Origin of the sequence: Mariniflexile maritimum, from assembly GCF_009746565.1 — a bacterium.
Classification (GTDB): domain Bacteria; phylum Bacteroidota; class Bacteroidia; order Flavobacteriales; family Flavobacteriaceae; genus Mariniflexile; species Mariniflexile maritimum.
Map to the genome: position 1 here is coordinate 1 of NZ_WRPN01000007.1, position 115,343 is coordinate 115,343.

A 115,343-nucleotide genomic window follows, 5' to 3' on the forward strand; every position below is an offset into this window, starting at 1 on the left:
CCATGCGTAAAAAATTGAAAAATAAATACTAAATTTAACCACAAATGAATCGATTTTGAGCGCTTACTTAGCTATGCTCACTTTCATCCGCTGCAAGTGGTTCACTTTGCCCGCCCTATCCACCTTACCTTAAAAGCAGGTAACAGCATACTATTAAAACCTGGGTTTAAAGCCAAGGCAGGAAGTCACTTTTTGGCAACTATCGAGCCTATTAGTGCCACCTCAGAAGCACCAAACACCTATGCGCGTATAGTGGGCGATAAACGATATGAGCTAAGTAACCATTTAGGAAACGTACTAAGTGTGGTCACTGATCGAAAACTTGTTGCAGATCCACTTAATTTTACTAACTTTACTGCGGACGTTCTTACATATAGTGATTTTTATCCCTTCGGAAGCGTGCTCCCGAACCGACATGGTAGCTCAGATTCTTACAGATTCGGATTCCAAGGACAGGAAAAAGACGATGAGATTAAAGGAGAAGGAAATTCTTTGAACTATACCTTTAGAATGCATGACCCACGCGTGGGGAGGTTCTTTGCAAGAGACCCTTTAGAGAAAGCATATCCTTTTTATTCTCCATATCAGTTTAGTGGTAATAGACCTATAGATATGATTGAACTTGAAGGGCTAGAACCAACTTACACTAAAGATAAGGATGGAAATGCAATAGATAAAGACGGGGAAATACTAAAACAGGGAGACGAAAGAGAAGCTTCAAATTGGGACAATTTGTATCATGTTAGAACTGAAACCTATATTTTTCATTTAGGAAATGAAAATGCTCCTGAAGGGTTCTATACAGAATCAGGATATGAATATACTCAATTAGATACGGAAAATGGACAAGTATTGCCTCCGATGTCGTTTTGGGAAAAATTTCCAGCATATACTGAAGGAGCGCGGTCTTGGCATGGTAATGGAGTTGATTCCAAGGGTTATTTAACTGGAGAACCACCTTCTCCAGATATAACGTTAGCTTTTGGAATGTTTGGTGGCGGGAAAAGTAAACTCGCATCAGAAACTATCGTAATGATGGGCAACGCTAAAAAAACTGTAGCAGGTTGGACAATTTATCGAGGATTAAAAGAAGGAGAAGGGGGTAAATTTCTTTTATATATAGGCAAGGCAAAAAACGGCGTCCAAAATAGATATTCTTTAGGAAAACTTTCTGAATATTCTATACAAGCATTAAGTAAATTGCAAAAAATTCCCGATAATGGTACTGCTCTTGGAGTTGAACAATTAATAATGGAATTAAATGGATGGAAAGGAAAAGCTTCTAAAGTAGTAAAGCCTGTATTATCCAATAAAATAAATGCAACTATTAAGGATATATATAAGAGTCAAGGTAAATCATGGCTCGACGCAAATGTAGAGGATTGGGAAAAACTATTTAAGTTTCAATAAATATGAAAACAGAATTTTCAGGAAACATATATCGCATATCATTAGATTTTGATTTAGGTTTTGTATATGCTGAATTACTAGATTATACCGATGTTAGAGAATTTGATGGGATTTTGATACAAGTCTATAATTATATAGAAACAGGTAATGAAAAACAAATTGATATTGAAAAAATCAAATCTAATGAGATCCTTTTTGGACCTGTACCAATCAATAAGTATCCAAATAACAAAGGAAAGTTTGCTTGGAAATATATAGGGAAATCTAATAGTTATTCTAAAGAATTTCCTTGGTTTAAATCCTTTAGAGGCTTAATTAATAAAGATGATAACTGGAGCAATTTAAGCCCTTGGTTTAAAGCTAATATACACGGTATTGACTCTAATTCAATTGAATATAACTATGAGGACGTTCGAAGATTAGAAACGTTAATTTTAAATCACCCTGAAATGGTTAAAATCAAGGTAACGATGTTACTCTTAATTAATAAAGGTGAAATTGTGCGTGATTTTTATGATTTAACTAATATAGGAAATCGTAATATGTATATACAACTAATTAATACTTATTATGATAATAATAAAGTTGAAGAATTATTAAAGTACATTAACATACGGTTATAACCCCGTTGTTTCTCGCTCTGCGAAGTCAGTGACTTTAAAGCATAATAATTGTTCTAGTTTACGCTACCGCAAGTTTGCAACTTGTGGAGGTTACAGTAAAAACAAATTGAAAAAAATAAATACCTTTAACAAGTAAAACGTTCATTGAAAACTAGTCTTCAAAAGGCAAAAGATTCATATGCCTTCGGAAGCGTGCTCCCGAACCGCCATGGTAGCTCAGATTCTTACAGATTCGGATTCCAAGGCCAGGAAAAAGACGATGAGATTAAGGGCGAAGGGAATTCTTTGAATTACAAGTACAGGATGCACGACCCGAGAGTGGGACGGTTTTTTGCGGTTGACCCTTTGACAGCTAAGTATCCTTGGAACTCGCCTTATGCTTTTAGTGAAAATAGGGTTATTGATGGCATAGAGTTAGAAGGCTTAGAAGTTCAGCCATATCAATATTATTTATTTTATGAAGCTACTAAAGCAAAAATAAAGAAATGGATCGGTGATACCGATGCAGACTTTAAAAAAGGAATAAATGGTATGGTTAGTTCTGCGACGACAGATAAGCTTCATATAGCAATGGAACCAGATACTGAGAAACAACAGGAAATGGAAAATGAAAGGGTTCTAAATCAGATTAAAGCAACAAATTTAACTCTATTTACTTTTAATTCAGTTGCTTTAGTAGGTACTGAAACTATTGGTTCAATTCCTGGTTTAGATGTAGTTTTTGATCCGTATCATGCAGCCTTATATTCTGCTAAATATTCAGCCACAGGGGATATTGATGATGCGATTAGTGCCGGGGCTTATACTACTGCAATTGTTATTCCTTTAGCTAGTGGAGTTATAATTAAGTATGCATTAAAGGGCCCTGTAGAGAAGGCGATGTTTGAAGGAGGGGCTCATGGAAGAATTAAAAATTTAGTTGAAGGTGGTACTAATATAACTGAAAGAAATCATCTACCGTCGATAGATGCATTTAAACGAGCAGAATTAAACGTTGTTTCTGATTATTTAAAAAGTTCCCATCATATGCTGACGGGTGATCATAAGAACTTTATCACTACAGGAGCAAGTGATTTATCAAAAGCCTTTAGAGAAGCAGAAGCCACATTATTAAGAGAAGGTGATTTTATGGGAGCTTTTGACTTAAATGCAAACGCAATAAAAGCTCAATACGGAGATATATATAATAAAGCAATCGAACAGGCCAGAAAACATTATCAAGACAATGTTGTTCCTAAACTTAAGGAAGCAATAGATAATAAATAAAATTTAGTTAATATGATATATAAAACACATGAATCTTTGGGATATATTAATTTTAAGGATAGCCTAAATGATTTGCTTAATAAAATAGATGTTGAATATAAAAAAGGAAAAAAGGAATTCATGGGAACTTTTTATCCTACAATATATTTATTAAACGAGGATATTTTAATTGTATTTAAAGAAGATGGTAGTTTAATTGAATATATCGAAATTGGAAAAGGGAACTGTATTTTTAATGGTATTAATCTTTTTAAAACTAAATATTCGGAATTAGAAAAAAGAATATCTGAATTAGATAATAGTTTAGAATTTTCGGAAGGAGGATTTGATTCTCATAAATGTGGATTAGGCATATATAGAAGGTTCAGAAATGGCAAATATTCAATTTATCCTAAAAATCTTATATTTTTTAATAAAGACTATAAGAGTAAAAAGACACCTAGTACTGATGAAATCATTAATTTTTACTTAGGAAAAGCTAGAGGAAAATAGACCCTTGTAATTCCATATTATGTCCCTACTCCAAGTTTTTAATTTGTAGAGTTAAAAATTAACAATCAAAAGATAAAAGAAGCTATTTTATACATTGAGCAGCTTTTTGTTATTGCCAAAAAAAGGCATACATTTAATCTTCAAAAACGTTCATTGAAATTTATATTAACCTTGTCGAAATAACTAACCAATAGATTAGTCCCCCTTCGGAAGCGTGCTCCCCAACCGACATGGTAGCTCAGATTCTTACAGATATGGATTTAATGGTAAGGAGAAGGATGATGAAGTAAAAGGAGAAGGAAATAGTTATGATTTTGGAGCAAGATTAAATGATACGAGAGTTGGAAGATGGTTAACCTTGGATGGTAAACCTAAGTCAGACCAATCAAATTATGTTTTCACTAGAAATAACCCAATTATTTTTGTAGATCCTGATGGTCAAGACGATTGGTATTTCGACTTTACCACCAAAGCTACTTATGTAATTAGAAATGGGAAACCAAACCGTTATTTTATTACGGAATATATTTATACAGAGCCAAACGAAAAAGGCTTTTCGTTTGGACATCCCCAAAACAAACCATATAGCATAAATTCCAAAGCAATAAAGGAAGTGTTTACACAGAATATACCTCTATGGAACAAAGCTAGAAAAATGTACCCTATAGGTAGTGAACAAGAAAAAGAAATATATAATGCTTTCAAGAAAATAGATGAAAATGCCGTAGCAATGGTAGTTATGTCTCCGTTATTAGTATTAGGAGCTTTAGAAGCCCTTCCGTTTTTAGCAACTGAAGCAACTGTTTTAGCTGAAACAGGTGTTTTACAGACAACTTTAACAGAAGCTTTTGCTACCAATACCTTAAGGGTTGGGGCTATGAATGGAGGCACAGAGTTTGTAAGTCAATATGCGTCTAATGTGTTAATAAATAATGATTTTAGTTTAGGGAGTATTGATTATTTCGATGTTGGATTAAGTGCAGTTTCAAGTAAAATAGGCTCTCAACTAGGACAATCTTTTTTTGATTTTAAAGGAGGAGAGTTATCGATTAGTAGTCTAGAGAATGCTACTACAAATTTTATATTTAAGAAATCATCATCTAAATTAACGAGTAAATTCAACAATACAATAGGTAAGCCATTAGTTGATTTTTCTCCTTCAATGGGTACTTATCTTCAAGGGGCTGGGTTAACCGTTATAAAGACTACAACTAAATCCATTAACAAAAAGGTTAAAGAAGACCTAAACAGTAACAATGAAAAAAAACTTGAAAATGATAATTAATAAATTTTTTCATCAGAAATATAAAATTGTCATAATTGTTGTTGGTATTTTGGGTTTTATGCTTGTAAGAGGGAAGTATTTCAATAACAGAATAGAGAAAGAAGGGGTTTCTAGCATAGGATATGTTTATGATATTAATTGGGGAGGAAATACATCACCATTTTTATATTATACTTATTATGTTAATGATGAAAAACATAAGAATATAAAAAATTCAGAATCTTTTGAGAATCTAGACGATCGTTACGTGAAAAAATACTATCGTATCAAGTATTTAAAGGATAATCCAAAGAAAAGCATCATGTATTTAGATAAGAGAATAACAGACAGTTTATTAATAAATGAATTCATAGAATCCACTAAACGTTCAAGAAAAAAAGAAATAGAAACAGTGCGTAAAGAACAATTAGGGTTATAATTTGCCCCCGCTGTTCTCTCGTGTGCGCTACCGCTAACTTGCAGTTAGTGGCGGTAAGAGTAAGCAAAAAAAGAGAAAGCTTTTACAGAAATGTAAAGCCCCCCGCTAGCTCTAGTTTACCGTAATGGTAGTCACTAGTAAATACTAGTGACTACCAAGATTGATTGACAAAATTGAAAAATAATTCATAACATAGTTGAAGGCAAGTTAACTTCTTATTTCAAAAGTAAACCCTATAAAATCAAAATAAAGTCCTACTTTTATACTGTGTTTTTTGTTATTTTATCAGAAATAAAAATAAACACAAACGTTCTTACATATAAAGCCTTTGCAGGTGTTTTGAATACTATGCCTTCGGAAGCGTGCTCCCCAACCGACATGGTGGCTCAGATTCTTACAGATTCGGATTCCAAGGACAGGAAAAGGATGATGAGATTAAGGGGGAAGGTAACTCACTTAACTACAAGTACAGGATGCATGACCCTAGAGTGGGTAGGTTTTTTGCTGTCGACCCTTCAGCAAGAGAATTTGCATGGAATAGCTCATTTGCCTATAGTGAAAATAGAGTTATAGACAGAATTGAATTGGAAGGAATGGAAAGTTGGGATTATTTAGAACCAACTCCACATCAAAAAGAAGACACAAAAGTTCAGACTGCAACCAAAATAGCAAGCAATGTAGGAAAAAATATTTTAAATATGATTCCCTATGCCTTTAACATTGTAGAAGTTTTTGGAAGAGGAGGTCCAAGTAAAGTTATTAACTATCTTGAAAAGGATTTAGATAATCTATCGTATGGAATTGCAAGCGATATGATTAAAGCCAAACAAGAAGAAGGCATTTCTGAGTTTGGACAATATGCGATTGATAGAATTCAAAAACCTGAAGTTATTGAAGCCGCAGCTACCATAATTGTTACTGAGAAAATATCTAAATCAATTGTTGGAAATACGCCAAAACCGATTATTAGACAAAAACTTGCAACTGAGTTTTATAGAAAAGCGGGGTACATTGGAGAGAAAAGAGTAAATCACTTAAGTGGAATTAACTTTGAAATGCCTGTACAAACTGTAACTTTAAAAAAAGGAACTATCGTTCAACAATGGGTTGGTGAAAATGGTGTTGGAAGTTATTTCACTAATTTAGAAAATGGTTCAACACAAAATTTAGGGATTAGCTATAGCAATAGAGTTTTAAAACAATTTGAGTTGACTTCTGACGTAAAAGTTTTAAAAAGTACTGCGGCTGACCTAGGTGGAAATAAAGGTGGTGGATTACAATATTTTAGCCCTGAAATAAAAAACATTATAATGCCAATTGAGTAATGGACATATTAGAACTTATCGAATTAATACAAGACTTTTTAAATGAATTAGATGAATATGTAAAAAAATCTAATTATTACGATATTGAAAAAGAACCTTTGAGTAATTTTAAAAAGTCTTTGACTTTGTTGAAGATAGAAGTTATAAGTAACCCTGAAAGCATTAATATAAGAATTTTGAGGTCAATAAAGGATGTGTCCGGTTTAATTGTTAAGCAATTTGAAGAAACCGCTTTAGAAAGGAAAATTATTCAAATCACGAGTTTATTAAACAAAAGCATACCTGAATACAAGAATTTAGAGCCTTTAGGAATGACTTATGGTAAATATAATCCTATTTAAACTTTTATTCTTCGAATGCATGATTTTAAGAAAACTATAAAAAATAAGTTTAAAAGCTATTTTAGAAATGAAGTAGCTTTTTGATTTCGCATAAAAACCCATATATTTAACCAACCAAAACGTTCATTGAAATTTATACAAACCTTGTCGCAGCAACTAACCAATAGATTAGTCCCCCTTCGGAAGCGTGCTCCCGAACCGACATGGTAGCTCGGATTATTACAGATACGGCTTTAATGGTAAAGAGAAAGATGATGAAGTAAAAGGAGAAGGCGCGCAATATGATTACGGGTTTAGAATTTATGACCCTAGGTTAGGGAAGTTTTTGAGTACTGACCCTCTTTTTAAAGGCTATCCATATTATACACCTTATCAATTTGCTGGAAACACACCAATACAGGCAATGGATTTGGATGGTCTTGAAGAGTACTATTATTGGAATGATTTAAAGAAAGAATCTTCCAAAATTCAACTGGATTTAGTACCTATACCTTATAATCCTCCTGATGTTTCTGCTTTTGGATTTTATCGAACTAAAGAAGATGCTGAAAAATGGGGAAGACTTCCCTCTTTGAAGAATGAAAGAGAACAACACGTAGCTCAATTTAATAGAGCAGTTGAAGCCCATAACAATTATGTTCGAAATTCAAATCCTGTTTGGCTTTTAGGTACTCAATTTAACCCATTGGCAGGAACATATTCTTCCATTAAGAATTACTCAGAGGGTGAAAATTTTTGGGGTACAGTAGATTTAATTTTTGTAGCTCTTGAGGTGTCTCCTTTTTTAAAGGGAACAAAAGCGTTTAAATATAAAACATTAAATAGACTTCCATTAGAAAAGTTTGCCGAAAAAAGTGTTGAAGAATTTGGTCAAGTAGTTGAGAGAATATATAAATCAAGGAATAGACCTTCATTTAGAAACGGTGTAGTGGATAAAGTCTGGAATAAGGCTCAGGATGTCAACGGAAAAGTTTATGACCCATATACAGATGAATTAATTAGTTGGGATAAAACTCAAAAAAGAAGTTGGGATATGGGGCATAAGCCCGAACAGGAATGGCATAAACTTAGACAAGAGTATATAGATGGTGATATTACATGGGAGCAATTACTAGATGAGTATAATAATCCTGAAAGGTATCATCCGCAGACACAAAATTCAAATAGAAGCGGTAAATATGAAGGTTCCCCAAGACCTAATACAGAATAATGAGTTAACTTAAAATAGATAGAATGGAAATTTTCAAGGCAATAGCAAAAAAAGATAAAGAATTAGTAGCTGAATTTATTGAAATGAAGAATTGTAATATAAATAAAGTCAATGATTTTCACTCTAATTTATTAATGACTTCTATATTTGAGGGAGCTGGTGATATTTCTTTATATTTAATTGATAAAGGAATTAATTTATCTTATCAAAATCAGAATGGAGAAACAGTTCTACATTATTTAACCCATTATTATGATGAAAATGTATTACTAAAAGTTTTAGAAAAAGGAATTGACGTTAACATTAGTGATAAGTATGGCAATATTCCTCTGTGGTATGCAATCCATAATGATAAAGGTTTTGGAACTAGAAATGAAATGATTAAATTATTAGTGCATTATGGTTCTGATATAAATCACTTAAATAATGTGAATAAAAGTGTTATTCAAATGGCAAAAAACAGAGGTTATCCTAATGTGATTGAAATATTAGAGAAGACCACTTAAAAATCGCTTAATAAACTTCCCCCGCTACCGCTAGTTTCTAAAACTAGTGGCGGTAAGAATAAGCAAAAACAATAACAAGTTAAACCCGCTGTTCTCTAGTGTACGCTACCCCCCCGCTAGCGCTAGTTTGTAACTAGTTCCTTACCCCTACTGGTGCTAGTTTACCGTAATGTCTGTCGCTAGTATTTACTAGTGACTACCAAGATTGGTTGACAAAATGGAAAAATAATTCATAAAATAGTTGTAAGCAAGTTAATTTCTTATTTCAAAAGTAAACGCTATAAAATCAAAATAAAGTCCTACTTTTATACTGTGTTTTGGTTTAGAAATAAAAACGAACAAAAACCTAAAATATGGTAAGTTTTTGAGAAATTTAAAAACACAAACGTTCTTACACATAAAGCCTTTGTAGGTGTTTTGAATATTATGCCTTCGGAAGCGTGCTCCCGAACCGACATGGTGGCTCAGATTCTTACAGATATGGATTCCAAGGACAGGAAAAGGATGATGAGATTAAGGGTGAAGGTAACTCACTTAACTATAAGTACAGGATGCATAACCCTAGAGTGGGTAGGTTCTTTGCTGTTGACCCATTATTTAAAGAATATCCACACAATAGCTCTTATGCATTTAGTGAAAACAGAGTTATAGATGGAGTTGAATTAGAAGGTTTAGAATTTTCACCGTATTCTATAGGAAAGGCTGTTGCTAGCAATAGAAAAGCTTACGAGAAAGCTAATAATAATCCTGAAAAGCTAGCAGAGTTAAGGAGGACTGAAATGGCAGCTTTTACCCTTGTAACAGCTCCTGCATTGGTACTCAAGCCCATACAAATAGCTTTTTTAGGTTTAGCTATGGGAGACTTAAGTATGGGGATTAATAAATCTGAAGAAGCCAATAAGGCAGAAGAATTGGGTAATTTTCAAAGAGCTCAATCTTTGAGAAACGAAGTAGGAGAATTGTCTAATGGAGCTATCTTTGAACTTTTTGGAGCAGGTTTAGGATATACTTTAGGAAAAATTGCTAAATTAAAAAATATTACTAGAGTTAAATTAGATAATTCAAATGTAGTGAACAAAACTTTTGTTGAAGCAGGGTACTTTCCTCCTTACAAAGCAGATATTACTTTAGGTGTAATAAAAACACCTAACGAAATAGATAACCTTGTAAGATTATCGGGGTCTAATAATGTTGAAGGAGCTTGGTTAACAACTGCTAAAGAAGTAGAGGGACTAAGTGCTATACAATTAAAAGATAAATTTTCATTGAAATATGAACCTACTTTAATTACTCCTGTTTCAATTAAGCCAGGTTCTACTGTAAGAGTTGGAGAAGCTGCTGCTGTTGAAGGATTTGGGACTAGTGGAGGTGGTTTTCAAATAGAGGTTTTAGAAGGAGGGGTAAATTACGGAACCTCAAAAGTTATAAAATAATTAATATGAATAATAGTAAATTTCACAAGTATAATAATAATTTTTTTATAAATAATAAGTTACTGATAGAAGTTCCCGCTTTGATTAAAAATTTCTTAATTATTAATGATTTAATTATATTACTTATTGACTCCGACGAATTAAAAGATGATAAAAATATAATTTGTTATAATTTAAAAGGTAAACTGATATGGCAAATAGGAGAAGTTTCTAAATTACATGATAGAAATTATTTTACTTCTATTTATATCAATAAAAATAATGAACTTCAAGCCTATAATTTAAATGGGGTTGAAGTTACAATTAATATTAAAAATGGTTCAATTATTAAAAAAGAATTAATTAAATAGAAATCCAGCTCCACCGCTAGCGCTAGTTTGTAACTAGTGTCGTCAAAGATTTAGAGACAAAAGTTAAAAAAACCAAAAACTACTTTTAAAATTGAGCAGCTTTTATATCATCATATAAAAGTATATATTTAAAGTATAAATGTTCTTTGAAAACGGTCTTTCCAAGGCAAAAAGATGTAAATCCCTTCGGAAGCGTGCTCCCGAACCGCCATGGCTCTAGTGATAGCTATCGCTACGGCTTTCAGGGGCAGGAAAAGGATGATGAGATTAAGGGCGAAGGAAATTCTTTGAACTTTACTTTTAGAATGTATGACCCTAGGGTGGGTAGATTTTTTACACCTGACCCATTAACAGATAAATATCCTTGGTATACACCTTATAGTTTTGCTGGAAACAAGGTAATACAATACAAAGAGCTAGAAGGATTAGAAGAGTTGATTGCACAAATCGATGATGAATCTCGAATGCCTGCTATGTCAACTGTAAATGGTGAAAAAATAATGTTAAAATTATTTAAGTATGCTATTAAACAAGGACAGCAATATGCTAGTAATGCATCTTATCAGTTTGCTTTTTCAAAATTAAATGATGGATGGAAAATGGGAGATAATGGTACAAAATATAATGTCTTTACTTTAAGGAATTCTCATAATTTAAAAGTAGTAGAAGATATGATTGATGGAAAACCAGTTAAATATAATTTGGCTGTTGCAAATAAAGGGAATCAACATTTTTCTACATCTAATGTTCGTAATCACGTTGATGGGTTTAAAAGTAAAGGATGGGAAAAGACCTCTAAAATATTAGGGAAAGCAGATGGGATACTCAAGATTACAAGTTATGCTTCATTTATGACAGATGCAATGGACGGAGATGCAAATGGTCTCATGGACACTGCTCTCAGTTATGCAACTGGAAATCCTTTTGTTTCATTAGTTACTTCAGAGGCTCGAAAAATAACGATGAGTTCTATTAATGACACCAAAATGTATTTAGATAGAGTGTTGACTGAAGGAATGACTTCAAAAGGAATGCAGACTACTTCAACATATGTTTCTATGCAACAACAAGCGCAAAGAACAAGTTTCTTTGATGATTTTCAAGTATTAAGAGTTCCTACATCTATTGTTGCTTCATATTTAGCTGGAGACATAAAAGATTATTCCCAAATGAAAGATTTAATCTTTACTGCTATTGAAAATGGAGAGGAAGAAAATAGTGGGTTCTTGATGCAATTTACAGATGATAATGTGATTATTAGACATATATTTATAGATGATTCTAATTCTAAACCGGCAAATAGCAATGATTAATATATATGGCAAAAACGGCATATTTTTCTTTAGTTATTTCGATAATATTGTTTTTAACTTACTTAATTATTAAAATATTTGATTTAAAATTCAATGAGGATATATTGTTCTATTTATCAGCAGTCATTTTGTTTGTATCAATTGTTTTGTTTAGAAAATTAAATACGGAGGAAGTCATTTTTTTATCAAAAAAAGAAGGAAAATATGATGAAGTATTAAGAATTAAATATGACGAATTATTAATTAAAACAATTGATAAAAAGAATGATAATGAGAATGCCTACGACGATATTGATTTTAATAGAATAGATTCTCTTTTAGTTCATGATTCTAATAATAAGTATATTAGAAGATATTTCATTGTCTATGTGTCAAAAACTAAAAAGAGAAGTTATTGTAGTCAACCATTAAATATTGATATAAAGACTCTTGAAATTAAATTGTATTTGGAAAAAAATATAAATCTTTATATTGATACAATGAGTGGGAATTATTTTTTCGGTTTAGATTTTTTAAAACAATGAAATTGTATGATGATTAAAATTTTAATTTTATTAGTAAGTGTTTCCATTTCATGTAATAATGAAAAAAGCAGATCTAATGATTGTGAAATTAATTTTCAATCTGTTGGGATTAGAGATTTTAATTTGGGGGAACAATATAATCAATTATTGACAACGTTAAATAATTATTCTGAAACTCAGTTAGAAGGAGATTCCAGTTTAATCCTATTTGACGAGTATTCTACTGTTTGTAGCGAGAAGAAAAAGGTAAGCTATAAATTAATATTGAAAGATAAGGTATTGATTGGATATACGTTTATGGTAAAAATAGAAAATAGCAGAAAAGGATTAGAAGCCTTTAAATTACTTTTAAATGATGCCAAAAAAGATAATGATTTCATAAAAGAAGAAAAATATTCTCATATGAAAACTTCAAATAATTGTAAGCGCTTTATCAGAACCCATTCTATTGGTTCAGAAGAATATATTTTTGGAGGAATTCATCTCTTGTAAAAGCTTTTTTTGTGTTTGCTATAAAAAGATATATATTTAATCTGCTAAAACGTTCATTGAAATATAAGCTGAGTTTGTAGAAGTAACTAGCCAAAAGATTAATATGCCTTCGGAAGCGTGCTCCCGAACCGACATGGTAGCTCAGATTCTTACAGATACGGATTCCAAGGACAGGAAAAGGATGATGAGATTAAGGGGGAAGGTAACTCACTTAACTACAAGTACAGGATGCATGATCCGCGTGTTGGACGATTCTTAGCTGTAGATCCATTGAGTACTAACTATCCTTGGAATTCGTCTTATGCTTTTAGTGAAAACAGAGTTATAGACAGAGTTGAATTGGAAGGAATGGAAAGCGATTTAACAGCCGATAAGAAGAGAAATTTCTTTGACTACATGATATTGGATATTAAGATACAAATGAGCAGCTTTTTTGGTTTTGGTTTTTCAGATATTAAAGATTTAGAAGATTTAGCAGAATCCAATAGAGATGAAGAAGCTTTAATCAAGGCGCAAAATTATCGTGATAATAATTTAAAGAATTTAAAAAAGTCAACTAAAGCTCTTAACGGCCTCTCAACGATGTTAGGAACTAGTTTAGTTACTGGTTATACTTTACCTGTTTGGGGACCTGTTGTAGGGGGCGAACTTTTATTGTTTGCAGAATCTGGACCTGTTTGGTCTCAATATTTCACTAGTGCATATACATCAGGATTTACCTTAAATACTATAGAAAGTGGAGTATATATTGGTTTAGGAAATTTCACAGGTCAAATGATAGCAAATGATTTTAAGATAGATGAAAACATTGATTTTGCAGACCCAATTATTGCAGGTTCAACTGGAGGTTTTGGATCTTTGTTAGGAGAGTCCACAATCAAACTTAATTTTGATTCTGAGGGTATGCATTTTGGTTTTGAAAAGACAGAAGATATAATGAAAAATATTTTTTTTAATAGTTTAGGAGGTAAAGTTTCAGACGAAATCAATTTTATTTTCAAACCCTTAAAGGAATTTAGTCCAACTGTTGTAAATCCTATAGTTGATTTTGGTTTTGGTTCTGTAATTGAAGCGGGTGAAAATGTGTTAGGAAATGAAGCTGCTGATCTTTCAAATAGTTCTAAATCCAAAAATAAAACTACAAATGTTAAAAAATAATAGGGTTTATATTATAATTTCATTAATAATATTTTTACTTATTTTTCAATATTTTTTTAATAAGAGTATAAAAGATGATATTAATGAAAATAAAGTTGAAACAGTCGCAAAAGTCATAAAAGTAAAGATTGGTGGTAAAATTAAATGTTCAGTTGTATATAAGTTTAAATATTTAAATAAATTTTATGAACATTCCAAATCTGTAAGTTGTGATGATTATAAAAATTATGAAAACAAGTATTATCGTGTAATTTTTTCATCTAAAGATTTAGAGCGTAGTTTTCTTTTACTAGATGAAGAAATTAAGTATTCTTCAGTTCCAGATAATCTAAAGGAGATTTTTTAGTATTACAACGGCAATTTTTTAAGTCTGGTATTAAAGATTGGCGGTCATGTGTAAAAAATAAGTGAAAAAAGCATACATTTAAAGTGCAAAAGTTCTTTGAAAACAACCTTTTTAGGGCAAAAAGATTTGAATACCTTCGGAAGCGTGCTCCCGAACCGACATGGCAGCTCAGATTCTTACAGATATGGATTTAATGGTAAGGAGAAGGATGATGAAGTAAAAGGAGAAGGCGCGCAATATGATTACGGGTTTAGAATTTATGACCCTAAGTTAGGGAAGTTTTTGTCTCAAGACCCTTTGTTTGCAAGTTATCCATGGCTTACTCCGTATCAATTTGCTGGTAATAGTCCTATTTGGGCAATTGATCTAGATGGTCTTGAAAGTAGAATTGTTACTATTTGGAATGGAGGACAAAAAGTAATTAGGAAAGGAGAGTATGAAGTAGAACATGGTAATGGTTCTTGGCAACAACTAAAAACAAGTTATTATACTGCATTTGCTAATAATGAAGGTTGGAAAACAGGAAAACAATCGTATCATGGTTCTACTTCTGGATGGAATGGCCCTGCAAATGGTACGCTTACCATAGATGCTACAGGCAGTGCAGCAAAAATATCCTTTTTCAAGGCTGGTAAAATGGAAGCTTTTAAAGAATCTCTTTCCTCGGGTAAGCAAGCTGCGAAAGACCTGTTTATTAGTCCAACAGATTCTAGAGGAAAGGCTTTTAAAGAGACTTTTTGGACATTTACTGGTTCGGTAGCAACAGCTCCATTGTCAGGTGGGTTTGCAATAACAAAAATTAATAAGATAACACCTTTTGTCTTTGCCAAACAAAGTTTTCAAATGGGGTTAATAAAAACAGGGATTAGTGCTGGAAGTCAATATATTATTAATGATAATATAAATTTTGTCGGGGCACTTTCAGACGGTTATTTAACTACTGGAACAGGTTCATTTATTGGGTCTGCTTTTGAAATTAACTATGACTTTAAAAATGATAGTTTCAGCAGAAAGTTAATCTTTGGAAAAGGGGAGCATTCAAAATCGATGCAAGATTTTTCTATAGAATTTGGAACCTCATTGTTTTTTGGTTCAAGAAACGATTACTTCGGAAAACATATTAACGCTTCAGAAACCGAAGGATTGGCCAAAGGACTGGCAACAGGAATGTTAGAAGCTTCCGGGCAATTAGGTAATTATGGAACTCAAACTGGGATTAAAGAAAAGTAATGGAATAATGTATTTATGAAATTTTTTAAGCGCAATATTGTAAGTATAATATTAATAGTGTTTTTCCTTGCATTATCAATTAGAATGTTTTTAGGACACTCTGACAGAGTAAATTCTTTACAAGGAAAAGTTTTATTTACTATTTCAAAAATTACTTTTTTAGAACAAGGTAAAGGTGGTCCTTGGTATAATTATAGTTTTGTTTATCTTCGTAAAGTTTATAGCTCAAGAATTATATTGGGGGAATTGTCCAAAGAGTCTAAAGAGATACAAAAATCTTACATAGGTAAAAAATACTTTGTTAAGTTCAGTGTAGAAAAACCAAAGTATAGTGAATTGTATTTAGACAAGCCGGTACCAGAAGATTTTGTATATAAAGAAGGGCAAACGTGGGAAAAGCTACCCGCTCTCCCATAGAGTGCGCCATCGCTAAGTTTGCAACTTGTGGTTAAAGATTGGTACAGGAGTAAGAAAAACATAAAAGCTTTTACGGAAACGTAAAGGCTTTTTTATTGCCCTAAAGCGAAGCCTCATTCTTGGTAAAGAAATCCTTGAATTTTTTAGAGGTCAGCATCTTGTCAATCATTTTAAATATAATGGCGCTTTTATCGTTATTAAGTTCAGAAATCAATCGCAACTGTTGCTGTGCATGCTTATCTTCAAAAACAACCTCTTAGGTAAATGTCATAATACAACTCCACACTTTCAATTTAACTATAGTTTTAAAAATTTCAATTAGATTTGTTGCTTATAAATTATACATTTTAGGTAATAATTCATGAAAAAAACCACCTTATTACTCACCTTGTTTAAGCAATTTATCCGCGAAAGCGAAACAGGTAAGCGACTAAAAAAGAACGGTGAAAGAATAACAAAAGGCTCAATTGAAAATTACAAATCTACACTAAAATTACTGCAAAAGTTTAGCTTGAACACAGGTTTTGAATTACGTATTTGTGACGCTTCCAAACTAAATAAAAGGGAACTACTTTCTGAAAAAAACTATTGGAAAAAATTCTATAAAAATTTTACTGAATATTGCTATAAAAATAATCTATACGATAATTATGTGGGGCATAACATAAAGATTATCAGGACTTTTTTTCATTACTTAAAAGATGATAGAGACCTAAACACTGGAGATTTTCAAAGACTTTTTTATGTTCGTAAAGAAGAAATAGATATTTTAGTATTGTCGCCCGAGCAACTCAAGTTCTTAATACATGATAAAGATTTTGAAAGCAGCCTCACCCCTGCTTTAAAGCGTATTAAAGATGTTTTTGTATTTGGTTGTACTACTGGTTTGCGCTTTTCGGATATTTATAGACTAACTAATAAAAATTTTGAACAGCAAAACAAGGATTGGTATTTAAAAATTAAATCTCAAAAAACCAAAACCTATAGCTTTATTAAACTACCAAAATATGCTATTGATATTTATAAAAAAAATATATCAAAATCGTCCAAAGTATTTGTTTTTAAACCAATTACCTTATTCATTTTTAATCGAACTCTAAAACAAATAGGTGAAAAAGCGGGTTATACAAACCCCATTGAAATGACCCGTGAAAAACAAGGCGTAACCAAAATAGTAAACAAAAACCCAGGGATCAAACAACTTCGTTTTTGCGATAAAATGAGTTCCCATATGATGCGTAGAACAGCAATCACTACACTACTAATTTTAGGCATGCCAGAACATTTAGTGCGTAAGATAAGTGGTCATAGCTATACTAGTAATTCTTTTAATAGATATGTGCATTATGCCCAGGGGTATATAGATAAAGAAATAGATAAAGTGCATAAAAAATTAGAAATTTATTGATTTAAAATAAAGTGGGTAATTCGTTGAGTATAAAACAAAACAACAACATATGCCATTGTTTTACAGTATATTATGAAATTATGGGTATAAGCGTCATTGCTTTTTAGATTTTAAACACCAGATCGTATTTTGATCAATTAAATATGGGTTATTGGATTCGTATTTGAATTGTTCGGCAGTTTCAGAAGTTGGATTGAATTTACTAAGACCACCATCCCAGATGCATACCCTTATTGAGCGATAAAAGCTTCTAAAAGATAGACTGTTTTATTGAAACCTATTTTGGCTATATGCCGTCTTTTGATGGAAGTATTTTACGAGTTTAAATTGCATCAATATTGTATGATAATAAACTTCCCTTACGAAGAATTAAGTTTACAGCTTAGCAAAATTTATTATCCGAACTGAAAATTCATAGAGATTAAAGGCAATTGGAAAGAATTGGTATCAATAAAAATGTAACCGTTAAAATAGCAAAATGTTGTACCTATGTTGTACCTGACTTTTTTTAGAGGCTCATTTTAAACAAAAAAAGCCGAAGATTTCTCTCCGGCTTTTGTGCGGGCGGGGAGACTCGAACTCCCACACCTCGCGGCATCAGATCCTAAGTCTGACGTGTCTACCAATTCCACCACGCCCGCATTTCAATATTTTAACACTTTTTATTTCGCTATGTCCTAAGTCTGGCGTGTCTACCAATTCCACCACGCCCGCTAAAGGTGTGCAAATATAATCAAGATTTTTAAATTGCAAACTTATAACAGCTAAAAACATTCATTTTTTTATACTTTTAATTGCTGAAAACAAACATCCTTTTTCCGCTTATTTTAAAAAAAACATTCTAATGAAGAAGATTTCCCTAGCAATAACGGTCGCTTTAATTGTTTCAAATATTTTGAACGCTCAATTTAAAGAAGAACCGGCCATTTTAAAAACCAGCACCGATTCTATTTTTGGCACCTATACCATCCCAGAGCTAAAAAACAATCCGCCCATTGTTTTAATTGTAGCTGGTTCTGGGCCAACCGATAGAAATGGCAACAACCCCATGATGGTAAACAATTCCTTAAAAATGCTTGCTGAAGGTCTAGCGCAACAAGGTATCGCATCATTACGATTCGATAAACGCGGCATTGGCGAAAGCAAAAACGCAGGTGTTTCTGAAGGCGATTTAAGGTTTGAAGACTATATTAACGATGTAAAAGCATGGAGCAAATTAATTAAAGAAGATCAACGCTTTTCACAACTAATCATTTTAGGGCATAGCGAAGGTGCACTTATTGGCATGATGGCTTCACAAGAAAAAGAAGTTTCTAAATTTATTTCGGTTGCTGGCGCTGGTTTTCCGGCAGCCGACATATTACGAAAACAATTAAAGGAACAACCGCCATTTGTACTCGACATGTGCGCCCCCATTATTGAAAAACTCGAACAGGGCCAAACCGTGAACAATGCCCCCGAAATGCTTTATACCTTATTCCGCCCTAGCGTACAACCGTACTTAATTTCATGGTTTAAATACCATCCGCAAACAGAAATTGCGAAATTAAACATGCCTATTTTGATTGTTCAAGGCACCACCGATATTCAAATAGGTGTTGAAGATGCTGAAAAACTATCGGAATCAAACAAATTGGCAAAAAAAGTAATCATTGAAGGCATGAATCACATTCTTAAAGAAGCCGATGCCGATAGAACCAAAAACATTCAAACATACAGCAATTCCAAATTACCCTTAAAAGAAGGATTGATTTCAGAAATTGTAAGCTTCATCAACCAAAAATAACAGAAGCATAGCCTAACATCAAACTTAAAACATCTAAATTCCATACCTTTGAAATATTAAAAAAACGTCTTTATGAATAAAATCCAAGCTTACATCGAAACCCATAAAAACCGCTTTATAAACGAATTGATCGAATTGCTAAAAATTCCATCCATTAGTGCCGATTCCGCTTATAAAAATGATGTTTTAAAAACCGCCGATGCCGTTAAAATAAGCCTAGAAAAAGCAGGTTGCGACACCGTTGAAATTTGCCAAACCGCTGGTTACCCCATTGTATATGGCGAAAAAATAATAGCCGAAAACCTCCCAACCGTTTTAGTTTATGGGCATTACGATGTACAACCACCCGACCCCATCAATTTATGGGATTCGCCACCATTTGAACCCGTAATTAAAACCACCCCATTACACCCCGAAGGTGCCATTTTTGCGCGTGGTGCCTGCGATGATAAAGGCCAAATGTACATGCACGTAAAAGCCATGGAGTTTATGACGGCAACCAACCAACTGCCATGCAACGTAAAATTTATGATTGAAGGCGAAGAAGAAGTGGGCAGTGCCAATTTAGCGACATTTGTAAAAAACAATCAGGAAAAACTAAAAAACGATGTCATCCTTATATCCGATACGGGCATGATTGCCAAGGATGTGCCATCCATCACCACCGGTTTGCGCGGTTTAAGCTATGTAGAGGTGGAAGTTACAGGCCCCAATCGCGATTTGCACTCCGGACTTTACGGTGGCGCGGTGGCAAACCCCATTAACGTTTTAGCGAAAATGATTGCTTCGCTTCACGATGAAAACAACCACATCACCATTCCTGGGTTTTATGATAAGGTTGAAGCACTTTCAAAAGAAGAACGTGCAGACATGGCAAAAGCCCCTTTCAATTTAGAAAATTATAAAAAAGCCCTGGACATTGAAGCGGTTTATGGCGAAACGGGCTACACCACCAACGAACGTAATTCCATTAGGCCAACTTTGGATGTGAACGGCATTTGGGGCGGTTACACGGGCGAAGGTGCCAAAACCGTTATTGCCAGTAAAGCCTATGCCAAAATATCGATGCGCTTGGTTCCGCACCAAGATTGGGAGGAAATTACCCAACTATTCAAAACCCATTTTGAAAACAGCGCCCCAAAGGGCGTTACCGTAAAAGTGAAACCGCATCATGGTGGCCAAGGTTATGTTACTCCAATAGATAGCATCGGCTATCAAGCAGCTAGTAAGGCCTACCAAGATACTTTTGGCAAAACCCCGATACCGCAACGCAGTGGCGGCAGCATCCCCATTGTGGCGCTTTTCGAGCAAGAACTAAAAAGCAAGACCATTTTAATGGGCTTCGGGTTGGATAGCGATGCCATACACTCACCAAACGAGCATTTCGGCATTTTCAACTATTTAAAAGGCATCGAAACCATTCCACTGTTTTACAACTATTTTACCCAACTTTCAAAATAATTAGGGCGTTTCCGCTGCCCCCTTCGCCAGCCACTGCATGCGGTCGGGCTATACGCTATATCTTTTTTGCAAACCCTCCGTTTCACTCCGGGTTTGCAAAAAAGGATGCCGCTTCTATCCCTAACGCAGGTTCTTAACCCATTATGAAAAACCAACACAGCAACCACCTTCTTCAACTTACATTAGCGACCTTATTTGTTAGTACTTCTGGTGCTTTAGGAAAATATATCGATTTACCAATTCCGGTGGTTATATGGTGGCGGTGTTTTTTGGGAGGACTTTTTTTATATGTTTTTTGCAGATATAAAAAATTCGATTTAAAAATTCATTCCAAAAAAGACTTTTATTCCATTCTTTTAAGTGCACTTTTAATGGGCGCCCATTGGATAACCTATTTCTATGCCTTAAAACTATCAAATGTGGCCATTGGTATGTTATCGCTGTTTGCTTATCCCATTTTTACGGCACTTTTGGAGCCTTTTTTTATGAAGGTAAAATTCGATCCGTTTTACATCCCATTGGGTTTTATGGTTTTATTGGGTATTTACCTGCTTGCGCCCGAATTTAATCTGGAAAACACCCATGTACAAGGTGGGCTGTTTGGGCTGCTATCCGCCTTATGCTATACGTTGCGCAATCTTATTTCAAAAAAACTCATCAACCTTTACAATGGTACGCGCATTATGTTTTACCAGGTTGTTGCGCTAGTGTTTGTGCTGTCTCCAAGTTTACTTTTTATGGACAGCTCCAATATTGGCACACAATTTCCGTATGTTTTAACATTGGCGCTTATAACAACCGCACTTGGGCATACCATGCTAGTAAGTAGCCTAAAGCATTTTTCGGTTAGCACTGCAAGTATCATAAACAGTACACAGCCTGTTTTTGGGATTATCATGGCCTTTTTCTTTCTAAATGAAATCCCAACATTGCACACTTACATTGGCGGTTCGCTTATTCTGGCAACGGTTGTTATTGAAAGTGTGCGTACTAGAAATAAATAGTTTTACGCTATCTGGTTGTATGATTTGCAATTTCTGCCTATTATTACTCGTACTTTTTATCACAAATGGCTCCCAAATGGAACTTATCCAAAAGAACAACATCAGCCACAACCGTATTGAAAATCGTATCCCGTATGTTACCGGAAGTGTAAATAACATCGTTACCATTTTGGCACAATTGATAACTAGCTCGCTCCGTTTCATTTATAGGAATAGAACACGTTGTACAATCTTCATTGTTATCTTTTTCATTGTCCTCTTTTGAGCATGCAACTATTAAAAGCGATGCACTTAAGCAACATAAACTAATTTTAAAAGTTTTCATTGGTTACCATTTTAAGTTAAACATTATTCATTCATACATCTAATAAATTTCAAAATGTCATCACTCAAATTTTTTAAAAACTGTTTCGGTAAAAAAAAGTGCATGGGTTGTTAAAAAGCAGGAATGTTTTTTTTATAAATTTTTGTAACAAAATGGCAGCTTTAGCGTTCTAATAGGCAATCTGTCCTGTGCCCATTCAAAGGACCAATCAAAAAAAAAATCTCATGTTAAAAGAGTTTTTCATTATTTGTTCCGGTTCCGATACCGATATTTTAGAACAATGCTCTAAAGGCGAACAAAACAAATATGCGGGTATTGGCGCTACCGTATTTTTTACGGCATTAATGGCATTTATTGCGGCCAGTTTTGCGCTTTATACGGTTTTCGATAATTTATATACTTCTATATTTTTCGGACTTATTTGGGGTTTGCTTATCTTTAATTTAGACCGTTACATTGTATCGACCATTAAAAAAACAGGCCGGGTTTTAGATGAACTTATACAAGCATCGCCCCGAATTTTATTGGCAGTAATTATTGCCATCGTGATATCAAAACCATTAGAACTTAAAATTTTTGAAAAGGAAATAAACCAAGTATTGTTGGAACAGAAAAACGATTTAACACTGGCCAACAAAACCCAAATTGCAAAACAATTCAACCCAAACATTGAAAATTTAAACAAAAACATCACCGCTTATCAACAGGAAATAGCAACCAAGGAAGCTGAGGTAAATGCCCTTTACAACACCTATATCGCCGAAGCTGAAGGAACTGCCGGTACCAAATTATTGGGCAAAGGCCCTGTTTACAAAGAAAAACGCGATAAACATGATGCCCTTTTGGCCGAACTCCAACAACTTAAAGTGGATAACAAAGCAAAAATTGCGGCGATAGAATCTCAAATTACCAAACTAAAAGGCGATTACGAAACACAGGTTGTAAGCTCGCAACCCATCATCAATAATTTTGATGGTTTAATGGCGCGCATAAATGCTTTAGGCAAGTTACCTTGGTTGCCTTCGTTATTCATATTCCTGCTGTTTTTGGCAATTGAAACATCGCCCATATTGGCAAAATTATTATCGCCAAAAGGGGCTTACGACTTTAGGTTGGAAGACCAAGAAATGGCCATTCAAACAACCATCCTTCAAAACAAAAACCAAAGCGATGCGATGTTACGAACAGATTTTGCCCTTAACGACCGCATTTATCGCGATTTGGAAAATGAAGAGGAATTGTACACCTATAAACGCAAAAAAGCAAGGGAACTGTTGCAACTACAAGCAGAAGCCTTTTTTAAGCGCCAAAAAAACGTTTTGTAAATTATGCTGCCGATTCGGTTTTGAAATGGTTGTATAAATCTTCACAGCCCAAACCTATAATGGCCAAGTTTTTCTGCTTAGCGATGGCTTCCTTGTGCAGTTCGGATAGAGCAATAACCCCAAAACGGTCTATGCTTTCAACATCTTCAATGCTAATGGTTAAGGAGTTCACCTTTTCAAAAATGTTTTTGAACTCGCTTTTAAATAGCTCTAAATTGTTCTTGTTAAGCGCACCTTTAATTTTAAAAAAATTGTTGCAATGTGAAATTTTTAGTTCCATAATAAGTGATTTTTAAATGATTAAACAATAAATTTGGGCTATTAATTAATTGATAATAAAGTAAATATAAAAACCAAAGCTTTGTTTGTACAATTTAATCGACCAATAGAATTTAACTTTAGTTAAAAAAACCAATGGTGCTAATTTTATCGATGAGTAGCATCTATTAAACATGGGATTTCGTTATTTTTACCGCCATCTAAAAATGATTTATAGCTTATATATGAAAAAAATACTTGTATTATTTTGCCTCATTTCTGCCTTTAGTGGCTTTTCGCAAAACGAAGAACAGGACAAAAAAGACATTCAGGCGGTTTTAAAGGCCCAAAGAATAGCGTGGTCCAAACATGACATGGAAGGCTATATGGAAGGCTACTGGAAAAGCGACTCGCTTAAATTTTACGGAAAAAACGGCTTGACATTAGGTTGGGAAAACACCTTGGAACGTTATGAAAAAAGCTACCCTACCGACGAGCACACGGGTAAACTAAGCTACAAAATAAACGACATTACCAAAATAAGTGACGATGCCTATTATGTATTGGGCGAATACCACATAAAACGCGAACTGGGAAACGCCGATGGCATTTTTATGCTGGTGTTTAGAAAGATTAATGGCGAATGGAAAATCGTTGCAGATACGTCGTGTTAGTTCAATAGTTAGGGGCAAGCTAAAAGACAATCAATCAGAATATTGACAAATGAAAATTAAGACAATAAAAATTAAAAACTTCAGGAGCTATAAAGACGTAGTTGAAATCAAATTTGGGGACTTGACCACTTTTGTTGGAAAAAACGATATTGGTAAATCAACAGTTTTGGAAGCTCTTGACATTTTTTTTAATGACGGAAAAGGCGTTATCAAACTTGATAAAGAGGATGTTAACAAACAAGCTCTTTCCGAAGGTGACACTGAAACAATTATATCAGTTTGCTTTGAAGAATTACCATTAAGCATTGTTATTGACAGTACAAACCAAACAACCTTGCAGGACGAATATCTTTTAAACTCAAGCAATGAGCTCGAAATAGTAAAAAAATATTCAAATGGCGGTAAGGAGAAGGTATTTGTAAATGCTAATCACCCAATAGGAAATAATTGTAAAGACCTGTTATTAAAGAAAAATACTGAGCTTCAAAAAATTATAAGAGATAATACAATTCCTTGTAGCAATCAGACTATTAATGCTGTTATGAGAGCTGCTATTTGGCAACATTACGGTTCGGAACTTGAATTAGCCGACATTGAAATCGATGTTACTAAAGGAGATACAAAGTCAATTTGGGATAAATTACAAACATACTTGCCTATGTATTCTCTATTTCAATCCGACAGAAAAAACAGTGATGGAGATAGTGAAGTTCAAGACCCTTTAAAAGAAGCGGTAAAACAAATATTAAATGATGCATCTCTAAAAACCAAATTTGACGAAATCGCAACCGAAGTAAAAAACAAGTTGCAGGATGTGGCAACTCGTACTTTAGCAAAAATTCAGGAAATGAATCCTGAAATCGCAAGTAGTTTAAATCCTATAATTCCTGCAACTGACAGTTTGAAATGGGCTGATGTATTCAAAAGCGTTTCTATAACAGGTGATGAAGATATTCCCATTAATAAAAGAGGTAGTGGTGTTAAACGACTAATACTATTGAACTTTTTTAGAGCTGAGGCAGAAAGAAGAAGAACACAAGAAAATATTCCAAGTATTGTTTATGCAATTGAAGAGCCAGAGACTTCACAACATACTGAACATCAAAAAAAACTAATTAAGGCTTTTATAGACCTTTCGAATACGGCAAATACACAAGTAATAGTTACAACTCATAGTCCAGCATTAGTTAAAGAGTTAGAGTTTCAGCATTTAAGACTTGTAAAGTCAAGTCCTACGACAAAAACAATTGAAAATGTATTGCCAAATAGGTTACCCTATCCATCTTTGAATGAAGTCAATTTTTTAGCATTTTCGGAAATTACAGAAGAGTATCACAATGAACTTTATGGATATATTGAATTAGAAAGTGAGATGACTAATTATAGAAATGGTAAAACAACTATGCAGTATAATAAATTGAGAAAAGATGGTGTAACAATCGTTGTTGAAAATATCGTTTTGACTGATTATATACGACACCAAATTCATCATCCCGAAAACACAAACAATACTAGATATACAAATCAACAATTAAGTGACTCAATAGACTTAATGAGAGATTTTATAATGACATTAACACCATAAAAAGTCAGCCCCAAACAATGTATAAAAAATAGGAGAAATAATGATAAAATCAAGGCTTTTGACTCCTATCAAAGTTTGTGCTTAACCGAAAGTTTTGTGCTTCGAAACCGCCTACTTTCCATACACATAAACGTTGGTTTGAATTAGATATAGTGTGAACCCATCCTGAACTTGTTTTAGGATAAGGTTAACGCCCAAATACTATAACTTTTTAACGTATTTGGTGATGATAACGATTTGTTGGTTATCAACTTTGCCTTCTATATAGTCGGCGTTTTCGTGGTCCAAACGAATGTTTCTAACGGCAGTGCCTTGTTTGGCGACCATACTGGAGCCTTTTACCTTTAAATCCTTTACCAAAACCACCGCATCGCCCGCTTGTAAAATAACGCCATTAACATCGCGATGGATGATTTTGTTGGCTTCATCTTCATGCTCGCCCGTGGCTCTGGCAAGTGCTAAAGCAGCATCATCCAAATACATCATATCGAGCAAATCCTTTGGCCAACCTTCGTTTCTTAAGCGTTGCAACATTCTCCACGCCATAATTTGTACTGCCAAATGCTCGCTCCACATGCTATCGTTTAAACAGCGCCAATGGTTGGTGTCCATGTCAACGTTTCCTTCAATTTGGTCCAAACAGGTTTTGCAAACAAGTAGGCTATTGTCCACGTTTTCATTTAGTGATGGAGGCAAGGTATATTGTGATAATGGGTTGGTTGCCGAACAAAGTTCGCAGGTGTTGTTGCTTCTTTGTTGTAGTGTTTGCAATACGCTCATTGAGATTGTTGATTAACGAATAACGATTGTTGAATTCAGAATTTTACATTTATTCTGCAAACTTACCACTTTATTGTAGAGTATCCCGCATTTTTTTGGGCATTCCTTTTATAACCATTTCGTAGGAATGGTTTATAAGTTCTAATATGAATTTGGGCTGTAATTCGCCCGAACTTAGCTTAATCGTGTTCCAATGTGTTTTGCTCATGTGGTAACCGGGTTGGATGCTTTCGTATTCGGCACGCAGTTCTTCGGCGTAATCGGGGTCGCATTTTAAATTGATGGAAGGGTTGCCCGATTCCCATTCTTTTAAGGAAGTTAAGACAAATAGCTTTCCTAAAACTTTAAATACGAGCGTATCTTCATCAAAAGGAAAATCTTCGGTAACACCTTTTTTTTGGATGCAATAATTGCGAAGTTGTTCTATATCCATAAAAAAACACGTTCCATTTTAAAGTGTGAACGTGTTTAAATGTACTGAATTTTAATTTATTTTAAAAAGTACTTGTTTTTGAATCTTATTTTTTAATGAATTTGATGGTTTGTGCTTTACCATTTTCGGAAGTAATATTTAAAAAATAAAGTCCTTTTGCCAAAGTTGAAACATGTAATGAAGCTGAAGGAACGTTAATTTTTTCTTTCAAAACCTGTTGCCCTAGTTGGTTGATTACTTGTAGTTTATAAGTTCCGCCTTTAGGGTTTTCAATAGTCAACCTATTTAAAACCGGGTTTGGGTGAATTTGAAAACTGAACGTATTAAAATCATTTACACTTAAAGCAGTACAACTTACTTGTCCATAAGTTCTTCTATTGGTTTTGGTGCCATCGCCCAAATTTCCAGATTGATTGTCGCCCGTAGTCCATAAAGTACCATCGGTTTTTAAGGCTGCCGAAAAATTAGACCCAGCGGCAATGCCAACCCAATCGGTATCGGTACCAATAGCAATTGGAGAAAGTGACGGGATATTGGTTCCTGTGCCTAACTGCCCTAATGAATTATACCCCCAAGCATATAACGTGCCATTGGTTTTTAAGGCTTGTACATGCGAATACCTAATTTTTACATCGGCCCAATTGGTTTCGGTGCCAACCTGGGTAGGAACCAATTTATCGGTTTTAGTGCCGTTACCCAATTCCCCGTCGGTATTATCGCCCCAAGACCACAAAGTACCGTTGGTTTTTATGGCCAAATTGGAATAGTGCGAAACGGTTATAATTTTCCAATCGGTATCAACTCCTACTTGGGCAGGCACATTTCTTGAATTGTTTGTACCGTCGCCCAATGCTCCAGAAAAATTTCTTCCCCAACTCCATAAAGTACCATCGGTTTTTATGGCAATAGAATGGTCGTAAGCACCTGCATTCACTTCTTTCCAATCGGTATCGGTCCCTATTTGTATGGGCACTTTGGTTTGTGTTGTGGTGCCATTGCCCAATTGACCATAGTTGTTTTTTCCCCAGGCCCATAAGGTGCCATCGGTTTTTATGGCCAAAGTATGACTAACCCCAGCTGAAACCTTTAGCCAATTGGTGTCGGTTCCTATTTGAGTGGGCACAAACAGGCTATTGGTAGTGCCATCGCCTACTTGCCCATAAAAACTTCTGCCCCATGCCCACAAAGTACCATTGGTTTTTACGGCCAAATTGTATTCGTTACCTACCGATAGGTATGCCCAATCTAAAGCTGTACTTATTAGCACAGGCTCTGTTTTGTCTATATTGGAGCCATCGCCCAACATGCCCGCGCTGTTTTCGCCCCAACCCCATAAAGTGCCATCGGTTTTAAAGGCCAAGGCGTGGTTGCCACCTGTTTGAACCGATTGCCAACATTGGGCAACTATGCTTTCGGAAAAAACCATAAGCATTGCGTAAATTAAAATATTGTGGTGTAGTTGTGTTTTCATGAGTATTGTTTTTGTAGTTAGCTATAAAAAATCTCTTCTTTGCATTAGTTCATTACTTTTACCCACTGTATATCATCAGGAAGTTCGCTAATGTTACTTACTTCCATTTTAGAGGGCGTTACGTGTCCATTCTTATCTGTAAAGACCTCAGCAATGGTAAATTTGATGATGTTCCATCCTTTTTTGAGTTCTAAATTGGTGATGGTTACATCATTGTAATTTTCTTCATCGTTACCAGTATAGCGCTGTACGATACATTCCCCGTTCACCGATGCCGTTTCTTCCACATAAAACCATTGCAAATAATAGCCTTTTACACTGTTTTTTTGACCATAAGAATATAGCCATTGGGCCATTTCAGGTTGGCTAACCGCAAATAGGATGCCTTGTTCGGTTCCGTCTTTAGCTGTAACCTCAGGATCTGGAATTCCTGCAATCAAAGCTTCTCCATTTTGGTATTCTAGCTCGCCACCAAAACATTCAAAAGTGGTGGCGACCGTTTTAAACTTGATTTGCCAACCTTTTGGCGCATTGGCTTTCGCTTTTTCGGCCTGCTCTTTAAGGGTTGTTAAATAATCTGCATCAAGGGGTAGGTTAAAATTTCCTTCGTGATCTATTTTTCCGATGTCTATTTTTTCCATTGAAACCATATCGTACGACGACAGGACACCCTCGCCCATAGTATAATTTGAAATGGTGCCGGTAATGGCCTCTTGCGCTTGTAATGATATACTCCATAAGATGCATACCATGCATAATATAATGTTGTTTTTTACTTTCATTTTGATTGCTTATTAACTGTTAAACTTGATACCTGCAGGGTTAAGGTTTCCTTTTAATTTTTTTTGCTTTGGAAGGCATACATTGAATTATGATATTGGTTAAGCCTATTGGGTATAACTTCAAACCACGCTATACCCAATGCTTAAAGATTGCTTTGGGGGCTAGTTAACCAATTCAAATTGAATCCAAACGGCGACTTTTTCACCTGGGTTGCCAATCCGGATGGGGCCTTCAAGCACTAATGGACTTATATCTTTTTGAATATTGGCCAATGGTATATTTCCGGTTCCAAAATTGTGGAATTTCACATTTCTTGCGATGGTGGTATCGAAAAATGGTGTGGTTTCATTTAGTGGCCTTGCACCCGATAGCACTTCTAAAACTTCTTTGATGTTTACAGAAATGGGCGTGTTGTTTGCTAATACCTTATCTTTCCCTTCCGTATATTCTTTCAACCACGTATATATTTTAAATTTTGCGTTGGGGTCCATAAACTCTTCATAAGAAATATCAAAAACCAGTGCATTGTTAATGGAGCGATTCCTGTTTATTGCTTCATTGCCCTCCCTAATATGAAGCTGGTTTTGCATATCTCCAGAGATAAGGATGTTTGGCGCATTTGGCACTTGCACAGGGCCATCTTTTCTTGCCGGAAACACAAGAATATCTCTTGAACTGAATTTTTTTGCTTTTCCTTTAGCTGTATAATCTATGTATTGTTGAATGGCATAATCGTCTGGATTGCTGCCGCCTCCATCTCTGCCATTAATGTTTTGGATATCTGTAAGCGTTACTTTTAATTTGAAGTTTTGTTTAGGAATGCACGTTGTTACAATTTGTTTTAATTTATTATCCAAACCAACGCGTTCATTTTTTAAATTTTTAAGTTCATACCCAATAGGAAGCGCTAGTTTATGATCAAACGGCCTATCTTTTAGGAAAGAGATAATATCTGGAACGCCGTTTTTTATTGAATTTTCTATAGACTTGATAGCGCCCAAACTGCTGCCTCCATAATAAAATGCTTCAATTTCTATGTCCGATCTCGATTTTAAGGCATTATAGGCCGCTTTAACTTCCGCAGACCCAACAATTCCAGATACTTTTGCTTGGATATTAATACCGAGTTGGTCTAATTTTTTATCAGATTTGAAAATAATAACCCCTTTTCTGCCATAATTGACCTTAGATAAATAAATATATTCCTCGGTAGAAACGTTGGGGTCAACAAAAACTTTCGCAGGATCCATACCATCAACTTCGATACTGAACATGTTTTGTGAAAACTCAATCATGTAATAGTTTGATTCTTTTTCTGTTCCGTAGTTTAGGCCCACGGAGCCAGAAAACATGCCCATCCCGGAACTGTACTTACCGGTAAGTTTAAAACTCATCTCTTCCAAAGAATGTACCTCATGATAATAAAAGGTCATTTGCGCTGGTACAGGGCTGCCATTTTGATTGATAAAGTTGTTTTCGGCAGTGGTTATCTGTGATTTTTTACTTGGGTTCATAACCTGAAAAACGGGATTTGCGATTCTTAAATCGGTGCTCAAGGTTATGGGATTTCTGTCCTTTATTTCTTCAATTGTGTTGGAGCCGTCAATAAACGACATGGCTTTCATCATGATGCCCGGTTTTAACCAATCGGGTTTCGCGTTCATGGAAAACGCTTTAAAATCCAAAGCCTTAACTTCTACTGTTATGAGCTCTTTAGAACAAATACTGTTGGATGTGTTTGTTACACTGCCTTTTTGAACCGTTGTTTTATTGGTTTCAACGAAATTATTATTAACCAATGTCAACTCCCTGGCACCTTCTTTGGAATTTTCGGTTCCAGATTTTAATTGCGTAAAATATTTTTTTACAATATTGGAGTTTATTTGAGGGATGGGTTTTTGATTTATTTTCGACAAATCAACCTTTTTCTCTTTTTGAACCGACATTGTTTTGGGGGTCCTAATTTGGGCTGTTGCATTTAATGCTACTATGCAAAGTGAAATGCCCAATGCGCGTTTAATTACTTTTTTCATGATTATTACGTTTTTAGATGTTTTTAAACCAGTTTATATATTTATCTCCCAAAAAAGGCACTGCACGCTCTTTCCCGTTAATGGCATGCACTAAGCCCATGATCCATATATAAAGCAGCACGAAAATGCCCAGGATGTTTATAATCCACCCCAATATGGGTATCATGCCAATGGCCCCTAGGGCCAACCCAGTAAGTGCCAAACCCAAAGATTGTTTGATGTGGTAGGATGCAAAAGCATCTTTTTTGTTATTGTTCATCACAAAGGCGATGATAAGCCCAATAATAGTGATTTAGGCTATAATGGCTATGTTTTTGCCCTCGCTAACTGTTACGGTTTTGTTTTCGGTTGTTTCCATTTTTTTCGTGTTATATTTTTATAAATTCTACTCTTCTGTTGTTGGCCCTTCCTTTTTCGGTGGCATTATCATCAATGGGTTCGGTTTCGCCTTTGCCCATAAACTGTAACCTGTCTTCAAGTATGCCAAATTCATTTACAAGAATTTGCTTTACCATGCTTGCCCTGTTTTCTGAAAGGGTTTGGTTATAGGTATCATCGCCTTTATTATCGGTATGCCCAACTATTTGAAGGCTGATGTCATCATTATCGCGAAGCATATTGGCAACGTCCAGTAGTATGCCATAAGATTCCTTTTTAACGGTGGCTGCGGCAGTATCGAAATAAATGCCCGTAGTGCTGAATTTTCCGTTTTTAAGAAGTAGGGAGCGCAAATCTTCGGTGGCCTCGGCAATTTTAAAGTTGGTAATGCCTACAAAATGGCCTTGTTCCGGTAATACATCTACGGCTTCTATGATAAAATACTTGCCAATGTTTGCTTGTATTAAATTGGGGGAATCCACCATTTTTTCTTCGTTTACCCACATTCTTAATCTTTTTTTATTGACGGCAATAGAAATATGAACGGTGTTGTTTAAATATTCGGGCATATTCCTATCAATTTTACTACCAATCCTTACTTCTAACTCGCCGCCAAAATTTGAGACATTCCTTATATTAAAACCATTTCTGGTTAAACCTATTTCTACCTCGGCTAAAGTGCCACCGGCACCACCAGCGTATGCCTTTTTTGAAATGAACAGAAGTTTTACTTTACTACCCGACTGCGATTGTTTGTAGCCATTATTGGTTAAATCAAATTCAATGGTGTAGTTTTCGGGAAGGGTACTTTTCATGGTAGGCAAATACCCAGAACGCCTGATAAGGGAAAGCCATTTACCCTCAGAATTACTGGTGGTTACCACTTCGCCAGAGCCACCTGTTTCCCAATTTGCGGGAAAATCGCCTATGGCATCGGCAGCAAAATCGTCGTAAAACAAAAGGTTGTTTCCGGGAATAAAGGTGAAGTTGCTGTACACGCCAAAACCGCTTTCGGTAGTTTCTTCTTGAAAAACTTCATTGTTCTCAACCATGTCTTCGTCCTGGTTGTTGTCTTGTTTTGCTGATTTGCTTTTCTTCTTTTTACCTATATTACCATCTAAAATGGTATCCATGGTTTTTTCGGTTTCCCGGTTTACTTTTTCTTCCGTTTTTCTAATCACAGCTTCCTTGGCCGCATCTTCAGCACGTTGTCCTAGTTTTTTTAGAAATTGGGCTTCTGCCCGGTGCACATTTCCTATAAGTATTAATAGAAAAATGACGCTCATACTTATTTTTTTCATGGGTTCTTATTTTTATTCATTTATCTTTAGTGGGTTTTTAAATTGTAATGTTAACATTTCATTAAAAAACTTTTTTTAAGCATACCAAAAGCTCGAACTTAGTACGGCACATGGAAAAAACAGACATCAATCATCTTATACACAACAACCAAAAAGCGGTTAGCGAACTCTATAATGCCAATAGGGCTGCCTTTTTGAATTTTGGTAAGCAGTACGGATTGGACTATGATGACCTGTGCGATATTTATCAAGAAGCCTTTATTGCCCTACGGAACCACGCCTTAAACGGTAAATTAGAAACCGTAAACAGCTCGTTGAAGACCTATCTTTTTGGAATTGGAAAATTCATGATTTTTGATGTGCTGAAACAAGCGAAGAAAACCACCGAGTTTAACCCTTCGGCATTGGGTATCCACGACAGTATTGAACCGGTTTATGCCCACCACGAAGAAGAAACCTTAAGCCATGAACAAAGCTTATTGCGAACCTATTTTAAGAAATTAGGAAAAAAGTGTCAAGACATGTTAACCTTATTCTATTACAGAGGACTAAGTATAGACGACATTGTGGAGCATACCGATTATTCCGATGGAAGCGTGGTTAGAAGCCAGAAATCCAGATGCTTAAAAACCTTAAAAGACATGATTAAATCATAGCCCTATGACAAAGCAAGAAGATTTAATTGAAAAATACATACAGAACAAACTTTCTCCCGAAGAAACCTTGTTGGTTGACGACCTTTTGCAAAACGACCCTAATTTTAAAAGGGAACTCACGTTTCATACCAATTTAAAACAGGTTCTTAAGAAAGAAGATGACGCTAATTTCAGGCACTTAATTTCAAAACTGGAACGGGAGGCAAAACATAAAAACACGCTACCCAAACGTAGGTACGCAACCTGGTTGGCCGCTGCCAGTATTGCGCTGTTAGTAGGTTTAAGCTATTTTTTCAGCATGAACCAGAAAGCTTCTACAAGCGAACTTTTTGCCAGTTATTTTGAGCCCTACCGCAATGTGATACAGCCTTTGGAACGGGGAAATGGCAATCAAGATGAAAAATCGCTGGCGTTTTATGCCTATGAAAAAGGCGACTATGAAAAAGCCATTCAGCTGTTTACCAATTTATTTACGGCCACCAAAGAGCCTTATTATCTGTTCTATAAGGCCAATGCGTTGCTAAAATTGGAAAAAGCCAATGAAGCGGTACCACTATTGCTGGAACATTTAAAGACCAAGGATACCCTAACGGAAAAATCGACTTGGTACTTGGCCCTTGCTTATTTAAAACTTAACGATGCGGCTAATGCCAAAATGACCTTGAAAAAGGTTATTTCAGAAGGAAATTATAAAACTTCGGAAGCTAAAAAACTATTGAAGGCCTTGGAATGACAACAAACTGGTGTCGCTTATGTTTTTAAAGTCTTGCGTTTTTTTTAAATAACTTTCTATAAAACAGCAAAATAAGCAACAGGCCACCAAGTATTAAAACAGCCCACAAAAGATAATTGGTCGTGTTTAATGGCAGCGTATTGCCCGTAATTACAATACCCGACCAATAATATGGATGTCTTAAAAGCGCATCTTCATTGGCGTTTAAATAACTAAGTTTTGCTTGCCGTAAGGCTTCTTTTTTACTGAGGCCATCACTTAGGTTTTTATAAAAATAGGTCATTATTTCCGAAGTGCTTTGGTCGTTAATTTTCCATAAAGTGGTTACAATGGATGGTACGCCCGCATAATGGAACGCCCGAGCCAAACTTAACATGCCCTCGCCCTTTTGCAGTTTTCCAAATCCTGTTTGGCAAGCGCTTAAGGTTACCAAATCGGCATTTATTTGGTAATTATACAAATCCTTTGCGTATAGTAAGTTGGATGCGTTCTCCGTATCTTCAAACGCTAAATAGGAATAATCTGGAAACTCATCGTTTGCCGATGCGTGGGTTGCAAAATGTATCAAATTATAGGCACTTAAATCCTTTTTGAAATTGACGATACTTGCCTGTTCATCATAAATGCTGCTTTCAAAATAAGCCGAAATATTTTGTGCCTCTTGCCCATTATACACCAAAGGAGCCATATCAAACCGCTCTGGAGTTGTTTTTCCTCTTAAAACCGATTTATTAAAATGGGGCGCAAAAACCATCAACTTATTGCTGCTTTTTACGCTTGTTTCATTTTGTTCCTGCAATAAAGTGGCAGAACTTGCATAACTTATGCTGTATTTTGAAAGCAAATACGACCGTTCGTCATCGGCATTTGTTTGTAGCACATCAAAAGGCAGGTAATTTAAAACATCGTCGGCAAGTATGACCAAATCAGATATTTTCTTGTTTTTTAGTGCCGGCTCGATAATGGCTTTATAAATGAAATGGCTGTTTTTACCATAAACGGTTCTGTTTTCTAAATTAGGTTTTGAAAGTTGCCTATAAAAATCGGAAATGGTTTTTTTAAGGTTTTCATTAAAACTAAACCTATAAAAAGCATCATTATTTTTGGTTATTGCTGTTAAATAGAGATGGTTTTCAGTAACCAAATAACTAAAAACCGCCTGTTGGGGATGTATTGTTTTTTTTAATTCGGAAACAGGAATAACATCCGATTTATATTTCAGCCCATAGTATTTGGGGTAATCCTGTTCTATCTTGGCTATAAAATCGTAGTATTTTTTTTTGGTTATGAATAATGAATCGACCAATGCCGATTTCTCGGTTGTGCTGGCATTAAAAATAGCTTCATCCAACCGCGAAATTTTGGCCCTAAAAATTTGTTCCTCACTAATGATGGATGCTGGGATATTGCCATATTTGGTAGCTTCGGCATTTCTGTGTGCTTCCAACAATGCGATACTTTTACTTTTTTCCATAAAATAAAAAGCATCCTCTATGTACTTGCCTTCCTTACTAAGTTGGTATAACTTATACGAAATATCGACCATTTTTTGAATGGTAGGATAGGTTTCGTTCACCAAAAATTCCTTGTCCAGCTTGCTTTCAAATTCGGGCCTTAAAACATCCAAGGTTTTTATAATGGCTTTGGATGTGGTATGCGCGGTTTTTAAATATGCGATGTTATTAGTTATGGTAAATGCATCAACCAAAGCATCCTGTTTTTCTTTTAAAATAGTGATTAAAACCGTTTTTGAAACTGCCTTTCCAGGATGCGGGTTCGCGTTCGTATCCAAATTATCAAAGGTCTTTTCCAATTGAATGAGCGCCCATTGGTACTGCTTTAAACCTTCGGCTATTTTTTGTTGCTTCATCAATGCTTTACCCAATTTGGCATGGGCTAGGGCCACATCTTGATGCTTCTGGTATGCGCGGTACCTGCTTATTTTCGATAAACCTTCGCGATAGTAGGCCAGCGCTTTGGTGTCATTTTTAAGTCCGGAATAGGCATCACCATAAATTAAATCGACCTCTCTTGAAAAAGGGTTTTCTTCAGGAAACATGCGAACACTTTCATTTAAAGTAGCAATGGCGATTTGAAATTGTTCTTGTTGAATATGGTTTTTGGCTAAAAGGATATAGGTTGATAGTATCCTGTTCTTAAAAATTGGGTCGTTTTTTTTAGGTTTATAAAAGGTTAAAGCTTCGGTTAACAACACATTTGATGCTTTAAAATCTTTTTTATCCTCATATACTTGTGACAGCAATTTTTTGGAATTCATTAGTGACGATTCCCAATCATCCAAACTATCTTTATAGGTTGTAATTAAAGCACTGTTCTTCTTTAGATGGTATTCTGCCAATTCATATTTGCCCGTGTGCTTATAAATAACCCCTAAAAAACTATATAAACTGGATAATGTTGCTAAATCGTTCTTGGTTTTTTTATGTTCTGGAATGGCTTGAAGTTTGGTAAACAGCTTTTGGAAATATTTTTTTGAGGTTGCATAATCTTTAATTTTATAGTGGTAATTGCCTTTATCGAAAAGTAAATAGTCTTTATAATAATTGCTATTTGGTAAGGCTTCAAAACGCTTATCGAATGTTAAAAGGCTGTCCTCCAGCCTCAGGTTTTTTTGGTAATTTTTCAAGTCGTAATAATACCCATTTGCATTCATTAAGTAGATGTATCCATTAAGAACGTATTCCAATTCATTTTGCTGTTTCGCTAAATGGATGGTTTTTTCATAGTAAAAATAGGCACTGTCTTTATTGGTAAAATGATAATGAAAAGCCTTACTGTATGCCTGTTGCAACTCATTGGATTGTGCCTTTGCACCTTGGAAACAAGCGAAAATGTAGCATAGAGAGATAGCAAAAATACGCATAAAAAAAGCCCTCCGTTTTGGTGGAGAGCTTAAATATACTGATTTATAGCAAACTATAATCCAACAACGGGGGTTGGAATGGTAATTTCGCCCACTACATCTGTTTTTAGCGTGGTGTACATGGTGCCTTCCCCTTTAAAATCCGATGTTAATTGTAGTGCATTTTGATTTAAAGGATCTTCAACGTGTTGGAATTTGGCATCAACCAACTGGTTTTTCATGTTTTTTATGATCACATTTGAAACGCTTAATTCTTTCCCCAATACAATGAAGGTTTTTGAGGATAATTTTCGTTTCGGGTTGCAATTGCTCTCTTTGCTATCAAAACAAGGTTGAGGCGGGGGCAGTGGGCCTCCGGGGCCTAATACCGGTTTTTTTGAAATTAAATAAGCGTTGAAGCGCACTAATTTTTCAATTTGAACCTGAATAGTCTCGATGCGTTCCAGAACTTTTTTATTGCCATTTTCCAATTCGGCAACAAGTTTTGTTTTTTCCAGTTTTAATCGTTTAATTTCGGCCTCTGCCCCAGAATAATAGAGTTCAATGCCATTGAGATAATCATAGTTTTGCGTTACCATTTTTTTGGTTGCCATGGCCGCTAGCGCATCCTGAGACGTTACGTCTTGTTGTGAAATTGGCTCTTGGTTGCTACACGATAGCATCATAAAAGCACTTAAAAACAGTGTGGATAACATCATTTTTTTCATTGTTTTATTGAATTGGTTAATACTCATTTATCATTAGTGTTATTTTAAGACGCAATGTTAACATCGGTATAAAAAAATGACCTAACTATTTTATGGAATTAAAGGATTTGGGAACATTTAAACTAATTCAGCATAAATAAATCGGAAGCTATTCCGTCGCTTAAAAATTTTCCTTTTTGGGTTACAAACACTGTATCGTCATCAAGATACAATAAATTTTCATTAATATGTTTTTCAGCTTGTTGTAACAGATATTTTTTGTAATGCTTGCCAAAATCGTTTGTAACTTTTTCCAAGGAAACGCCCCAAATGGTTCGTAAGCCCGTCATCACGTATTCGTTGTATTTATCGGTAACGGTCAATGTTTCGGTTTCAATTGGAAGAATATCTTGCTGTAAAGATTTGATGTATTTTGAATTGTTTCGCACATTCCAACCGCGTTCATTGCCATTAAAGGAGTGTGCCGAGGGGCCAATGCCCACATACGGTTTCCCCTGCCAGTATGCCGAGTTGTTTTTGCTGAAAAAATGGGGTTTCCCAAAATTTGACAGTTCATAATGCACAAAACCTGAAGCTTCCAGTGTTTCAATTAACATATAAAATTGTTCTTGGGCTGCTTCGTCATCCACATTTTTAATAAGGCCTTTTTTTATAAAGGTATCTAACGCCGTTTTAGGCTCAACCGTTAAGGCATAACTTGAAATGTGCGGTATATGGAAACTTAACGCGGTTTCTATGTTTTTTAGCCAGTTATCATTGGTTAAACCCGGGATTCCGTAGATTAAATCGACCGAAATATTATCGAAATGTTTGGTTGCTTCTTTTAAACAATTTTTTGCTTCTTCGGCATTGTGCACGCGGTTCATCAATTTTAAATCGGCTTCAAAAAAAGATTGTATGCCAATGGATAAGCGGTTTATCGGACTTTTAGATAGCTGGATTATGGTGTTTTTAGATAAATCATCGGGGTTTGCTTCTAAGGTAATTTCAGGATTTTCTGTAACCTCATAGTTTTCATAAACAGTATCAATCAATAATCGTAATTCGGCAATCGTCAATAATGAAGGGGTGCCACCACCAAAATATATGGTTTCAACGGTTTGGTTTTTAAGCTCGTTTTTGCGCAGTTTCAATTCTTTAACCAACGCATTAACCAGGTCGCTTTTTTTCTTGATAGACGTTGAAAAGTGAAAATCGCAATAATGGCACGCTTGCTTACAAAATGGAATATGGATGTAGATTCCTGCCATTATTTCTTAACCCTATTTTCATTTTGCTTCACAAAAGCATCCCAACCCGTATAACTTTTACCAACTTCAACCTTTCCTTCATTATAAAAATGGCAAACGGCTGCAGCCAAACCATCGGTAGCATCGAGGTTTTTTGGTAGTGTTTTTAAATTCAAAAGGTTTTGAAGCATTTTGGCAACCTGTTCTTTGCTGGCATTTCCATTTCCGGTAATGGCCATTTTTATCTTTTTGGGCGAATATTCGGTGATGGGTATTTCCCTGCTCAAGCCCGCAGCCATTGCAACACCTTGGGCACGACCCAACTTTAGCATACTTTGTACGTTTTTACCAAAAAAAGGGGCTTCAATAGCTATTTCATCGGGGTGATGGGTGTCGATGAGTTCGATGGTGCGTTCGAAAATGAGCTTCAACTTTAAATAATGGTCGTCGTATTTTTTTAAATCCAGCTCGTTAAGTTGTAAAAAGGTCATGGTTTTTCCAACCACTTTAATAAGTCCGAAACCCATAATCGTAGTTCCGGGGTCAATACCTAAAATGATTTTTTCTTTACTCATTGATGCGCTCTATATATAATTTCAGAATATTGACTTAATTTGCACACACAGTTTATGATAGACACGGTACCATACAAAACTAAACAATTCTTTTTTGTGCTTATAAAAATAAGTATTGTAGTGGCTGCTTTTTATTTTATCTATCAAAAACTTGCACAGAATAGCGATTTAAAGTTTTCTGTTTTTACTGAATTATTAGTCAAAAACACTCTTTTTTCGCTAAAAAACGGGATTATTTTAGCCTTTTTAAGCTTTTTTAATTGGTTTTTTGAAATTGTAAAATGGCAGCAATTAGTTACCCCAATACAAAACATAAGCTTTAAAAATGCGCTTGAACAAACATTGGGGGCATTAACGGCCTCCTTATTTACGCCCAATAGAATTGGCGAATATGGTGCCAAAGCCATGTATTTTACCAAAGATTATAGAAAACGTATTTTGCTCATAACCCTAATTGGTAATTTAATACAAATGGGCGTAACGGTACTTTTTGGCTGTGTTGGAATCTACTTTTTTATGAAGGAATTTCAGGTGGTTTTAAACGTTTCAAACATGCTTAAAATTTTAATTATTGGACTGATTGTCATTGCAATAATTGTGTTTTTCATTCGTAAAACGAAATGGTCTATCAAAGGTTTTTCATTTGAAAAAATTAGCACGTTCATTAAAAACTATCCAATGAACATAATGGTTTATGGCCTTGTTTTATCACTTCTTCGCTACTTCATTTTTTCATTTCAGTTTTACTATTTATTAACGCTTTTTGGTATAGAAATCTCGTATTTACAGGCTATGATGCTAATTACTTCTATGTATTTATTGGCTTCCATTATCCCTTCCATCTTTGCTTTTGACGTGGTTGTAAAAGGCAGTGTTGCGGTATATTTATTTGGTTTTATGGGCGTAAATGCCGTAACTGTTTTATGCATTGTTACGCTTATGTGGGTGTTTAATTTTGTAATTCCTAGTGTTTTTGGAAGCTATTTTGTTTTGAAGTTTAATTTACCCGAAACCAACTCATGATTACAACAAGCATCGTAATTACCTTAATGTATCTGCTTTTAATTGGAAGTTTTGCTTTTGGTTTTGAAAGGGTAAAAACGTTTAAACTTGAAAAAACACCTTCAAAAACACGGTTTTCGGTTATTGTCCCTTTTCGGAATGAAGCTGGAAATTTACCGGCTTTACTAACATCGATTCATGCTTTAAACTACCCCAAAGATTTGTTTGAAATTATTTTTGTGGATGATGATTCGGATGATGATTCGGTTGGATTAATCGAAAAATCTACAACCGAAAGTCATGTTTACTTCAAAGTTGTTTTGAATGAACGGAAAACTAATTCACCGAAAAAGGATGCCATAACAACAGCCATTAAACACGCAACAAACGACTGGATTATTACCACCGATGCCGATTGTGTTTTACCAAACCATTGGCTTGAAGGTTTTGATGAATTCATTCAAAAAAACAACACTCATTGCATCGTCGCACCTGTAACTTACATTGAGGCAAACCGCTTTTTAAATCGGTTTCAGTTGCTGGATTTTTTAAGTTTACAAGGCGCTACCATGGGCGGTTTTGGTATAAAAAAACCGTTTTTGTGCAATGGCGCCAACTTTGGGTATAAAAAATCACTTTTTATAGAAGTGAACGGGTTTGATGGCAACGCCCAAACCGCTAGTGGCGATGATGTATTTCTGCTTGAAAAGGCCGTTAAAAAACACCCAAAACACGTGCATTATTTAAAATGCGAACACAGTATCGTGCTAACAAAAGCGCAACCAACATGGGCACAACTTATAAACCAGCGTAAACGTTGGGCATCAAAAACAAGTGCTTATGATAATTGTTTTGGTAAATGTGCGGGCCTTGTGGTACTACTTGAAAATGCCCTTGTTTTGGCATTGGTTTTACTTTTGGTATTGGGTGCTTTAAATTTGAGAACCCTCATTTTTTCACTCTTTATAAAATGCAGTATCGATTTCCTTTTAATCTATAAATCGGCCGTATTTTTCAATCAAAAAAGCGTTTTAAGGCATTATCTATTGGGTTTTATGGTCTATCCCGTTTTTAGTGTTTACGTTGCTTGTTGGTCGTTATTTTCAAGCTACCAGTGGAAAGGCCGAAGGTTTAAAAAGTAGCATTAATTGGCGTGTACAATAATGGGCAGTTCAAATTCGGTTTTTACCTGTTGCCCGCGTTTTATGGCAGGATATACTTTGGGCAACGAATCTAAACTTGAATGGATTAAGGCTTTAATATTGGGTATTTCACGGGTAACCAAACTATCAACTTCGATATTTAAAAGCGATAACGTACCTGTTTCAGATACTTGAAATTTTAAGTTTATGGTATCGGTTACATCATGGGTTACCGTAATGGGTACTTTTTGAAGATATTCTAAAATATGGGTTGTTAAAACCTGATTGAAACAGGCCGTTTTTTCAGATTTCAGCTCCAATGCATCGCATGTTGAAAAAGAGGGATATACATCAACCTCATTCCAGTTAAAGGTTTGCAGTTCTTCATTTAAAATAGCATCGGAAGATGTTTTTTTTACATTGAAGTACTCGCAGGACGTAAGCGTTAAAACGATTATAAAAACACAAATTTGCTTCATCATGTAAAACTAAACCCGAAAAGTACGCTTTTTTTGGTTTTTATTTTCAGCGCGCTTTCATTTTTTCAATCCATTTGTGAATAAAATTCTTTTTAAAAAGAAGAAACCCTATGGGTCTCTCACCTCCATAGGGTTATGTAAATTGCTATTATCAACAAAAAAATTGAGGGATTACTAATTTTTTGAAGTGTTGACACTACAAAGATAAACAATACTAAATTATCGGAACTGCGGGAAACCCGTAATTGGATTTAAAATTTTTTGGAAACACTAAGTATAATGGGCAAAAGCGGCGATTTAAAAAAATTAAAAAAATTTAAAAACCCAATTTCTTTTAAGAATTTACTTGCATACTATACAAATCCCTTGCTTTTTGCGGCGTTCAATAAAGTTTCATCCTGTCCGTCTTGCACATCAAAAATATCCCTTAATTGCTTTTTGCGTTTTTCAACCCCGCTTAACGACATGTTTAAATGGGCTGCAAGGTTTTTTGTTTTTACGCCTTGCGATAATAAATGAAGGATCTTTCTGTTTTTATCATCAATGATAATATCGCTTTTGCTGGCCTTTTTTAAGTAACTGTTTACGGTACCACTGTAAAATGGCGGGTTGTTCAATATGGCTTGAAACGCACTTGCCAATTCACTAGAGGTTAAATCGCTTTTTATTAAAAACCCTTCTGGTTTAATGGTTTTTATGATATTAAATATCCTAAAGGATTCATTGAACATGGTTAAAATGATGATTTTTGCCAATGGTAGCACGGTACGCGCGTAAGCGGCTAAATCTTCGCCGGAGGTCATGAGCCCATCGGCCGAGGGCGGTAAGCTTATATCGACAAATAATACGTTGTAAGGCGTTTTTTTTTCAACCGATTTATCCATTAAATGTATGGCTTCATCGCAATTGTTTGCTACATCAATTTCTAAAACCTGATGTTCCTTTTTTGTGAAGCGCAGGGTGTTTTGATAGCCTTCGATAATCATAGGGTGATCATCAATCATTAAGATTTTAATGTGTTGGGTCATTGGTTGGGTTGTTAGGTTATTGGTATTTCTATGGATACGGTTGTACCCTTGTTTTTTATGGAATTTATATGAATAGCGCCGTTTATTTCGTTAATTCGTGAGTGCATGTTTTTTAATCCAATACCCGATTTTGCCTTTGTTACCTCGAAACCTGCACCATCGTCGATGATGGTAAGGACAATGGTTGACCCAATTAGTTTAAAATCGATGGTTACTTGTGTTGCATGGGCGTGCTTGTATATGTTGTGTAGGGTTTCTTGAATAATCCTGTAAATATGTATTTTCTTTTTGTTGGAAACTTCGTCCCAATTTATCTCGTTTGTTTGCTCTAGTTTGTAGGCAAGTTTATAAACATCGGTTTGGGTAACTACCAATGTTTTGATAATGTCGATAAAGCCTGCGCCCGAAACAAAATCGGTATTCAACTCGTGCGACACTTTTCTAATATCGTCCTCAATGGTTTTTAGTTCGCTAATATATTGGCTTCTTGTTTGTATGGCTTCCATGGTATTGTTCATGTTTAGGCTGTCCAAACTTAAACGGGCACCAAATAATCGGCCCAAAACGCCATCGTGCAGTTCTTGCGATACGCGTTTTTTCTCTAAGGTTCGGGCTTCTTCAATTTTCTCATTCTGCGAAAGCATCAAATTATAGATTTCTTCATTGGTTTCCTGTTGGGCCTGGATAAATTGTAATTCCTTATTTTTATTGCGCTGTGTAATAACCAAATATAAAAGAAAAGAAGCAATAATTAAAACCACCGAAAGGATGAAAAGCCACGAGCGTTCTTTGGCAAACTGGATATTCTCTTTTTGAATTTGGTTGGTTTCAAAACGTATTCTCGCGAATTTGTTTCGTATGTTGCGCTCGTTTTTTTGCAAACTATCGTTCAACTTTATATAGTCGTTTAAAAAGTTGATGGCAATATCGCCTTCTTCAACTTTTGAAAGGATAAAGAGCGACTTCAGTAAATCGTCGTTATGGTATTTTTCCGAAATATTTTTAGCGGTATAGGCGTAGTACTTTGCTAATTCTTTTTTACCATTTTCGTTGAAATATTCAGCTAAATGCTGATTGATGATGATGGAATTGTAACCTCTGTAATTTATGCTGTCGCTTATTCGCAATGCCTCAAAGTAAAGCTCTGGCAGCTTATCTGGCTGTTTTGTTACAAACAAGGTGTGGGCATAATTATCCAACACCAATGCATAGATACTTCGGTATTTTTTTATGAATTTTTTATCCAGTAAAATTTTATTGTAGTATTCAATGGCCAAATCGTATTTTTTTGCGCTTTTATAAACGTTGGCTATGTTATTGTTTGAAATATTGATGCTCTCAATGTTATCGCCTTTTAACCTTTCTTTAAGCTCTAGTGCTTTTTTATGGTATGAAATAGATGCTTCAAAGTTATCCAGTTCTTTAAAAATAATGCCCAAATTGTTATATACAAACGATTTTCTTTCAATTATATCGTTGGTTTCCTTTAAATCGGACAACAATGCTAACGACTCGAAGCAATTCACCTCACTTCCAACAAAATCCTTTTCATTTTTTTGCATTACGGCAATACCGTACAGCGTTAAGGCCAATTCATATTTAGCATTTATAAGCTTAAATATTTTTTCGGCATTATGGTAATAATAAAAAGCGCTATCGGTTAATGGTGTCGATTTCCTGTAATATTCGGCAATGGTATATTGGGTATTGGCAACGTATGAGGAATCTAGCTGTTTCATGTTCGCCAAGGTTTGCTTTAACGAGTCGATTTTTTTTAAATCGCTGTTTTTTTGACCAAACGCGTGGTTTAAAAACATAAAAACCAGTATAAAAACTAATTTTAATTTCAACGAGAAGGAGTATTACGGATTCCTTCAAAAGTATTTATAATTTCTTAATAAAAAAAGCTCTTTACCAACATGGTAGAGAGCTTTTATATTATCTAACAAATAATTGTTTTCTATTGGTCAATGTCACCGCCTATATAAACCGTGGTTTGTGTTTCTGGAGACGCTAATACGTCGTCTTCATTCAAGTCTTGTTTTGTGCAAGATGTTAATGCGGTAAAAAATAGTGCTACAATTAAGGTAATTTTTAGGGCTTTCATAATATTTGATTTTAAGGTTAATTATTTTTTCTTCAAAATGTTAATAAACTAATTTGTAAGACTTAAATTGAAAGTCTTGGTTTTGAGGGAAAAAAATGGATAATTAACTTTAAAATCGAACGCAACGAAGCACACAGATTTTATTACTTTTTTTGTTTTGAGGGAATATGACCTTGAGGTCAAAAAAAATGGATTAGATTCTTAAACAGCAGAGGGAAAATGCGCTTTTTAAGGATAGCAAATATAGAATAAAGCAGATTAGCTAAAGAAATATAATCGATAAAGCGCTTATTTTAATCGATAAAGTGTATTTTTATCGATTATTGAACCACTTTATACTATAAAGTGGATTTGCTTTTTATCAAACTGGTTTTTACAATTTTGGTCTTCACATCTTCTTCAACCGGTTTATTTTGAAGTCTATTGATAAGCATTTGGGCGGCCTGGGCGCCAATTTCCTTGGCGTGTTGCCTAATGGTTGTTAATTGGGGAATGGTATGGTAGGAATCGGACTTGCTGGCAAAACCAATTACCGATATATCCTTTGGCACTTTAAGCCCTAGCTTTATTGCGGTATTTATGGCTATGATACCCGAGGAACTATCGGCAGCAATAACGCCATCAATGTTCTTGTTCTTCTTAAAAAACGACATGATTTTTTTTTGCTGATCGTCTTTCTTCTTGATTTTCAAAACCATGGGCTGGTTGCCATTGTTTTCCAGAATGGCTTTGGTATAGCCGCGTTCCCTTAATTTACCAACGCTCAACCCATCGATGCTGGTTATAAATACAATGTTTTTCCGTTTTTCTTGCAACAAACTTTTAGTAGCATTGTACGTGGCATCATAATCATCTACAATCACTTTATCGCATAAAACATCATGCGCCACCCTATCAAACATCACAATAGGAAGCCCTTGGCTAATGGTTCTTTTAAAATGCTCTATTTCCTTTTTTTCTTGGGTTTCTTCAGCAACCGACAAAATAAACCCGTCCACACTGCCATTTGCCAACAACCTAAGCCCTTCCTTTTCTTGTTCCAACGACTCGTTGGAGATGCAGGTAATAATGTTATAGCCATATTTCACGGCTTCCCTTTCAATACCAAAAAGTACCTTTGCCAAAAAATGGTTTAAAATATCAGGGATAATAACACCAATGGTCTTGGTTTTGTTTTGCTTTAAGCTTAATGCCACCTTGTTGGGTTTATACTGGTATAATGCGGCCAGTTCCTTAACACGTTTAATGGTTTCCTCCCCTATTTCCTCGCTGTTGTTAAGCGCTTTAGAAACCGTGGAAATAGAAACATTCAACTCTTTTGCCAATTGTTTTAAGGTAACCATATAGTAAGGTGTATGAATAAAATTTAATGCAATTTACAAAATTACACGTATCAAATTAAGGATAAAAAATTTAGCGAAAAAAATAATTGCTTTTAACCACATACAGAACTGTTAATAAGTACCAAATTAAAATTAAGAATGGTATTTTTGCGGTTAAATATTTGCTATGGATTTTAAAAAAGTAAAACTGGTGGTAACCGATATGGATGGCACCTTGCTAAACCCAAATAACGAAGTAAGCTCGCGTTTTTTAAATCAATTTTCCGAATTAAAAAAACGGAATATCCATTTTGTGGCAGCCAGTGGGCGCCAATACCAAAGTATTGTCGATAAATTGGAGCTTATACAAGAGGATATTTCCATTATTGCTGAAAATGGCGGCATTTTGAAGTTTGATAATAATACCGATGTTTTGTTGAAGCTGTCTTCCGAAAATATTGCAAAAGCCATTGGTGCCTTGCGTAGCATTGATGCTGTTTTTATTGTTTTATGTGGGCGAAAATCGGCCTATATTGAAACCACAAACCCTGATTTTATCGCAAAATTTGAAAAATATTATTCAAAATATACCATTGTTGAAGATTTAACCACGGTTACAAACGACGACTTCTTGAAAATTGCGGTGTATCATTTTGAATGTTCAGAAAAACACATACTGCCGCATATTACAGAATTGAAAACCGATATGCAAGTTATTGTTTCAGGGCAAAATTGGTTGGATATTTCACATCGTGATGCCAATAAGGGCTATGCTTTAAACATCCTCCAAGAAAAATTGGGAATAACCAAGGAAGAAACCATGGTTTTTGGCGATTACAACAACGATTTGCAAATGTTAGTACTGGCCGATTTTAGCTATGCCATGGCCAATGCACACGCCGAAGTGAAAAAAATAGCCCGATTTGAAACCAAAAGCAATGCAGATGAAGGTGTAGAGTTTGTACTGGACCAACTTTTAAACGGCATTGCCTAACCTTACTAATCTATTTTAATGGTTCTAATAATGGCTTCAAGCTCTAGCATGTAATCGCGTTTTTCTACCGAGGGCGCAAAAGCAAAACCTTCGGCAATAACCCAACGCTTGTTTATTTTATCTTCAATGGCGTAATTGATAAAAGGCCCGCCCATAAAATCTTCCTTCAAATCCCAAATGCCTTTCGTTTCAATGGTTGGCTTGTTGTTTATAATGGTTTCAAACACAAACGGCGAATAAGCCATTTCGGTTGTCATGTACGAGGCTATTTTTTCGCCATTTGCCTTAATTTCCCCGTCTTGCCTACCCCGAATGTAAGCTTTTCCAATAGAGTCCCTTAATCGTATTATTTGGCTTGCCAAACTATCGTTTCGGGTAATGGCAGAATAAGGCACCGTGAACAACATTAAATTGGTGGTTCCGGTGGTGATATCCTTTCGTATCCAATAAAAATGATCGCTTTCTTTTGCAATTCGGTAAGCCGATGGAAATTGAATGGTGAGGCCTAATTTTTTTTCAATGGATTTATAGTTATGGGGCGATTTGCTCATTTGGCGCAATCTTTCGGCTATCTCCTCATTTCTAATGGTAGCCGTTATTTTTGAGGCATTATCGTTTAAAATACCTATAATCTCTTGTTTTGATTTTCCGGAAACCACAATCACTTTTTGGGGCTGTGCATATACGTTATTGGCTATTTCCATGCCTGCTTCCTTATTGGTTTCTATCATTAAAACGGTTCTGTTTTTGGTGGCGAACCCGGAAAATACCGATGGCGGAATTTGGTTGATGGTAAACATGGGCTCATCTTGGGGCAAGCCGTAAATGGGCGATGCCAATACGTTTCTAATGGCATCTCCTACGCTTCCGGCCCATAGTTCATTATTTATCACAACTGAAACGCTGTTAATGTTGCCCGAAGAATCTAAAAGGATTTTTTGATTGGAGGGTTTGTCTTTACAAGAAGCCATTACAAGTAATGCTACAAGCGCCAAAAGATGTGTTTTCATCTGTTTAAAAGTATTAGTTTTTACTGGTATCATGCCATACCCTATAACAGTAAAGCTTTAAAACTTTAAAGTTAAGATATTTCAGCAATTAAAATTAAATTTAAGGGAATTAACCTTTAGAAATTTTAAGTTTCATTCCCGTTCTTAATTTAGTACCACTAATATCGTTCCAATCTTTAATATTTTGGACAGAAACTCCAGGAAATTTTTGTGAGATGCTCCAAAGCGAGTCGCCACTGCGCACCACATATAGGATGGTGTTACTGGAAATGATGCTTTTTGTTGAAGACGCCACTTTGTTTCTAGCGGCAATTTGTGCATTTTTAGGATAGATGGTTAAGCGTTGCCCAATTTTAATATTATTGCTTCGCAACCCGTTCCACTTTTTAATATCGCTAACGCGAACACTGTATTTTCTTGCCACACTTCCTAAAAAATCGCCCGATCTTACTTTGTAGGTTATTTTACTATCGGGTTCAAAAAACTGTGGCAATGGTTTTTCGCGCTTGTCAAATTCTTCTTGGGCAAACGCATAAATCTGGCTTTCGTTGGTTATAAAATCGCCAATAACGGGCCTGGGCAACCTAAGGGTATAGTTTTTATCCTTTACAAAAGGAATGATATCCAATTTGTATGAAGGGTTTAAAAATTGAAGTTCTTCCATAGCAACACCTGTAAATTCTGAAACCTGATCGAGCGTAATCATCTGCTTAACATGAATGGTATCGGTTTCAAAATAGGCTACTTCTGGTTTTGGTTTTTTAAAACCGTGTTCTTCAGCATATTCAAAAATATACATGGTCGCTAAAAAGGCGGGCAAATAACCGGCTGTTTCGCGTGGTAAATGCCCCCTGATATTCCAATAGTTTTGATAACCTCCCGAGCGGCGTATGGCCTTTGTAACGTTACCGGGGCCTGAATTATAGGCTGCCAAGGCCAAATCCCAATCGCCGAAAATTTCGTAAAGTTTCGATAAATACTTTGCGGCCGCCTCGGTAGATTTTATGGGGTCGCTGCGTTCATCGACATAACTGGATACATCAAGACCGTACATTTTACCGGTACCATACATAAATTGCCATAAGCCCGTTGCGCCAACGCGCGATTTGGCCCTAGGCTTTAAAGCCGATTCCACAATGGCCAGATATTTTATTTCCAGTGGCAGATCGTGGTTGTCCAGTTCACGTTCAAAAAGCGGAAAATAAAAAGCGCTCAAATTGATAAGCCTTTGCATGGTTTCACGCCTGTTTTTCAAATACGATTTGATAACGCTTTCTAAACCAGGGTTATACTCTACGTTAAAAGGTGTTTTTGAACTTAGTTCTGCTAACCGCGATTTTAATACTTCGGTTGAAAGCTCCGGATATTCAATCTCATCAAATTTAATATCGGCTATGGCATTATAAACGGTGTCGTATAGTGAGTTACTATATAATTCTTCAAGCCATTGTTGGTCTAAATCGGCTGCATAAAAGTTGTCCTCTACTTTTTCTATTAACAGGCTATCCTTTGGGGTTTGAAATTGCTTAGAAGCAGGTTTTTTTAAACTAATTGCGGGTGCTACACCTTGTGTTTGGGAATAACATAACCCGAGGTTGAAAAGTAATATTGTAATAAAAAATCGAAAAGCCATAAAATCAATTCATTTGGTTATTGAACGATGTAACGGCTAAAATCGTATTTTTTGATTTAAAATAAAAACTAAAGTGCGTTAAAATGACTTTTTTAACGCACTTTGTGGCTTTTAATCGATAGAAACAAACGTTTTATCTTGCATTTATTCCATAATTGCAGCAATGCCGGGTAGCACAATACCTTCCAGACTTTCTAGCATGGCACCTCCACCTGTACTTACATAACTTACTTTATCCTCAAAACCAAATTGCTTTACGGCCGCAACCGAGTCGCCACCACCAACCAGTGAAAAAGCGCCATTTTTTGTAGCTTCGGCTATGGAGTTGCCCAATGCGATGGTTCCTTTTGCAAAACTTTCCATTTCAAAAACGCCCAACGGGCCATTCCAAAGAATGGTTTTACATTGCATCACCACATCGTGGAACATTTTTAATGACTTTGGTCCCGCATCAACACCTTCCCAACCATCGGGAATGTTATTAATAGCAACTACTTGCGTATTGGCATCGTTGCTAAACGCATCGGCAGCAATAACATCAACGGGAATGTGCACTTGAACATTTTTTGCTTTTGCTTTTCTCAATATTTCTAGGGCGAGTTCCTGTTTATCGTCCTCACAGATAGAATTTCCTATTTTTCCACCTTGGGCTTTGATAAATGTGAAAGACATACCGCCGCCTATAATTAAATGATCTACGGCATCTAAAATATTTTCAATAATGGTAATTTTTGAAGACACTTTTGCCCCACCAAGTACTGCCAACACGGGTTTTTCGCCATCTTTAAGTACTTTATTGATGCTTTCAATTTCCTGTGCCAATAAGAAACCAAAGCATTTGCTATTTGGGAAAAACTGTGCTACAATCGTGGTTGAAGCATGTGCACGGTGCGCGGTACCAAAAGCATCGTTTACATATATATCGCCTAGTGTTGCCAATTTTTGTGAAAATGCTTCATCACCCGCTTCTTCTTCTTTATAAAAACGCAGGTTTTCAAGCAATAAAACTTCACCGGGTTTTAGGTTTGCGGCAGCTTCTTCGGCCTTTTCGCCAATACAATCGGCAACAAATTTAACTTCAACACCTAAAACATCTTCTACTTTTTTTAAGATATGGCGCAATGAAAATTGGTCTTGAAAACCTTTTGGGCGCCCCAAGTGCGACATTAAGATACAGCTTCCGCCATCTTCTAAAATTTTGATGATGGTTGGTTTAGCCGATACGATTCGGGTATCGTCGGTTACTTCAAAGTTTTCGTTTAAAGGCACGTTGAAGTCCACACGGATTAATGCTTTTTTGTTTTTGAAATTAAAATCGTTAAGAGTTTTCATTATATACAGATATTATTTTTAAGTATTTGATTTACAAAAGTAAGTAATTAAAAATAGCTGCAAAACCTGTTTTTGCACGAAAACGATATAGCTTGAAGTTTTTTTTAACAACCATCCCTTTTGGCTTAAAACGACGCTTGCAAACAGGCGCGTTAGGGATTGCAGTGGAAATCCTTTTTAAAAAATAAAATGGGCAGTTATTAGGTTTAAAACCGAAAATGGGCAAATGGGCAGCAAGCACAGGGCAGCAAAGGCGCTTTTTAAAAAGATTGCAACGTAAAGCCCGACCTGGTTCCTGAACTTGTTTCAGGATAAAGGTAACGCCCAAATATAGGCTATTTTGTGTTTTAACATCTGCCAAAAATTGTGTAGGTTTGTTCAATGCTATTTTCTGATATTTTAGGACAGGAACACCTTAAAAACCATTTAACTCAAAGTGTTGATAATGGTAGGATTCCGCATGCGCAATTGTTTGTGGGGCCAGAAGGTAGCGGCACCTTGCCCACGGCCATAGCATACGCGCAGTATATTTTGTGCCAAAACCAAAACGGGGAAAACCGTACTGGAAATGAGGCTTGTAACCTAAAATTCAACAGTTTTTCACATCCCGATTTGCATTTTGCGTTTCCTGTAACCACGAGCGATAAGGCTAAAAGCCACCCCGTCTCTAGCAATTATTTGGAGGAATGGCGCCAACTTTTAAAAGAACAACCTTACGGCAATTTGTTTGATTGGTACAAGTTTCTTGGGGTTGATAACAAACAGGGCCAAATTGGAGTTGATGAGGCCCAGGAAATTGTAAAAGCCTTATCGTTAAAAGCTTACGAGGGCGGATATAAAGTAATGCTTATTTGGATGGCCGAAAAGATGAACACCGCCTGCGCCAACAAACTGTTGAAACTTATTGAAGAGCCGCCCAATAAAACGGTTTTTATATTGGTTGCTGAAGATGAGGAACAGATTATTGGCACCATTCGCTCGCGTTGCCAGGTGTTGACCTTTCCACCTTTGGCAGAAAACGTTATTAAGGAGGCATTGATTAAAAATTACAGCTTAGAGACCTTGGTGGCTACAAAAATAGCGCACCAAGCCAATGGTAACTACAATAAAGCTTGCGATTTGGTGTACCACGATTCTGAAGATATGCAATTTGAGGAATGGTTTATTTTCTGGATTCGGAGTGCCTTTAAAGCGAAGGGAAACAAAGCGGCGATACACGATTTAATTTCATGGAGCGATGATATATCCAAAACTGGGCGCGAAACCCAAAAGCAGTTTTTGCAGTTTTGCCTTGACTTTTTTAGGCAAGCCCTAATGCTTAACTACAACGCTAGCCCATTGGTGTATTTAGAGCCAAAAACAGATACATTTAAACTTGAAAAATTCGCCCCTTTTGTGCATGGCAACAACATTTTAGAAATAAACGACGCGCTTCAAGATGCCATTTACCATATTGAGCGCAACGGAAACTCTAAAATTATCCTTACCGATTTGTCTATTAGGTTAACGCGGTTGTTGCATAAAAAATAAGCCCACTTAAAGGCATAAAAAAACCTAAAATTAATCGTTTTAGGTTTTTTTATTTCAATTAGATAATTGCTCTATTTTTTATATTCCTTGTTTAAAGCTTCTAAAATAGTTTTTGTTAAATCGTTTTCCTCGGTGCCGTACATTACGGTTGCAGCAGCATCACTGGTGCCCAAAATAAAGGTGTAACCATTTTTTTTGCCGTAATCCTTCACGTATTTTTTTACCTTGCTAATAACAGAATCAACTTCGGTTTGGAATTCTTGTTGCAATTGTTGTTGTTCCATTTGCATTTTTTGTTGCAACATTTGCTGCTTTTGTTGCAAACCACCCATCAACTCCTGCGCTTTTGCTTGCGACGATTTTTGGGCCGTTAACTGGGTTTCTTGTACTTCAAATTGAAAAGATTTACCAATGCTATCGGCTTTTTTTCTAAAAGCTTCATCCTTTGCTTGGAATTTGGTCTCAATGTCCTTTTTCTCTTGATAATCGTTTATAACGGTGCCGTTATCTACAAATCCAATTTTTGCTTGTTTTTGGCATGCAGTAAATGCCAACATCACTACTGCAACATAAAAAATATTTTTCATCTGTTTTATTTTAATAACTCGAACAAAAGTAGTAAAGTAAACCTTAATTTAAAGTAGAATTCCGTTCGATTTTAATAGATAGTCAAAATCTATTGCAAACAACATAATTGATAGTTCATATTTATAAAAAACCACTTCATTAAAACGCTTATAATCCCTTTTAACAAAACAATGGTGTAATTGCTTATTTAATGGCTCAAAAACGCCTTAAAAGCCTTAAAATTGAATTTTAATGGTTTTTTAGAATGAAAATGAGTGAAGAAGCCTCATTGGATACCAAGGCTTTTAAATTTGAAACCAACGCAATATAAAAAGCCCTAAAAAAATGCATGGTACCCGATTTGTACTTTTCTGAAAGCAAGCTCACATAAAACGCATCAAAAAACATGGGCTTGGTTTTTATAACAATCATTGAAACTTTTGAAAATAAGTTAGAAATAGATGTTTTATTAAAATGCCATAAATGCCTAGGCACATCATAAGCAGCCCAAAACTGTCTGTAATGTTTTGCGTCAAAACTACCGTGGTTGGGTACTGCAATTATTAAAGTACCGTCTTTTTTTAATGCTTTTTTAAAAATTTGTATTTGTTGTTCCAAATTGGGCAAATGTTCCAAAACATGCCAAAGCGTGATAACATCAAAACTTTCTGGTTGAAATTTAGAAAGGGCTTCCGTATCAAAAACACGATTGCCCGTTTTATAGTTTGCAATCGTTCTAGCTTGCGCGTTGGGTTCAATACCAAAAATTTGCCATTGGTTATCTTGGGCTATTTTTAAAAAATCGCCTGTACCACAGCCTATATCTAACAGTTTTTTTTCTGAAGAGCCACAGGCGTTTATTAATTTTAGTTTTTGCGCTAATGAAAATTTTTTTACCAAATGGTAAACTTTTTCAAAAAGATTTCTTTTAGAATCGGTATGCGAAATATAATCGTCGCTTTTGTAATACTCGGGCAATTTTTCTGGCGAAGGTTGCGGGAAGGTTTCAAGAAAACCGAATGCTTTGTTTTGAATCAATTCGAAAACCTCCCCTGAAACGGAATGATCTTTTACTTTTAAACGGATATTATTTTCGGTTTTATTTGCCACTACTATTTTATTTACCGCGAATTCGCAAATTTATTTTCTGTAAGTCTGTTCTTTTATGCGCTTCGACAGACTCTGCGTTACTTGAGGACTTCATTTGCACCTTGATATTTGTACTGCTTTTAGTTGAAATTTTGACGTTCCACGTGGAACGTTTTTTAAAAACAACTTTAAAATATTTCTGTTTTTAACATGCTCAGCGCCCCATATACACTAACAAAACTGAAATATCGTTTGGCGATACGCCGCTAATTCGGGATGCTTGTGATACGGTAACCGGTTGTACTTTTTCAAGTTTTTGGCGCGCTTCAATACTCATGGATTTGATTTGTGAATAATCGAAATTGGCTGGTATTTTCACATATTCCAAACGGCTCAATTTATCGGCATTGTTCTTTTCTTTTGAAATATAACCTGAATATTTTATTTGGATTTCGGCTTGCTCAATAATTTCCGTGTCTAAATTATTTGCTTTAATATAGCCATCTACCTCATCAATTTTACGCATGTCATCAATGGTAATATTTGGTCGTGAAAAGATTTTAAACATCTTATCGGATTGTCGAATTAACGACGATTCCTTAACTTCTAAAATAGGATTTACATCTTCTGGCTTCACACTTGTTTCAGCGAAAAATTGAACAAATTTTTCTGCTGCTTCATGTTTTTCCTCCATTCTACGCAAGCGCTTTTCACTTGCCAAACCCAGCTCAAAACCTTTAGGCGTTAAACGTAAATCGGCATTATCTTGACGCAGCAAGGTTCTATATTCGGCCCTAGAAGTAAACATGCGATAGGGTTCTTCGGTACCTTTCGTAATCAAGTCATCAATTAAAACGCCTATATACGCCTCATCCCTTTTTAAAACAAATGGTTCCTTTTCTTGAACTTTTAAACTTGCGTTAATACCCGCCATCAACCCTTGCGATGCCGCTTCTTCATAACCCGTTGTACCGTTAATTTGTCCAGCAAAAAACAGCCCGACAACCAACTTGGTTTCTAAGGTATGTTTTAATTGTGTTGGTGGAAAATAATCGTATTCAATAGCATAACCAGGCCTAAAAAATTTCACGTTTTCAAAACCTACAACAGAACGCAAAGCTTTAAATTGAACATCTTCTGGCAAAGAAGTTGAAAAACCATTTACATATACTTCACAGGTATTCCAGCCTTCAGGTTCTATAAATAATTGGTGCCTATCTTTATCTGCAAAGCGATTGATTTTATCTTCTATGGAAGGACAATAACGAGGCCCTAAACTTTTAATGCGACCGTTAAACATGGGCGATCTATCAAAACCTTCACGTAGCAAATCGTGAACCAACTCGCTGGTATAGGTCATGTGGCAAGAACGCTGATGTTGCAATGGTTTGGTAATATCTAAATAAGAGAATTTCTCAGGGTTTTCATCACCGGGTTGTTCAATCATTTTTGAATAATCCAACGAACGGCCATCAACGCGTGGTGGAGTGCCGGTTTTCATTCTTCCCGATTCAAAACCTAAACTCACAAGCTGCTCCGTAATTCCTGTGGCAGCCTTTTCGCCTGCTCTACCGCCGCCAAAATTTTTATTTCCTATATGGATTAGGCCATTTAAAAAAGTACCGTTGGTTAGCACCACGGTTTTACCTTTTATCTCAACACCTAATGAGGTTTTTACGCCTACTACTTTATGCTTATCCATTAACAACCCAGACACCATTTCTTGGTAAAAGTCCAGATTTGGGGTACGTTCCAGCATCAAGCGCCAGTCTTCTGCAAAACGCATTCGGTCACTTTGCACCCTGGGGCTCCACATGGCAGGCCCTTTCGATTTATTAAGCATTTTAAACTGGATGGCCGATGTATCGGAAACAATACCGCTGTAACCACCAAGCGCATCTATTTCGCGCACAATCTGCCCTTTCGCAATACCTCCCATGGCTGGATTACAGGACATTTGAGCAATATTTTGCAGATTCATGGTAACAAGCAATGTTTTACTGCCCATATTGGCAGCAGCAGCAGCAGCTTCACTTCCTGCGTGACCAGCACCAACCACAATTACATCATACACTTCATTAAACATAGGCTAATTTTTTATTGTTCCACGTGGAACAATGGCTATTTTAAAATTTGAGTTTGCAAATATACGGCGATTTACCAAAAATCAAGCAAGTTGTTTTATATAGTGATTTTCTTTTTGTCGCATTAACAACGATTCGCTTTCAGATTTATCCTTGTATCCACAGAAATGCAGAACACCATGAACCATAACCCGATGCAATTCCTCTTGCAGAGACACATTGAAATCTTTAGCATTATCTGCTACTCTTTCAACAGATATAAAAATATCGCCTTGTATAATTTTTCCGATAGAATTATCAAAACTAATAATGTCCGTTAATGTATCATGGTTTAGATATTCAACATTCAATTTTAATAAAAAAGCATCATCACAAAAAATATAATTGATTTCATCGAGAATACAGCCTTCTTCTGAAATAACATTAATAATCCAGTTGTTTAAACGGGATTCATCGGGAAGTGAAAAATTGGTTTCGTAGTTGAAATTAATCATTGTTCTGTTTAAAATACGTTTGCACTTTGGTTTTGTAAATGGGCTGCAAAGGTAATGTTTGTTTGTTCAAGATTTCGGTGGTGTTGAAATATTGTTTTGCGTTAGGGATTTGGCTCGTTGAAGCATTGTTGAAATCATTAGTATTACTTTTAGATTCGCGTTTGCTGTCCTGACCCTGTTGAAAGCTGGCGTTTTCCAGTTTGAGCAATTGATGTTTTAAATCCAACATTTTTTGTAATGTTTGGTCTGTGAAGCCTTTGTTTAGTAAATCCAACTCTATTTGTTCCATTTTTTTTACCAGAGCATCACCCGTTGCGCTCTTGCCTTCTTTAGCGAGTTTGTCTTGCAAGGCATTGCGAAGCTCTTGTTGTTGTTGGTAAATTTGATATAATAATCCATTCAAATCTTCTTTAGTGCCTTGGTTGTTAGCATTGTTTTGATTGCCATTTTTATTGCCGTTTCCATTCTTTTCGCCTTCACCTTTCTCACCTTCCTTTTTGCCCTCTCCATCTTTAGGTTTCCCGTTATCACCTTTCTTTATGCCTTCTTCCATCATCTTGTTCAATTCTTCTTGGCTCATAATAATGTCTGGCAATTGCATGTCGCCGCTACCACCTTTACCTTTAGACATGCTAAGGTTTTCTTGCATGTTATCTAACACGTCGCTTAGGAAATTTGCCAAATTATTCGCTGCAGTTATTGTAAATTGTTGGTTTGAAATGCCCTGATATAATTGGTTTTCGGAAAAATTAGATAAGGCTTTATCTATATTATAATAAACCTCGGTGATTTGTCTATTGACTTCCTCAGATAATTTTGGTTGGCGTAGCGACAAGGCAAATAAGCTATCGTCCACATGCTCAAAATGCTCGCGTAAACTGTTTTGTTTTTTTAAAAACGAGGCAAACTTATTGTGGCTTTCTTCAACTGAGCCAAATTGTTTCATGAGTGCTTCCTGCTCGAATGAAAAAAGCAATAAATTATCGAGAATTTGCCGCAACATTTCAACATCTTCTTGCATTTGCTGACCACCGCCTTCTTGCATAGCGCGTTGCATTTGTTCGCTTAACGACTTCATTTTGCTGGCCGCTTTCTTTTGACTATTTTGGGCATTCTTTTGTAGTTGTTGCTTTTGTTGCGCATCCTGTGATTGCTCATTGTTTTTCAAAGCTTCGGTTGCTTTTTGTTGTTCTTTTTGAATATCGTTTTCCTCTAGCTTATCTTGTGGCACGCCAATAGGTTTTTTTAAGGCTGCACCTTCTTTCTTCAACGCATCTAACTGTTTTTTGAACTCTTCAAAAGCCATGTTTAACTCTTCTTGCTGATTCTTAGTGTTCTTTTCCTCCGATTGATTGGATAATTTTTCCTGCTCGTTGGCAAGTTTAGATAAATCGTCTTTAAGCTTATCTAGCTTTTTTTCAACATAAAAACGCTTTGTTAATTCTAACAACTGCTCCAAACTGCGTTTTTTGTTTTTGTTTTGTTTTGCTAACTCGTCAAGTCGTTGGGTAAGCTCCTCTTTGTTTATTTTATTTTGCAGTTTTTGTAATTCGTCCAATAATTTTTCGTCTTGTTTTAGCTTTTCCTCATTTTGTTTTAAGCGCTCTTTCAAACCTTCCTTTAGCGGATCTTCTAGTATTTCCTTTTCAAAATTCTCCAAATTATCTTTTAGCTTTTTGTTGAAATTCTTCATCAATTCATCTTGCTGCTCCTGACGTTTTAAGAACGATTCCAATTTCTTTTTATCATTAAAATTAAGCTGCGATTTTTCCTTTTGCGTTTTAGAAAGTTCTTCCAGTTGTTTATCCTGTTCATCAAACTTTTTAATGGAATTATTCAAATCTTTAATCGATTCGCTTTGTGAATTTAATTGCTTCGTCACCTCTTCCTCTTTGGTGCGTTTTCTATAACTAAAAACATCACTACGCACCGATTTATACTTATTAACTTCATCATTATCAATAACTTGAAAATATAATTCATACGAAACGCCTGCTTCAACCGTTAAATTATTAGGAAATGCGCTGATAAAATCGGCCACATTTGCATTTGAAATGGGCAACTGCTCTACTTTCTTATTGGCTTCATTATCAGTAGGATAATATACCAACTGCAACTTGCTAAATCCATAATCATCGCTTATTTGGCCATGGAAATACAGTGTTTGCAAATCGAGACTGTCCATTTTCATCTTGACATCGATAGTGGGAAATTCATCTTTCACAACACCAATGGTAAATGCTAGATTTTCATAATTTTTAAGCTGTTTGTTACTGGTGCTCAATCCGTAATTAAAATGATGATACACGCGCTTGGAAGCAGAAAAAACATTAGGTGCACCCGTATCAAAATTTACAGTATCCTTTGAAAACAAGGACACTTGGTTGGTTGCCTTGGTTTTAAGTTTCCAAGTTACTAGAGTGCCTTCGGGAACAACGGCGTTTCCGGTACTTTTAAGGATTTCATCGTTTTTCTTGGTGTAATTCGGATAATCCAAAACCATTTCAAAACCTAATAAAGAAGGCACTTCTATAACCTGCATGGTATAGGGTTTGGACCTTACTTTATTGGATATGAGCTGAAATTGGATGTTTGCTTTGGGTTTAGAAAAAACATATTCAAAAGAACCAATACCCGTTTGTTTTAAAAAATAAGTGTCGCCGTCGTACTTAATCTGCGCATTTTCAGGCACTACGTTGCCTGCGGTTTTTACTTGCAGAACAAAATCCTGGTTTTCAATGGCGTTTAAAGTTTCATTCACCACAAAAAATTGAAAAGGCGCAGGGGGTTCGTATGCCGTATTATAATGCGTTACACGCTGAAAACTTGCGCTAAACCAATTCATTTTACCAAAAAGAAATACTACTAACAATATTAAAACTGGAATGGCGGCATATTTTAAATACTGAAGATTTTTTTTGAAATTGATTGCCAAGGTGAAAGGAATGGGGCGTAGTTCGATCGATTTTTGCTCGATACTGGCCAGCAACAATTCCGATTGGTTGGTGTTTTTATGCAGTTGCAGTACGTTCAACAACTTATCGTTCACTTCCGGAAAATGGTATCCAATTAACCTTGAAGCAGTTTCATAATCAATGCCCTTTTTAAATTTGAACAATTTCGCCAAAGGCATAACAATAAACTTGATAAGCAAGCCAACTTCAACAGCAATAAACAGCCAAAACAACAGCGTTCTTGCAGTGGTATTTAGCCATAAAAGATGCTCAACAAACAAGGTAAATAAAAAATACAGCAAGCCAATGGCGAAAAACAAGATAGTGCCTTTAAGCAATTCATTAACATAATAACGTTTAATGAAGGCTTCAAGCTTTATTTGTATGTTTTTGTAATTGCTTAACATGTATTGTATTTAATCTACTAAACTACAATTTTATTTTTTACAGCGTTTATAATTATGTGTTAATTGTATCTTTGCAACAAATTTACAAAACATGGCAAACAATGTGCGCGTGCGATTTGCACCTAGCCCAACGGGGCCGCTTCATATAGGTGGTGTCCGTACGGCTTTATTCAATTATTTATTCGCTAAAAAACACAACGGTACTTTCATTTTAAGAATTGAGGACACCGACCAAAACCGCTATGTAGAAGGCGCAGAACAATACATTATTGATGCTTTAAATTGGTGTGGTATCCCTTTTGATGGAGGTATAGACAAAAATGAAAAGTTGGGCCCATACCGCCAAAGTGAACGTAAACATTTGTACAAAAAATATGCCGATATGTTAATTGAAAACGGCAACGCTTATTATGCCTTTGATACGGCCGAAGCATTGGATGCCCATCGTGCCGACCATGAAGCCAAAGGAAAAACCTTTATTTACAACTGGCACAACCGTTTAAAATTAAGCAATTCCTTATCGCTTAGCGCGGAAGAAGTGCAAGCAAAGTTGGAAGCTGGCGATGATTATGTGATTCGGTTTAAGAGTCCGCAAGACGAAACTTTGCATTTAACCGACATCATTCGAGGCGATATCAAGATAGACACCAATATTTTAGATGATAAAGTATTGTTTAAAAGCGATGGCATGCCAACTTACCATTTGGCGAATATTGTTGATGATCATTTAATGGAAATCTCGCACGTTATCCGTGGTGAAGAATGGTTGCCATCATTAGCATTGCACTACCAATTGTATGATGCTTTTGGTTGGGAAAAACCACAGTTTGCCCATTTGCCGCTTATTTTGAAACCTACCGGAAAAGGGAAATTAAGCAAACGCGATGGCGATAAACTAGGCTTCCCAGTATTTCCCCTAAAATGGACCGACCCAGTAACACAAGAAGTTTCAAGAGGCTATAAAGAAGATGGCTATTTTCCGGAAGCGATGCTGAATTTTTTGGCCTTTTTAGGTTGGAACCCAGGCACGGAACAGGAAATTTTCAATTTAGAAGAATTAATAGATGCCTTTGAATTGGAACGTGTTAATAAATCGGGGGCACGTTTCGACCCCGAGAAAATTAAGTGGTTCAACCACCACTACATGCAAGAGCAAAACGATGATGCATTGGCAGAATTGTTTAAAAGTCAATATTCCGAATTGGCTGAAATTGATGTAAATTATATAGCACTTATTGTTGGTTTAATTAAAGAACGCGCCACCTTTGTTTCCGATTTTTGGGAGTTAAGCTCCTATTTTTTTGAAGCCCCTAAAACCTACGATGAGAAAGCTTCAAAAAAAGCCTTTAAAGAAAATACAGCTTCGTTAATGACCGATTTAAAAAACATCCTTGTCCATATAGATGAGTTCACGGTTGAAGCACTTCAAAAAGACATTAAAAGTTGGATAACAGATAAGAATATTGGCTTTGGAAACGTGATGATGCCCTTACGTTTGGCGTTGGTGGGCGCTTTGCAAGGCCCCGATGTATTCGATATTATGTTTATGATTGGGAAAGCGGAAACAGTAAAACGGATTGAAACGTTGGTTTTAAGTTTATAAAATTAGCATCTTAATAAATCTTTCTAAACATAAATTCTTCATTCGTATCCACATTAAAACGAAATAACAGCTCCCAAAACCAGCATATTTTGGTTGCCTTTAAAACGCGCGCTTCCACCCGAGGTATCTAAATTTTGGGTTTCGAGTTTGTTCAATATATTGGTAAACCCATAAATGTATTGTGCTTTCAGTTTAAAATTTCTAACACCCAATGATGCGCCCACGGCCCCATTCAAATTAAATTGGGAAATATTTGAAATGTCCTTGGCCGTTAAGTTGGTGTAATTGTTAATGTAATACGTTTCATTACTGGCATCTTTTAGCTCTAGCTTGCTGTTGTATTGCAGCATGGGCCCAAGATCGATGGTAACATAATCGGGAATCACTTTAATGTGCCCCAAAAAAGCCACTTGTGCAGCAAACAATTTATAGTCAATAAAGGTGTTGTTGGTACTTACAAGCGTTGGTCTTGCGGCAATGCCAATAGAACTTTCGGAAAGTTGCATGCCAAAACTGATGTTGTACCAACGGTGCGGAATATCAACGGTTGCTGTTAATGCGCCTAAAAAGCCATCGCCTTGTTTCGTGGTGAAATTATTGGTAGAAATATCTAGTTTGGTAATAGCTCCGGTAATGCTTATTCCGTTGGTAATATGGTAATTCCCCTTTTGGGAAAAACCTTTTGTAAGGCAACAAAGCATTATAGCTACAAATAGGGTGAGTTGTGGTTTTTTCATTGTATATTTAGGGGTTCAATATACAACTATAACTTCAATTTAGTTATATATATTTTTTAACCATTATAAAATACCTATTATGAACCTTTATCTTTTCCCATTTATCCTATTAGGATTGATCATTTTGTTTTCGTCCTTTTTTACCGTAAAGCAACAAACTGCCGCTGTAATTGAGCGCTTTGGCAAGTTTTTAAGCATCCGTCATTCCGGTTTGCAATTAAAGATTCCCATTATTGATAAAGTTGCAGGTCGTTTAAGCCTAAAAATAACACAACTAGATGTAATTGTAGAGACCAAGACCAAAGACGATGTGTTTGTTAAGTTAAAAGTGTCCGTTCAGTATAAGGTTATTAAAGATAAGGTAGAAGACGCGTTTTACAAACTAGATTATCCGCACGAACAAATTACAAGTTATGTATTTGACGTAGTACGTGCCGAAGTACCAAAAATGATTTTAGATGATGTTTTCTTGAAAAAAGACGATATTGCCATTGCGGTAAAATCGGAATTAAACGATGCCATGATGGAATACGGTTACGACATCATTAAAACCCTGGTAACCGATATTGACCCAGATGCGCAAGTAAAAGAAGCCATGAACCGCATTAATGCTGCCGATAGAGAAAAAACCGCTGCCCAATACGAAGGGGATGCGGCCCGTATCTTAATAGTTGAAAAAGCAAAAGCCGAAGCCGAAAGCAAGCGTTTGCAAGGGCAAGGTATTGCCGACCAACGTCGCGAGATTGCCCGCGGTTTGGAAGAATCTGTTCAAGTATTAAACAAAGTGGGCATCAATTCACAAGAAGCATCGGCTTTAATTGTGGTAACCCAACATTATGATACCCTACAATCCGTTGGCCAGCACTCAAATAGTAATTTAATCTTACTACCTAATACGCCCCAAGCAGGCAGTAATATGCTAAACGATATGCTTGCCAGTTTCTCGGCCAGTAATCAAATTGGTGAAGCTATGAAAGAAGCCAAAGAGAAAAAGAAAAAAGAATAGGTTTTAAAAGACTCCTTTCAACTGTCGTTCAAGACATCTTAAAATGAAACAATCTGTTAATCTTTAGTATTCGATTAACAGATTGCTTTTTTTAATAACTTCATATTGCATTTTTTTGAGAGTTTTTATTTGCACTCTTGCCTATAGCTTTTGAGCATATCTTCTAGGGTTTCCAAATAATTTTCTAACGCTATCGTATCAACTCTTGTATTGTCCCCACTTGGTATTGTATTTGGGGTTTCATCTAAAAATTGATACAACTCAGGATACTTAGTTTTTATTTCTAAGGTAATATTTAATATTTCTTTAAGTAATTTATGTATTGTATCCATCATAACTTTATTGTTAAATCACTTTTAAATTACTAAAATAAAACAAGTTATAAACTGAATTTTGGTTTTTTATATATTATTTAACTTGAAAACGGATGCCGTTCTTCCCAATTCTGTTTTGGGTTCATTAAATTAAAAATCTGTTTTAACATAGCGTTCATAAAGCCATTGGTATGTTTTATATAAACCTGCATCTTTATAGCCTGGGCACCAACCGAACTTTTTATTTCCATGGCGGTCCGGGCATAAACGATGCTTGAAAATCTGTTCTCAATTCCGTATTTTGCCATATCATAAAGCATGTTCAAATACAATTGATGGCTATGTTGATGTTCAGAATCGTAACCTAAAAAATAGGTTTCAAGACGCTTGTTGTTCAGCAATAAAGTATAAAATCCAACCAGTTTATCATCCAAATAATAACCAAAAACCTTAAAGTTATCGTGCAGGCTTTCCTTTAAACAAGCAAAATGGTTTTCGGGAAGAAAAAAAGAGTTAAACTTGGCATGGTTACATACGTTTAAGTATAACCCGTGAAGCACTTGCGAATGTTCCCTTATGGCTTCCAAAGTTAATTCCTTGGCTTCAATGTTTCCCAATTTTGTTCTGGCGCGCTTGTAGCGCAATTTATATTTCTTTTGTAACGCCGAAAAATAATCATGTATGGACAACCATTCTGGTTTTACGGGCATGATCATATTGGGTTGAACCATGACTTTGTGAAGCTTATTTTTAGTGAAAAAACCACGTTCTAAATGTATGGCATCATCTTCAAAAAAATCTTTAAACATAATGGCCCTTATGGTTTTCCCCTGTTTCTTCTTGATCTCAATTTTTAATACTTCAACAGCTTCAAAAACCAATTTCAAATAACGTTCGGCCGGTATGTGCTCCTTTTGAAAAAACAATCCGTGTTGTCCGGTATGCATCAAATTACCAACTACCAAGATATTTCCTTTTAATACTTTTGAAACCGCCTCTTTGATAAACTCTTTAAAACAAGAGACTTTCGTGTTTCTGAACATATTCTTTAAATAGAGCTGAACACGTTGCAAAATGGCAATACCCACCAATGTTGCTCCATTAAAAATACCAACATAAAAAAGCTGGATGTTATTGGGTGCGGCATGTTCCAAACACCTTAAATAATTTTTTTGGAGGAACATATCGTGTGCCACAAGAGCATCCCAAGTTTTAGGAAGCGCTTCAACGGTATGGTAAATTTGATATGAATTCAATGTAGAAATAAAAAAGACCGAAGTTAAAACACTTCAGTCTTCATTTTAGTTAAAAGTTTACAAAATATTATTTCCAAGCACAAATAATGGCGCCCATGATGCCTAAGGTAAAAATCCAATACCCGGCATTAATGAAGATGTATTTGGCGCTTTTACGTTCAAACAAAGCGTTGATGCCTATTATGGGCAAAGCCATAAAAATACCGGCCATAACGCCGTGCAAAGCACCGTGCTTTAGGGTTCGATAGGCTTCGGAATAATCGAGCATAAAAGCTTCGTAAGAAGGCAGTGCTTTTGAGGCATCGCCACCTACCAAACTCAATGCGCCCATTTGATGGATAACCAATGCAGGCATTGCAAATGCCAACATAAACGCTAACAAAAGTGAGACTATAAAAATTTTAGCCATGTTTCCGCCTTTTAATTGGGACTCGGTTAAGCCCGCAGCATGCATCCAAGCAGTACCAAAAACTTTGGGGTGGTACCAAATAAAGCCTATGGCCAGAGCCAAAACTGCCGCAACCAAAACGGCATAGATATTTAAAAAATCCATAAAAACGTTAGTTAATGTTAGTGATTAAAAGTAATTAAAAAAATAATACGATGGTACTAAAAAGTAATTTCTTGAGCTTCCTTAACCAATATTAAGTTACTGTCCTCTAAAGCATTATTTATAAATTCCTCAATGTCGGTATTCCTCTGTAAACCGTTCTTAAGCAAAACCCCCAACGAAATAATGGTGGCAATGCGGGTTCCCACTTTTTTGGCAGCGGTGTTAAACAGGGGTTGCAATTCATCAAAACTAACTTCGTTTGCCAATTGTTGAATTTCTTCTTTAGCCTTTAATTGCTTAGCTTCCGGAAGGTTGGTGTATTTTTTTCCTAATTGCTGAATCACATCAATGGCTTTTCGTTGTGGTTGCGATGTGTTGTTATTTTGCTGAACAGGCTTGGTTTCCGGTTGCTTTTCTTGTTCTTGTTTCGCCCACGTATCGCGCAGGCCAACGGTTTTATTGAATACCAATTTTTCTGCGGAAGCATCGCTATCTACATTAAAATAGCCCAAACGTTGAAACTGGAACCTATCGCCCACTTTCGCACTTTTTAAACTTGGTTCTACAAAAGCCTCCAAAATCTTTAAGGATTCTGGGTTTAAAAATTCCATAAAATCCTTGTCTTGGTGGCTATCGGGTGCTTCGTCCATAAACAAGCGGTCGTATTCCCTAACTTCCGCTTTAATGGCGTGTTTTATAGACACCCAATGCAAGGTGCCTTTTACTTTTTTGGAAGTATCTTCCGAATAGGTACAATGAATTTCGGTTATGTTTCCATCAGAATCTTTTACAACACTTTCACCCTTAATGATGTAGGCGTTTTTTAAACGCACCTCGTTTCCTAAACTTAAACGGAAATACTTGCTGTTGGCTTCTTCCTTAAAATCGTCTTTTTCAATATATAACTCGCGTGAAAATGGCACTTTTCTAAAACCGGCACTGTCATCTTCTTGGTTGTTTTCAGCATCCAACCACTCCTCTTTTCCTTCGGGATAATTAGTAATTACCAGTTTAACAGGGTCTAAAACCGCCATAACGCGGGGTGCGGTTTTGTTTAAATCCTCTCGGATACAGAATTCTAACAGCGACACATCAATGATATTATCGCGTTTGGCAACCCCTACGGTTTCAACAAACTTTCTAATAGCATTTGGAGTGTAACCCCTGCGGCGCAACCCAGAAATGGTAGGCATTCGTGGGTCGTCCCATCCGCGCACAATGCCATCTTCCACCAATTTAAGCAACTTACGTTTACTCATAATGGTATAACTTAGGTTTAAGCGCGCAAATTCGCGTTGTTTTGGCCTTATTAAGTTTGGATCTGTAATCTGGTCTAAAAACCAATCGTAAAGCTCTCTGTGGGGCTTAAATTCCAGCGAACACAACGAATGTGAAATCTGTTCGATATAATCGCTTTCACCATGTGTCCAGTCGTACATGGGGTAGATGCACCAATCGTTGCCCGTTCTGTGGTGGTGTTTTTTTAAAATGCGGTACATAATAGGGTCGCGCATCAACATATTGGGGTGCTGCATGCTTATTTTAGCACGTAAAATGTGTGAACCTTCGTGAAATTCGCCCGCTTTCATGCGTTGAAACAGGTCTAAATTTTCGGCAACCGTTCTGTTTCTGTAAGGGCCATCAATTCCTGGTTGCGTTGGCGTGCCTTTTTGTTCAGCCATCGCTTCACTGGTTTGCGAATCGACATAGGCTTTTCCTTCCTTAATAAATTGAACAGCCCAATCGTACAATTGCTGAAAATAGTCTGATGAAAATAATTCCTTATCCCATTTGTAACCTAACCAAGCTACATCTTCCTTAATAGCATCTACATATTCCTGCTCTTCCTTGGCAGGATTGGTATCATCAAAACGCAGGTTTACGGGCGCGTTGTATTTTTCGCCAAAACCGAAACTAATGCCAATAGCCTTGGTGTGCCCAATATGCAAATAGCCATTAGGCTCGGGCGGAAACCGGAAACGAAGTTTGCTCTGCGGCATGCCGTTGGCCAAATCTTCTTCTATAATTTGCTCTAAAAAATTGAGTGATTTTCTTTCTTCAGACATAAAATGTATTGCAATGGGTAATTAAACAAAAAATATTGGGCAAAATTAGGTAATTTTACCGACTTAAAACCGCATCTCATGGGAATTATAAAAGTTGAAAACATTCGTCTATTTTCGCATCATGGCTGCCTAAAGGAAGAGACCAAAATAGGTAGTGAGTATCGTGTAGATTTGAAAGTTGAAGCGAATTTACAGACCTCGGCAAAAACAGATAAACTTACTGATACTGTGGATTATGTTCTTTTGAACCGAATTGTAAAAGAAGAAATGGACATACCCTCGCAACTTTTGGAAACGGTTGCAAAACGCATTTTAAACCGTATTTTTAAAGAAGACCAATTGGTAAAAAAAGCAACCGTTTGGGTACGGAAACTAAACCCGCCCATTGGTGGCGATGTGGCCTGTGTTGCAATAAAAATGACCGAAAAACGTAAAAAATAAATTTAAGTTAGAAAACGTATTATTTTTTTTATATTTGCACTCTCAATAAATGTATTGAGATTCCTTTTTTAAAGGAATTTATGGTGTCGTGGCCGAGTGGCTAGGCTCAGCTCTGCAAAAGCTGCTACAGCGGTTCGAATCCGCTCGACACCTCTTAAACCTTCAACTGTTTGTTGAGGGTTTTTTTTATGGTAAATTTTTAAGAAAAATTAATTAAAGGATAGCACTGCTTGTTGAAGGTTTTTATCGTGAATTAATTAAACCCTGAATTCGATTAATAAATTGATAAATGACCCCGTTACCTATCCTGCAAGGTTTTAAAAACCTTGTAGGTATGTTTTTGGTTGCATCAAGTATTTATACCGATACTTCACAAAACATAGTGTTATTTCATTAAGAATACGGGATTTGCCTAAAGACTTCCAATTACTGCTAGATATATATAGAAATTGTTATATTAAATAGGGCTTATCTTTTCCAGTTTTTCTTTTATGAGTTCCTTTTCCTTTGGAAAAAAACCTTGAATTAAAAGCAACACGCCAAAACCTAGGATAACCAAGGCGATTATTTTTTTGGTTTTAAATATAATACGTGGTGTTAAGCGGCTCTTCAGTTTTTTGGCTAGGAGCATTTTAATTAAATCGACTAAAAAGTAAACAATGAGTATGGTGCTTAAAAATACAAAAACCCCGTCTTTTGAACTGGTAATGGAATTGGCTATAACAATAAACGCTACCCAGCCCAATAAAACGCCTATATTGATGAAATTGAGCAGAAATCCTTTTAAAAATAGTTTTCCGTAGCCTCGTTTAATTTCAATTTTATGATATTCCCTAACAATTGTTCGAAACGACTTCGATGCCTTGATAAATGAAATAAACCCGTATGTAACCAACAATACCCCTCCGAAGATTAAAAAACTAGGGTCGTCCTTTATGGTTTCCAAAAGTTTATTGGTACTAAAAAAAGCCACCAGAATGAAAAAAATATCGGCCAACATCACACCGCAATCAAAAATCAAGGCACTTTTAAAGCCTTTTGTAGCGCTGGTTTCAAGAAGCACAAAAAAAACCGGCCCAATAGTGAACGCTAATATAATTCCAAAGGGAACGGCGGCTAAAATATCATCAAACATAAACTATTTTAAGGTTTACTACAAAGTAAAGAAAAAAAGGCGTGTTAAACCATAACACGCCTTTTAAACTGCAATAAAACTAAACTACTTGAATGAAAATTTTTCTATCTACAATTTAAAATTGGCTTCTAGGGCCGTTACCGAACTACCGCCAACAAATACTTTAAAATCGCCGGGTTCTACAATAAATTTGCCTTCATTATTAAAAAAGCCAAGTTCATCTTGAGTAAGGTTGAAGCTAACTTTAACTTCTTGATTGGGCTCTAAAGCAACCATTTCAAAGCCTTTTAACTCTTTAACGGGTCTGGTAACGCTTGCAACCATATCGCGAATGTAAAGCTGCACCACTTCCTTACCGGCTACTTTCCCAGTGTTTTTTAGGGTTACTGATACTTTAAAAGTTTGGTTCGCTACCTTTTCAACAGACAAATTGGTATAAGAAAACGTGGTATAGCTTAACCCGTGCCCAAAAGCGTACAAAGAGGTATTGCTCTCATCCATATAATGCGCCCAAAACACTTCATTTGGTGCGGGCATAACGGGACGCCCCGTATTTTTATGGTTGTAATAAATGGGTATTTGCCCTACGCTTCTTGGAAAGGTCATGGGCAATTTTCCGCTGGGGTTATAATCGCCATATAAAACCTGAGCAATAGCGTTACCGCTTTGCGTGCCCAATTGCCATGCTTCAACAATAGCCGGTATATGGGCATCGGCCCATGGAATGGTTAATGGCCGTCCATTGTTCAAAACCAATACAATATTTTGGTTAACATTATAAACGGCTTCCAAAAGTGCTTGTTGTACCCCGGGCAAGCCTAAATCTGTTCTGCTACGTGCTTCGCCACTGTGAAAACCGTGTTCACCTAAAACCATTACCACCACATCGGCCGTTTTAGCGACTTGAACAGCCTCGGAAAAACCGCTTTTGTCGGTAGTATTAATAACAAGTTCTAAAGGAAAAGTTGATTTGCCCAATGTTAAATCGGCGCCTTTTGCAAACGATACTGTGTTCCCTGTATAGTTCTGCATACCTTCCAGTACCGAAATAGCTGTATCATCCTCTGCTGCCAATCGCCAGCTTCCTAACGGACTCGTTTTATCGGAAGCTAAAGCACCAATTAAAGCTATTTTCTGTCCTTGTTTTTTTAGTGGTAAAATCGATTTTTCGTTTTTAAGGAGTACAATCGATTTTTTTGCCATATCTAAAACAGCCTCATGAATTTCTTGACTTCCAGTAACCTGTTTTTCAACGTCATTGTTGCAATATCTGTAAGGGTCATCAAACAAACCAAGTTCAAATTTCACTCTTAAAATGCGTTTTACGGCATCGTCGATAACCGCTTCCTTAACACGGCCTTCTTTAACTAAATTTGCCAACTCATCGATATAGGCATAAGATTCCATATCCATATCGGAGCCTGCGTTTGCAGCTAGTTCGGCAGCGTGCTTTTTGTTGATTGCATGCCCATGTGCCATCATTTCTTTTATAGAACCCCAATCGGAAACCACAAACCCATCAAATTGCCATTTGTCTTTAAGAATCTGGCGTTGCAAAAATGCGTTCCCGGTTGCAGGAATACCGTTTAATTCGTTAAAAGAATTCATAAACGTTCTAACGCCTGCATCGGTTGCTGCTTTAAATGGTGGAAAAATGACATTGTACAACGTGGAAGTACCCACATCGACCGTATTATAATCTTTCCCAGATTCGGCAAAACCGTAACCTGCCCAGTGTTTAGCACAGGCAACAATGGTTTCGGGAGCGGTTAAATCGTCGCCTTGAAACCCTTTCACTCTGGCATGGGCAATTTTACTTCCTAAAAACGAATCTTCACCGGCACCTTCCATAACGCGCCCCCAGCGGGCATCCCTGGAAATATCGACCATAGGCGCAAATGTCCAGTTAATACCGGCAGCCGAAGCTTCTTTGGCAGCAACTTGCGCCGATCGTTTTATGGCTTCTAAATCCCAACTCGCAGCTTCGGCCAATGGGATTGGACTTAGCGTTTTAAAGCCATGGATGACATCAAAACCAATAATTAGCGGAATACCCAAGCGGGTTTCTTCAACAGCAATTTTTTGTACTGCACGCACCTCATCAACCCCACGAACATTAAGCATGGAACCTACATATCCCTTTTTTAGGTGCTCGTATTTTTTGGCAGCATCACCCGTTGATGGCGTTGGCCCCGTAACATCCCAAAAACCATTGTATTGGTTCATTTGGCCAATTTTTTCTTCCAAAGTCATTTTTGAAAGTAAGGCTGAAACCTTTTTTTCTATTAATGGGTTTGGTGTGTTGGCATTAACTGCATTGTTTTTATTTTGTGCGCTACATGGTGCGAGAATTAGCATCATCAAAATACTAAACACATTGAATACATTGTTCATTTTCATAATTATTGATATACTTTAACATAATCTACTTCCATAACCGACTCGGTAAAATTTGGGTCGATGGTGAACCAACTTCCCCCCATGGCTACATTTAAAATGATGAATTGTGGTTTGTTAAAAGGCCAAGTACTACTATTTTTAACGGCTGGTTTATAGCTATATTTAACGACATCATCTATTAAAAATTTAAGTTCGTTTTCAGTCCACTCTAAAGAATAGATATGAAACGCAGAAGCATAATCGGTTATGGTTGTTTCACCTACTTTTGTATTGGCGCAACCGCCAGAGCATGATGGCGTATGGGTTGCACTGGATATTTTTGTTGGGTTATAGCCCCAATGTTCCATGATATCAATTTCGCCACAAGCAGGCCACCCTGCGGTATCGATGTTTGCTCCCAGCATCCAAATAGCAGGCCAAGTACCAGCACCAGTGGGTAATTTTGCTCTTACATCTATTCTGCCATAGGTAAAATCGAACTTTCCTTTGGTTAATAACCTTGCCGATGTATATTCAGCACCCTGATAACTTTCTTTTTTAGCGGTAATTTTCAAAACGCCATTTTCAACCTTAACATTATTGGTTCTGTTGGTGTAATATTGTTTTTCGCCATTGCCCCAACCACAATTATCTGGACAGCCGTTTCCTATGTTGTAACCCCATTTTGTTGCATCGGGAACACCATCGGTATTAAATTCATCCGACCATATTAATTGAGGGCCCTTTGGTGCCACATATACCTTTATTTTTTTAAAATCACTTATGGCATTGCCGGTGCTGGAATATGCAAAAACGGTTATAACATAGTCGTTTAAACCTTCGTTGGTACAGGTATAATTGAACGTACCGGTTGTATTTTTAACTTCTGCTTCACTACCAATTTTAAAACCATACGTTACCGCATTTATGGCCGTAGCGTTACAGGTAATTTTTCCAGAGCCATCGCCATTAAGATTACTACTATTTGCACCCAAAACATCAATTTGCAAGGTTAAACTTTTAGGGATGCTATTTTGCGGTTCGTCCTTAGGGGGGTCATCGCTACCTCCTGAACAGGATAGTAGCATTATAAAACCTATTTGAATGATATAAAGCATTGTTCTAGTCATTTGTTATATATTTAATTTCTCCATGATCGCAAGGGCTGTTCTAAATATGTATAGCACCAGCCCTCGTTACATGGGTTTTTTTATCTTTATTCAGGTATTAACCTAAACCACCAATCGAATTGGTTATTCCCATCTGTGGTACTTATTATCATTTCGTCGGCAGAACGACTAACAATTTTGTAGCTATGATTTCCGCCAATATAGTAGCCTATAAAACCGATGCCCGTTAAACTTAAGGTTTCCTTACCGGCTGGAGCTGTTAAAGCCCATTGTGCCGTATAAGAGCTAAATGGATACTGTTCCACATCGGCGCCATTTGTAGTGCCACCAGAACCTCCCAATTCATTGATAAGCTGTTCGCGACCAAACACAAATCCATCGGGACCAACATTATGAGTAAAGGTACCATCAATATTAAAAGTATAACGGTCGTCATACATGCCTGAATTTGCTTTATCGCCAGGCGCAGCTCCATAATATTCAAATTCTGGACCGCCTATGGAACCCAATCCAAAGTGCTTATTAATGTTTGAAGCTATTTTCCAGGTTCTGGAACTATTTGCTGTAAGCATGGTTAACAAATCGGCTGGAGGCGCATAAAGTGCCTGAACTTCAACCTCTATGGTTTTACTTGAAGACATGCCACCAGTGCCAAAAGCAACCACGGTAACTGCATATTTGTTAGTGCCCAAGGTTGTAAAAGTGTGCGTGGCACTTCCAGATTTTTGCAGCTTTGTTTGCCCTTGGATTACAAACTGATATGCCGTAGCATGATCTGCCTTTGCCGATAACTTGATTTCGCCGCTTCCTAAACCCGGAGCAGGCGACTCGACACCATCATCTAAATAAGTAACGCTTATTTCTATATTTGAAGGCGCTACAAGTTCTCCAATCGCTATATCATCATTTTGACAACTTGTAAATGCCAACGCTGTTAATAAAAGTAACCCTGATATATATTTTATTTTTTTCATCGTTCTAAATTTTAATTATGAAAGTAAAAGTTATCGATATAAACCTTGGCTCCGGAAGATTCAAAAATTAATTGTGTAATTGCTGAAACATCGGTGGTATAATTAGCTAAAGGAATATCTACACTCACCCAAGTACCCTTAGTAACACTAGAAACGTACTTAATATCTTCTTTTGAAGGGCTGCCGTCTGGAAACGTGGTATTAACCAACTTTAAACCAAGTGTGGTTGCATCGGGGGTAAAATAATCGAAATGCACATATCTAAACCCTGATAAATTGGTTGGGCTTCCATAATTGGTTACAATGCCGGTATAATTTAAAGATTCATACAACCAAACATTATTTCCGCCAATATTGGTAGTGGTTAACGTAGTAGTTTGGCCCCAATTTGGATTTAGCTCACTTATGGCAACATTGGTATAAGCATCGCTAAAAATCGATACAACACTACTGGCACTAAAAGTAGGCGTTGGTGCTGCAACGGTAGGCACAGTACCATCGCCATTGGTATAAAAATAAAGATTATCGATATATACTTTAGCAGATGAAGACTCAAAAATAATTTGGGTAATACCTGAAATATCGGTTGCAAACTTTGATAACGGAATATCTACACTTACCCAAGTTCCTAAAGCGACACTTGAAACATACTCGATATCCTCTTTTTGGGGGTCGCCATCAGGATACGATGTGTTAACCAATTTTAAACCCAGTGTGGTTGCATCGGGGGTAAAATAATCGAAATGCACAAAGGTTTTCCCTGTTAAATTAGTAGCATTACCATAATTGGTTACAAGCCCGGTGTAATTCAAATTTTCATATAACCAGGTACTATTGCCTTGGATGTTTACCGTAGATAAGGTGGTCGATTGCCCCCAGTTTGGGTTTACTTCACTTAAAGCGATATTCGTGTAACTATTACTGAATATTGAGATAACATTGGCTTGTGGCGCCGTTGGAACAGGTGCGCTTACAATAGGCACGGTTGGAATGGCAGAAGGTTTATAAAAATAGATATTATCAAGAAATACCGTACCAGAGCCGTTTGCAGCCTCGAACTTAAATTGGAAAATATCGGCCATAGATAAGCCTTGAGATGTAAAATCGCTTAAAGGAATATCAAAGCTCACCCATTGGTCTGCTATTAAATTTTTAGTAACCGATTTTTCGCCGGTAGCTGCACTAATTGGAAAAATTTTAAGAGCCGCTAAATCGGCAGTCCACGCATCAATATGCAAATACACCATAGATGACGCATCAACGGATGTTCCAAAATCAATACCTTGATAGTTCAATTTACCGTATTGGATGATGTTATTACCACTTACCACAATTTGAGCATAAGTAGTAGCTTGACCCCAATTAGGGTAATAATTAACTCCCGAAACATTGGTATAGGCATCGCTGTAAATGGCTATTACCTCGGCAGCATCGCGTCGTGGGGGCGTAGTAGGATTGGTTATGGGCTGTAAGATGGCCGTTACCAAAAATTCCTTTATGTATTCGGTGGTTTGGATAGCACCACCTTTGGCCACAATGCGTATGGTGTAAGTACCGGCCTCTTGGTAGGTATAGCTTACGGTTTCACCTATATTACCAAGTACGGGTTCGGGTTTACCGGCTTCACCAAAATACACTTCGTAAAACATGGCAAAATCGGCTTTCACATTTACATTTACCTGTTTGGTTAAAGCGGCATCATTTTCAATGGTTACCACCAAATTTTGTGGAGCTTTAAACGATACAACAATGTCTTTTGAAACCTCGGTTTTTAATCCTGTAATACCAACCGCTTCAATTTTAACCGAATAGCTTCCTTCTGCATAGTTATGCTTCGCACTGGCACCTTGCTTCACTTGAATTGGCTCTGAGCCATCACCAAGGGTTACATTATATGAAACCGCTGCATCTGCATTGGGCGTAATGGTTACCAATCCTGTGTTGTCCTGAGTAATTTGAAAAAGAGCTGAGACATTTGATGGAGCCGCAACATTATCGACAAAACTCAAATCATTATCATCTTCTGTACAATTGATAAAGAAGAATAAAACGATGCCTAAACTAATTATATACTTTAATGTTTTCATATCTTATTTTTTAGTTTTCGTATCCTGGATTTTGTGCCCAAGTACCTCCTGATAATTCAATTTCTTGAATAGGAATGGGAAAAAGTTCATGTTTACCTGCTTGAAAACCAGGAATGGTTCCTGCTGCTCTGCCGGTTCTAACCAAATCGAAAAAACGGTGGCCCTCGCCTACCAATTCTACCCGTCGCTCTTTATAAATGGCGTTGGTTAGGTTGCTTCCTGTGGCTGCTACATTGCTTAAAGTGGCCCTATTACGCACGCGATTCAAATAGTTTTGGGCCCTTGTGTCGCTAATGCCACCACGGTTTAACGCTTCGGCAGCCATTAATAATACATCGGCAAAACGAATAACCCTAAAGTTGTTTGGGTTTGTAAGTGCTGCATCCGGACGGTTGGCATCGCCCAAACGTGCAATATATTTACGGTTGAAATAGCCTGTTTGCTCGTATCCAGCCGTTTCATCGTAACTGGCCGTTGGGTTATCGATAACCCATTGTTTGATATCCAAAATGGAATATCCCAATCGGATATCGCCCGGTTCAAAAGCATCTACCATATTTTGGGTTGGCACGTTAAAACTGTAACCAAAATCGAAAACAGGCCCCACATAACCGCGTACCCCATTAAAACCAACCGCGTAATTGCCCTCTAAACACTGAAAACAATCGTAGGAACCGCCATCAACATCCGAATATTGCACTTCAAAAACCGATTCGATGTTATTTTCATATTCGTTCTCCCACATTAAAGGCGCAATGGCTGTTGGCATCAAATCATAAGGACCCTTTGCAATTAAGTCTTCTAGAACAGTAGCCGATTCTGAAAACTTATCTTGATACAAATAGGCTTTGCCCAATAAGGCTTGTGCTGCACCTTTGGTAATGCGTCCTGTTTGGCTTTGCGTATAAGGAAGGTTATCGATGGCAAATTTTAAATCGTCTTCAATCTGTGCATAAATTTGCGCTTTGGGAGTTCGTTCCAAACCAAATTGATCGCCATATAAAATACGTTTATCAACAACCAAAGGCACATCGCCAAACCATTTAACCAGTTCAAAATAATAAAACGCCCTTAAAAAACGGGTTTGCGCAATAACACTTGTTTTGTTTGGAAAGTCGGTTTTGTCCTTAAATTCCATGATGTAATTGGTACGGTTTACGCCCGTGTACATCCAGGTCCAAATATTTCGCAATTGGGCATTTGTGGAGGTATGGATCATATCGTCAATTTCTTGGATACCTGGGGTATCGGTAGCGCTTTCGCCACCTGCAAGGGTATTATCGGAAGCGATTTCGGCAACCTGAAATTGTTGTGCGGTGGCCTGTAAATAATCATAGGCCGCTATTAATGCCTTTTGATAATCTTCTTCGGTATTGAAAAAATCCTCAGAGTTTTCATCTTGTGAAGCCACATCAATAAAGCTGTCTGAGCATGAGAACATGGCTAGAAAAGCGATTGAAACTAGGATATATGTTAATTTTAAATTTTTCATAGTAAGTAATTAAAGTTTTAAGTTAACTCCTAATAAATAAGTTTTAGCACTTGGATAAAACCCTTGGTCTATACCACCACCAAGCGGTGCACCACTGGAGGCCGTTGGATCGAAACCTTTGTATTTAGTTAATGTTAAAAGGTTGTTTCCAGATATATAAACGCGCAGCTTACTTATTCTGGAATTATCGGATACCTTAAAGGTATAACCTAGCTGCACATTTTGCAAACGCACGAAGGAGCCATCTTCAACATAAAAATCGGAAAAAAGGCCATTGGGCGTTGCCCCGTTGGAAACCCTAGGGAAGCTGTTGCTGGTGCCTTCACCCGTCCAACGTGCCAAATAGGAATTGGTTCTGTTGGTAAGTTGCTGGCCACGTTCGTAATTGCGAACAATATCGTTACCTATTGAAGAAAACGCATAGGCGCTAAAATCGAAGTTTTTGTAATCCAACGATATATTTAGACCCATGGTGGCATCGGGTAGCGGTTTACCAATGTTGCCTCTATCGGCATCGGTAATAGCACCGTCTTTATTGCGATCGACATATTTAATATCTCCGGGTTCGGGTATGATATCGCCCACAGCCGAATCGTTAATTTCTGCTTGCGTTTGGAAAATCCCGTTGGTTTTATAGCCATAAAAATAACCCATGGGGAAACCTGCCTGCATTCTGGAAGGGGCCGGTTGGCTAATACCGAAACCGCCACCGGTTAAAAAGCCTGTGTTGGTATCGACAAATAACACTTCATTTTTAATGTAGGTTACATTGTATTTAACACTAAATTTAAAATTTTCGCTAAAATTATCAGCATAACCAATAGCAAACTCAATACCAGTGTTTTCTACGGTACCGCCGTTAACAACGGGTGCGCCACCAGTACCAAGTAAGCCCGATACTTCCGGTATTACCAATAAATCTTCCGTTCTTCTTTTAAAATAATCGGTGGTAACATCAATTTTGTTATCCCAGAAGCGCATATCCAGACCAATATCGAAGGTTTTTTGTTTTTCCCATCTAATTTCTGGGTTGGCAATACCGCCGCTTGCAGTACCAATATATTCAATATCATTAAAAATATAAGTGCCTTCACCGTTTAACAAGGAAACATAACGGTAATCTGGAATGCGGTCGTTACCTAAAATACCATAAGACGCTCTCACTTTTAAAAGATTAATGAATGCATTGTTTTTAAGAAAATCTTCATCGGAAGCTACCCAGCCAATAGATCCGGAAGGAAAAATACCAAACCTGTTTTTAGGGCCGAATTTTGTAGAACCATCACGACGTACAACCGCTGAAAAAAGATATTTCCCCTTAAAATCGTATTGCAACCTAGCAAAATAGGACAACAACCTAGAATCGAAGGTTGCGTTTCTTCCCGTAAACCTATTGATGTTCTCAATATCGGAGGCTTGTTCCAAATTGGCATTTGCATAACTGTTGTCAATTATATCAAACCCTGTTGCACCGGTAAATTCGCCCGTTGTTTTAAATACCGAAGTCCCTAAAAGCACATTGATATTATGGATGTCGTTTATTTTATTTTCGTACTTAACAAATGCATCAAAGGTATAATCCTTATAATAGTTCAATCCTTCAAACACGCTGCTTCTATCCACATTGCTGTTTTTTCCGCTTCCAAAGTAAGCTATTGGATTAAAGGATTTTGAATCAACTTCAGAATAGTTAAACTGAATGTTGGATTGTGCCGTGAAATGATCGAGAAAATTATACGATAAACCGGCGTTTCCGCTTAGTTTCATCACTTTGCCCCTATCATAGGTATCGTCAATCTGCGCCAAGGGGTTTATAACTTCGCCACCCAAACCTTCTGCCAAGGTATAATTGCCGTTTTCATCATAAACTGTAAAGGTTGGCGCCATATTGATGGCATTGAAAAGTACCGAGGAATTCGAGTTTTCTGGAAGATTTCTTTTTGAAGTTCTCATTAAAGTTATTCCAGAAGTGAGTTTAAAATTCTCAAGAAAATCCAAATTATAACTCGCGTTATTGGTAAAACGGGTAAAATTTGATTTGCTGCCGCCCACAATACCATCTTGGGTTAAAAACGACCCGCTATATGAATAGGATGATTTTTTTCCACCGCCACGAAATGAAATATCATGGTTGGTAATGGGTGCATTTTCAAACACCAAATCTTGCCAATCGGTGCCAAGGCCTAAGTTAGCCAAATTTGCAAATGGTGGTGTGTTGCCACCTGCGGCAAAAGCTTCGTTTACTATTGCTGCATACTCGGTAGCATTTAAAACAGGTATTTTTCGTGTGGTTTGCTGAAACCCATAATACGTGTTATACTCTACGGTTATTGGCATTTCCTTACGGCCTGTTTTTGTTTTTATCAGAATAACGCCATTTGCAGCACGTACCCCATAAATACCAGCGGTGGCATCTTTAAGGATATTGATGCTTTCAATATCGCTTGGGTTTACAACGCTTAAGTCTTCAATAACGTTGCCATCGACCAAAATAAGCGGCCGGCTATCGCCATTTGTAGAAACCCCGCGGATGCTAATGGTAGAACCCCCACCCGGTGTGCCCGATTGCGAGGTAATATTAACCCCAGCAACCTGACCTTGAAGCGCTTGTTCAATACGGGTTGGTTTTAAAGCCTCGATATTTTCGCTAGAAACCACGCTTACCGCACCTGTAATTTCTTTTTTGGTTTGGGTACCATAACCAATAACCACCACTTCGTCGAGTTTTGCCAAATCCTCGGTTAGTAGAACGGTTAATTTAGCATTATTGGTAATAACCACTTGTTTGGTTACATAACCTATATAGCTAAAGGTTAAGGTACTACCAGTAGCTATATTGGTAATGGTAAAATTACCGTCAAAATCGGTAACGGCGCCTTTAGTTGTATTTTTAACAACCACGTTAACACCCGGAATAGGAAAGCCTGAGGTGTCTTGAACATTTCCGCTTACATTAATATTCTGTGCGCCAGAATAAGTTATGAAAAGCAATGTTAGAATTTTAAAGAGATAATGCCTCATAAGAATTTAGTTTTTTTAGTTTTCATAAAGTTAATGAGTTTAATTGAGGTATTATTATTTCAAACCGCAACAAATGATATACATCACAATAAAACAGGTTGTTTATTGTTAATACTTCAAAAAACAAAGCAAATAAGAGTATTTATGAAGCAAAAAAAGGTTAGTGAATAAATTGGTAAACCTTAAAATGTTGTGGTGTTGTATAGGTAAAAATGGCTGATGTTGTATTAATTAAATCTCTAAAATATAGTCGATTAGAACGGACTCGTGCGGTAAATCCATTTTTTTACGCAAACGATATCGTTTTACCTCGACACTTCTAGAAGATATGTTCAACAAGGGCGCTATTTCTTTTGAAGTTAAATTTAAGCGTAAATAGGCGCACAGTTTTAAGTCGTTTGAGGTTAACGTGGGATGTAATGTTTTTATTTTTTTTAGGAAATCTTTGTCGGCGTTATTGAATGCTTCTTCAAAAGCGTGCCAATCATCGGTATTGTTCAAATTTTTATCAATTATCTTGATAACATTCTTTAAATTTTTGGGGTCGTTGGCTTTTTGTAGTTCGCCTTTAATCGTGTTTAAAAATTCATTTTTCTTAATGAGGCTCATGGTAGAAATGCCCAATTCCCTATTTTTATTTTCAATATCCTGGATTAATTTTTCGTTGTTGTGGCGTGTTTCAAGTTCTTTATTTTCCAGTTCTTTCAATTCGAGTTCCCTTTGGGTTTTATGTAGTAATTTTTCGCGTTGCTTTTTATAATAACGCTTATAAAATGTGTGCATAGCAAAAGAAAATAATACCAATAAAATGAAATATACCCCAAACATGAGCTTGGTTAAATACCATGGTGGCTGGATTTGAAAACGATACGACTCTGTATTTTCTGAAAGTTCGTTTCCTAATCTGGATCGCACGTAAAAGGTATAATCGCCATAGGGTAAATTTTCAAACAGCACAGTGGACTTTGTGGACCAGTTGCTCCATGCATTGTAGATACCTTCTAATTTATATTGAAATTCGGCTTTTAAAAACTTATCAAATTCAGGTACACTGAAACTGAATTCCAAATTATTTTCATTATTCCTTAAAATTCCTTTTGATGAAATTTCCAAATTTTTGGTTTTGAACCCATTTTTATAATTTCCGTTGGTAATTTGGTTTAAATTTACTTTGTGCGATTTGTACTTTAATCTATCCAAATCTATAATAATATAGCCTAATGTATTGCCATACAAATACTTACTGTTTTGTAAATACGAAATGTTTTCATAACCTGAAACATCATTTCTAAGCGAACTGGGTAATGAAATTTTATTTATTTTATAGCTATTGCTTAATTTAAAAGGGGTTATATAACTTATGCCCTGCAATGAAAAGGACCAAAGGGTATTGGTTTCTTCATTAAAAACCAATTTGCCCGAAGTATATTGTTCCTTTAAAAATAGGTTGCTTAATACAGAGTCTCTTACAAATTTGTTTTTGGTTTCATCAAATTTAAAAATGCCATCTTTATGGGTATAGACCACATGGCCATGATACTTTATTAAACTGGTTTTAAGGCCTTTGCTTACAGAACTGTCTATTGATACTGAAATAGCTTTAGTATAGTGGGCATCGAGCTTAATCTTAAATACACCTTTATATTCATGGCTTACAAAAATGGTGGTATCATTAAGCATTTCAAAATAACGACTGGAAACATCAAACCCTTCAATTTTATTTCTAAACACCCATTGACCTTGTTTATTTTCAAGAATGTTTAAACTGCCATAATTACCTTGCAGCAATATATTATTATTATGGGGAATGGGTTTAATGTGCCAAGTGCCTTGCGCATCGGCAATTAATTTTGCCTGAGTATCGGTAACTATGAAGGTGCCTGAGTTATGCCCACAAAATAATACGTTGTTAATGCTGGTTAAACACCAAACAGCGCCTTGGGTTCCTGGTATTAACGTAAATTGCTCGTCAACGTTTTTCTTTTTGTAAAATAAGCCTTGGTTTGTGCCTATATACAAATAATCATTAAATAAGATGGAGGTATTTACAGAACCTAGTTTACCTTTTTCATCATTATAAATACTGAAGGGCGATGTTATGTTGATGCAATTGATACCGTTTTCCAAACCCAGCCAAACATTGTTATCAACATCTTCAAAAACCGAAAGTACCGTATTGTTACTTAAACCGTTGTTTTGATTGATGTGCGAAATAATGGTACCATGAGCGCTGATATGAAAAATTCCATTTGAAATAGTGCCCAAAATAAAACTGTGGTCCTTGAGCTTTAGGCTGCTATAAATACGATCGTTGAACAATAGGGCATTGGCGGCAATGTTCCATGGGGCAAGAGTATTATCCTTAAAAATATAAAACCCTTTGTCTTCAGTTTGGAAGAGTATATTCCCTTGATGGTTCACTATATTAACCAGTAAATTTTCCTTTAAAATAGGATGATCGCTTACAAGTTTGGCAGTACCATTTACAATTTCGAACACACCTTCTTTAATTTTTTGAAAATAAACACCTTCATTAATTTTAAATACTCTATAAAAATTTGTCTCGGAATTAATAATGGAACACGTATTATCTGCTTTGTTATAAAGATAAATGCGTTTAAGCGACTGGAACAGTATAAAACCATCTACATTAACGATGTTCCAGATTTCTTCATCTTCCAAAAAAGCAATTTTAAGTTTTGATGATAGCGAAGTATAATTTAATATCCCTAGGTTGTTCTTTTTCCAAAAGCCAAATTCGCGATAGCAACCGGTATAAACTAAGTTGTCTATAACGTTAACCGACCTAATAATGGTTTTGTTTGGTGAATTGTACAGCAACCATTTGGCACCATTAAATTCCAATAAACCTTTATTATTGGCAACATAGACATACTTGTCTTTTGATTGGGAAATGCTCCAGTTTTGGTTTTCAGCACCGTATTCATTAGGGGTATATACCTGAATGGGCGGATGCTCTTGAGCATTCAAAATGAGGCAATAAAAAATAAGGAATACGATTATTGGTTGTTTTCGTAACATTCTATCAAAAAATAGATTTGTAATGTTACTAAAGTAATAAAAAATAAAGGATTATAGGATTGTTGTATAGGTAATTGTATTGGTACGAAAAAGTAAAAACAAAAAAAAAAGCAACACCTAAGTATTGCTTAATTAAAGTATAATGATGATGATATTTTTTTTTAATCCATTTTTTTTATTCTACCACCCAATGCGGTATTTTCATTTATCGTTTCCGGATGGCCATAGATATACACATCACCTCCAGCCCTAATTTTAGCATCTACCAATTTTGAAGCTTTTACATGCGCTTCGCCCGCTGCATTTATGGATACCTCGGTAGTGGTAGTTTCAAGTTCTTCCCCTTGATAAAGTCCGCCAGTTAACAACGCGATTTTTTGCGATTTTGAAACGCCCTTGGTTTTTATACTTCCGCCAGATACCGCTTTAGCATTGGTGTAAGATACTTGTAAGGGTATTTGAATGCTTGCGCCTTCTTGTACTTTTAAATTGATTTCAAATTGTTTGATAACATCTGTACTGTATATTTTAGCGCCTTCATTCGCATCAATAACATCTAACGATTTGTAATACAATGTTACTTTGGTATCACTGCCATTGAAAATTTTTCCAATGTTCATCTTAATTTTAAGGATGCCATTTTTATTGTTAATTACCACATCTTGGGTGTTCTTTCCGGTAATAATGGCTTTGTTTTCATCCGATCTTACCAACTCAACTTCAATTAAATCGTAAACTTTAAGTTCCTTAAAATCGCCTATTGTTTTTTCGTGCGAATTTTGGGCAAAACCTAAAGATGCCATTAACACAGTTAAGACTAAAATTGTTTTTTTCATGGTTTGAATTGTTTTTGAATTACAACGTTGGTAATCAATAATTATTCCTTTTTAAAGGCATTTTATAAAAAAATTAGCGTTTCCTTTTTACAAGGATATGCGACTATTCTTGGTTTGAATATAATAAGATTGTTTCGTTCTAAACTTCTTTAAAAGTGTTTCCTATTCGTTTTTACCAATTAAATTGAAATCGAGGTGTTTTTTAACCAAGTCGGCGTTTTTAACCTTCACGATCACTTCATCGCCCAATTGATACATGATTTTAGAATTTCTACCCACCATGGCATACAAATCTTGGTCGAAGGCATAATGGTCGTCCTTCATATCGCGAACACTTACCATACCTTCGCATTTATTGGAAATAATTTCAACATATATGCCCCAATCGGTTACGCCCGAAATAACACCTACAAAGTTCTCGTCTTTATGATCTTGCATAAATTTAATCTGCATGTACTTGATGGAGTCGCGCTCTGCCTTGGTTGCTAAATTTTCCATGTTACTGGAATGTTGGCATTTTTCTTCGTAAATGGCTTCGTTAACCGATTTTCCGCCTTCTAAATAATGCTGCAATAAACGATGCGCCATCACATCGGGATACCTTCGTATGGGCGAGGTAAAATGACTGTAATAAGCGAACGCCAACCCATAATGACCTATGTTTTGGGTAGAATATTCGGCTTTGCTCATGCTTCTTATAGTCAAGGTATCCACCAAATTTTGCTCTTTGGTACCATTCACTTCTTTAAGTAAATAGTTAAGGGAAGCCGAAGTTGATTTTCGGTCTTTAAAATTTAATTTATAGCCAAATTTTGATACTATACTTTGCAAATTGGCTAGTTTACTATCATCGGGTTCATCATGGATACGATACACAAAAGTTCGTTTTGGGTCTTTTTTTCCAATAAATTCCGATACTTTTCGGTTTGCCAATAACATGAATTCCTCAATTAATTTATTGGCATCTTTACTGGTTTTAAAAAACACGCCTATGGGGTTTGCATGTTCATCCAAATCGAACTTAACTTCTACTTTATCAAAAGAAATAGCCCCTGAAGCCATACGCTTTGCGCGCATTTTTTTGGCGAGCGCATCCATTTTTAAAATGGCCTGTGCGATTTCTGGGGTGGTTTGATATTCGGTTCCTGTTAAAGAAACGTTTTTTGGAATTGTAGTTTTTATTGATGGGATTTCTGCTTTCGCTGAAATGTTGCTTTCAATAATTGCTTGTGCTTCTTCATAAGAAAAACGGGCATCGCTGTATGTTACGGTTCTGCCAAACCATTCGTTTTTAATCTCGCATTTATCGTTCATTTGAAAAACGGCCGAAAAGGTTAATTTTTCTTCATATGGCCGCAATGAACAGGCGTTATTTGACAGTACTTCCGGAAGCATCGGTACGACCCTGTCAACTAAATAAATGGAGGTGGCACGTTCATAAGCTTCATCATCTAAAACGGTTCCTTCCTGCACGTAATGCGAAACATCGGCAATATGCACGCCAATTTCATACAACCCATTGCTTAAAATTTTGAACGATAAGGCATCATCAAAATCTTTTGCATCTTTTGGGTCGATGGTAAAGGTTAAATCGTGTCGCATATCGCGGCGTTTTGCAATTTCTTCCTTGGTTATGGACGTATCAATTTTATTGGCAAACTCTTCAACTTCATGTGGAAATTCGTAGGGCAAGCCATATTCGGCTAAAATAGAATGTATCTCGGTATTGTGTTCGCCTGGTTTTCCTAAAACCTGGAGCACTTTTCCGTAGGGAGAATCGGCTTTCTCTGGCCAATCTTCAAGTTTAACCAATACTTTATCGCCATTTTGTGCGTTGTTAATTTTATCTATGGGTACAAAAATATCTTTGTACATTTTGTTGCTATCGGCAACTACAAAGGCAAAATTCTTTTTCTCGTGTATTTGAATGGTGCCAACATACTCGCTTTTTTCGCGCTTTAAAACTTGGGTAATTTCGCCTTCTAATTTACCACGATGGCGACGTTTGTAAACATAGAATTCCACTTCATCACCATCTAATGCTTTGTTTATGTTGTTTGATGCAATAAATACGTCATCTTCAAAATCGTCTGTAATGATATATCCTGAGCCTTTGCCCGATAAATCTAGAATACCGGTATGGTATTCGGTGTTCATAACTATTTTAAACTTGCCGCGTTCAACTTCTTCAATCTCTTTTTTACCAAGTAAATCGTGAAGTTTTTTTATAATTTGGTTACGGCTGCTGGCATCGTTAACGCCTATTTTTGCAGCAATTTGTTTGTAGTTATACGTTTGGTTTCTATCTTTTTTTAAAATACTTAGAATGGTATTTGTAAGGTTGGAAATGCCTGTTTTTTTGGACTTTCCTTTTTTCTTTCTTGTCATGTATAGTTTGTAATCATTTCATTTCCTAAGATACTGGAAATCTATTTATTTATTGCTTAATATTTGGAGAAGATTTCTTTTAAGCCGTTACAAAGTTACACTTTAAATATTTAATCATGTTTTGTTAAGGTTAAATTTAACGAAATGAACTTATCCACAGTTTAAATTATAATACTATTTTATTTTAAAAATTTAAAAAAAATTAATGGTGGTTATAATAGGTTGTTAATAGCGGTATAACTTTTTTAAGTTTTATTTTGATGACATTAAATTTACAGTTTATTAATAATCAATTAACAGCTTTTTTTGTTTTAATAGCTTCATTTTTAAGCTTTTTTAAATTTCTATGAACAGTTGTTAACAACCCTGTTTTAACCGGTTTTGCTTATAAGTTTTTTAAAAATGCGTGTTTATATACCGCTTAAATTAGGTTATAACATTAAAAAAAAAAGTAGGTTAAATTTTTGGTTGTTTGGTGAGAGTTTTTGATTGGAATTTTTTTTGGATTTACACTATTTTATTTTTAAAAAATTATGAACAGTTATTAACAACATATTAATTTTTTTTCTGGTTGCTATCAACAATTTTTTAGCCATTTCTATAAAATAAATTCCCAATAGTTTTGGTTGTGAATAACCTGCGTTGATTTGGGATGATAGTTTTTTGTAAACGATTTTGTGAAATTCACTTTTTGGTTGGGATTGTACTTAATTTCAAAGGCATCAATATCTTGATTTTTAATTTCGATGTAATCAATTTCCGCCTGCTGTGTATTTCTCCAAAAATAAGTATCTGCTAAATTGGATTGATACATTAATTTCTTTTTTCGTTCGCTAATAATAAAATTTTCCCATAAAGAGCCCACATCGTCCCTAAGCTCGATAGGTTTAAAGTTTTTTATAATCCGGTTTCGTAAACCTAAATCCCAAAAATATATTTTTCTCCCTTTTTTAAGCTCGTTGTCCTGGTTTTTGCTAAACGCATGAAGGCTGAAGATGATGAAATTTTTTTCGAGGATATCAATGTATTTTTCTACCGTTAAACGATTGATTCCTAAGTCGTTTCCTAAAGACAACGTATTGATTTCGCTTCCAATCCTAAAGGCAAGCATTTTTACCAATCGTTGAAGTGTTGCCGATTTTTTGATGCCCTCTAGGTTTAAAATGTCCTTGTATAGAAATCCATCTACCAAATCATTCAATATTTTTTCTTCTTTTCCCAGATTTACCACCGCTTCTGGGTAGTAACCATAAACCAATCGATGGGGCATGAGCCTTGATTCTTCTATAAAATTGGTATGTGCGACCATTTCATAAAAAGTAAGTGGAAACAATTGCAACTCTTCTTTTCTGCCAACCATCGATTCCTTGGTTTTATCGGCCAACTCAAAAGCACTACTTCCAGAAGCTATCATCTGGATACCAGGAAAATTATCTACCATGCGTTTAATTAGTAATCCAATATTGTGTATCATTTGTGCTTCATCAATAACCAATATATTATGCGTACCAACAATGGCTTTTAATCGGTCTGAAGTTATGTTTTCTAGCAATAACTGCGTATCAGGTTCATCGCCGTTTAGCCATAAACAATCCGTATCTTTAATAGTATTTTTTATTAAAGAGGTTTTGCCAACTTGTCTTGCACCAAAAACAAGTATGGCCTTTCCTTTAAATAAAAGCGTATTCAATTCGTTTTGTAACTGTCTTTTTATCATTATTCAATAAGTAGTTTATACAAAAATACAATAAAATGATATTAAAACATTAAAAAATTATAATAATATGATATTGTAATATCAAAAAATTATAATAATATGTTATTTAAAGATTTTTATAAGAAGATGAAAACTAAATTGTCTTTATTTTTTTGAATGAACAGGTATCTTAATTTTTAGTAACTTTACGGTTTAAAAAAATTTAAAAAAATGAAAATTTCTATAGGAAACGACCATGCTGGCACCGATTATAAGTTCGCCATCCTAAAACATTTGGAAGCCAAGGGCCATACGGTTATTAACCACGGCACCAATACCAATGAAAGCGTAGATTATGCCGATTTTGTACATCCGGTTGCCGAAGATGTTGCATCCAAAAAATCCAATTTTGGTATTTTACTCTGCGGAAGCGCCAATGGCGTAGCGATAACGGCGAACAAGCACCAAAAAATACGCGCCGGTTTAGCCTGGAACAAAGAAATTGTACATTTAATTCGTAGCCATAACAACGCCAATATTTTATGTATTCCTGCCCGTTTTACGGCGTTGCAACAAGTGATTGAAATGGTTGATGCGTTTTTAGATACGCCTTTTGAAGGTGGTCGCCACCAAACACGTATCGATAAAATTCCAGTTTCTTGCTAAATGGCACATTCACATTCGCATAGCCATTCTCATTCCCATAACGATTTAAAAGGGCGCAATCTTTTAATATCCATATTCTTAAATATACTCATCACGGCATCGCAAGTGGTGGGTGGTTTGGTTTCCGGAAGTTTGGCCTTGTTAAGCGATGCGTTGCACAACTTTAGCGATGTATTGTCGCTAGTGGTAAGCTATATTGCCAACAAACTCACAAAAAAGGAAGCATCGTTACACCGAACCTTTGGTTATAAAAGGGCCGAAATTTTAGCGGCTTTTGTAAATGCCGCTACCTTAATAATTGTTGCCATTTTATTGATTATCGAAGCCGGAAAACGGTTTCAAAATCCGGAGGAAATAAAATCGGGCCTTGTTATTTGGCTATCCATTTTAGGTATTGTAGCCAACGGATTGAGCGTGCTATTGCTTAAAAAAGATGCGACCAACAATATAAACATGCGCAGTGCCTATTTGCATTTGTTAACCGATATGATGGCGAGCGTCGCGGTGCTTATTGGCGGTTTGCTCATGAAGTTTTACCAACTGTTTTGGGTGGACAGTTTACTCACTTTTTTAATTGCGGTCTATTTAATTTGGATGGGTTACGATTTGTTAAAAACCTCTACCAAAATGCTGATGCTGTTCACACCGGCGCATATTAATTTAGAGGAAGTGGTGCTTACCATAAACCAACTGCCTAAAGTAAAAAAATTGCACCATGTGCATATTTGGAATTTAAGCGATAACGAACTGCACCTTGAAGCCCATTTAGATTTGAATGATGATGTATCGATCACGGAATTTGATGCCATTTTACAAAAAATTGAAGCAGTTTTGCACGAAAAATACGATATTAACCATGTTACCATCCAACCAGAATACAATAAAAACGATCCCAAAGAAGTGATTGTCCAGGATTAATAGGAACGTCATTGCGAGCTTTTTCATCAAGAAAAAAAAAGCAAAGCAATCCCATGAATTTAAGTTAAATATAAAAAGATTACTTCGTCGTACCTCTTCGTAATGACGTATAAAAGTTAACATTTAAAGCCCTTATGTTAAAAATTGAAGTAAAAACATTTTCAGAATTAACCCTTCAAGAGCTGTACAGCATTTTACAATTGCGAAGCGAAGTTTTTGTTGTTGAACAAAACTGCGTCTATCAAGATATTGATGGGAAAGATGAAAAAGCGTTGCATGTTCTAGGGATAAAAAACAACAACATTATAGCTTACACCCGACTTTTTAAACCCGGCGATTATTTTGAATACGCCAGCATAGGTCGTGTTGTTGTGGCGAAAAACGAGCGTAATTTTAAATATGGTTACGATATAATGAAGGTTTCCATGGAAGCGATTAAAACCCGTTTTAAAGCACACACCATTAAAATTTCCGCACAGGCCTACTTAAAAACATTTTATAATAATTGTGGGTTTAAGGAAATTGGCGAGGCATATTTAGAAGATGGTATTCCGCATATTGCGATGTTGTACCTTAATTCAAAATTGCCGGTAAAGTAAACTTATAGTTAAAATCAATATCGGTTAAATAAGTTTTTTCACCGTTTCAAAGTAAAATGTCCTTTTAGGGTTTCGCCCGTGGTTAGGGTAATGAGGTACCAATAATCATTGTTCTCTAAAAGCTTTCCGTTAAAACTACCATTCCAACCCGGTGAGTTTGCCGGTAATTGTTTTAAAAGCTTTCCGTAGCGGTTAAAAATTGCAATGGTTTTTATGGAGTTGTTAAAATCTTCAACCTTCCAAACATCGTGTTTGCCATCATTGTTTGGTGTAAAATATTTTGGGATGTAATAGGCTTCAGGAGTTATTAAAACACTAAAATTACTTTCATTGGTGGCACAAACGGAGGTGTTGTATATGTAAATGGTTTGTGATGTTGTTATCACATCATTAGCAAATAAAGGTGTGCCCTTGCCACCCGTTTGTGTATAATAGTTGCCAAAAGTAAGTACGGGCAAGGTGTAATAGCTATTTGTAATAACGTTTTGGAGCGTATCTATATTTACAAAATAAGTACATTGGTCTTGCAAGGTTACATAATTTGAAAAACCTGTTGGCATCCAGCTTGTTGGCGTGTTTGTAGTATTATCAACCACCACACAGTTTAAGTTAACATTGTTGCTAAAATTGAAGACAGCGTTATTGTTATTGCCGTTTTTAACATTCAATTTACATAATTGGTTATTGCTACAATCTAAAGTAGTTAGTTTTTGGTTTTGTGAAAGGCCTAGTTCCGTAAGCGCATTAAAACTACAGTCTAGGTTTACCAACATGCTATTGGAAGCAGTATCCAAAAATGAGAGTAAATTGTTTTCGCAAGTAAGAAAAACAAGTTCTGCGTTTTTTGAAATATCAAGATTTGTAAGTAGGTTATTGCCAGCTTGAAATCGGTTTAGTTTTGTGTTTTTTGTAATGTTTATGGTTGATAACCAATTGTTTTCACAAACCAGCACATTCAAGTTGATGTTTTTTGAAACATCTAAAACCGTTAATTGGTTGGTATCACAAACCAGCGAAATTAACTTGGTATTTTGTGCGACATCAAGGGTTGTAATTTGGTTGTTAGCGCACCAAAAAATATTCAAATCGATTAAATTTGAAACATGTATGGCGGGCAATTGGTTGTTGCTGCAAAACAATTGGGTAAGCTTGGTGTTTTGCGAAACGTTTAAGTTTGAAAGTAAGTTATCTGCGCAATTTAAAACGGTTAAATTGGCAAAGGCCTCAATACCCGTTAAATTGGAAATGGACTTCCCCGAAACATTCAAATTGGTAACGTTAATTAAATTTGCAGTGGGCACCAAGCCATTTATAGGTGCAACATCAAGCCCTAAATCAATTAAGGCTTGTTCAAAATTGGGGTCGGGAATGGCTGTGTTTTGGGCATAACCCGCTTGGGTAAGCAGTAGCAAACATACGGTTAATATGTATGCTTTATTTACCCACATAGGTAATTACAATTTCTACACGTCTATCAAATTTTGGGTCGCCGCCAAGCGGAAATTTTCGGCGTAACCCTAAATGGCGCATGCGTTTTTTGTCAACACCTTTTTTGGCAAAATAGTTATAGATAAATTCGGCGCGCGCCTCAGAAAGATTGCGCAGTTTGGTTTTTCTATCCACCGCATCCCTACTGTTTTGGGTACAGCACACGTGGCCTTGTATAGTGAAATAAATATCTTTGCGTTGCACCAAAACATCGGCAATGGATTCCAGTGTTTTTTTCGATTCGGGCATTATTTGGCTATAACCGGTTTTAAACAAAATGTTTTCAAAAACTATTTTATCGCCTACTTTAAGCTCGCCTTTTAAAATTTCCGGAATGTCTTTCTTTAATGGTATTTCAACTGTTTTTTCTTCCTTAACTTCTTCAATTTTTGGTGGTTTTGGCTTAACTATAATTTCTACCTTTCGGTTTAAGCCTCTTATTTTTACGATGTTCTTTTCCTCAACAATCCTTAATAAAATTTTACCTTTTCCATCTACATTGCTTATTAATTCTTCGCTAATTTCATTGTTGGAAAATATGGTTTTTATGGCATTGGCGCGTTGTTTAGAAAGGATTAGGTTGTATGAATCAGCGCCCACATCATCGCAAAAGCCAAAAATGGAAATGGATTCAATATCAATATCCGCAAGGTTTGAAATAAATAGCAATAACCTACTTTCTTCGGTTGAAGGAATATCGTATTTATCGGTATCAAAATACACCTCGTGCGTTAGTGCCGTTTGCGAAAAAACACGGGTTGCACAAAGCGTAATCAATAATAAAACGAATCGTTTTTTCATAGTAGGACAATAGAATGGCACATAAATATACTATTTTAAATGAATTACTATAAAAACAGTGCACTATTTAAGTTTAACGACACTTACAATAGGTTGAAAAACCGTTTTTTTACCTTAAATACCCCAAATATGTTGATGGATTGCCAAGTATTTCGGTGGCCTTTTTTATTTTGGCATCGTGTATCTTATAATACTCGTACAAACCTTCGCGATATGCATAACGCTTTACGATTTCCTCGGTTAAAAGTTCCATCAGGTACGTTTTGTTTTGGTCGATATTATTGATTTTTGATGTTTTCAAATTTGAGAGCAATGTGGAAAAATCGGTTTTGATGGCAGCATCCAAGGCTTCCTTTTTTGCCGTTTCAAGAGCCTTGTTCAATGCTTTTTCGGTATCGGTTTCAAACGAAAACGTAGAGCTTTTCAAATAAGTTTTAAAGTTTGCGAAATCGGCGTCGGTTAGTTGAAGGTTGTTTACGTCTTTTACCTCGTGGCCGTAATAATAGGAGGTGGCGAAATTAAAAATGAAATCATTATCAACAATGGCGTTAATGATGGCCGAATTTTTTGCCGCATTAAAACTCACGTCGGGCAGTACGCCCCCGCCATCAAACACTTTTCGGCCGTTTTTGGTCTTAAACGCGTTGTAATTTTCTTGGGCAACCCGTACCGCTTCACCTTTTTCATTTCTATGCCAATAATCCAGTGCTTGTATGCATCGGCCAGAAGGGGTATAATATCTTGAGATAGTAATTTTTACCTGGGTGCCATAAATAAGTTCTTTAGGGCGTTGTACCAAACCTTTGCCAAAACTTCTGGAGCCTACAATAACGGCACGGTCTAAATCTTGTAACGCCCCCGAAACAATTTCACTTGCCGAGGCGCTGCCTTCATCAATTAAAACCACCAACGGAATTTCGGTATCTATGGGTTCGTTTTGCGTAAAATACGTTTTGTTATATTTTTTTACCTTCGATTTTGTGGTAACTACCAATTGGCCTTTTGGCACAAATAAATTTACAATATTAATGGCTTCGTTAAGTAGGCCACCGGGGTTTCCGCGCACATCCAAAATAATACGTTCTGCACCTTGGGCCTTTAAATCGCGCAGGGCATAATTGGTTTCGGCCGAAGCCTTATTGTTAAAGCGGCTTAGCACAATATAACCGGTTTTTGCGTTTACCATTGAAAAGTGGGGCACTGCCTTTATTTCTACTTCTGTGCGCTTAATAGTGGCCGTTTGTGTTTTTCCTTGGCGTTTGTAGGTTACTTCAACCGATGAATCGGTTGCGCCCTTAAGCAATTCACCGGCATCCTCTTTGTAGGTTTCAATAAGTGTATTGCCTACTTTTATAATCTCGTCGCCTGCCTTTAAACCTGCTTTATCGGCTGGATAGTTTTTGTAGGGTTCAACAATAATTAATTTATCCTTTAAGGTTTTTACTTTGGCCCCAATGCCCGTATAATCGCCGGTATTGTTTATGCGTGCCGCTTCAACATCCTGTTCGTTCATAAAATTGGTGTAGGGATCCAAATCGGCCAACATGCTTTTTATGGCGGTATCCATTAAATGGCCTGGGTTGGTTTCATCGACATAATTCATGTTGAGCTCTTTAAAAAGCGTGGTAAATATTTCTATTTGTTTGGCTATTTCAAAAAAATCGTCCTTAAAGGCCGTTGTGGATAAAAACAAGCCACAGGCCATGATAGGGATAAGGATTTTCTTCTTTAGGAGGTGTTTCATTTTTAATTATTTTTTGTTTCAGAAATGCTATTTGAGAATTTCCCAAAAAGCAGTTTCATTCGGGTTTCAACGTAGGGAAATGTAGGTTTGTCTTTGCCCATGTACAAAATCATAAACGCATAAGATGTGCTTATGTTGTTAAAATACAAGGTTTTATTTAGTCGGTAAGCTTCCCGCATCAAGCGTTTTATACGGTTTCTGTCAACTGCATTTTTAAAATGCCGTTTGCTTACCGATACGCCTGTTTTTGCCATTACGCCATCTTCAAACGGGGTTGAAAGGTACATTAACCGGAAAGGAAATACCGAAACCGATTGCCCATTTTCAAACAAGGCATCAATAAGTTTTTTGCTTTTAAGCTTTTCTTTTTTTGAATAGGTTGCGGGCATAGGGCAGATTAATAAATACAAAAGTACGCATAACTATTAAAACCACGTACTATTGGCTTCACATGATAAAAGTCATGTTAAAGTTCCAATATCCGAAGTAATTTAACATCTTCAAAATTTTTTTAAGATGAAAGATATGAATGTTAACACGATAAAAACGAAAAAGGACAGGTATAACTATATCCATCATTTATTAAACGACATTAAGGCGCTTGATATGATGATTGAAAAAGGCATGTTTGAAGCTGGCCCGTTGCGTATAGGCGCAGAACAGGAATTTTGTTTGGTGAACGCTCGTTTTTTACCTGAAAGTAAATCGACGGCATTTTTGAATGCAGTTGCCGATAGCCATTTTTCGGCTAAAATGGGAAATTACAACATTGCCTTAAACCTGGAAAGTACCGAGCTTCAAAACGATTGTTTTTCAAGTTTATATAACCGGTTGGAACTTTTTTTGGAAAAAGCAAAAAAAGCGGCTTCCACAAACGATGAAAAAATAGTGTTAACAGGTATTTTGCCCTCCCTTTCAATATCCGATGTCAATGCGCAAAACATCACCCATAGCGAGCATTATTCGGTTTTAAACGATGCCATTAAAAACGACCGCCCCCAACGCTGCAATATTCATTTAAAAGGTGTTGATGAGCTTAATTTAACGCACGATTCGGCCATGTTGGAAGGCTGCAACACCAGTTTTAAAATGCACTTGCAGTTAGGCATTACCGATTTTGTTGATAATTACAATTGGGCACAGGCCATTGCGGGCCCTATGTTAAGTGCCTGCACCAACTCGCCGCTATTGTTAGGAAAAGAACTGTGGAGCGAAACCCGTATAGCCCTATTCACCCAGAGCATTGACACACGCGAAAATTCGTATTTATTAAATGAAAACCAATCGCGGGTTAGTTTTGGGAACCATTGGCAAACAGGTTCTGTATCGGATATTTTTAAGGATAACATTACCAGATTTAGAAGTTTTACAACCACCAATTTTGCAACCAATAGCTTGGAGGAAGTAAATAATGGCAAAACACCTAAATTACTGGCATTGAAGCTTCACAACAGCACCATTTACCCATGGAACCGCGTTTGTTATGGGGAAGTGAATGGAAAGCCTAATTTACGCATTGAAAATAGGTACATTCCTTCAGGCCCCACAACCACCGATGAAATTGCTAATATGATGTTTTGGGTAGGCGTGATGTTAGGAAAACCTAAAAAATATAAAAACATCCATAAAATGTGCGATTTTAAAGATGTTAAAACCAATTTTTTTAATGCTGCACGTTACGGAATGGCAACCCAATTTTACTGGAATGGCACCTATGTATCCAGTCACGAGTTGCTTTTAAACGAATTTTTGCCCATGGCATACAAAGGCCTTTACAGCGTAGGCATAACCCCAAAAGATGCCGAATATTATCTAAAGGTAATAAAGGATAGGGTAAACGGTACCAATGGCTCGGAATGGCTTATACGCAACTTTAGGCAGCTTCAAAACAAGTATAAACCTTTTGAGGCCATGCAAGTATTAACCGCTAATTTATACGAAAAACAAGAAAAAGGCTATCCCGTTTCAACTTGGGGCATGTTGCATGATGGTGATGAATCGCCCTTTAAAAAACAACGTATCGTAAAGCACGTAATGAGTTCAGATATTTTTTCGGTAAGCAAAAAGGATAGTATTGAATTGGTGCTAAATATTATGAAATGGAAACACATCCACCACATGCCCGTTATCAATAAAGATAGGGAATTACTGGGCTTAATAAGCTGGACGGATGTTAAGGCATATTTAGAAACATCCAAAAAACAAAAGGCAAGCGTTCAAAAAATAATGAAAACCAATATCATAACCATTAATGAATACGCTACACTTGAAGAAGCTAAAAAAATAATGGATAAAAACGGTATTGGCAGTTTAGCGGTAGTAAACCAAAATAAGTTGGTTGGACTTATTACCTATAACGATTTGTAAGCAACTCGTGTTCAGGATCTGCTTTTGTATAATTTGGCAAACGTAATAGCTTTTTATGCCTCAAATACCGAAGTGTTTGTATATTAGCAATTAGGTAACAACCTTTAAAATGAAACTGCTAAAATTCAAAATATTTCTTTTGGCCTTTGCATTGAGCCATATAACAAATGCTCAAAAAGTAACCTACAATTACATTGCAGATTCAACAAATTTAGAGACTAAAAAAGTGATGGAACTTTTCGAGGTCTATTTGGCATCGAAACCAGAAAACCAACAAAAAAGTCCATTTTGGAATTTACAAGAACAAAAGGAGCACAAGAAATACGACTTTTTGGAAAGTGAGTTCCAGCCCTCTTTGTATATGGGTTTTCCTGTGCACGTTTTGGGCATAAAATCAAAAAATGGTGTTTATCAGATAAAAGCGCAATTTGGTGCTTGTAACGAAAATGGAAAACCCTATGTTTTAGCAGTATGCAATTATTTTGCAAAAAAAGAAAACGGGAGCTACAAACTTTACAATGCCTTGACTTTCAACAAAAAAAAGTGGTTGCGTACAAACGTTGGTTTTATCGATTTCTATTATCCGAAATACCACAAATTCAACAATGGAGAAGCCGAGAAACTAAACAATTTCATTAAAAATATTTGTAACGATTTTGGCGTAACACCAAAACCAATTGAATATTATTTAGCCGATGATTATGATGAAATTCAGTCTCTCAAAGGATTTGATTATTATATAGGAATGGGTGGAGAAACTAAACCTTCGGGAAAAGCTTCGGGCGACAAAGTTTATTGTGGCGGATTGGGAGAATATTATCCCCATGAAGTCTTCCACGCAGAAATTGATGACCATTATCCAAATAAGCACTATTGGGTTTCAGAAGGGATGGCAACTTTTTTGGGAGGTAGCCGAGGAAAAGATCTTCATTGGCATTTAAAAAGAACCTACGAACATCTGCAAAAACATCCAGAAATCAATCTGAACGATTTGCTCGATTTGGTTAATTTAGATGAATATACAAGTTATCATTATGCCTTGGGTGGTTTAATTGCCAAACAGATTTATGAAAAAGGAGATTGGGCTATGATAAAGAAATTTATGAATAGCGGAAAATTGGATATTGATTATTATAACGCAATTGAAAAATACCTTGGAATAAAAAGAGGCAATTTAAACCAATATTTAAGGGAGCAACTTAAAACCGAGGTGCAGAAATAACAATGGTCTATACCATAAAAAAATTTAGATTTGGCGCTTAAACCCACAACAAATCTAATATTAAACGTAATTATAGCCCATTTTTAATTTTGTTTATAACATCGGTATATTCAGCATCCGAGAGCATGACTTTTTGAGGGTTCATTTCAAACACGCCACCAAAACCATAACCATCTTTATATTTTGGAACGATATGCATGTGTAAATGCGAAATGGTATCGGCATAAGCGCCATAATTAATTTTAGTTGGGTTATAGGCGTTTGCAATGGCCTTGGCTACACGGGCTACATCTTTCATAAAAGCGTTGCGTTGTGTATCGCTCAATTCATGAAATTCTACAGCATGGTCTTTGTAAACCACATTGCAACGGCCTAAATGCGACTGTTCTTTAAACAAAAAAACCTGGGAAACTTCCAAATCACAAATTTTAATCATTAAACGGTGCAAAGTTTCGTTGTTTTGGCAGTATAAACATTCTGAAGCGGGTGATGGCATAATGGTTTTTTTTAAGAATTGATTTTAAAATTACGATGTTACGAAATTATCATTTTTTTTTCAAGCAAGCGGTTCGTTATCAAAATAAACAGATTACTTTCCCCAAAAAAAGGTAACAAGCGTTGCTTTGCAATAACGGTTTTCGGTTACTTTTTGTTATTTTCTTTATGGATGTCTGCCATCAAATTTTTTGGGTCTATTTCAACACTTTTTATTGGTTTTTTTGTTTGAAAAGTATAAGTAGGGTAGGCCCAGGCCCAATCTTTTAAAAGGGTGGCCGTTGTTGGTTTTTCGCCCCGCATCATTTGTAAAGGAATATAAAAATCTTGTACCGAGCCATCGGTATATGTTACCGTAACATCAATAGGCATGGGCATTAAGCCAATACGTTCTAAAGTTACTGTGTTACTTTCAATTACTTTTACGCCATAGTCGATGGTATTGGTGGTTTGTGCAAAATCGGTTAAATACCAATCCAGTTCTAAGCCAGAAATTTTTTCGGCGGTACGGATTATGTCGTTGGGCGTTGGGTGTTTAAAGGCAAAATCCTTAAAATATTGTTGTATGGTTTGCTTTAAGTATTCTGCGCCCATTATATATTCTAATTGCGCCAAAAACACGGCCCCTTTTGAGTAAGAAGCAATGCCATAGGCCCTATTGAAGTTATACCTATCGCTGTGCGTTGTTAAGGGTTGTTCAATTCCTGATTTTGCAAGATAAATGTAAGCGTCGTAGGCCTCGGCCGAAGGGTTTGCTTTGCCTTCATTAAAAACACTGTTAATTGCGGCATTTTCAATGTATGTTGCAAAACCTTCATCCATCCACGGGTGTTTCGATTCGTTAGTGGCCAACAAAAACTGAAACCAAGTATGGGCCATTTCGTGGGCAATGACACCTTTAAGCCCATCAAAAGAGCCTTCACCTAAAATAAGGGTACACATACCATATTCCATACCGCCATCGCCACCTTGTATAATAGAATATTGGTTGTAAGGGTAGTTGCCTATTGCTTTACTAAAATAGTGCATAAGCTCAACCGATTTTGGCTGCAGTTGTTTCCAATTGGTTTTTTGCTCTTTGGTCAAGGAGTTTTTATAGAAAAAATGCAGCATCGGGCCATCGGGCACTTGCATGGTATCGTGTATATAATCGGGGTCGGCAGCCCAGGTAAAATCGTGCACGTTTGGTGCTACAAAATGCCATGTTAGCTTATCGGTTTTTGGGCGTTTTACTTTTTCGGTTTCATAGCCATGGCCAATTTGGTTAGGGTTTTGCAAATAGCCTGTACCACCAATAACGTAGTTTTTGTCGATGGTGATTTTCACATCAAAATTTCCCCAAACCCCATGAAATTCGCGACCAATGTATGGGTCGGCGTGCCAACCTTCAAAATCATACTCAGCCATTTTTGGGTACCATTGTGCCATCGATAGTGCCACACCTTCCTTATTATTCCTTCCCGAACGACGTATTTGTAGAGGCACTTGTGCGTTAAAATCCATATCAAAGGTTACAGTTTCACCGGGTTGAATGGGTTTTGCCAAATCCACCTCCAAAACGGTCCCAACGGTTTCATAGTGTAATGCTGTACCGTTTTGGGTCAACGAAATTACTTTTATAAAGCCAATTTCATCAGGCTGTAATTTACTAATACGGTCTTTTACGCGGCGGTCTGGATCGGCAATGGTACGCGATCGCACATCCATTTCGCTTCCGGGTTGAAACGCATTAAAGTACAAGTGATAGTAAACGCGTTTTAAAACATCGGGTGAATTATTGGTATAGGCCAAGGTTTGTTTTCCTTTATATTGGTATGTATTCACATCCATATCAATAGTCATTTTATAATCTACATGTTGTTGCCAATAACAGGTATTTGAAGTGCTTTGTGGCGATGTAGCGGTATTGGTTTGCGCGCTAGTGTACCCAATTGCTAAAAAGCAGAACATGGAAGCAAGGTAACATTTCATGGTATTATTTTTTTGAAGGTTCTTTAATGGGGATGTTTTAAATAAGGAGTTTATTGAAAACGGTTTTTAAATTAATGAAAATAGATTCTGAAATTTCTTCAGAATCTATTTTCGGTTGATGTTGATGTTTTGAAAACCTAGTGATTTTCAATTGAAAAAAGGGTTTATCAATATTATTTCGACATTTCAGCAGCCATGATTAAGGCGTTGTAGGCATTAACAATTTTTCCCGATTTTGATAAATCGGCAAACGGTTTTACGTTATTTGTATCGCCACCAACCACTACTTTAGTTTTTATGGCTAAGCCAGAATTTAAAATGATTTGTTTAACCTGTGCCGCGGTTAAGTTTGGATAGTATGAACGTATTAAAGCCACTACACCAGCCACGGCAGGCGCCGCCATAGAAGTGCCTCCTTTTGTTTGATAGTCGTTTTCTGGGGTTGTTGAATAGATTTTGGCTCCGGGAGCAAATACATCAACGTTTTGTTTTCCGTAGTTAGAAAAATTCGCTACCATATTTGAACCGTATTTAGGCTCAAGGGCACCCACTCGGATATAAGTATCTGAAATTTCTTTTCCACCTACATTATCATCTGGAAAATTAGCTTCCACGTCAACATTGTTACTGTCATTTCCAGCGGCATGAACAAAAACCACGTCTTTGTCGCTGGCGTATTTAATGGCATCCCTTACCCATGCGCTGTGAGGTGAATAGCTTTTACCAAAGCTTCCGTTTATAACTTTGGCGCCGTTATCTACTGCATAACGGATAGCCAGTGCAACGTCTTTGTCGTACTCATCGCCATTTGGTACAGCTCTAACCGACATGATTTTTACATTGTTTGCGACTCCATTGGCACCTTTTCCGTTGTTGCGTTCTGCAGCAATAATACCTGCAACATGCGTACCATGGCTTTCGGTTATCTTCACGGGTTTTACATTGCCGTTGCCGTAAAATTTGGTATTCATGTTTTCAGGATCATCACCATTTATGCGCCCTTTGAACGTTTTGTTTAGGTTGTAGTTTAAACGGTCGTTGATGCTTTCTAGGCCGTTGTTGATTTCTTTTTTTGCATCGGCTAATGATTTCATGCCGTTACCGTACATGTATTTGGCTATTTGTATGGCTTTATTCAAATCTTCATTTTCGGTTTTTATGGCGTTAACCTCTTCTTTGGTATAATCTTTTTTGCCTAAATGTTTGGATAAAGCTTCATCGGCTGAAGTAAGTTGTTGCAAAATTTGGTCGTAATTGGTTTTATAGCCCATGTATTTTTGGTATTCTTTATCGTATTCAGCTTGTGCCCTGGCATAATCGGGGTTGCTGGTATCGCCTTTAGCCAAAATGCGCACGTATTCCAACTGTTCATTATAACCATCGCCTAAAAAGTTCCAACCGTGTACATCGTCAATATAGCCATTGCCATCATCGTCTTTTCCGTTGTTTGGTATTTCGCCTTTATTGGTCCATATCACATCGTTTAAGTCTTCGTGGTCAATATCTATACCAGAATCTATAACGCCAACAATAACCATGTTACCTTTTTTGTTTTTTATGATTTCAGCGTAAGCTTTATCAACGCTCATTCCCGGAATGGTGTCTTTTGCCAGATCTAAATGGCCCCAGTTATGTTTTTCGTTTTCGGTTAGCTCGGAAACTTTTAGGGGCGAATTATCGATATTTTCAATAGGTGTTGAAAGCACATTAGCGGTACCGCCACAGCCAGAGAATAATACGGCTATTACAGCCGATAGCATGATTGTTTTAATTGTTTTCATGTGATAATAGTTTTTTGTTTTTTTAATGGATACGTGCTGTTTTTTTAATTTCCATTTAAGAATCAAAATTTTCAAAAGCGTGTATCGTGCGTTAGAATTAGAATGAGTTATTTTTAATTATTGAAATATATCTTGCGATTTGAATATGTTTTTTACTTTATAGCCTTTTTCAGCCTCTTCAATGGTTATTATTTCGTTATGGGCGTCGTGCTCTAAAAACAAATAGTAATTATGTTTTGCCGCCATATTTAGAAAAGTTTCTTTTTCTTCTAAGGTTATTAAGGGTCTGGTATCGTAGCCCATAACAAACGAAATGGGCAAATGCCCAACAGTTGGCAATAAATCGGCAACGTAGGCTATGGTTTTATCTTTGTATTTAATAAGCGGGAGCATTTGTTTATCGGTATGTCCGTTGGCAAAAAAGATATCGAAACCAAGTTCAGAATTTTTAAGTATATGGCCTTCGGGCAAAGCGGTAAATTTAAGCTGCTCACTTTCTTGCATGGGCAAAATGTTTTCTTTCAAGAACGAAGCCCTTTCGCGTTTATTGGGTTGGGTTGCCCAGTTCCAGTGGGCCTCATTGCTCCAAAAATGGGCATTTTTGAAAGCGGGTTCGTAGCCTGTTTTTGAGTTGTTCCATTGAATGCTTCCGCCACAATGGTCAAAATGTAGGTGCGTCATGAACACATCGGTAACATCATCCCGATGAAAACCGTGTTTTTTAAGCGAACTGTCCAGGGTGTCGTTTCCCCACAGGTAATAATAGCCAAAAAACTTGTCCGATTGTTTGTTGCCCATGCCGGTATCTATCAAAATAAGGCGATTGCCATCTTCAATCAGCAAACAACGCGTTGCCAGATCAATCATGTTATTGGCATCGGCAGGATTGGTTTTTTGCCACAGCGATTTAGGTACCACACCAAACATGGCACCGCCATCAAGCTTAAAATGGCCTGCATTAATAGGAAATAAGTTCATACGGTTGTAAAATTATGAAAAGTCTTATAATTAGGGGGAAAAATTAAGATTTTGTTAAGAACTAATTTATGATAAAAGTCATGCAAATTTGATGGGTTGTTAATAATTCTTTTAAAACGCACTAAAAAAACCTTCTAAATGGTTGATTTATTTTGAATTTCATAATTTAAAATGGTGGTGTTCTGTATTTTCAAAACAGATTTGAACCATCAATTTTTATATAATCCATTTTCAAATTAATGGAAGAATATTCAAGGGCAGATTTACTTTTCAGGTTTTTATTGTTAATTTAACCGCAAAATAGAATTTATGTTAGAATTAGCGGGCATCATCATATTAGGTATTTTAGCGCAGTGGGTTGCATGGAAATTTAAAATTCCCGCTATTTTACCTTTAATATTGATAGGTTTGTTGGTTGGTCCAATAGCGTCAACGTATATAAATGAAGATGGCAGTAAATGGATAGAGCCCGTTTGGAACGGAACCAAAGGGTTGTTTCCGGGCGATGGTTTGTTTTACTTTGTATCATTAGCTATTAGTATTATTCTTTTTGAAGGTGGCTTAACATTAAAACGTTCTGAAATAAACAATGTAGGTCCCGTAATTACTAAATTAATCACATTAGGGTCTGTGGTTACTTTTTTCTCATCGGGTGTTCTGGCCTATTTTCTTTTTAATTTAAGTTGGGATATTTCGTTTTTATTTGCAGGATTGATTATTGTAACGGGCCCCACCGTTATAACGCCTATTTTAAGAAATATTCCTTTAAAAAAAGATGTTTCAACCGTTTTAAAATGGGAAGGTATTTTAATAGACCCCATTGGTGCCTTGGTTGCCGTATTGGTTTTCGAGTTTATAAGTGTTGAAGGCGATAGCGGTTTTACAAGAACCGCTTTAATTGAGTTTGGTAAAATCGTTCTTTTTGGAACAACATTTGGTTTTACGTTTGCCCATGCACTGGCTTATGCCATTAACAAAAATTTTGTACCGCACTATCTTTTAAATGTGGTATCGCTTTCAACCGTGTTGTTGGTTTTCGTGGAATCTGAAATTTTTGCGCATGAATCTGGGTTATTGGCCGTTGTTGTTATGGGAATGGTTTTGGGAAACAGTAAGCTTGATAACATAAAGGAACTGCTTTATTTTAAAGAATCTTTAAGTGTGTTGCTAATTTCCATATTGTTCATTCTACTGGCGGCAAATATTAATATGGAAGATTTAATGCTGCTTTATACCTGGAAAACATTGGCACTTTTTGGCACGGTTGTATTTGTTATTAGGCCATTAGGCGTTTTTTTAAGTGCCATAGGTTCCACATTAAAATTTAATGAAAAGGTTTTTATAAGTTGGGTAGGCCCTAGGGGCATTGTTGCGGCGGGTATCGCATCGCTTTTTGGTAGTAAACTGATAAAACAAGGCGTTGAAGGCGCAGAATATATTACCCCTTTGGTGTTTATGATCGTTTTGGGAACAGTTTTGTTAAATGCCACTACCGCACGTCCGTTTGCAAAATTAATTGGCGTTTTTCTTAAGCGTTCCGAAGGAGTTTTAATGGTTGGTGCTTCCCAATTTTCCAGAATTATTGCGCGTTATTTAGAAGATAATGGTAGGCATGTTGTTTTAATTGATAGCAACCAGAACAACATACAACTGGCACAGGAAGCAGGATTGGAAGCCATAAATACGGATATCTATTCTGATGAGTTGGGTGATAATATTGAATTAAACGATATTGGATTTATATTGGCATTAACCGCAAGTGCCGATATAAACGACGATGCTATTAATAAATTTAGAAACCAGTTTGGTGAGAGCGGTTATTATAGATTGATTACCGTTGAAGAAATGAACGACCCCGAAAACAACCCGAAAGAAGGTTTATTTTCACATACCGATGATTTTAATTCACTCTCGGAAGTGGCGCGTAAGCATCCTAAAATCCATGAAATTGAACTGAAAGATAAAGCTCATTACGATGAACTTATCGAAATTACCAATAACGACAAAGAAATTATTCCCTTACTCGTGAAAGATAAACACGGCGTATTGGAAATAATTTCTTCGTATAATAAGGCTATCGATAAAATAGAAAAAGGCTACAAGTTGGTATATCTTGGGAAGCCTTTTAATGTAAAAACGAAACAGCGGGGTATTTAGGTACTATGCTTTTATATGAAGCTCGGTAAATTCTTTGCTTACTGTAATGGTATTATCGCCATTAAGTTTTACGTCTTCAAATAACACTTCTTCATTATCAATTTGAATCATGGCAATATTGAATGGTAGCCCATGGAACTTAATCTTCAAGGTTTGATAAGGCGTAATATATTTACCCGATTTGAACTGTTGAATGATGACCGACTTTTCCTTGCCTACTAATTTAAAATTGCGCAAACTGTATCGGCCTTTTATATAATCATAGCCATCTTGCGCATCTTCAAAAACCTGCGAGGTTTCTTCGCCTGCTTTATAATATACATCCAAAATCAATTCTTCAAGGGGTTTTTCGCCCACAAATTGTTGAATGGGATATTTGGGTATTATAGCGCCTTCTTTTACAAAAATGGGCATGCTATCCAAATCGGCATCCACCCAAAGTTCTTGGCCGCCTTCAACCACTTGGTCATTCCAGAAATTGTACCACTTTCCAATTGGGAAGTACATGCGTCTTCCTTTCGCATTTGGCTCGGTAATTGGGCAAGCCAATATTTTTTCGCCAAAAATAAATTCATCATTTCGGTAGTGGTTGTGCGTATCGTGTTGATCGTAAAGTACCAACGATTTTAAAATAGGAATCCCTTCATTGGCATACCTCCAAAAAGCCGTGTATAAATAAGGCAATAATTGGTACCTTATTTCGATAAATTTTCTAACAATATCGGTAACGTTGGCACCAAAGGCCCAAGGTTCTTGGTCGCCATGGTCGCCCGATGAGTGGGTTCTGCAAAATGGATGGAAAATGCCTAATTGTATCCAACGGGCATAAAGCTCGCCGTTTGGTTGTTCGGCAAAACCACCAATATCCGAGCCAATAAATGAAAACCCAGACATACACATACGTTGTGCTTGAATGTTAGCAATAGTTAAATGCTCCCAACTTGCCACGTTATCACCTGTCCAGCTAGATGTGTAGCGTTGCGTACCTGAATAAGCAGCTCTGGTAATTACAAAAGGACGTTTTGGGTAAGCGAATTTTTTAAGCCCTTGGTAAGTTGCTCTTGCCATTTGCATCCCATAAACATTATGTGCTTTACGGTGACTGCAACGGTTTCCGTCATAATCATGTCTTACATCGTATGGAAACGTTTTTCCGGGCACGTCCATAACAGCGGGTTCGTTCATGTCGTTCCAAACGCCTTTTACACCTATATCTTCAACAAGTTCCTTGAATAAATTGGACCACCATTCGCGTACTTCCGGATTTGTAAAATCTGGGAAGTAACATTCACCGGGCCATACTTTACCCTTCATGTAGGGGCCATCTGCACGTTTGCAGAAATAATCTTTTTCCAAACCTTCTTGAAATACCGAATACTCTTTATCGATTTTTATTCCGGGGTCAATAATAACGATGGTTTTAAACCCGTTATCGGCCAATTCCTTAACCATTCTTTTAGGGTCTGGAAAGTATTCGTTGCTCCACGTGAAGCATCTAAAACCTTCCATATAATCAATATCCAAGTAAATGGCGTCGCATGGTATTTGCAATTCCCTAAATTTATCGGTTACTTCCTTTACTTTCGATTCTGGGTAATAGCTCCATTTGCATTGGTGGTAGCCCAAGGTCCATAGCGCGGGCAGTTCATGGGGTTTTCCTGTTAAATCGGTGTACATGGCAACGACATCCGACATTTCGGGGCCATAAATAAAATAATAGTTCATCTCGCCACCTTGTGCCCAAAAACTGGTTATGTTTCTGCGTTCATGGCAAAAATCGAAAAAGGTGCGAAAGGAATTGTCGAAGAAAATGCCATACGATTTTTTATGGTGCAAACCTGTATAAAAAGGAATGGCCTTGTAAATTGGGTCGGTATTTTTTCCGTAGGCATACGAATCGGTTACCCAATTTTCAAAAAGTTTGCCTTTTAGGTTGTTATCAACAGGTTTGTCGCCCAAACCATAATATGCCTCACTTTCTTGCGAAATTTTAGACATTTTAACGATATCGCCACCAAACTCATAGCTTTCTTCCCAATGAAAACCAAGTTCGTCCTCGCAAATAAGCGTGTTGTCCTTGGCATCGTACATAGCGGTGCGCATGTCTATTTTCGCAATATGGCAAATGAGTTTTGAAGTGGTGATAATGTATTTATCGGCCTCTTCGGTTACTTCAAGAAAATTGTAGCCCCTACTGGCATATTTAGTGATGGCATACGAAAAATCTTTGTCAAAAATACCGGTGGTTGTGTATCTAAAGCGCAAAACACTATCGCGCTGTACGGTAACCTGAAGCACAACATTGTTTGCGGCCGTAAAGGATAAGGTATCTAAGTTTTTTTTATAAGAAATTATGCTTGATGGAAATAAATTCCCTTTGTATTCGAGTTCTGTGTTTAAAATCATAAAATGAAAAAAATAATTAAGCTGCGAAAATACTAATTTTTATATTGGGAAGTAGCGTGTTTTTATGAAAAAAACCCTCAACAAATTGTATAAAGCGCAATATAACAGGCTATTAATTTGAATTTATCAAACAATTAAGGTTTAAATTGAAAAACCGTTACGGCCAATGGTGCTACAAGTATTTCTGCGGCATATTCCTTTCCGTTCCAAGGTTGTTTTTTTATGGTGATTTCTTTTTTGTTTGAAACGCCACTGCCACCAAATTCTTTGGAATCGCTATTGAAAATTTCAACAAGTTTTCCATTTACGGGTAAACCAATTTTATAATTTTCGTGCACTAAAGGCGTAAAATTGCAAACCACAACCAGGTTTTTGTTGGGTTCGTTTCCTTTTCGAATGTATGAAATAACGCAATTTTCGTAATCGTCGTAGCTAATCCATTCAAAGCCTTCACCAGAAAATGCTTTTTCAAATAGTGCCGGTGCCGATTTATAAAATACATTCAAGTTTTTATAATAGTTTTGGAAGTTTTTATGGGGCTCGAATTCCAATAAGTTCCAGTCCAGGCTTTCTTGGAAATTCCACTCGTTGTATTGCCCAAACTCGGTGCCCATGAACATTAATTTGGTACCGGGATGGGTAAACATATACCCAAACAACAGGCGCAAATTTGCAAAACGTTGCCATTCATCACCGGGCATTCTTCCTAAGATGGAGTTTTTGCCGTAAACCACTTCATCGTGCGACAGTGGCAACATGAAATTTTCGGAAAAGGCATAGGCTAAGCTAAAGGTAATGTCGTTTTGATGGTATTTTCTGTAAACTGGGTCTTTTCCAAAGTATTGGAGCGTATCGTGCATCCATCCCATCATCCATTTCATGCCAAAGCCCAAACCGCCCAAAAATACGGGTTTTGAAACCCCCGGAAAAGCGGTTGATTCTTCCGCAATGGTTTGTACATCGGGGAAGGAGGCATACACTTCTTCATTTAATTCTTTAAGAAAGGCAATTGCATCTAAATTTTCCCTTCCGCCATATGTATTGGGTTCCCACTCGCCATCTTTTCTTGAATAATCCAAAAACAGCATCGAAGCCACGGCATCAACCCGCAACCCATCGGCATGGTACTGGTCCATCCAGAAAATAGCATTGCTTATTAAAAACGATTTTACTTCGTTTCTTCCGTAGTTAAAAATCAAACTTTTCCAATCTTGGTGGTAGCCTTTGCGCCTATCGGGATGTTCGTATAGGTTGGAGCCATCAAAAAAGCCCAAACCGTGTGCGTCTTCGGGAAAATGCGATGGTACCCAATCTAAAATTAAACCAATATCGTTTTGATGAAGCTTATCAACCAAATATTTGAATTCTTCAGGATAGCCAAAGCGCGATGTTGGTGCAAAATAGCCCGTAATTTGATAGCCCCATGACGGGTCGTAGGGAAATTCCATAATGGGCATGAGCTCTACATGCGTAAAGTTCATTTCTTTTACATAGTTCACTAAATCATCGGCCAATTCGTAATACGACATGAAGCGGTCTTCTTCTAAATGGCGTTTCCATGAGCCTAAATGTACTTCGTAAACCGAATAAGGCGCATCCAACGCATTGTGTTTTTTGCGTTTTTTCATCCAGTCGGCATCGTTCCATTTATAGGCATCGTTCCAAACAACGGAGGCCGTTTTAGGTGGGTGCTCGCAACGGCGCGCATAGGGATCGGCTTTTTCGGTTTTTATATTATTGTTGTTGCTCTGTATCTTGTATTTATAGATATTGCCTTTACCAACCATGGGAATAAAGCCTTCCCAGATACCACTGGAATCCCAGCGCACGTTTAGTTGGTGCTCGCCTTCAATCCAATAGTTAAAGTCGCCAATAACCGAAACTTGTTTAGCGGTAGGGGCCCAAACGGCAAAATAAGTGCCTTCAATACCATTGACGGTAATGATGTGCGACCCCATTTTTTCATAAAGCCTATAATGTTTTCCTGCTTTAAAAAGATTGATGTCGAATTCTGTAAATAGACTGTAAACTTGTACTTGAGCCATAAAAAGTTAGTGGTTTATAATATTAGAAATCCCTTTTAAAGGAATCACTGCCCATTGTGGGCGCGAATTGAGCTCGTAACCCAATTCGTAAACTGCTTTTTCCAATAAGCAGTATTTTAGTATGAAAATGCGTTCTTGGTTGTATCCTAAATTTAGGTTGGCGTTTTGTGTTTCGGTAACGTAAGTACCTAAAAAGAGGCCTGTAATATAATTGTATAGTATTTCGCCGGCTTTAAATAAATCGTTTTGGGTTAAGGCACCAAAATGGTTATTATTGTTGAAAATGGTCGCATAAATAGCGTAGTGATACGACCTGAACAGGCCAGCAACATCCTTTAAAGGCGGTTGTTTTACTTTACGGTCGCGGATGGTACTTTCGGGTTCTCCTTCAAAATCGAGGATGTAAAAATCGTCGTCCTTCACTAAAATTTGTCCTAAATGATAATCGCCATGAACCCGTATGCGCTCACCTTTAAGCTTGGTCCAATCGAAGGTGGTGAACCGTTTTCTAATGGCATTTTTTTTATCCAAAAATTCAAGGGCCAACTCTAGGGCCAATCCATCTAGTTTGTGAAGGTTGTTTTCGATGGTATTCAACCTGTTTTGAAACTGATAGATCATACGGTTTTTTAACCAAACCGTGTAATCGCCGTTAAAGCGCGTTGGCGTAAAGGCAGTTTCCTCAAATTCCGAGCCTAAGGCAATATGCATTTCTGCGGTGCGTTTTGCCAAGGTTTCCACTTTTGTGAAAAGGTCTAAACCCACCCAATCGCTTATTTGTTTCGGGATGTCGGCATTGGTTAAGCGTTCAAATAATTCGGCATTTGGTAACGTATTAACGTCAATGTTTTGCGATTGCAATCTTAAAAAAACGTTGTGCAATGCTTTTAACATATAATCCCATGCATCGCCTTGATTGGGCACCAGTTCCTGCATTAGGGCAATGGTGATGTAATCGTTATCGGCATCCACCAAATTAATGCTCCCTAAATACGAAGGTGTATTTTTAAATTCCTTTTTTTCAGATAAAAACCGACTCATTTCATAATCGGGATTTTTATCGGCAAAAATACGCCTAAAAAACTTTAGCACATATTGGTCGTTATAGATTAAGGAGGTGTTGCTTTGCTCTAAACCCATAAACCGCGATGATTTGTAAACCAAATCCTGAAAGCGCGCACTTTTGTGGTATTGTACTTTGGTAGTATCTTTTGGTAAGGAAGTTGCAATACGTTGAAAGACCAATTTCCGAAAGGCTTCCAAGTTAACGGCATCAATAATGTACCCATATTGGTTGTTAATCTTTATGGGAAGAATCCTGTTGTTTGGAGCAAATTCCAAATCGGTTACAAAGGCAATGGGTAAAAAGTAATGTTGGTAAAACGCTTCAACAAAATCGACTTCCAACAATAGGCCGAAATAAATTTCGCCATGTTGCTGGATCTTGAAATATTCGGTTAGTTCGATGTACTTAATGGTACTTGCCTTACCACCAAACCAACGTTGCTTAACAATATAGTTTTGTAAAACATCCGATAAAAATATTTTTAGGAAATTGCTGTCGTCCAACAGTTTTTCCCACGAACCGTTAAAATTGAAAACGGTGTCCAATTCTTTTATCGTTGTGTTTTTTTCCATACTATTTGGTTAACTTAAAAATATGGAATGGCAAGGTTGGGTGCAATTCTACAAAGTTCCATTCACTGTACCAATTGTAATTATTATTGGTTATTAAATCGTTAAGTTTTAAGTTGTGGCCTGCATGAATGCCCAATTCGCGCAAAGGCAATTGCACCGTACCTTGTTGGGAGTTATAGGCATCTAAACTGATGATGATTAAGAGTTCGTTTGTTTTGGCATCGTTCCACTTGTAAAAACCTAATAAATTGTTGTTTTCAATGTAGCAAAACTTAATATTGTTGGTTTGCTGAAGCGCCTCGTTTTGATGGCGAATGTGATTTATTTTAGAGATAACAGTGGTTAATTTGTTTTCAATAGTCCAATCGTAGTGCGTTATTTGAAATTTTTCCGAATTCAAATATTCTTCCCTGCCCAGTAAGGCATCACTCAACATGTATTCATAAACCGGGCCATAAATACCGATGCTGGAACTTAAGGTAGCCGCTAGTACATAGCGCTGTATGTGCTTTGATTCGTTTGCGCCTTGCAAATGCATGGGGTTAATATCGGGTGTATTAGGCCAAAAATTGGGCTGCATGTATTCGCTAAGTTCACTTTTGGTGAGTTCTTCAACATATTCAATAAGCTCATGTTTGTTGTTGCGCCAGGTAAAGTAAGTGTATGATTGTGTATAACCTTGTTTTGCAAGCTGTTGCATAACTTTGGGTGCTGTAAAAGCTTCCGCTAAAAAAATAACGTCGGGATGTTTGGTCTTTACGTTGTTTATTATCCAGTTCCAGAAGTAAAAAGGTTTGGTGTGGGGGTTGTCAACACGAAAAACGTTGATGCCACAATCAATCCAATACAGTAGAATATCCAAACATTCCTGCCATAGCGCTTTGTAATCTTCTGTTTCCCAATAAATAGGCAAAATATCCTGATATTTTTTTGGCGGATTTTCGGCATATTGCACCGTCCCGTCGGGTCGCCATTTAAACCATTGTGGGTGCTCTTTAACCCACGGATGATCGGGGGCTGCCTGCAATGCGTAATCCATGGCAATTTCAATGTTCTGTTCCTTTGCTTTTTGGATTAACGACTTAAAATCGTCCAAACTGCCCAATTGCGGGTGAATGGCTTTGTGCCCACCGTGGTGCGAGCCTACGCCCCACGTAGAACCCACGTCGCCTTCAACGGTGGTGGTGGTATTGTTTTTACCTTTTCTGTTAACTTCGCCAATGGGATGAATAGGTGGTAAGTACAGGGTATCAAAGCCCATTTTTGCGACCCTGGGCAACAAATTTTCGCAGTCTTTAAACGTACCATGTACGCCTTGATGCTGTGAAGCCGAGCGTGGAAAAAATTCGTACCACGTGCTGAAACGCGCCTTTTTTCTATCAACATATACTTTAAATTCTTTGGAAGTATTTGCCAATATTTTCTGGGGATGATTGAAAAAAATATGATGAAGCCGTTGGCTTGTTGCTTCTTGTATGGCCTCGTTATAATTATGTTCGTTTACAAAGATATTTTTTAGATGGTCTAGGTACAGCTTATCGTTATGCGATACTTTTTCGTGTACATCGTTAAGATATGCAACACCTTCTAGCAATTCTGAATTAACATGCTGGTTATCGGCAATTTTTCGTTCAATGCCGTGTTGCCAGTTTAGGGCATAATCTACCCAAGCTTCAATTTTATAGGAGTAAAAACCTTGTTTTTCAACTTGAAAAGCACCTTCCCATTCATTGTTTACCACTAAATGGATACGGTTTTCGCGCCATTTTTTTTCGTTTTCATGTTTAAAGAGCACCGATGCGCCCAGTACATCGTGCCCATCGGCCAGAACATTGGCTTTTATGTTAACAAGTTCATTAACAACACGTTTTATATAAAATTCGCCACCGTTTACACTGGGCGCTATATAGTCTATAACGACTCTTCTTTGGTCTTGCATTCTATTTAATTGATTTTAAAAGACAGAAAAAAAACTAATTTTTAACACTATTTTTTTTGGACTTTTTATTTACGATAACGATTAAATAACATAGCCCACAGGAATTACGGCGCCTTTTTTAATAACCACAATGCCTTCTTTTACCACGTACATATCGGTTTCTTTATCTTCAAGGTGTTTACCACCGTTAATCCGAACATCGTCACCAATACGGCAGTTTTTGTCGAGAATGGCGTTTTTAATAAAGCAGCGTTCGCCAATACCCATCAGGATTCTAATTTTATAGTTTTCAATTTCTTCCAGGGTCTCATAATAATCGCTACCCATCATGTAGGTATTGATAACGGTTGAGTCGGCACCAATTCTTGATCGTACCCCAATTACCGATTGCTCAATTTTTGCGGCACCAATAATACAGCCTTCTGCAATTACGGCTTTGTTTAGTGTAGTTCCCGATACTTTTGTGGTAGGCAACATTCTTGCATGGGTGTAAATACGTTTGGTGTTGTCGTAAAGATCAAATTTCGGGATATCTTCTGTAAGGCCTATGTTTGCTTCAAAAAAGGAATCGATATTCCCTATATCGGTCCAATAGCCTTCATATTGATAGCTCAATGTTTTATGGTCGTTAATGGATTGTGGAATGATTTCCTTACCAAAATCGATGGTTGACGGGTCGTTCATCAATTCAACCAAAAGGCTTCTATTAAAAATATAAATACCCATAGATGCTAGGTAGTTTCTGCCTTCCTTTTTCATTTCGTCGCTAACTTCCGAGGTCCACTCTGGCAATAAATTAGCGTCGGGTTTTTCTATAAATGAGGTTACCACGTTTTCATCATTGGCTTTTAAAATACCGAACGAGGTGGC

The 115,343-nt window shown here is 36.5% G+C and carries 93 protein-coding genes, 2 tRNA genes and 5 pseudogenes (1 of these 100 running past the window's edge); 43 read left to right on the forward strand and 57 right to left on the reverse strand.

The window, feature by feature from the left end; translation table 11 throughout:
- The first annotated feature begins 96 nt into the window (after positions 1-96).
- The 21 genes and pseudogenes from GQO80_RS10120 (at position 97) to GQO80_RS10215 (ending at position 17,547) form a co-directional block, all read left to right on the forward strand.
- Positions 97-1,410: an RHS repeat domain-containing protein gene (locus GQO80_RS10120; protein ID WP_198037760.1), complete on the forward strand. Its 1,314-nt coding sequence runs from the start codon at positions 97-99 to the stop codon at positions 1,408-1,410.
- A gap of 2 nt (positions 1,411-1,412) precedes the next feature.
- Positions 1,413-2,033, forward strand: coding sequence for an Imm26 family immunity protein (locus tag GQO80_RS10125; protein ID WP_157208247.1), 621 nt, complete (start codon positions 1,413-1,415; stop codon positions 2,031-2,033).
- 144 nt (positions 2,034-2,177) lie between these two features.
- Complete coding sequence (locus tag GQO80_RS10130; protein ID WP_157208248.1) at positions 2,178-3,299, forward strand: RHS repeat domain-containing protein; 1,122 nt, start codon at positions 2,178-2,180, stop codon at positions 3,297-3,299.
- A gap of 12 nt (positions 3,300-3,311) precedes the next feature.
- Entirely contained in the window at positions 3,312-3,791 is a 480-nt protein-coding gene (locus tag GQO80_RS10135; protein ID WP_157208249.1) for a hypothetical protein, read from the forward strand.
- Between the two features lie 211 nt (positions 3,792-4,002).
- Positions 4,003-5,076: pseudogene (locus GQO80_RS10140) on the forward strand (RHS repeat-associated core domain-containing protein); the annotation flags it as partial.
- Positions 5,066-5,494, forward strand: coding sequence for a hypothetical protein (locus GQO80_RS10145; RefSeq protein ID WP_157208251.1), 429 nt, complete (start codon positions 5,066-5,068; stop codon positions 5,492-5,494). The pseudogene GQO80_RS10140 and the gene GQO80_RS10145, both read left to right, overlap by 11 nt.
- A 356-nt stretch (positions 5,495-5,850) precedes the next feature.
- Positions 5,851-6,819 (forward strand): annotated as a pseudogene (locus GQO80_RS10150) (hypothetical protein); the annotation flags it as partial.
- Positions 6,819-7,160: a hypothetical protein gene (locus GQO80_RS10155; protein ID WP_157208253.1), complete on the forward strand. Its 342-nt coding sequence runs from the start codon at positions 6,819-6,821 to the stop codon at positions 7,158-7,160. The pseudogene GQO80_RS10150 and the gene GQO80_RS10155, both read left to right, overlap by 1 nt.
- A gap of 184 nt (positions 7,161-7,344) precedes the next feature.
- Positions 7,345-7,569, forward strand: a pseudogene (locus GQO80_RS15960) (RHS repeat-associated core domain-containing protein); the annotation flags it as partial.
- A complete protein-coding gene (locus tag GQO80_RS10160; protein ID WP_317163236.1) occupies positions 7,564-8,370 on the forward strand; it encodes an HNH/ENDO VII family nuclease in 807 nt (268 codons plus the stop codon). The pseudogene GQO80_RS15960 and the gene GQO80_RS10160, both read left to right, overlap by 6 nt.
- Before the next feature lie 23 nt (positions 8,371-8,393).
- A complete protein-coding gene (locus GQO80_RS10165; protein ID WP_157208255.1) occupies positions 8,394-8,876 on the forward strand; it encodes an ankyrin repeat domain-containing protein in 483 nt (160 codons plus the stop codon).
- 434 nt (positions 8,877-9,310) lie between these two features.
- Positions 9,311-10,309 (forward strand): annotated as a pseudogene (locus GQO80_RS10170) (hypothetical protein); the annotation flags it as partial.
- A 5-nt stretch (positions 10,310-10,314) separates the two neighbouring features.
- Positions 10,315-10,659, forward strand: coding sequence for a hypothetical protein (locus GQO80_RS10175; RefSeq protein WP_157208257.1), 345 nt, complete (start codon positions 10,315-10,317; stop codon positions 10,657-10,659).
- Between the two features lie 146 nt (positions 10,660-10,805).
- Positions 10,806-11,972: an RHS repeat domain-containing protein gene (locus GQO80_RS10180; RefSeq protein WP_198037762.1), complete on the forward strand. Its 1,167-nt coding sequence runs from the start codon at positions 10,806-10,808 to the stop codon at positions 11,970-11,972.
- 5 nt (positions 11,973-11,977) lie between these two features.
- A complete protein-coding gene (locus GQO80_RS10185) occupies positions 11,978-12,496 on the forward strand; it encodes a hypothetical protein (protein ID WP_157208259.1) in 519 nt (172 codons plus the stop codon).
- Between the two features lie 6 nt (positions 12,497-12,502).
- Positions 12,503-12,988, forward strand: a complete 486-nt coding sequence (locus tag GQO80_RS10190; protein WP_157208260.1) for a hypothetical protein — start codon at positions 12,503-12,505, stop codon at positions 12,986-12,988.
- A gap of 114 nt (positions 12,989-13,102) precedes the next feature.
- A pseudogene (locus tag GQO80_RS10195) lies at positions 13,103-14,146 on the forward strand (RHS repeat-associated core domain-containing protein); the annotation flags it as partial.
- The gene (locus GQO80_RS10200; protein WP_157208262.1) at positions 14,133-14,492 is read left to right on the forward strand and encodes a hypothetical protein; all 360 of its coding nucleotides are present in this window, start codon (positions 14,133-14,135) and stop codon (positions 14,490-14,492) included. The pseudogene GQO80_RS10195 and the gene GQO80_RS10200, both read left to right, overlap by 14 nt.
- A gap of 96 nt (positions 14,493-14,588) precedes the next feature.
- A complete protein-coding gene (locus GQO80_RS10205; protein ID WP_198037763.1) occupies positions 14,589-15,722 on the forward strand; it encodes an RHS repeat domain-containing protein in 1,134 nt (377 codons plus the stop codon).
- A gap of 15 nt (positions 15,723-15,737) precedes the next feature.
- Positions 15,738-16,139 carry a hypothetical protein gene (locus GQO80_RS10210; RefSeq protein ID WP_157208264.1) on the forward strand — a complete coding sequence of 134 codons (402 nt, stop codon included), beginning with the start codon at positions 15,738-15,740 and terminating at the stop codon, positions 16,137-16,139.
- Positions 16,140-16,500: 361 nt separating this feature from the next.
- A complete protein-coding gene (locus GQO80_RS10215; RefSeq protein ID WP_157208265.1) occupies positions 16,501-17,547 on the forward strand; it encodes a tyrosine-type recombinase/integrase in 1,047 nt (348 codons plus the stop codon).
- 559 nt (positions 17,548-18,106) lie between these two features.
- Here GQO80_RS10215 and GQO80_RS10220 read toward each other — a convergent pair.
- Positions 18,107-18,188 (reverse strand) — tRNA-Leu (locus tag GQO80_RS10220).
- Positions 18,189-18,391: 203 nt separating this feature from the next.
- Here GQO80_RS10220 and GQO80_RS10225 point away from each other — a divergent pair.
- The 3 genes from GQO80_RS10225 (at position 18,392) to GQO80_RS10235 (ending at position 21,798) form a co-directional block, all read left to right on the forward strand.
- On the forward strand, positions 18,392-19,333 hold the full coding sequence (locus GQO80_RS10225) for an alpha/beta hydrolase (RefSeq protein WP_157208266.1): 942 nt from the start codon (positions 18,392-18,394) through the stop codon (positions 19,331-19,333).
- A 72-nt stretch (positions 19,334-19,405) separates the two neighbouring features.
- Positions 19,406-20,794, forward strand: a complete 1,389-nt coding sequence (locus GQO80_RS10230) for a dipeptidase (protein WP_157208267.1) — start codon at positions 19,406-19,408, stop codon at positions 20,792-20,794.
- A gap of 143 nt (positions 20,795-20,937) precedes the next feature.
- On the forward strand, positions 20,938-21,798 hold the full coding sequence (locus GQO80_RS10235; RefSeq protein WP_157208268.1) for a DMT family transporter: 861 nt from the start codon (positions 20,938-20,940) through the stop codon (positions 21,796-21,798).
- A gap of 43 nt (positions 21,799-21,841) precedes the next feature.
- Here GQO80_RS10235 and GQO80_RS10240 read toward each other — a convergent pair whose 3' ends face one another.
- On the reverse strand, positions 21,842-22,123 hold the full coding sequence (locus GQO80_RS10240) for a hypothetical protein (protein WP_157208269.1): 282 nt from the start codon (positions 22,121-22,123) through the stop codon (positions 21,842-21,844).
- A gap of 224 nt (positions 22,124-22,347) precedes the next feature.
- On the opposite strand from GQO80_RS10240, the gene GQO80_RS10245 reads away from it, so the two are divergent.
- Positions 22,348-23,448, forward strand: coding sequence for a DUF4407 domain-containing protein (locus tag GQO80_RS10245; protein ID WP_157208270.1), 1,101 nt, complete (start codon positions 22,348-22,350; stop codon positions 23,446-23,448).
- Position 23,449: 1 nt separating this feature from the next.
- Here the strand turns inward: GQO80_RS10245 and GQO80_RS10250 are convergent, their stop codons facing one another.
- Positions 23,450-23,728, reverse strand: coding sequence for an STAS domain-containing protein (locus GQO80_RS10250; protein WP_157208271.1), 279 nt, complete (start codon positions 23,726-23,728; stop codon positions 23,450-23,452).
- A 223-nt stretch (positions 23,729-23,951) separates the two neighbouring features.
- On the opposite strand from GQO80_RS10250, the gene GQO80_RS10255 reads away from it, so the two are divergent.
- Together GQO80_RS10255 and GQO80_RS10260 are read left to right on the forward strand one after the other, a co-directional pair.
- Positions 23,952-24,380, forward strand: coding sequence for a YybH family protein (locus tag GQO80_RS10255; protein WP_157208272.1), 429 nt, complete (start codon positions 23,952-23,954; stop codon positions 24,378-24,380).
- A 49-nt stretch (positions 24,381-24,429) separates the two neighbouring features.
- The gene (locus GQO80_RS10260; protein ID WP_157208273.1) at positions 24,430-25,965 is read left to right on the forward strand and encodes an ATP-binding protein; all 1,536 of its coding nucleotides are present in this window, start codon (positions 24,430-24,432) and stop codon (positions 25,963-25,965) included.
- A 201-nt stretch (positions 25,966-26,166) separates the two neighbouring features.
- Here GQO80_RS10260 and GQO80_RS10265 read toward each other — a convergent pair whose 3' ends face one another.
- The 7 genes from GQO80_RS10265 to GQO80_RS10295 form a co-directional block, all read right to left on the reverse strand.
- On the reverse strand, positions 26,167-26,745 hold the full coding sequence (locus GQO80_RS10265; protein WP_157208274.1) for a PhnA domain-containing protein: 579 nt from the start codon (positions 26,743-26,745) through the stop codon (positions 26,167-26,169).
- A gap of 70 nt (positions 26,746-26,815) precedes the next feature.
- Positions 26,816-27,178, reverse strand: a complete 363-nt coding sequence (locus GQO80_RS10270) for an MmcQ/YjbR family DNA-binding protein (protein WP_157208275.1) — start codon at positions 27,176-27,178, stop codon at positions 26,816-26,818.
- A gap of 85 nt (positions 27,179-27,263) precedes the next feature.
- Entirely contained in the window at positions 27,264-28,649 is a 1,386-nt protein-coding gene (locus GQO80_RS10275; RefSeq protein WP_157208276.1) for an RCC1 domain-containing protein, read from the reverse strand.
- A gap of 44 nt (positions 28,650-28,693) precedes the next feature.
- On the reverse strand, positions 28,694-29,431 hold the full coding sequence (locus tag GQO80_RS10280) for a hypothetical protein (RefSeq protein ID WP_157208277.1): 738 nt from the start codon (positions 29,429-29,431) through the stop codon (positions 28,694-28,696).
- 162 nt (positions 29,432-29,593) lie between these two features.
- Positions 29,594-31,465, reverse strand: a complete 1,872-nt coding sequence (locus tag GQO80_RS10285) for a thiol-activated cytolysin family protein (protein ID WP_157208278.1) — start codon at positions 31,463-31,465, stop codon at positions 29,594-29,596.
- A 13-nt stretch (positions 31,466-31,478) separates the two neighbouring features.
- Positions 31,479-31,724: a hypothetical protein gene (locus GQO80_RS10290; RefSeq protein WP_317163234.1), complete on the reverse strand. Its 246-nt coding sequence runs from the start codon at positions 31,722-31,724 to the stop codon at positions 31,479-31,481.
- A 109-nt stretch (positions 31,725-31,833) separates the two neighbouring features.
- Positions 31,834-33,144, reverse strand: a complete 1,311-nt coding sequence (locus GQO80_RS10295; protein WP_157208279.1) for an OmpA family protein — start codon at positions 33,142-33,144, stop codon at positions 31,834-31,836.
- Between the two features lie 110 nt (positions 33,145-33,254).
- Between GQO80_RS10295 and GQO80_RS10300 the strand changes: the two genes are divergently transcribed.
- On the forward strand, positions 33,255-33,800 hold the full coding sequence (locus GQO80_RS10300; protein ID WP_157208280.1) for an RNA polymerase sigma factor: 546 nt from the start codon (positions 33,255-33,257) through the stop codon (positions 33,798-33,800).
- 4 nt (positions 33,801-33,804) lie between these two features.
- A complete protein-coding gene (locus tag GQO80_RS10305; RefSeq protein WP_157208281.1) occupies positions 33,805-34,533 on the forward strand; it encodes a tetratricopeptide repeat protein in 729 nt (242 codons plus the stop codon).
- 25 nt (positions 34,534-34,558) lie between these two features.
- Here GQO80_RS10305 and GQO80_RS10310 read toward each other — a convergent pair whose 3' ends face one another.
- From GQO80_RS10310 to ruvC, 4 genes are all read right to left on the reverse strand, one after another.
- On the reverse strand, positions 34,559-37,417 hold the full coding sequence (locus GQO80_RS10310; protein WP_157208282.1) for a CHAT domain-containing protein: 2,859 nt from the start codon (positions 37,415-37,417) through the stop codon (positions 34,559-34,561).
- A gap of 53 nt (positions 37,418-37,470) precedes the next feature.
- Positions 37,471-38,115: a hypothetical protein gene (locus GQO80_RS10315; RefSeq protein ID WP_157208283.1), complete on the reverse strand. Its 645-nt coding sequence runs from the start codon at positions 38,113-38,115 to the stop codon at positions 37,471-37,473.
- Positions 38,116-38,246: 131 nt separating this feature from the next.
- Positions 38,247-39,374, reverse strand: coding sequence for a radical SAM family heme chaperone HemW (gene hemW / locus GQO80_RS10320; protein WP_157208284.1), 1,128 nt, complete (start codon positions 39,372-39,374; stop codon positions 38,247-38,249).
- Positions 39,374-39,928, reverse strand: coding sequence for a crossover junction endodeoxyribonuclease RuvC (gene ruvC, locus GQO80_RS10325; protein ID WP_157208285.1), 555 nt, complete (start codon positions 39,926-39,928; stop codon positions 39,374-39,376). Before ruvC ends, hemW begins: the two co-directional genes overlap by 1 nt.
- A gap of 54 nt (positions 39,929-39,982) precedes the next feature.
- On the opposite strand from ruvC, the gene GQO80_RS10330 reads away from it, so the two are divergent.
- Positions 39,983-40,951: a lysylphosphatidylglycerol synthase domain-containing protein gene (locus GQO80_RS10330; RefSeq protein ID WP_157208286.1), complete on the forward strand. Its 969-nt coding sequence runs from the start codon at positions 39,983-39,985 to the stop codon at positions 40,949-40,951.
- Positions 40,948-42,072, forward strand: coding sequence for a glycosyltransferase family 2 protein (locus GQO80_RS10335; RefSeq protein WP_157208287.1), 1,125 nt, complete (start codon positions 40,948-40,950; stop codon positions 42,070-42,072). The genes GQO80_RS10330 and GQO80_RS10335 overlap by 4 nt, the downstream gene beginning before the upstream one ends.
- A 2-nt stretch (positions 42,073-42,074) precedes the next feature.
- Here GQO80_RS10335 and GQO80_RS10340 read toward each other — a convergent pair whose 3' ends face one another.
- From GQO80_RS10340 to GQO80_RS10360, 5 genes are all read right to left on the reverse strand, one after another.
- Positions 42,075-42,554 (reverse strand): hypothetical protein, encoded by a 480-nt coding sequence (locus GQO80_RS10340; RefSeq protein WP_232333155.1) that lies wholly within the window; start codon positions 42,552-42,554, stop codon positions 42,075-42,077.
- A 350-nt stretch (positions 42,555-42,904) separates the two neighbouring features.
- A complete protein-coding gene (locus GQO80_RS10345; protein WP_157208288.1) occupies positions 42,905-43,579 on the reverse strand; it encodes a response regulator in 675 nt (224 codons plus the stop codon).
- A gap of 11 nt (positions 43,580-43,590) precedes the next feature.
- Entirely contained in the window at positions 43,591-45,318 is a 1,728-nt protein-coding gene (locus GQO80_RS10350) for an ATP-binding protein (protein WP_198037764.1), read from the reverse strand.
- Between the two features lie 221 nt (positions 45,319-45,539).
- Positions 45,540-45,686: a hypothetical protein gene (locus GQO80_RS10355; RefSeq protein ID WP_157208290.1), complete on the reverse strand. Its 147-nt coding sequence runs from the start codon at positions 45,684-45,686 to the stop codon at positions 45,540-45,542.
- 338 nt (positions 45,687-46,024) lie between these two features.
- Positions 46,025-47,029 (reverse strand): LacI family DNA-binding transcriptional regulator, encoded by a 1,005-nt coding sequence (locus GQO80_RS10360; protein WP_157208291.1) that lies wholly within the window; start codon positions 47,027-47,029, stop codon positions 46,025-46,027.
- Between the two features lie 166 nt (positions 47,030-47,195).
- Between GQO80_RS10360 and GQO80_RS10365 the strand changes: the two genes are divergently transcribed.
- The gene (locus GQO80_RS10365) at positions 47,196-48,002 is read left to right on the forward strand and encodes an HAD family hydrolase (protein WP_157208292.1); all 807 of its coding nucleotides are present in this window, start codon (positions 47,196-47,198) and stop codon (positions 48,000-48,002) included.
- Between the two features lie 5 nt (positions 48,003-48,007).
- Here GQO80_RS10365 and GQO80_RS10370 read toward each other — a convergent pair whose 3' ends face one another.
- From GQO80_RS10370 to GQO80_RS10385, 4 genes are all read right to left on the reverse strand, one after another.
- On the reverse strand, positions 48,008-49,012 hold the full coding sequence (locus GQO80_RS10370) for a DUF4837 family protein (RefSeq protein ID WP_157208293.1): 1,005 nt from the start codon (positions 49,010-49,012) through the stop codon (positions 48,008-48,010).
- Between the two features lie 109 nt (positions 49,013-49,121).
- Entirely contained in the window at positions 49,122-50,645 is a 1,524-nt protein-coding gene (locus GQO80_RS10375; RefSeq protein WP_157208294.1) for a lytic transglycosylase domain-containing protein, read from the reverse strand.
- Between the two features lie 144 nt (positions 50,646-50,789).
- Positions 50,790-51,977 (reverse strand): phosphoglycerate kinase, encoded by a 1,188-nt coding sequence (locus GQO80_RS10380; protein WP_157208295.1) that lies wholly within the window; start codon positions 51,975-51,977, stop codon positions 50,790-50,792.
- A gap of 31 nt (positions 51,978-52,008) precedes the next feature.
- On the reverse strand, positions 52,009-52,338 hold the full coding sequence (locus GQO80_RS10385; RefSeq protein WP_157208296.1) for a hypothetical protein: 330 nt from the start codon (positions 52,336-52,338) through the stop codon (positions 52,009-52,011).
- 20 nt (positions 52,339-52,358) lie between these two features.
- On the opposite strand from GQO80_RS10385, the gene GQO80_RS10390 reads away from it, so the two are divergent.
- The gene (locus GQO80_RS10390; protein WP_157208297.1) at positions 52,359-53,507 is read left to right on the forward strand and encodes a DNA polymerase III subunit; all 1,149 of its coding nucleotides are present in this window, start codon (positions 52,359-52,361) and stop codon (positions 53,505-53,507) included.
- A gap of 71 nt (positions 53,508-53,578) precedes the next feature.
- Here GQO80_RS10390 and GQO80_RS10395 read toward each other — a convergent pair whose 3' ends face one another.
- From GQO80_RS10395 to GQO80_RS10415, 5 genes are all read right to left on the reverse strand, one after another.
- On the reverse strand, positions 53,579-54,094 hold the full coding sequence (locus GQO80_RS10395) for an OmpH family outer membrane protein (RefSeq protein WP_157208298.1): 516 nt from the start codon (positions 54,092-54,094) through the stop codon (positions 53,579-53,581).
- Positions 54,095-54,323: 229 nt separating this feature from the next.
- Positions 54,324-55,184, reverse strand: a complete 861-nt coding sequence (locus GQO80_RS10400; RefSeq protein ID WP_157208299.1) for a class I SAM-dependent methyltransferase — start codon at positions 55,182-55,184, stop codon at positions 54,324-54,326.
- Between the two features lie 193 nt (positions 55,185-55,377).
- Entirely contained in the window at positions 55,378-57,249 is a 1,872-nt protein-coding gene (mnmG, locus tag GQO80_RS10405; RefSeq protein WP_157208300.1) for a tRNA uridine-5-carboxymethylaminomethyl(34) synthesis enzyme MnmG, read from the reverse strand.
- An 81-nt stretch (positions 57,250-57,330) separates the two neighbouring features.
- Positions 57,331-57,741 (reverse strand): rRNA maturation RNase YbeY, encoded by a 411-nt coding sequence (gene ybeY / locus GQO80_RS10410; RefSeq protein WP_157208301.1) that lies wholly within the window; start codon positions 57,739-57,741, stop codon positions 57,331-57,333.
- Positions 57,734-61,102 carry a DUF4175 family protein gene (locus tag GQO80_RS10415; RefSeq protein ID WP_157208302.1) on the reverse strand — a complete coding sequence of 1,123 codons (3,369 nt, stop codon included), beginning with the start codon at positions 61,100-61,102 and terminating at the stop codon, positions 57,734-57,736. The genes ybeY and GQO80_RS10415 overlap by 8 nt, the downstream gene beginning before the upstream one ends.
- Positions 61,103-61,193: 91 nt before the next feature.
- Between GQO80_RS10415 and gltX the strand changes: the two genes are divergently transcribed.
- Positions 61,194-62,705 carry a glutamate--tRNA ligase gene (gene gltX, locus GQO80_RS10420; RefSeq protein WP_157208303.1) on the forward strand — a complete coding sequence of 504 codons (1,512 nt, stop codon included), beginning with the start codon at positions 61,194-61,196 and terminating at the stop codon, positions 62,703-62,705.
- A 53-nt stretch (positions 62,706-62,758) separates the two neighbouring features.
- On the opposite strand, the gene GQO80_RS10425 is transcribed toward gltX, so the two are convergent.
- Positions 62,759-63,442, reverse strand: a complete 684-nt coding sequence (locus GQO80_RS10425; RefSeq protein ID WP_157208304.1) for a hypothetical protein — start codon at positions 63,440-63,442, stop codon at positions 62,759-62,761.
- Between the two features lie 79 nt (positions 63,443-63,521).
- On the opposite strand from GQO80_RS10425, the gene GQO80_RS10430 reads away from it, so the two are divergent.
- Positions 63,522-64,448: an SPFH domain-containing protein gene (locus tag GQO80_RS10430; protein ID WP_157208305.1), complete on the forward strand. Its 927-nt coding sequence runs from the start codon at positions 63,522-63,524 to the stop codon at positions 64,446-64,448.
- Positions 64,449-64,573: 125 nt separating this feature from the next.
- On the opposite strand, the gene GQO80_RS10435 is transcribed toward GQO80_RS10430, so the two are convergent.
- The 4 genes from GQO80_RS10435 to GQO80_RS10450 all read right to left on the reverse strand — a co-directional run bounded on the left by GQO80_RS10435 (position 64,574) and on the right by GQO80_RS10450 (position 68,637).
- Complete coding sequence (locus GQO80_RS10435; protein ID WP_198037765.1) at positions 64,574-64,783, reverse strand: hypothetical protein; 210 nt, start codon at positions 64,781-64,783, stop codon at positions 64,574-64,576.
- Positions 64,784-64,860: 77 nt separating this feature from the next.
- The gene (locus GQO80_RS10440) at positions 64,861-66,018 is read right to left on the reverse strand and encodes a GNAT family N-acetyltransferase (RefSeq protein ID WP_232333156.1); all 1,158 of its coding nucleotides are present in this window, start codon (positions 66,016-66,018) and stop codon (positions 64,861-64,863) included.
- A gap of 67 nt (positions 66,019-66,085) precedes the next feature.
- Positions 66,086-66,571, reverse strand: coding sequence for a DUF1761 domain-containing protein (locus GQO80_RS10445; protein WP_157208306.1), 486 nt, complete (start codon positions 66,569-66,571; stop codon positions 66,086-66,088).
- Between the two features lie 56 nt (positions 66,572-66,627).
- Entirely contained in the window at positions 66,628-68,637 is a 2,010-nt protein-coding gene (locus tag GQO80_RS10450; RefSeq protein WP_157208307.1) for a glutamine--tRNA ligase/YqeY domain fusion protein, read from the reverse strand.
- 78 nt (positions 68,638-68,715) lie between these two features.
- Between GQO80_RS10450 and folB the strand changes: the two genes are divergently transcribed.
- Positions 68,716-69,078 (forward strand): dihydroneopterin aldolase, encoded by a 363-nt coding sequence (gene folB / locus GQO80_RS10455; RefSeq protein ID WP_157208308.1) that lies wholly within the window; start codon positions 68,716-68,718, stop codon positions 69,076-69,078.
- Between the two features lie 82 nt (positions 69,079-69,160).
- Positions 69,161-69,231, forward strand: a tRNA-Cys gene (locus GQO80_RS10460).
- Positions 69,232-69,535: 304 nt separating this feature from the next.
- Here GQO80_RS10460 and GQO80_RS10465 read toward each other — a convergent pair.
- From GQO80_RS10465 to GQO80_RS10515, 11 genes are all read right to left on the reverse strand, one after another.
- Positions 69,536-70,213 (reverse strand): LysE family translocator, encoded by a 678-nt coding sequence (locus GQO80_RS10465; protein WP_157208309.1) that lies wholly within the window; start codon positions 70,211-70,213, stop codon positions 69,536-69,538.
- 108 nt (positions 70,214-70,321) lie between these two features.
- Entirely contained in the window at positions 70,322-72,607 is a 2,286-nt protein-coding gene (gene bglX, locus GQO80_RS10470) for a beta-glucosidase BglX (protein ID WP_394351003.1), read from the reverse strand.
- Positions 72,608-72,615: 8 nt separating this feature from the next.
- Positions 72,616-73,722 (reverse strand): glycoside hydrolase family 16 protein, encoded by a 1,107-nt coding sequence (locus tag GQO80_RS10475; protein WP_232333157.1) that lies wholly within the window; start codon positions 73,720-73,722, stop codon positions 72,616-72,618.
- A gap of 86 nt (positions 73,723-73,808) precedes the next feature.
- On the reverse strand, positions 73,809-74,696 hold the full coding sequence (locus GQO80_RS10480) for a PKD domain-containing protein (RefSeq protein ID WP_157208311.1): 888 nt from the start codon (positions 74,694-74,696) through the stop codon (positions 73,809-73,811).
- Between the two features lie 11 nt (positions 74,697-74,707).
- Positions 74,708-76,783: a hypothetical protein gene (locus tag GQO80_RS10485; RefSeq protein WP_157208312.1), complete on the reverse strand. Its 2,076-nt coding sequence runs from the start codon at positions 76,781-76,783 to the stop codon at positions 74,708-74,710.
- Positions 76,784-76,793: 10 nt separating this feature from the next.
- Positions 76,794-78,275, reverse strand: a complete 1,482-nt coding sequence (locus tag GQO80_RS10490) for a RagB/SusD family nutrient uptake outer membrane protein (RefSeq protein WP_157208313.1) — start codon at positions 78,273-78,275, stop codon at positions 76,794-76,796.
- 9 nt (positions 78,276-78,284) lie between these two features.
- On the reverse strand, positions 78,285-81,296 hold the full coding sequence (locus GQO80_RS10495) for a SusC/RagA family TonB-linked outer membrane protein (RefSeq protein WP_157208314.1): 3,012 nt from the start codon (positions 81,294-81,296) through the stop codon (positions 78,285-78,287).
- A 231-nt stretch (positions 81,297-81,527) separates the two neighbouring features.
- Positions 81,528-84,338: a triple tyrosine motif-containing protein gene (locus tag GQO80_RS10500; protein WP_157208315.1), complete on the reverse strand. Its 2,811-nt coding sequence runs from the start codon at positions 84,336-84,338 to the stop codon at positions 81,528-81,530.
- Between the two features lie 161 nt (positions 84,339-84,499).
- The gene (locus tag GQO80_RS10505) at positions 84,500-85,174 is read right to left on the reverse strand and encodes a head GIN domain-containing protein (protein ID WP_157208316.1); all 675 of its coding nucleotides are present in this window, start codon (positions 85,172-85,174) and stop codon (positions 84,500-84,502) included.
- 162 nt (positions 85,175-85,336) lie between these two features.
- Positions 85,337-87,562 carry a ribonuclease R gene (rnr, locus tag GQO80_RS10510; RefSeq protein ID WP_157208317.1) on the reverse strand — a complete coding sequence of 742 codons (2,226 nt, stop codon included), beginning with the start codon at positions 87,560-87,562 and terminating at the stop codon, positions 85,337-85,339.
- A gap of 598 nt (positions 87,563-88,160) precedes the next feature.
- Positions 88,161-89,279, reverse strand: a complete 1,119-nt coding sequence (locus GQO80_RS10515) for an ATP-binding protein (RefSeq protein ID WP_157208318.1) — start codon at positions 89,277-89,279, stop codon at positions 88,161-88,163.
- Between the two features lie 210 nt (positions 89,280-89,489).
- Here GQO80_RS10515 and GQO80_RS10520 point away from each other — a divergent pair, with 210 nt between their 5' ends.
- The 3 genes from GQO80_RS10520 (at position 89,490) to GQO80_RS10530 (ending at position 91,441) form a co-directional block, all read left to right on the forward strand.
- Positions 89,490-89,924 (forward strand): RpiB/LacA/LacB family sugar-phosphate isomerase, encoded by a 435-nt coding sequence (locus tag GQO80_RS10520; RefSeq protein ID WP_157208319.1) that lies wholly within the window; start codon positions 89,490-89,492, stop codon positions 89,922-89,924.
- A complete protein-coding gene (locus GQO80_RS10525; RefSeq protein ID WP_157208320.1) occupies positions 89,925-90,842 on the forward strand; it encodes a cation diffusion facilitator family transporter in 918 nt (305 codons plus the stop codon). It abuts the gene before it with no gap.
- Between the two features lie 134 nt (positions 90,843-90,976).
- The gene (locus tag GQO80_RS10530; protein ID WP_157208321.1) at positions 90,977-91,441 is read left to right on the forward strand and encodes a GNAT family N-acetyltransferase; all 465 of its coding nucleotides are present in this window, start codon (positions 90,977-90,979) and stop codon (positions 91,439-91,441) included.
- A gap of 38 nt (positions 91,442-91,479) precedes the next feature.
- On the opposite strand, the gene GQO80_RS10535 is transcribed toward GQO80_RS10530, so the two are convergent.
- The 4 genes from GQO80_RS10535 to rnpA all read right to left on the reverse strand — a co-directional run bounded on the left by GQO80_RS10535 (position 91,480) and on the right by rnpA (position 95,863).
- On the reverse strand, positions 91,480-92,889 hold the full coding sequence (locus tag GQO80_RS10535) for a T9SS type B sorting domain-containing protein (RefSeq protein WP_157208322.1): 1,410 nt from the start codon (positions 92,887-92,889) through the stop codon (positions 91,480-91,482).
- Positions 92,876-93,730: an OmpA family protein gene (locus GQO80_RS10540; protein WP_157208323.1), complete on the reverse strand. Its 855-nt coding sequence runs from the start codon at positions 93,728-93,730 to the stop codon at positions 92,876-92,878. Before GQO80_RS10540 ends, GQO80_RS10535 begins: the two co-directional genes overlap by 14 nt.
- Before the next feature lie 109 nt (positions 93,731-93,839).
- Positions 93,840-95,474 carry a S41 family peptidase gene (locus GQO80_RS10545; protein WP_157208324.1) on the reverse strand — a complete coding sequence of 545 codons (1,635 nt, stop codon included), beginning with the start codon at positions 95,472-95,474 and terminating at the stop codon, positions 93,840-93,842.
- A gap of 2 nt (positions 95,475-95,476) precedes the next feature.
- Positions 95,477-95,863 (reverse strand): ribonuclease P protein component, encoded by a 387-nt coding sequence (gene rnpA, locus GQO80_RS10550; RefSeq protein WP_157208325.1) that lies wholly within the window; start codon positions 95,861-95,863, stop codon positions 95,477-95,479.
- A gap of 127 nt (positions 95,864-95,990) precedes the next feature.
- On the opposite strand from rnpA, the gene GQO80_RS10555 reads away from it, so the two are divergent.
- Positions 95,991-97,841, forward strand: coding sequence for a CBS domain-containing protein (locus GQO80_RS10555; RefSeq protein WP_157208326.1), 1,851 nt, complete (start codon positions 95,991-95,993; stop codon positions 97,839-97,841).
- A 109-nt stretch (positions 97,842-97,950) separates the two neighbouring features.
- On the forward strand, positions 97,951-99,063 hold the full coding sequence (locus GQO80_RS10560; RefSeq protein WP_157208327.1) for a hypothetical protein: 1,113 nt from the start codon (positions 97,951-97,953) through the stop codon (positions 99,061-99,063).
- Positions 99,064-99,133: 70 nt separating this feature from the next.
- Here GQO80_RS10560 and GQO80_RS10565 read toward each other — a convergent pair whose 3' ends face one another.
- The 4 genes from GQO80_RS10565 to GQO80_RS10580 form a co-directional block, all read right to left on the reverse strand.
- Positions 99,134-99,499, reverse strand: a complete 366-nt coding sequence (locus GQO80_RS10565; protein WP_232333158.1) for an HIT family protein — start codon at positions 99,497-99,499, stop codon at positions 99,134-99,136.
- A 206-nt stretch (positions 99,500-99,705) separates the two neighbouring features.
- Positions 99,706-101,529 carry a M1 family metallopeptidase gene (locus GQO80_RS10570; RefSeq protein ID WP_157208329.1) on the reverse strand — a complete coding sequence of 608 codons (1,824 nt, stop codon included), beginning with the start codon at positions 101,527-101,529 and terminating at the stop codon, positions 99,706-99,708.
- A gap of 173 nt (positions 101,530-101,702) precedes the next feature.
- Entirely contained in the window at positions 101,703-103,310 is a 1,608-nt protein-coding gene (locus tag GQO80_RS10575) for a S8 family peptidase (RefSeq protein WP_157208330.1), read from the reverse strand.
- A gap of 117 nt (positions 103,311-103,427) precedes the next feature.
- The gene (locus GQO80_RS10580) at positions 103,428-104,288 is read right to left on the reverse strand and encodes an MBL fold metallo-hydrolase (RefSeq protein ID WP_157208331.1); all 861 of its coding nucleotides are present in this window, start codon (positions 104,286-104,288) and stop codon (positions 103,428-103,430) included.
- 309 nt (positions 104,289-104,597) lie between these two features.
- Here GQO80_RS10580 and GQO80_RS10585 point away from each other — a divergent pair, with 309 nt between their 5' ends.
- Positions 104,598-106,445 (forward strand): cation:proton antiporter, encoded by a 1,848-nt coding sequence (locus GQO80_RS10585; RefSeq protein ID WP_157208332.1) that lies wholly within the window; start codon positions 104,598-104,600, stop codon positions 106,443-106,445.
- Positions 106,446-106,448: 3 nt separating this feature from the next.
- Here GQO80_RS10585 and GQO80_RS10590 read toward each other — a convergent pair whose 3' ends face one another.
- The 5 genes from GQO80_RS10590 to GQO80_RS10610 all read right to left on the reverse strand — a co-directional run.
- A complete protein-coding gene (locus GQO80_RS10590) occupies positions 106,449-108,851 on the reverse strand; it encodes a glycoside hydrolase family 31 protein (protein WP_157208333.1) in 2,403 nt (800 codons plus the stop codon).
- A gap of 134 nt (positions 108,852-108,985) precedes the next feature.
- On the reverse strand, positions 108,986-110,896 hold the full coding sequence (gene glgB / locus GQO80_RS10595) for a 1,4-alpha-glucan branching protein GlgB (protein WP_157208334.1): 1,911 nt from the start codon (positions 110,894-110,896) through the stop codon (positions 108,986-108,988).
- A 6-nt stretch (positions 110,897-110,902) separates the two neighbouring features.
- Positions 110,903-112,534 (reverse strand): trehalose synthase, encoded by a 1,632-nt coding sequence (locus GQO80_RS10600; protein ID WP_157208335.1) that lies wholly within the window; start codon positions 112,532-112,534, stop codon positions 110,903-110,905.
- Between the two features lies 1 nt (position 112,535).
- Positions 112,536-114,473, reverse strand: coding sequence for an alpha-1,4-glucan--maltose-1-phosphate maltosyltransferase (locus tag GQO80_RS10605; RefSeq protein WP_157208336.1), 1,938 nt, complete (start codon positions 114,471-114,473; stop codon positions 112,536-112,538).
- Between the two features lie 81 nt (positions 114,474-114,554).
- Positions 114,555-115,343, reverse strand: the 3' portion of a protein-coding gene (locus GQO80_RS10610; protein ID WP_157208337.1) for a glucose-1-phosphate adenylyltransferase. The gene runs 477 nt beyond the window's last position; 789 of the gene's 1,266 nt are visible here — the last part of the coding sequence; the start codon falls outside the window, past its right edge; it ends in the stop codon at positions 114,555-114,557.

What these genes read in the sequence shown, in the direction of transcription:
- GQO80_RS10125 (WP_157208247.1), top strand. Translation starts at nt 1,413, where the DNA reads ATGAAAACAGAATTTTCAGGAAACATATATCGCATATCATTAGATTTT.
- GQO80_RS10135 (WP_157208249.1), top strand. Translation starts at nt 3,312, where the DNA reads ATGATATATAAAACACATGAATCTTTGGGATATATTAATTTTAAGGAT.
- GQO80_RS10145 (WP_157208251.1), top strand. Translation starts at nt 5,066, where the DNA reads ATGATAATTAATAAATTTTTTCATCAGAAATATAAAATTGTCATAATT.
- GQO80_RS10155 (WP_157208253.1), top strand. Translation starts at nt 6,819, where the DNA reads ATGGACATATTAGAACTTATCGAATTAATACAAGACTTTTTAAATGAA.
- GQO80_RS10160 (WP_317163236.1), top strand. Translation starts at nt 7,564, where the DNA reads ATGGATTTGGATGGTCTTGAAGAGTACTATTATTGGAATGATTTAAAG.
- GQO80_RS10165 (WP_157208255.1), top strand. Translation starts at nt 8,394, where the DNA reads ATGGAAATTTTCAAGGCAATAGCAAAAAAAGATAAAGAATTAGTAGCT.
- GQO80_RS10175 (WP_157208257.1), top strand. Translation starts at nt 10,315, where the DNA reads ATGAATAATAGTAAATTTCACAAGTATAATAATAATTTTTTTATAAAT.
- GQO80_RS10185 (WP_157208259.1), top strand. Translation starts at nt 11,978, where the DNA reads ATGGCAAAAACGGCATATTTTTCTTTAGTTATTTCGATAATATTGTTT.
- GQO80_RS10190 (WP_157208260.1), top strand. Translation starts at nt 12,503, where the DNA reads ATGATGATTAAAATTTTAATTTTATTAGTAAGTGTTTCCATTTCATGT.
- GQO80_RS10200 (WP_157208262.1), top strand. Translation starts at nt 14,133, where the DNA reads ATGTTAAAAAATAATAGGGTTTATATTATAATTTCATTAATAATATTT.
- GQO80_RS10210 (WP_157208264.1), top strand. Translation starts at nt 15,738, where the DNA reads ATGAAATTTTTTAAGCGCAATATTGTAAGTATAATATTAATAGTGTTT.
- GQO80_RS10215 (WP_157208265.1), top strand. Translation starts at nt 16,501, where the DNA reads ATGAAAAAAACCACCTTATTACTCACCTTGTTTAAGCAATTTATCCGC.
- GQO80_RS10225 (WP_157208266.1), top strand. Translation starts at nt 18,392, where the DNA reads ATGAAGAAGATTTCCCTAGCAATAACGGTCGCTTTAATTGTTTCAAAT.
- GQO80_RS10230 (WP_157208267.1), top strand. Translation starts at nt 19,406, where the DNA reads ATGAATAAAATCCAAGCTTACATCGAAACCCATAAAAACCGCTTTATA.
- GQO80_RS10235 (WP_157208268.1), top strand. Translation starts at nt 20,938, where the DNA reads ATGAAAAACCAACACAGCAACCACCTTCTTCAACTTACATTAGCGACC.
- GQO80_RS10240 (WP_157208269.1), bottom strand. Translation starts at nt 22,123, where the DNA reads ATGAAAACTTTTAAAATTAGTTTATGTTGCTTAAGTGCATCGCTTTTA.
- GQO80_RS10245 (WP_157208270.1), top strand. Translation starts at nt 22,348, where the DNA reads ATGTTAAAAGAGTTTTTCATTATTTGTTCCGGTTCCGATACCGATATT.
- GQO80_RS10250 (WP_157208271.1), bottom strand. Translation starts at nt 23,728, where the DNA reads ATGGAACTAAAAATTTCACATTGCAACAATTTTTTTAAAATTAAAGGT.
- GQO80_RS10255 (WP_157208272.1), top strand. Translation starts at nt 23,952, where the DNA reads ATGAAAAAAATACTTGTATTATTTTGCCTCATTTCTGCCTTTAGTGGC.
- GQO80_RS10260 (WP_157208273.1), top strand. Translation starts at nt 24,430, where the DNA reads ATGAAAATTAAGACAATAAAAATTAAAAACTTCAGGAGCTATAAAGAC.
- GQO80_RS10265 (WP_157208274.1), bottom strand. Translation starts at nt 26,745, where the DNA reads ATGAGCGTATTGCAAACACTACAACAAAGAAGCAACAACACCTGCGAA.
- GQO80_RS10270 (WP_157208275.1), bottom strand. Translation starts at nt 27,178, where the DNA reads ATGGATATAGAACAACTTCGCAATTATTGCATCCAAAAAAAAGGTGTT.
- GQO80_RS10275 (WP_157208276.1), bottom strand. Translation starts at nt 28,649, where the DNA reads ATGAAAACACAACTACACCACAATATTTTAATTTACGCAATGCTTATG.
- GQO80_RS10280 (WP_157208277.1), bottom strand. Translation starts at nt 29,431, where the DNA reads ATGAAAGTAAAAAACAACATTATATTATGCATGGTATGCATCTTATGG.
- GQO80_RS10285 (WP_157208278.1), bottom strand. Translation starts at nt 31,465, where the DNA reads ATGAAAAAAGTAATTAAACGCGCATTGGGCATTTCACTTTGCATAGTA.
- GQO80_RS10290 (WP_317163234.1), bottom strand. Translation starts at nt 31,724, where the DNA reads ATGAACAATAACAAAAAAGATGCTTTTGCATCCTACCACATCAAACAA.
- GQO80_RS10295 (WP_157208279.1), bottom strand. Translation starts at nt 33,144, where the DNA reads ATGAAAAAAATAAGTATGAGCGTCATTTTTCTATTAATACTTATAGGA.
- GQO80_RS10300 (WP_157208280.1), top strand. Translation starts at nt 33,255, where the DNA reads ATGGAAAAAACAGACATCAATCATCTTATACACAACAACCAAAAAGCG.
- GQO80_RS10305 (WP_157208281.1), top strand. Translation starts at nt 33,805, where the DNA reads ATGACAAAGCAAGAAGATTTAATTGAAAAATACATACAGAACAAACTT.
- GQO80_RS10310 (WP_157208282.1), bottom strand. Translation starts at nt 37,417, where the DNA reads ATGCGTATTTTTGCTATCTCTCTATGCTACATTTTCGCTTGTTTCCAA.
- GQO80_RS10315 (WP_157208283.1), bottom strand. Translation starts at nt 38,115, where the DNA reads ATGATGTTATCCACACTGTTTTTAAGTGCTTTTATGATGCTATCGTGT.
- hemW (WP_157208284.1), bottom strand. Translation starts at nt 39,374, where the DNA reads ATGGCAGGAATCTACATCCATATTCCATTTTGTAAGCAAGCGTGCCAT.
- ruvC (WP_157208285.1), bottom strand. Translation starts at nt 39,928, where the DNA reads ATGAGTAAAGAAAAAATCATTTTAGGTATTGACCCCGGAACTACGATT.
- GQO80_RS10330 (WP_157208286.1), top strand. Translation starts at nt 39,983, where the DNA reads ATGATAGACACGGTACCATACAAAACTAAACAATTCTTTTTTGTGCTT.
- GQO80_RS10335 (WP_157208287.1), top strand. Translation starts at nt 40,948, where the DNA reads ATGATTACAACAAGCATCGTAATTACCTTAATGTATCTGCTTTTAATT.
- GQO80_RS10340 (WP_232333155.1), bottom strand. Translation starts at nt 42,554, where the DNA reads ATGATGAAGCAAATTTGTGTTTTTATAATCGTTTTAACGCTTACGTCC.
- GQO80_RS10345 (WP_157208288.1), bottom strand. Translation starts at nt 43,579, where the DNA reads ATGACCCAACACATTAAAATCTTAATGATTGATGATCACCCTATGATT.
- GQO80_RS10350 (WP_198037764.1), bottom strand. Translation starts at nt 45,318, where the DNA reads ATGAAACAGCTAGATTCCTCATACGTTGCCAATACCCAATATACCATT.
- GQO80_RS10355 (WP_157208290.1), bottom strand. Translation starts at nt 45,686, where the DNA reads ATGAAAGCCCTAAAAATTACCTTAATTGTAGCACTATTTTTTACCGCA.
- GQO80_RS10360 (WP_157208291.1), bottom strand. Translation starts at nt 47,029, where the DNA reads ATGGTTACCTTAAAACAATTGGCAAAAGAGTTGAATGTTTCTATTTCC.
- GQO80_RS10365 (WP_157208292.1), top strand. Translation starts at nt 47,196, where the DNA reads ATGGATTTTAAAAAAGTAAAACTGGTGGTAACCGATATGGATGGCACC.
- GQO80_RS10370 (WP_157208293.1), bottom strand. Translation starts at nt 49,012, where the DNA reads ATGAAAACACATCTTTTGGCGCTTGTAGCATTACTTGTAATGGCTTCT.
- GQO80_RS10375 (WP_157208294.1), bottom strand. Translation starts at nt 50,645, where the DNA reads ATGGCTTTTCGATTTTTTATTACAATATTACTTTTCAACCTCGGGTTA.
- GQO80_RS10380 (WP_157208295.1), bottom strand. Translation starts at nt 51,977, where the DNA reads ATGAAAACTCTTAACGATTTTAATTTCAAAAACAAAAAAGCATTAATC.
- GQO80_RS10390 (WP_157208297.1), top strand. Translation starts at nt 52,359, where the DNA reads ATGCTATTTTCTGATATTTTAGGACAGGAACACCTTAAAAACCATTTA.
- GQO80_RS10395 (WP_157208298.1), bottom strand. Translation starts at nt 54,094, where the DNA reads ATGAAAAATATTTTTTATGTTGCAGTAGTGATGTTGGCATTTACTGCA.
- mnmG (WP_157208300.1), bottom strand. Translation starts at nt 57,249, where the DNA reads ATGTTTAATGAAGTGTATGATGTAATTGTGGTTGGTGCTGGTCACGCA.
- ybeY (WP_157208301.1), bottom strand. Translation starts at nt 57,741, where the DNA reads ATGATTAATTTCAACTACGAAACCAATTTTTCACTTCCCGATGAATCC.
- GQO80_RS10415 (WP_157208302.1), bottom strand. Translation starts at nt 61,102, where the DNA reads ATGTTAAGCAATTACAAAAACATACAAATAAAGCTTGAAGCCTTCATT.
- gltX (WP_157208303.1), top strand. Translation starts at nt 61,194, where the DNA reads ATGGCAAACAATGTGCGCGTGCGATTTGCACCTAGCCCAACGGGGCCG.
- GQO80_RS10425 (WP_157208304.1), bottom strand. Translation starts at nt 63,442, where the DNA reads ATGAAAAAACCACAACTCACCCTATTTGTAGCTATAATGCTTTGTTGC.
- GQO80_RS10430 (WP_157208305.1), top strand. Translation starts at nt 63,522, where the DNA reads ATGAACCTTTATCTTTTCCCATTTATCCTATTAGGATTGATCATTTTG.
- GQO80_RS10435 (WP_198037765.1), bottom strand. Translation starts at nt 64,783, where the DNA reads ATGATGGATACAATACATAAATTACTTAAAGAAATATTAAATATTACC.
- GQO80_RS10445 (WP_157208306.1), bottom strand. Translation starts at nt 66,571, where the DNA reads ATGGATTTTTTAAATATCTATGCCGTTTTGGTTGCGGCAGTTTTGGCT.
- GQO80_RS10450 (WP_157208307.1), bottom strand. Translation starts at nt 68,637, where the DNA reads ATGTCTGAAGAAAGAAAATCACTCAATTTTTTAGAGCAAATTATAGAA.
- folB (WP_157208308.1), top strand. Translation starts at nt 68,716, where the DNA reads ATGGGAATTATAAAAGTTGAAAACATTCGTCTATTTTCGCATCATGGC.
- GQO80_RS10465 (WP_157208309.1), bottom strand. Translation starts at nt 70,213, where the DNA reads ATGTTTGATGATATTTTAGCCGCCGTTCCCTTTGGAATTATATTAGCG.
- bglX (WP_394351003.1), bottom strand. Translation starts at nt 72,607, where the DNA reads ATGAACAATGTATTCAATGTGTTTAGTATTTTGATGATGCTAATTCTC.
- GQO80_RS10475 (WP_232333157.1), bottom strand. Translation starts at nt 73,722, where the DNA reads ATGACTAGAACAATGCTTTATATCATTCAAATAGGTTTTATAATGCTA.
- GQO80_RS10480 (WP_157208311.1), bottom strand. Translation starts at nt 74,696, where the DNA reads ATGAAAAAAATAAAATATATATCAGGGTTACTTTTATTAACAGCGTTG.
- GQO80_RS10485 (WP_157208312.1), bottom strand. Translation starts at nt 76,783, where the DNA reads ATGAAAACATTAAAGTATATAATTAGTTTAGGCATCGTTTTATTCTTC.
- GQO80_RS10490 (WP_157208313.1), bottom strand. Translation starts at nt 78,275, where the DNA reads ATGAAAAATTTAAAATTAACATATATCCTAGTTTCAATCGCTTTTCTA.
- GQO80_RS10495 (WP_157208314.1), bottom strand. Translation starts at nt 81,296, where the DNA reads ATGAGGCATTATCTCTTTAAAATTCTAACATTGCTTTTCATAACTTAT.
- GQO80_RS10500 (WP_157208315.1), bottom strand. Translation starts at nt 84,338, where the DNA reads ATGTTACGAAAACAACCAATAATCGTATTCCTTATTTTTTATTGCCTC.
- GQO80_RS10505 (WP_157208316.1), bottom strand. Translation starts at nt 85,174, where the DNA reads ATGAAAAAAACAATTTTAGTCTTAACTGTGTTAATGGCATCTTTAGGT.
- rnr (WP_157208317.1), bottom strand. Translation starts at nt 87,562, where the DNA reads ATGACAAGAAAGAAAAAAGGAAAGTCCAAAAAAACAGGCATTTCCAAC.
- GQO80_RS10515 (WP_157208318.1), bottom strand. Translation starts at nt 89,279, where the DNA reads ATGATAAAAAGACAGTTACAAAACGAATTGAATACGCTTTTATTTAAA.
- GQO80_RS10520 (WP_157208319.1), top strand. Translation starts at nt 89,490, where the DNA reads ATGAAAATTTCTATAGGAAACGACCATGCTGGCACCGATTATAAGTTC.
- GQO80_RS10525 (WP_157208320.1), top strand. Translation starts at nt 89,925, where the DNA reads ATGGCACATTCACATTCGCATAGCCATTCTCATTCCCATAACGATTTA.
- GQO80_RS10530 (WP_157208321.1), top strand. Translation starts at nt 90,977, where the DNA reads ATGTTAAAAATTGAAGTAAAAACATTTTCAGAATTAACCCTTCAAGAG.
- GQO80_RS10535 (WP_157208322.1), bottom strand. Translation starts at nt 92,889, where the DNA reads ATGTGGGTAAATAAAGCATACATATTAACCGTATGTTTGCTACTGCTT.
- GQO80_RS10540 (WP_157208323.1), bottom strand. Translation starts at nt 93,730, where the DNA reads ATGAAAAAACGATTCGTTTTATTATTGATTACGCTTTGTGCAACCCGT.
- GQO80_RS10545 (WP_157208324.1), bottom strand. Translation starts at nt 95,474, where the DNA reads ATGAAACACCTCCTAAAGAAGAAAATCCTTATCCCTATCATGGCCTGT.
- rnpA (WP_157208325.1), bottom strand. Translation starts at nt 95,863, where the DNA reads ATGCCCGCAACCTATTCAAAAAAAGAAAAGCTTAAAAGCAAAAAACTT.
- GQO80_RS10555 (WP_157208326.1), top strand. Translation starts at nt 95,991, where the DNA reads ATGAAAGATATGAATGTTAACACGATAAAAACGAAAAAGGACAGGTAT.
- GQO80_RS10560 (WP_157208327.1), top strand. Translation starts at nt 97,951, where the DNA reads ATGAAACTGCTAAAATTCAAAATATTTCTTTTGGCCTTTGCATTGAGC.
- GQO80_RS10565 (WP_232333158.1), bottom strand. Translation starts at nt 99,499, where the DNA reads ATGATTAAAATTTGTGATTTGGAAGTTTCCCAGGTTTTTTTGTTTAAA.
- GQO80_RS10570 (WP_157208329.1), bottom strand. Translation starts at nt 101,529, where the DNA reads ATGAAATGTTACCTTGCTTCCATGTTCTGCTTTTTAGCAATTGGGTAC.
- GQO80_RS10575 (WP_157208330.1), bottom strand. Translation starts at nt 103,310, where the DNA reads ATGAAAACAATTAAAACAATCATGCTATCGGCTGTAATAGCCGTATTA.
- GQO80_RS10580 (WP_157208331.1), bottom strand. Translation starts at nt 104,288, where the DNA reads ATGAACTTATTTCCTATTAATGCAGGCCATTTTAAGCTTGATGGCGGT.
- GQO80_RS10585 (WP_157208332.1), top strand. Translation starts at nt 104,598, where the DNA reads ATGTTAGAATTAGCGGGCATCATCATATTAGGTATTTTAGCGCAGTGG.
- GQO80_RS10590 (WP_157208333.1), bottom strand. Translation starts at nt 108,851, where the DNA reads ATGATTTTAAACACAGAACTCGAATACAAAGGGAATTTATTTCCATCA.
- glgB (WP_157208334.1), bottom strand. Translation starts at nt 110,896, where the DNA reads ATGGCTCAAGTACAAGTTTACAGTCTATTTACAGAATTCGACATCAAT.
- GQO80_RS10600 (WP_157208335.1), bottom strand. Translation starts at nt 112,534, where the DNA reads ATGGAAAAAAACACAACGATAAAAGAATTGGACACCGTTTTCAATTTT.
- GQO80_RS10605 (WP_157208336.1), bottom strand. Translation starts at nt 114,473, where the DNA reads ATGCAAGACCAAAGAAGAGTCGTTATAGACTATATAGCGCCCAGTGTA.